The 115,343-nt window shown below is 62.6% G+C and carries 105 protein-coding genes, 1 tRNA gene, 1 pseudogene and 1 riboswitch (2 of these 108 running past the window's edge); of the genes and pseudogenes, 58 read left to right on the top strand and 49 right to left on the bottom strand.

The genetic code is table 11. The features are described from left to right. The 11 genes from VGE08_RS08895 to VGE08_RS08845 form a co-directional block, all read left to right on the top strand. Positions 1 to 3,422, top strand: the 3' portion of a protein-coding gene (locus VGE08_RS08895; protein ID WP_331067511.1) for an NAD-glutamate dehydrogenase. 1,411 nt of this gene lie to the left of the window's left edge; only the last 3,422 of its 4,833 coding nucleotides appear in the window; its start codon lies beyond the left edge, outside the window; it ends in the stop codon at positions 3,420 to 3,422. 156 nt (positions 3,423 to 3,578) lie between these two features. Further along, positions 3,579 to 4,334 (top strand): 2,3-diphosphoglycerate-dependent phosphoglycerate mutase, encoded by a 756-nt coding sequence (gene gpmA, locus VGE08_RS08890; protein ID WP_331067510.1) that lies wholly within the window; start codon positions 3,579 to 3,581, stop codon positions 4,332 to 4,334. Between the two features lie 500 nt (positions 4,335 to 4,834). Next, positions 4,835 to 5,278 carry a hypothetical protein gene (locus VGE08_RS08885; RefSeq protein WP_331067509.1) on the top strand — a complete coding sequence of 148 codons (444 nt, stop codon included), beginning with the start codon at positions 4,835 to 4,837 and terminating at the stop codon, positions 5,276 to 5,278. Positions 5,279 to 5,310: 32 nt separating this feature from the next. Further along, positions 5,311 to 6,741, top strand: a complete 1,431-nt coding sequence (locus VGE08_RS08880; RefSeq protein WP_331067508.1) for an undecaprenyl-phosphate glucose phosphotransferase — start codon at positions 5,311 to 5,313, stop codon at positions 6,739 to 6,741. 33 nt (positions 6,742 to 6,774) lie between these two features. Beyond that, entirely contained in the window at positions 6,775 to 7,611 is an 837-nt protein-coding gene (epsE, locus tag VGE08_RS08875; protein ID WP_331067507.1) for a polysaccharide export protein EpsE, read from the top strand. Positions 7,612 to 7,639: 28 nt separating this feature from the next. After that, positions 7,640 to 9,070: a chain length determinant protein EpsF gene (gene epsF, locus VGE08_RS08870; protein ID WP_331067506.1), complete on the top strand. Its 1,431-nt coding sequence runs from the start codon at positions 7,640 to 7,642 to the stop codon at positions 9,068 to 9,070. A gap of 30 nt (positions 9,071 to 9,100) precedes the next feature. Further along, positions 9,101 to 9,976, top strand: a complete 876-nt coding sequence (locus VGE08_RS08865) for a polysaccharide biosynthesis tyrosine autokinase (RefSeq protein WP_331067505.1) — start codon at positions 9,101 to 9,103, stop codon at positions 9,974 to 9,976. Continuing rightward, positions 9,969 to 11,252, top strand: coding sequence for a hypothetical protein (locus VGE08_RS08860; protein WP_331067504.1), 1,284 nt, complete (start codon positions 9,969 to 9,971; stop codon positions 11,250 to 11,252). Before VGE08_RS08865 ends, VGE08_RS08860 begins: the two co-directional genes overlap by 8 nt. 4 nt (positions 11,253 to 11,256) lie before the next feature. Beyond that, positions 11,257 to 12,420: a glycosyltransferase gene (locus VGE08_RS08855; protein WP_331067503.1), complete on the top strand. Its 1,164-nt coding sequence runs from the start codon at positions 11,257 to 11,259 to the stop codon at positions 12,418 to 12,420. A gap of 35 nt (positions 12,421 to 12,455) precedes the next feature. Then, positions 12,456 to 13,658, top strand: a complete 1,203-nt coding sequence (locus VGE08_RS08850) for a glycosyltransferase (protein ID WP_331067502.1) — start codon at positions 12,456 to 12,458, stop codon at positions 13,656 to 13,658. 14 nt (positions 13,659 to 13,672) lie between these two features. Then, positions 13,673 to 14,653 carry a phosphoribosyltransferase family protein gene (locus VGE08_RS08845; protein WP_331067501.1) on the top strand — a complete coding sequence of 327 codons (981 nt, stop codon included), beginning with the start codon at positions 13,673 to 13,675 and terminating at the stop codon, positions 14,651 to 14,653. Between the two features lie 54 nt (positions 14,654 to 14,707). Here VGE08_RS08845 and VGE08_RS08840 read toward each other — a convergent pair whose 3' ends face one another. Further along, positions 14,708 to 15,619 carry a glycoside hydrolase family 16 protein gene (locus tag VGE08_RS08840; RefSeq protein WP_331067500.1) on the bottom strand — a complete coding sequence of 304 codons (912 nt, stop codon included), beginning with the start codon at positions 15,617 to 15,619 and terminating at the stop codon, positions 14,708 to 14,710. 77 nt (positions 15,620 to 15,696) lie between these two features. Between VGE08_RS08840 and VGE08_RS08835 the strand changes: the two genes are divergently transcribed. The 6 genes from VGE08_RS08835 (at position 15,697) to VGE08_RS08810 (ending at position 22,212) form a co-directional block, all read left to right on the top strand. After that, the gene (locus tag VGE08_RS08835; protein WP_331067499.1) at positions 15,697 to 16,557 is read left to right on the top strand and encodes a glycosyltransferase; all 861 of its coding nucleotides are present in this window, start codon (positions 15,697 to 15,699) and stop codon (positions 16,555 to 16,557) included. 7 nt (positions 16,558 to 16,564) lie between these two features. Then, positions 16,565 to 17,476 carry a glycosyltransferase family 2 protein gene (locus VGE08_RS08830; protein ID WP_331067498.1) on the top strand — a complete coding sequence of 304 codons (912 nt, stop codon included), beginning with the start codon at positions 16,565 to 16,567 and terminating at the stop codon, positions 17,474 to 17,476. Then, positions 17,473 to 18,228, top strand: a complete 756-nt coding sequence (locus tag VGE08_RS08825; protein ID WP_331067497.1) for a GDSL-type esterase/lipase family protein — start codon at positions 17,473 to 17,475, stop codon at positions 18,226 to 18,228. Before VGE08_RS08830 ends, VGE08_RS08825 begins: the two co-directional genes overlap by 4 nt. Further along, entirely contained in the window at positions 18,228 to 19,442 is a 1,215-nt protein-coding gene (locus tag VGE08_RS08820) for an acyltransferase (RefSeq protein ID WP_331067496.1), read from the top strand. Before VGE08_RS08825 ends, VGE08_RS08820 begins: the two co-directional genes overlap by 1 nt. Next, positions 19,442 to 20,872, top strand: a complete 1,431-nt coding sequence (locus tag VGE08_RS08815) for a lipopolysaccharide biosynthesis protein (protein WP_331067495.1) — start codon at positions 19,442 to 19,444, stop codon at positions 20,870 to 20,872. The genes VGE08_RS08820 and VGE08_RS08815 overlap by 1 nt, the downstream gene beginning before the upstream one ends. 65 nt (positions 20,873 to 20,937) lie before the next feature. After that, complete coding sequence (locus VGE08_RS08810; RefSeq protein ID WP_331067494.1) at positions 20,938 to 22,212, top strand: outer membrane beta-barrel protein; 1,275 nt, start codon at positions 20,938 to 20,940, stop codon at positions 22,210 to 22,212. A gap of 10 nt (positions 22,213 to 22,222) precedes the next feature. Here VGE08_RS08810 and VGE08_RS08805 read toward each other — a convergent pair whose 3' ends face one another. Both VGE08_RS08805 and VGE08_RS08800 read right to left on the bottom strand, forming a co-directional pair. Further along, positions 22,223 to 22,693: an ester cyclase gene (locus VGE08_RS08805; RefSeq protein WP_331067493.1), complete on the bottom strand. Its 471-nt coding sequence runs from the start codon at positions 22,691 to 22,693 to the stop codon at positions 22,223 to 22,225. A 118-nt stretch (positions 22,694 to 22,811) separates the two neighbouring features. After that, on the bottom strand, positions 22,812 to 23,489 hold the full coding sequence (locus tag VGE08_RS08800; protein WP_331067492.1) for a DUF2182 domain-containing protein: 678 nt from the start codon (positions 23,487 to 23,489) through the stop codon (positions 22,812 to 22,814). Between the two features lie 205 nt (positions 23,490 to 23,694). Between VGE08_RS08800 and VGE08_RS08795 the strand changes: the two genes are divergently transcribed. Next, positions 23,695 to 24,336, top strand: a complete 642-nt coding sequence (locus VGE08_RS08795) for a DUF1326 domain-containing protein (protein ID WP_331067491.1) — start codon at positions 23,695 to 23,697, stop codon at positions 24,334 to 24,336. Between the two features lie 306 nt (positions 24,337 to 24,642). On the opposite strand, the gene VGE08_RS08790 is transcribed toward VGE08_RS08795, so the two are convergent. Genes VGE08_RS08790 through VGE08_RS08765 form a run of 6 tightly spaced genes read right to left on the bottom strand, consistent with a single transcriptional unit; the run spans position 24,643 to position 30,026 of the window. Continuing rightward, a complete protein-coding gene (locus VGE08_RS08790; protein WP_331067490.1) occupies positions 24,643 to 25,377 on the bottom strand; it encodes a 2OG-Fe(II) oxygenase in 735 nt (244 codons plus the stop codon). A 30-nt stretch (positions 25,378 to 25,407) separates the two neighbouring features. Then, positions 25,408 to 26,151, bottom strand: coding sequence for a DUF3025 domain-containing protein (locus VGE08_RS08785; RefSeq protein ID WP_331067489.1), 744 nt, complete (start codon positions 26,149 to 26,151; stop codon positions 25,408 to 25,410). Continuing rightward, complete coding sequence (locus VGE08_RS08780) at positions 26,144 to 26,974, bottom strand: choline/ethanolamine kinase family protein (protein WP_331067488.1); 831 nt, start codon at positions 26,972 to 26,974, stop codon at positions 26,144 to 26,146. Before VGE08_RS08780 ends, VGE08_RS08785 begins: the two co-directional genes overlap by 8 nt. Positions 26,975 to 26,992: 18 nt before the next feature. After that, positions 26,993 to 27,628 (bottom strand): nicotinamide riboside transporter PnuC, encoded by a 636-nt coding sequence (gene pnuC / locus VGE08_RS08775; RefSeq protein ID WP_331067487.1) that lies wholly within the window; start codon positions 27,626 to 27,628, stop codon positions 26,993 to 26,995. Next, a complete protein-coding gene (locus VGE08_RS08770; RefSeq protein WP_331067486.1) occupies positions 27,625 to 27,873 on the bottom strand; it encodes a YkoF family thiamine/hydroxymethylpyrimidine-binding protein in 249 nt (82 codons plus the stop codon). Before VGE08_RS08770 ends, pnuC begins: the two co-directional genes overlap by 4 nt. After that, positions 27,873 to 30,026, bottom strand: coding sequence for a TonB-dependent receptor (locus tag VGE08_RS08765; protein WP_331067485.1), 2,154 nt, complete (start codon positions 30,024 to 30,026; stop codon positions 27,873 to 27,875). Before VGE08_RS08765 ends, VGE08_RS08770 begins: the two co-directional genes overlap by 1 nt. A 72-nt stretch (positions 30,027 to 30,098) precedes the next feature. Next, positions 30,099 to 30,229: riboswitch (TPP riboswitch) on the bottom strand. A gap of 62 nt (positions 30,230 to 30,291) precedes the next feature. Between VGE08_RS08765 and VGE08_RS08760 the strand changes: the two genes are divergently transcribed. After that, positions 30,292 to 31,197 carry a PhzF family phenazine biosynthesis isomerase gene (locus VGE08_RS08760; RefSeq protein WP_331067484.1) on the top strand — a complete coding sequence of 302 codons (906 nt, stop codon included), beginning with the start codon at positions 30,292 to 30,294 and terminating at the stop codon, positions 31,195 to 31,197. 1,073 nt (positions 31,198 to 32,270) lie between these two features. Then, entirely contained in the window at positions 32,271 to 34,427 is a 2,157-nt protein-coding gene (fusA, locus tag VGE08_RS08755) for an elongation factor G (protein ID WP_331067483.1), read from the top strand. 74 nt (positions 34,428 to 34,501) lie between these two features. Here fusA and VGE08_RS08750 read toward each other — a convergent pair whose 3' ends face one another. Beyond that, the gene (locus tag VGE08_RS08750) at positions 34,502 to 35,980 is read right to left on the bottom strand and encodes an ATP-binding cassette domain-containing protein (RefSeq protein ID WP_331067482.1); all 1,479 of its coding nucleotides are present in this window, start codon (positions 35,978 to 35,980) and stop codon (positions 34,502 to 34,504) included. Then, a complete protein-coding gene (locus VGE08_RS08745; RefSeq protein ID WP_331067481.1) occupies positions 35,977 to 36,822 on the bottom strand; it encodes an MBL fold metallo-hydrolase in 846 nt (281 codons plus the stop codon). Before VGE08_RS08745 ends, VGE08_RS08750 begins: the two co-directional genes overlap by 4 nt. A gap of 165 nt (positions 36,823 to 36,987) precedes the next feature. Between VGE08_RS08745 and VGE08_RS08740 the strand changes: the two genes are divergently transcribed. The 6 genes from VGE08_RS08740 to VGE08_RS08715 all read left to right on the top strand — a co-directional run bounded on the left by VGE08_RS08740 (position 36,988) and on the right by VGE08_RS08715 (position 44,022). After that, complete coding sequence (locus tag VGE08_RS08740; protein ID WP_331067480.1) at positions 36,988 to 38,073, top strand: HDOD domain-containing protein; 1,086 nt, start codon at positions 36,988 to 36,990, stop codon at positions 38,071 to 38,073. A gap of 66 nt (positions 38,074 to 38,139) precedes the next feature. After that, positions 38,140 to 38,295, top strand: coding sequence for a hypothetical protein (locus tag VGE08_RS08735; protein ID WP_331067479.1), 156 nt, complete (start codon positions 38,140 to 38,142; stop codon positions 38,293 to 38,295). Between the two features lie 31 nt (positions 38,296 to 38,326). Then, the gene (locus tag VGE08_RS08730) at positions 38,327 to 38,680 is read left to right on the top strand and encodes a DUF1840 domain-containing protein (RefSeq protein ID WP_331067478.1); all 354 of its coding nucleotides are present in this window, start codon (positions 38,327 to 38,329) and stop codon (positions 38,678 to 38,680) included. A gap of 162 nt (positions 38,681 to 38,842) precedes the next feature. Continuing rightward, a complete protein-coding gene (locus tag VGE08_RS08725; protein ID WP_331067477.1) occupies positions 38,843 to 39,565 on the top strand; it encodes a YebC/PmpR family DNA-binding transcriptional regulator in 723 nt (240 codons plus the stop codon). Between the two features lie 53 nt (positions 39,566 to 39,618). Next, a complete protein-coding gene (locus VGE08_RS08720) occupies positions 39,619 to 42,765 on the top strand; it encodes a DEAD/DEAH box helicase (protein WP_331067476.1) in 3,147 nt (1,048 codons plus the stop codon). A gap of 15 nt (positions 42,766 to 42,780) precedes the next feature. Continuing rightward, complete coding sequence (locus VGE08_RS08715; protein WP_331067475.1) at positions 42,781 to 44,022, top strand: hypothetical protein; 1,242 nt, start codon at positions 42,781 to 42,783, stop codon at positions 44,020 to 44,022. A gap of 2 nt (positions 44,023 to 44,024) precedes the next feature. On the opposite strand, the gene VGE08_RS08710 is transcribed toward VGE08_RS08715, so the two are convergent. Further along, positions 44,025 to 45,878 carry a serine/threonine-protein kinase gene (locus VGE08_RS08710; RefSeq protein WP_331067474.1) on the bottom strand — a complete coding sequence of 618 codons (1,854 nt, stop codon included), beginning with the start codon at positions 45,876 to 45,878 and terminating at the stop codon, positions 44,025 to 44,027. A 146-nt stretch (positions 45,879 to 46,024) separates the two neighbouring features. Here VGE08_RS08710 and VGE08_RS08705 point away from each other — a divergent pair, with 146 nt between their 5' ends. The 4 genes from VGE08_RS08705 to VGE08_RS08690 all read left to right on the top strand — a co-directional run bounded on the left by VGE08_RS08705 (position 46,025) and on the right by VGE08_RS08690 (position 48,390). Continuing rightward, a complete protein-coding gene (locus VGE08_RS08705; protein WP_331067473.1) occupies positions 46,025 to 46,579 on the top strand; it encodes a hypothetical protein in 555 nt (184 codons plus the stop codon). 105 nt (positions 46,580 to 46,684) lie between these two features. Further along, a complete protein-coding gene (locus tag VGE08_RS08700) occupies positions 46,685 to 47,356 on the top strand; it encodes a helix-turn-helix domain-containing protein (RefSeq protein WP_331067472.1) in 672 nt (223 codons plus the stop codon). Positions 47,357 to 47,438: 82 nt separating this feature from the next. Beyond that, on the top strand, positions 47,439 to 48,131 hold the full coding sequence (locus VGE08_RS08695) for a PLP-dependent cysteine synthase family protein (protein WP_331067471.1): 693 nt from the start codon (positions 47,439 to 47,441) through the stop codon (positions 48,129 to 48,131). Then, positions 48,019 to 48,390 carry a pyridoxal-phosphate dependent enzyme gene (locus VGE08_RS08690; RefSeq protein WP_331067638.1) on the top strand — a complete coding sequence of 124 codons (372 nt, stop codon included), beginning with the start codon at positions 48,019 to 48,021 and terminating at the stop codon, positions 48,388 to 48,390. The genes VGE08_RS08695 and VGE08_RS08690 overlap by 113 nt, the downstream gene beginning before the upstream one ends. A 15-nt stretch (positions 48,391 to 48,405) precedes the next feature. Here the strand turns inward: VGE08_RS08690 and VGE08_RS08685 are convergent. Then, positions 48,406 to 48,482 (bottom strand) — tRNA-Arg (locus VGE08_RS08685). Between the two features lie 354 nt (positions 48,483 to 48,836). Here VGE08_RS08685 and VGE08_RS08680 point away from each other — a divergent pair. Together VGE08_RS08680 and VGE08_RS08675 are read left to right on the top strand one after the other, a co-directional pair. Beyond that, entirely contained in the window at positions 48,837 to 49,013 is a 177-nt protein-coding gene (locus tag VGE08_RS08680) for a hypothetical protein (RefSeq protein ID WP_331067470.1), read from the top strand. Continuing rightward, a complete protein-coding gene (locus tag VGE08_RS08675) occupies positions 48,988 to 49,470 on the top strand; it encodes a nucleotidyltransferase (RefSeq protein ID WP_331067469.1) in 483 nt (160 codons plus the stop codon). Before VGE08_RS08680 ends, VGE08_RS08675 begins: the two co-directional genes overlap by 26 nt. A 209-nt stretch (positions 49,471 to 49,679) precedes the next feature. Here the strand turns inward: VGE08_RS08675 and VGE08_RS08670 are convergent, their stop codons facing one another. Next, positions 49,680 to 50,240 (bottom strand): 3'-5' exoribonuclease domain-containing protein, encoded by a 561-nt coding sequence (locus tag VGE08_RS08670; protein ID WP_331067468.1) that lies wholly within the window; start codon positions 50,238 to 50,240, stop codon positions 49,680 to 49,682. A gap of 268 nt (positions 50,241 to 50,508) precedes the next feature. Here VGE08_RS08670 and VGE08_RS08665 point away from each other — a divergent pair, with 268 nt between their 5' ends. After that, entirely contained in the window at positions 50,509 to 50,982 is a 474-nt protein-coding gene (locus VGE08_RS08665; protein ID WP_331067467.1) for an LEA type 2 family protein, read from the top strand. 68 nt (positions 50,983 to 51,050) lie between these two features. On the opposite strand, the gene VGE08_RS08660 is transcribed toward VGE08_RS08665, so the two are convergent. Continuing rightward, on the bottom strand, positions 51,051 to 53,750 hold the full coding sequence (locus VGE08_RS08660; RefSeq protein ID WP_331067466.1) for a TonB-dependent receptor domain-containing protein: 2,700 nt from the start codon (positions 53,748 to 53,750) through the stop codon (positions 51,051 to 51,053). Between the two features lie 662 nt (positions 53,751 to 54,412). Continuing rightward, positions 54,413 to 55,819 carry a vanillate/3-O-methylgallate O-demethylase gene (gene ligM, locus VGE08_RS08655; RefSeq protein ID WP_331067465.1) on the bottom strand — a complete coding sequence of 469 codons (1,407 nt, stop codon included), beginning with the start codon at positions 55,817 to 55,819 and terminating at the stop codon, positions 54,413 to 54,415. Between the two features lie 156 nt (positions 55,820 to 55,975). Here ligM and VGE08_RS08650 point away from each other — a divergent pair, with 156 nt between their 5' ends. Next, on the top strand, positions 55,976 to 56,755 hold the full coding sequence (locus tag VGE08_RS08650; protein ID WP_331067464.1) for an SDR family oxidoreductase: 780 nt from the start codon (positions 55,976 to 55,978) through the stop codon (positions 56,753 to 56,755). Between the two features lie 66 nt (positions 56,756 to 56,821). Here the strand turns inward: VGE08_RS08650 and VGE08_RS08645 are convergent, their stop codons facing one another. The 8 genes from VGE08_RS08645 to VGE08_RS08610 form a co-directional block, all read right to left on the bottom strand. Continuing rightward, on the bottom strand, positions 56,822 to 57,760 hold the full coding sequence (locus VGE08_RS08645) for a hypothetical protein (protein WP_331067463.1): 939 nt from the start codon (positions 57,758 to 57,760) through the stop codon (positions 56,822 to 56,824). 5 nt (positions 57,761 to 57,765) lie between these two features. Next, positions 57,766 to 58,275 carry a 3-isopropylmalate dehydratase gene (gene leuD / locus VGE08_RS08640; RefSeq protein WP_331067462.1) on the bottom strand — a complete coding sequence of 170 codons (510 nt, stop codon included), beginning with the start codon at positions 58,273 to 58,275 and terminating at the stop codon, positions 57,766 to 57,768. A gap of 184 nt (positions 58,276 to 58,459) precedes the next feature. After that, positions 58,460 to 59,719 carry a 3-isopropylmalate dehydratase large subunit gene (locus VGE08_RS08635; RefSeq protein WP_331067461.1) on the bottom strand — a complete coding sequence of 420 codons (1,260 nt, stop codon included), beginning with the start codon at positions 59,717 to 59,719 and terminating at the stop codon, positions 58,460 to 58,462. After that, positions 59,716 to 61,008: an aconitase/3-isopropylmalate dehydratase large subunit family protein gene (locus VGE08_RS08630; RefSeq protein WP_331067460.1), complete on the bottom strand. Its 1,293-nt coding sequence runs from the start codon at positions 61,006 to 61,008 to the stop codon at positions 59,716 to 59,718. The genes VGE08_RS08635 and VGE08_RS08630 overlap by 4 nt, the downstream gene beginning before the upstream one ends. Further along, positions 61,005 to 61,949: a hypothetical protein gene (locus VGE08_RS08625; protein WP_331067459.1), complete on the bottom strand. Its 945-nt coding sequence runs from the start codon at positions 61,947 to 61,949 to the stop codon at positions 61,005 to 61,007. The genes VGE08_RS08630 and VGE08_RS08625 overlap by 4 nt, the downstream gene beginning before the upstream one ends. Then, on the bottom strand, positions 61,946 to 63,049 hold the full coding sequence (locus tag VGE08_RS08620; protein ID WP_331067458.1) for a Xaa-Pro peptidase family protein: 1,104 nt from the start codon (positions 63,047 to 63,049) through the stop codon (positions 61,946 to 61,948). Before VGE08_RS08620 ends, VGE08_RS08625 begins: the two co-directional genes overlap by 4 nt. Before the next feature lie 7 nt (positions 63,050 to 63,056). After that, complete coding sequence (locus tag VGE08_RS08615; RefSeq protein ID WP_331067457.1) at positions 63,057 to 63,575, bottom strand: 3-isopropylmalate dehydratase; 519 nt, start codon at positions 63,573 to 63,575, stop codon at positions 63,057 to 63,059. A gap of 249 nt (positions 63,576 to 63,824) precedes the next feature. Further along, a complete protein-coding gene (locus VGE08_RS08610) occupies positions 63,825 to 64,802 on the bottom strand; it encodes a LysR family transcriptional regulator (RefSeq protein WP_331067456.1) in 978 nt (325 codons plus the stop codon). Between the two features lie 107 nt (positions 64,803 to 64,909). Between VGE08_RS08610 and VGE08_RS08605 the strand changes: the two genes are divergently transcribed. Then, complete coding sequence (locus VGE08_RS08605) at positions 64,910 to 65,842, top strand: DUF6282 family protein (protein WP_331067455.1); 933 nt, start codon at positions 64,910 to 64,912, stop codon at positions 65,840 to 65,842. Positions 65,843 to 66,111: 269 nt separating this feature from the next. Here the strand turns inward: VGE08_RS08605 and VGE08_RS08600 are convergent, their stop codons facing one another. Next, entirely contained in the window at positions 66,112 to 66,909 is a 798-nt protein-coding gene (locus VGE08_RS08600; RefSeq protein ID WP_331067454.1) for an HpcH/HpaI aldolase family protein, read from the bottom strand. Positions 66,910 to 67,220: 311 nt separating this feature from the next. Here VGE08_RS08600 and VGE08_RS08595 point away from each other — a divergent pair, with 311 nt between their 5' ends. Next, positions 67,221 to 68,141: a 3-keto-5-aminohexanoate cleavage protein gene (locus tag VGE08_RS08595; protein WP_331067453.1), complete on the top strand. Its 921-nt coding sequence runs from the start codon at positions 67,221 to 67,223 to the stop codon at positions 68,139 to 68,141. Here VGE08_RS08595 and VGE08_RS08590 read toward each other — a convergent pair. From VGE08_RS08590 to VGE08_RS08570, 5 genes are all read right to left on the bottom strand, one after another. Continuing rightward, positions 68,116 to 69,072, bottom strand: a complete 957-nt coding sequence (locus VGE08_RS08590) for an acyl-CoA thioesterase (protein ID WP_331067452.1) — start codon at positions 69,070 to 69,072, stop codon at positions 68,116 to 68,118. The two genes, VGE08_RS08595 and VGE08_RS08590, sit on opposite strands and share 26 nt — an antisense overlap. Continuing rightward, a complete protein-coding gene (locus tag VGE08_RS08585; RefSeq protein WP_331067451.1) occupies positions 69,069 to 71,177 on the bottom strand; it encodes an acetate--CoA ligase family protein in 2,109 nt (702 codons plus the stop codon). The genes VGE08_RS08590 and VGE08_RS08585 overlap by 4 nt, the downstream gene beginning before the upstream one ends. 4 nt (positions 71,178 to 71,181) lie before the next feature. After that, a complete protein-coding gene (locus VGE08_RS08580; protein WP_331067450.1) occupies positions 71,182 to 72,033 on the bottom strand; it encodes a p-hydroxycinnamoyl CoA hydratase/lyase in 852 nt (283 codons plus the stop codon). Between the two features lie 211 nt (positions 72,034 to 72,244). Then, positions 72,245 to 72,742, bottom strand: a complete 498-nt coding sequence (locus tag VGE08_RS08575; RefSeq protein WP_331067449.1) for a MarR family winged helix-turn-helix transcriptional regulator — start codon at positions 72,740 to 72,742, stop codon at positions 72,245 to 72,247. Positions 72,743 to 72,830: 88 nt separating this feature from the next. After that, complete coding sequence (locus tag VGE08_RS08570) at positions 72,831 to 74,243, bottom strand: aldehyde dehydrogenase family protein (protein WP_331067448.1); 1,413 nt, start codon at positions 74,241 to 74,243, stop codon at positions 72,831 to 72,833. Between the two features lie 209 nt (positions 74,244 to 74,452). On the opposite strand from VGE08_RS08570, the gene VGE08_RS08565 reads away from it, so the two are divergent. The 8 genes from VGE08_RS08565 (at position 74,453) to VGE08_RS08530 (ending at position 87,485) form a co-directional block, all read left to right on the top strand. Next, positions 74,453 to 77,338, top strand: a complete 2,886-nt coding sequence (locus VGE08_RS08565; RefSeq protein ID WP_331067447.1) for a TonB-dependent receptor plug domain-containing protein — start codon at positions 74,453 to 74,455, stop codon at positions 77,336 to 77,338. A gap of 93 nt (positions 77,339 to 77,431) precedes the next feature. Further along, on the top strand, positions 77,432 to 78,475 hold the full coding sequence (locus VGE08_RS08560; RefSeq protein WP_331067446.1) for an ABC transporter substrate-binding protein: 1,044 nt from the start codon (positions 77,432 to 77,434) through the stop codon (positions 78,473 to 78,475). A 288-nt stretch (positions 78,476 to 78,763) separates the two neighbouring features. Continuing rightward, entirely contained in the window at positions 78,764 to 81,655 is a 2,892-nt protein-coding gene (locus VGE08_RS08555; RefSeq protein WP_331067445.1) for a TonB-dependent receptor plug domain-containing protein, read from the top strand. Positions 81,656 to 81,750: 95 nt separating this feature from the next. Next, positions 81,751 to 82,764 (top strand): DUF6282 family protein, encoded by a 1,014-nt coding sequence (locus VGE08_RS08550; RefSeq protein ID WP_331067444.1) that lies wholly within the window; start codon positions 81,751 to 81,753, stop codon positions 82,762 to 82,764. Then, positions 82,764 to 83,663, top strand: a complete 900-nt coding sequence (locus VGE08_RS08545; RefSeq protein WP_331067443.1) for an alpha/beta hydrolase — start codon at positions 82,764 to 82,766, stop codon at positions 83,661 to 83,663. The genes VGE08_RS08550 and VGE08_RS08545 overlap by 1 nt, the downstream gene beginning before the upstream one ends. An 87-nt stretch (positions 83,664 to 83,750) precedes the next feature. Further along, positions 83,751 to 85,094 (top strand): MFS transporter, encoded by a 1,344-nt coding sequence (locus tag VGE08_RS08540; RefSeq protein ID WP_331067442.1) that lies wholly within the window; start codon positions 83,751 to 83,753, stop codon positions 85,092 to 85,094. 4 nt (positions 85,095 to 85,098) lie between these two features. Next, positions 85,099 to 86,115 carry an alpha/beta fold hydrolase gene (locus tag VGE08_RS08535; protein ID WP_331067441.1) on the top strand — a complete coding sequence of 339 codons (1,017 nt, stop codon included), beginning with the start codon at positions 85,099 to 85,101 and terminating at the stop codon, positions 86,113 to 86,115. Continuing rightward, positions 86,115 to 87,485 (top strand): MFS transporter, encoded by a 1,371-nt coding sequence (locus tag VGE08_RS08530; RefSeq protein WP_331067440.1) that lies wholly within the window; start codon positions 86,115 to 86,117, stop codon positions 87,483 to 87,485. The genes VGE08_RS08535 and VGE08_RS08530 overlap by 1 nt, the downstream gene beginning before the upstream one ends. 21 nt (positions 87,486 to 87,506) lie before the next feature. On the opposite strand, the gene pncB is transcribed toward VGE08_RS08530, so the two are convergent. Beyond that, on the bottom strand, positions 87,507 to 88,778 hold the full coding sequence (gene pncB / locus VGE08_RS08525) for a nicotinate phosphoribosyltransferase (protein ID WP_331067439.1): 1,272 nt from the start codon (positions 88,776 to 88,778) through the stop codon (positions 87,507 to 87,509). A 15-nt stretch (positions 88,779 to 88,793) separates the two neighbouring features. Beyond that, the gene (locus VGE08_RS08520; RefSeq protein ID WP_331067438.1) at positions 88,794 to 89,603 is read right to left on the bottom strand and encodes a hypothetical protein; all 810 of its coding nucleotides are present in this window, start codon (positions 89,601 to 89,603) and stop codon (positions 88,794 to 88,796) included. A 146-nt stretch (positions 89,604 to 89,749) separates the two neighbouring features. Between VGE08_RS08520 and VGE08_RS08515 the strand changes: the two genes are divergently transcribed. The 4 genes from VGE08_RS08515 to VGE08_RS08500 all read left to right on the top strand — a co-directional run bounded on the left by VGE08_RS08515 (position 89,750) and on the right by VGE08_RS08500 (position 92,349). After that, positions 89,750 to 90,562, top strand: a complete 813-nt coding sequence (locus VGE08_RS08515; protein WP_331067437.1) for a TIGR00730 family Rossman fold protein — start codon at positions 89,750 to 89,752, stop codon at positions 90,560 to 90,562. 171 nt (positions 90,563 to 90,733) lie between these two features. Continuing rightward, entirely contained in the window at positions 90,734 to 90,892 is a 159-nt protein-coding gene (locus VGE08_RS08510; protein WP_331067436.1) for a hypothetical protein, read from the top strand. Continuing rightward, positions 90,882 to 91,139: a DUF6522 family protein gene (locus tag VGE08_RS08505; protein WP_331067435.1), complete on the top strand. Its 258-nt coding sequence runs from the start codon at positions 90,882 to 90,884 to the stop codon at positions 91,137 to 91,139. Before VGE08_RS08510 ends, VGE08_RS08505 begins: the two co-directional genes overlap by 11 nt. A 49-nt stretch (positions 91,140 to 91,188) precedes the next feature. Beyond that, positions 91,189 to 92,349, top strand: coding sequence for a cytochrome P450 (locus tag VGE08_RS08500; RefSeq protein WP_331067434.1), 1,161 nt, complete (start codon positions 91,189 to 91,191; stop codon positions 92,347 to 92,349). 1 nt (position 92,350) lies between these two features. On the opposite strand, the gene VGE08_RS08495 is transcribed toward VGE08_RS08500, so the two are convergent. Further along, complete coding sequence (locus VGE08_RS08495; protein ID WP_331067433.1) at positions 92,351 to 94,063, bottom strand: methyl-accepting chemotaxis protein; 1,713 nt, start codon at positions 94,061 to 94,063, stop codon at positions 92,351 to 92,353. Between the two features lie 306 nt (positions 94,064 to 94,369). Here VGE08_RS08495 and VGE08_RS08490 point away from each other — a divergent pair, with 306 nt between their 5' ends. Then, positions 94,370 to 94,777: a hypothetical protein gene (locus VGE08_RS08490; protein WP_331067432.1), complete on the top strand. Its 408-nt coding sequence runs from the start codon at positions 94,370 to 94,372 to the stop codon at positions 94,775 to 94,777. A 58-nt stretch (positions 94,778 to 94,835) separates the two neighbouring features. On the opposite strand, the gene VGE08_RS08485 is transcribed toward VGE08_RS08490, so the two are convergent. Then, the gene (locus VGE08_RS08485; protein WP_331067431.1) at positions 94,836 to 94,988 is read right to left on the bottom strand and encodes a hypothetical protein; all 153 of its coding nucleotides are present in this window, start codon (positions 94,986 to 94,988) and stop codon (positions 94,836 to 94,838) included. A 97-nt stretch (positions 94,989 to 95,085) separates the two neighbouring features. Between VGE08_RS08485 and VGE08_RS08480 the strand changes: the two genes are divergently transcribed. The 3 genes from VGE08_RS08480 to VGE08_RS08470 all read left to right on the top strand — a co-directional run bounded on the left by VGE08_RS08480 (position 95,086) and on the right by VGE08_RS08470 (position 98,952). Then, complete coding sequence (locus VGE08_RS08480) at positions 95,086 to 95,820, top strand: TetR/AcrR family transcriptional regulator (RefSeq protein ID WP_331067430.1); 735 nt, start codon at positions 95,086 to 95,088, stop codon at positions 95,818 to 95,820. 220 nt (positions 95,821 to 96,040) lie between these two features. Continuing rightward, complete coding sequence (locus VGE08_RS08475) at positions 96,041 to 97,375, top strand: MFS transporter (protein WP_331067429.1); 1,335 nt, start codon at positions 96,041 to 96,043, stop codon at positions 97,373 to 97,375. Positions 97,376 to 97,377: 2 nt separating this feature from the next. After that, entirely contained in the window at positions 97,378 to 98,952 is a 1,575-nt protein-coding gene (locus VGE08_RS08470; protein ID WP_331067428.1) for a hypothetical protein, read from the top strand. Here the strand turns inward: VGE08_RS08470 and VGE08_RS08465 are convergent. Then, a complete protein-coding gene (locus VGE08_RS08465) occupies positions 98,907 to 99,344 on the bottom strand; it encodes a hypothetical protein (protein WP_331067427.1) in 438 nt (145 codons plus the stop codon). The genes VGE08_RS08470 and VGE08_RS08465 overlap by 46 nt on opposite strands. A 352-nt stretch (positions 99,345 to 99,696) precedes the next feature. On the opposite strand from VGE08_RS08465, the gene VGE08_RS08460 reads away from it, so the two are divergent. The 3 genes from VGE08_RS08460 (at position 99,697) to VGE08_RS08450 (ending at position 101,253) form a co-directional block, all read left to right on the top strand. Further along, positions 99,697 to 100,134: a hypothetical protein gene (locus tag VGE08_RS08460; protein WP_331067426.1), complete on the top strand. Its 438-nt coding sequence runs from the start codon at positions 99,697 to 99,699 to the stop codon at positions 100,132 to 100,134. A gap of 98 nt (positions 100,135 to 100,232) precedes the next feature. Further along, positions 100,233 to 100,511: a hypothetical protein gene (locus VGE08_RS08455; protein ID WP_331067425.1), complete on the top strand. Its 279-nt coding sequence runs from the start codon at positions 100,233 to 100,235 to the stop codon at positions 100,509 to 100,511. Positions 100,512 to 100,572: 61 nt separating this feature from the next. Beyond that, positions 100,573 to 101,253: a glutathione S-transferase family protein gene (locus VGE08_RS08450; RefSeq protein ID WP_331067424.1), complete on the top strand. Its 681-nt coding sequence runs from the start codon at positions 100,573 to 100,575 to the stop codon at positions 101,251 to 101,253. On the opposite strand, the pseudogene VGE08_RS08445 reads toward VGE08_RS08450, so the two are convergent. The 3 genes and pseudogenes from VGE08_RS08445 to VGE08_RS08435 all read right to left on the bottom strand — a co-directional run. Next, positions 101,240 to 101,335, bottom strand: a pseudogene (locus tag VGE08_RS08445) (L-lactate permease); the annotation flags it as partial. The gene VGE08_RS08450 and the pseudogene VGE08_RS08445 sit on opposite strands and share 14 nt — an antisense overlap. Positions 101,336 to 101,457: 122 nt before the next feature. After that, complete coding sequence (locus VGE08_RS08440; protein WP_331067423.1) at positions 101,458 to 102,333, bottom strand: phosphatase PAP2 family protein; 876 nt, start codon at positions 102,331 to 102,333, stop codon at positions 101,458 to 101,460. Positions 102,334 to 102,549: 216 nt separating this feature from the next. Further along, a complete protein-coding gene (locus VGE08_RS08435; RefSeq protein ID WP_331067422.1) occupies positions 102,550 to 102,804 on the bottom strand; it encodes a DUF1653 domain-containing protein in 255 nt (84 codons plus the stop codon). A 102-nt stretch (positions 102,805 to 102,906) separates the two neighbouring features. Here VGE08_RS08435 and VGE08_RS08430 point away from each other — a divergent pair, with 102 nt between their 5' ends. Next, the gene (locus VGE08_RS08430; RefSeq protein WP_331067421.1) at positions 102,907 to 103,530 is read left to right on the top strand and encodes a YceI family protein; all 624 of its coding nucleotides are present in this window, start codon (positions 102,907 to 102,909) and stop codon (positions 103,528 to 103,530) included. Between the two features lie 79 nt (positions 103,531 to 103,609). After that, positions 103,610 to 104,680, top strand: coding sequence for a methyltransferase (locus tag VGE08_RS08425; RefSeq protein WP_331067420.1), 1,071 nt, complete (start codon positions 103,610 to 103,612; stop codon positions 104,678 to 104,680). Positions 104,681 to 104,815: 135 nt separating this feature from the next. On the opposite strand, the gene soxA is transcribed toward VGE08_RS08425, so the two are convergent. From soxA to VGE08_RS08370, 11 genes are all read right to left on the bottom strand, one after another. Next, entirely contained in the window at positions 104,816 to 105,589 is a 774-nt protein-coding gene (gene soxA, locus VGE08_RS08420; protein ID WP_414717470.1) for a sulfur oxidation c-type cytochrome SoxA, read from the bottom strand. Then, positions 105,586 to 105,906: a thiosulfate oxidation carrier complex protein SoxZ gene (soxZ, locus tag VGE08_RS08415; RefSeq protein WP_331067418.1), complete on the bottom strand. Its 321-nt coding sequence runs from the start codon at positions 105,904 to 105,906 to the stop codon at positions 105,586 to 105,588. Before soxZ ends, soxA begins: the two co-directional genes overlap by 4 nt. Next, positions 105,903 to 106,295, bottom strand: a complete 393-nt coding sequence (locus VGE08_RS08410) for a SoxY-related AACIE arm protein (protein WP_331067417.1) — start codon at positions 106,293 to 106,295, stop codon at positions 105,903 to 105,905. The genes soxZ and VGE08_RS08410 overlap by 4 nt, the downstream gene beginning before the upstream one ends. A gap of 13 nt (positions 106,296 to 106,308) precedes the next feature. Next, a complete protein-coding gene (gene soxX / locus VGE08_RS08405; protein ID WP_331067637.1) occupies positions 106,309 to 106,752 on the bottom strand; it encodes a sulfur oxidation c-type cytochrome SoxX in 444 nt (147 codons plus the stop codon). A 17-nt stretch (positions 106,753 to 106,769) separates the two neighbouring features. Further along, positions 106,770 to 108,059: an NAD(P)/FAD-dependent oxidoreductase gene (locus VGE08_RS08400; protein WP_331067416.1), complete on the bottom strand. Its 1,290-nt coding sequence runs from the start codon at positions 108,057 to 108,059 to the stop codon at positions 106,770 to 106,772. Next, positions 108,037 to 108,330 (bottom strand): hypothetical protein, encoded by a 294-nt coding sequence (locus VGE08_RS08395; protein WP_331067415.1) that lies wholly within the window; start codon positions 108,328 to 108,330, stop codon positions 108,037 to 108,039. Before VGE08_RS08395 ends, VGE08_RS08400 begins: the two co-directional genes overlap by 23 nt. 10 nt (positions 108,331 to 108,340) lie before the next feature. Continuing rightward, positions 108,341 to 110,518, bottom strand: coding sequence for a xanthine dehydrogenase family protein molybdopterin-binding subunit (locus VGE08_RS08390; RefSeq protein ID WP_331067414.1), 2,178 nt, complete (start codon positions 110,516 to 110,518; stop codon positions 108,341 to 108,343). 9 nt (positions 110,519 to 110,527) lie between these two features. Then, positions 110,528 to 110,998, bottom strand: coding sequence for a (2Fe-2S)-binding protein (locus VGE08_RS08385; protein WP_331067413.1), 471 nt, complete (start codon positions 110,996 to 110,998; stop codon positions 110,528 to 110,530). 301 nt (positions 110,999 to 111,299) lie between these two features. Further along, positions 111,300 to 111,746 carry an SRPBCC family protein gene (locus VGE08_RS08380; RefSeq protein WP_331067412.1) on the bottom strand — a complete coding sequence of 149 codons (447 nt, stop codon included), beginning with the start codon at positions 111,744 to 111,746 and terminating at the stop codon, positions 111,300 to 111,302. A gap of 211 nt (positions 111,747 to 111,957) precedes the next feature. Further along, positions 111,958 to 112,410 carry a CBS domain-containing protein gene (locus VGE08_RS08375; RefSeq protein ID WP_331067411.1) on the bottom strand — a complete coding sequence of 151 codons (453 nt, stop codon included), beginning with the start codon at positions 112,408 to 112,410 and terminating at the stop codon, positions 111,958 to 111,960. 250 nt (positions 112,411 to 112,660) lie between these two features. Next, complete coding sequence (locus tag VGE08_RS08370; RefSeq protein ID WP_331067410.1) at positions 112,661 to 113,281, bottom strand: rhomboid family intramembrane serine protease; 621 nt, start codon at positions 113,279 to 113,281, stop codon at positions 112,661 to 112,663. A gap of 186 nt (positions 113,282 to 113,467) precedes the next feature. Here VGE08_RS08370 and VGE08_RS08365 point away from each other — a divergent pair, with 186 nt between their 5' ends. Further along, positions 113,468 to 115,343 carry the 5' portion of an MFS transporter gene (locus VGE08_RS08365; protein ID WP_331067409.1) on the top strand. 56 nt of this gene lie beyond the right edge of the window, so only the first 1,876 of its 1,932 coding nucleotides appear in the window; it begins with the start codon at positions 113,468 to 113,470; its stop codon lies beyond the right edge, outside the window.

The following is a 115,343-nucleotide window of genomic DNA, read 5'->3' as shown; positions in this document are numbered from 1 at the left end:
CCGAGGGCGGCCCGCGCATCGATGCCGAAGAGCTGGAGCAGTTGCTCGCAGAAGCCGTGCTCACGTGGAGCGACAAGCTGCGCGACGCCTTGATCGAAAAGCACGGGGAGCTGGACGGCCGCTTGATCGCCGAAAGGTTCCACGATGCATTCCCTGCCGCCTATGAAGAAGATACGACGGCGGAGATGGCGCTCGACGACATCAGTCAGCTCGATGCAGTCATCGCCGATCCGGAACGCATCGCCATGCGCCTGGCGAGCGGCGAAGGCAAGACGGTTCATCTGCGCCTGCTGCGGACCGCCTCGCCCATCCCGCTGTCGCAAGCGCTGCCCATCCTGGAAAACATGGGCTTCCTGATCGTGAGCGAACGTCCGTATCGCATGACCGTGCCCGGCAGCCCGGAGATCTGGCTGCAGGACTTCGAAATGCAACGCCGCGACGGCGGCACCATCAATCCGGCGACGCTGGGCGAACGCTTCACGGATACGTTCACCGCGGTGTGGCATGGCCGCGCCGAAAACGACGGTTTCAATCAGCTGATCGTCGTCACCAATCTCACGTGGCGCCAGGCGAGCGTGCTGCGCGCCTACTGTCGTTACGCGATTCAGACCGGCGCGAACTTCAGCCAGGCGTACATGGAACAAGTGCTGATCTCGAACGCCAGGATCGCGGCCATTCTGTCGCAGTTGTTCGAGGCGCAGTTCGATCCAGCCGTCAAACCGGCCAAGCGCAGCGACGAAGTGGACCGATTGAAGCAGGAACTGACGGAGTTGCTCGATTCGGTCCGCAGTCTCGACGAGGACCGCATCCTCAGGCGCTTCGCGCACGCCATCCAGGCGACGCTGCGTACCAATTATTTCCAGACGGATGCCAGCGGCGCGCCGAAGAGCTGGATGTCGTTCAAGCTCGACTCCCGCAGCATTCCCGAAGTGCCGCAGCCGCGGCCCGCGTTCGAAATCTTCGTGTATTCGCCGCGCGTCGAAGGCGTTCACCTGCGCATGGGCCAGGTCGCTCGTGGCGGCCTTCGCTGGTCCGATCGCCGCGAAGACTTCCGCACTGAAGTGCTTGGCCTGATGAAGGCTCAGAATGTCAAGAACACGCTGATCGTGCCGGTCGGCGCCAAGGGCGGCTTCGTGCCCAAACGCATGCCCGCCGGCGCCAGCCGCGAAGAAGTGCAGCGCGAAGGCGTCGAGTGCTATCGCACGTTCATCTCGGCGCTGCTCGACATCACCGACAACATCGTCGAGGGCAAGATCGTGCCGCCGCCGCAGGTCATCCGTCGTGACGGCGACGATCCGTATCTGGTGGTGGCCGCCGACAAAGGCACGGCCACTTTCTCCGACATCGCCAACAGCATCGCCGCCGACTACAACTTCTGGCTCGGCGACGCGTTCGCCTCCGGCGGCTCGGCGGGCTATGACCACAAGAAGATGGGCATCACCGCCCGCGGCGCCTGGGAATGCGTGAAACGTCACTTCCGCGAGATGGGCATCGACACCCAGGCTCAGGACTTCACCGCGGTGGGCATCGGCGACATGGCCGGCGACGTGTTCGGTAACGGCATGCTGCAGTCCCCGCACATCCGGCTGCTGGCCGCGTTCAATCACCAGCACATCTTCCTCGACCCGGATCCGGACGCGGCCGTCTCATATAAAGAGCGCCAGCGCCTGTTCAACCTGCCGCGCTCCACCTGGGAGGACTACAACCGCAAGCTGATCTCCAAGGGCGGCGGCGTGTTCCAGCGCAGCGCCAAGTCGATCAAGGTGTCGCCGCAGGCTCAGGCCATGCTCGGCATCAAGCGCGACAGCTTCACGCCGATCGAGCTGATCCGCGCCATCCTGTGCATGCCGGTGGACCTGTTGTGGAACGGCGGCATCGGCACCTACGTGAAAGCTACTGAAGAAAGTCACATCGACGTGGGCGATCGTGCCAACGATGCCGTGCGCGTCAACGGCCGCGAGCTGCGCTGCAAAGTCGTGGGCGAAGGCGGCAATCTCGGCTTCTCGCAACGCGGCCGCGTCGAGTACGCGCTGAGCGGCGGACGCATCAACACCGACTTCGTCGACAACTCCGGTGGCGTCGACTGCTCGGACCACGAGGTCAACATCAAGATCCTGCTCAACAACCTGCCCAGCCGGGCCGGGCTCACGCTGGAGAAGCGCAACGAGTTGCTTGCCGACATGACCGACGAGGTCGCGGCACTGGTCCTGCGCGACAATTATTTGCAGAGCCAGGCGCTGTCGATGCTCGAAACTCGCGCCAGCAAGGATCTGCTGGAGCACGCGCACTCGATCCGGCGCCTCGAAGTGTCCGGCCTGCTCGACCGCGGCTTGGAATTCCTGCCGGCCAGCGAAGAAATCGCCGAGCGGCATCAGGCCGGCCGCGGCCTGACGCGGCCCGAGCTCGCCATCCTGCTGGCATACGCCAAGATGGCGCTGTATTCCAATCTCATCGATTCGGATGTGCCGGAGGACCCGTACCTGGGCCACGAGCTGCAACGTTACTTCCCGGCATTGATGCAGAAGCGTTTCGGCAAGTATCTGCCCGAACACCGGCTGCGCCGGGAAATCATCGCCACCGCCACCACCAACAGCATCATCAATCGCATGGGCCCGACGTTCGCGCGCCGGGTTCAGGAAGATACCCGCGCCAGCGCGGGCACCATCGCACGCGCTTATGCCATCGCACGCGAGGTCGTCGCCATGCGCGACACCTGGGCCGACATCGAAGCGCTCGACACCAAAATCGCCGCCGGCGTTCAGTACGAAATGATGTTCGAGACCACGCGCCTGCTGCGCTTCTGCACTTACTGGCTGATCCATCGCCAGAGCGGCAAGCTCGATATCGAGCGCCAGGTATCGCGCTTCCGCAGCGGCATGAAGGAGCTCGATGGCCTGCTGCCCCGGGTCCTGACCGGCGATGACCTGACGGCCTTCACCCATCGTCACAGCCGTTACATCGCCGCCGCCGTGCCCGACAAGCTGGCGCGCCGCATGGCCAGCCTGACGGCGCTGCGCTCCGGTCCGGACCTGGTCGAGATCACCGAGCAGACCGGCCTGCCGCTGGAACGCGCCGCGACGCTGTATTTCGGCGTCGGCACCGCCTTGGCACTGGACTGGATTCGCGAGCAGGTCGAGGCCCTCGGCGTCGAAGGTCATTGGCAAGCCGTGGCTCGCACCACTCTGCGTGACAACGTCTACAACTTGCAGCGCGCCTTGAGCCTGCAAGTGATCGCCGAGTCGAAGCGCTCCCAGAAAGGTACCAAGGCGCCGCCGGCCGACGTGCTGGAGGGCTGGATCACCCGCCATCGGGCCGCGGTCGACTACCTGCGACAGACGGTGAGCGACATGCGCGCGCTGCCAGCGATGGACTTCGCGACCCTCTCCGTGGCCTTGCAGGCCGTCCGGCGCATGACCGAATAGCGGCGCCAGGCCGCCGGGCAGGGACGCCCCGAAACCTGCCGGTACTGACGACGAAAGCCGCTATTACCGGCGCTGGACTGAATGAACCCGGCGACACCTGCGGGTTGGGGGCGATGTCTGTTATAAAGCCGTCCCCTATCAACTCCAACTGCAGTCATGCCCGGACAACTCGTACTTCTGCGCCACGGCCAAAGCACCTGGAATCTCGAAAACCTGTTCACCGGCTGGGTGGACGTCGATCTCACCGAGCAAGGCCGCGAAGAGGCCCGCTCCGCCGGGCGCCTGCTCAAGCAGGAAGGCTTCGAATTCCAGCAGGTGTTCACCTCGGTATTGAAGCGCGCCATTCGCACCATGTGGATCGTGCTGGACGAGATGGATCGCATGTGGCTGCCGGTGGAACGAAGCTGGCGCCTCAATGAACGTCACTACGGCGCCCTGCAGGGCCTCAACAAGGCTGAAACAGTTGCAAAGTATGGTGCCGACCAGGTGAAGATCTGGCGACGCAGCTATGACATCCCACCTCCGGCGCTGTCGCTGGACGACGAACGTCATCCGCGCTTCGACCGCCGCTACAGCACGCTGAAGCCCGAAGAGCTGCCCGTCACCGAATCCTTGAAGACCACGCTCGATAGAGTGCTGCCGTACTGGAACAACCGGCTCGCTCCGGAGTTGAACGCCGGACGGGATGTACTGGTTGTCGCACATGGCAACAGCTTGCGCGCGCTGGTGAAGATGCTCGACGGAATGTCGGATGCCGAGATCGTCGAGTTCAACATCCCGACTGGAGTGCCCATTCACTATCAATTGGACAGTGCACTCAAGCCCACCTCCAGACGCTTCCTGGGCGACCCCGAAGCGATCCGGGCGGCCGCCGAGGCCGTGGCACGACAAACCGAGAAGAAGAGCGGTTGATCGATTCGATCGATTTGTCGAACCGCGCTGTCGCAATTTGCGAACAGCGCGGGCGGCCAGTTGGCCGGCTCTAGCAGTCAAGCGACAGATGTTTGCAAACGCTGTTGCGTATCCAGCGGCGAGGAATGATTCAACACGCGCAGCGACTGTTCCATATTGATGCACAGCTGCATCGGAACTGTTCAAGAGTGAAGCGTGTCATCTGCTCGTCGCGTTCCAATGTTGTACTTGCGCAGCAATCGAGATTCGTCTAATTAACATCACGAGAGTTTGTTAGATATATTTCGGTGCGCACAGGAGCACTCGGGGAGATGTTTCGCCGTTCAGCGACGGCAAAAATTACAGTGGAATAAAACTTGCTTCGTTGATGAGCAAGCGATGATGGGCGAGACGCTTCGAGTCTCGCAAATGTTTTGCGAGCCGTGGGGACGGGGGCGCAACGCACACACGATCAGACAACCGTGCCTGTTTGAGTGTGCGTCATTGATGAGGAGTGATGCATGCGTCTAAACAGACTCGCGTTGGCTCTCGTAGCCGTGAGTAGCAGCTGGGCCGCGCTGGCGAACCCGGCCATCAACAGCAACATCAGTGGCTCGATCGCAGGCACCGTCGGTGCCGCGGTGGTCGGCACTACCGCCGCGACCCAGCTGGTCGCGGGCCAGAACCAGGCACGCCTCGATGGCAGCCTCGGATCCAATCTCGGCGCCAATCTGAATGGCAGCTCGAGCACCAACCCGGGTCCCAACATGAACGGCCACAGGGCGCGTTCGAATTCACGATCATCACTGACCAACACCAGCCTGTCGGGAACGGCCCCGCGTGCCGGCATGGAGGATTCCATGCCCAGCGGCTGGCTCATGGCGCTGGTCACGGTGCTGCTGATTGGCCATCAGCTGCGCCGCAAGCATCGCTTCCTCCGTCCGCATCGCTTCAGCGATCTGTAGACCGAGCTGCTTCCGCATCTGCGGGAGGTGTGATGATCAATCAACGCCAACCTTTGAGGTCTTACGACCGTTCAGCCGGCGTGAGCGCGTCGGAGCCCACGTCGCTGTTCGTGCTGAAGTCGCTGCTCTATCCGGTCATGCCCGTGCTGACGCTGGCGCTGTGCATGGCGGCGTGGCGCGAAAGCCTGGACGGGCCGTACTTCCTCATGGCAGTGCTTGCTTTCTTCGGTGCGGCCGACGTGCTCGATGCCCTGCCGATGGCGCCGCCGCGCGCGCGCTCGTTGGCGATCGCGTCGCTGCTCGACATCATCTTCCGCTGGTCGCTGGTGATCGCGTTCATCTGGGCCTTGCTGGAGATCGCCGGCATCGCCAGGCAGCTGCGCTGGGAAGTGCTGGCCAGCTGGGCGGTCGCGACACCGCTGGTGCTGTGGGTGGGCCGGCTGTACGCACCGCATTTGTTCGTTCGTGCCAGCAACAGCGGCGCACCGCGCAGGGTCGTGATCGCCGGGGCCAACCGGCTCGGCGCCAAGCTCGCAAAGAAGCTGCAGGAGTCGCCCTGGCTGAACATGGAAGTGCTGGGCTTCTTCGACGATCGCGACGCAGGCCGGCTGCCCGAGGATTGCGCGCGGCGGCTGATCGGCAAGCTGAGCAGGATGCGCGACTACATCGCTCGCAATTCGATCGATGTCGTCTACATCACGTTGCCGATGACGCGGCATCCTCGCCTCACCGAGTTGTTGCAATCGTTGAAGGACTCGACAGCGTCGGTGTACTTCGTACCGGACCTCACCATGTGCGACCTGGTGCAGCCACGTTTCGACCTGGTCAACGGCATTCCGGTGGTGGCGGTATGCGAATCGCCGTTCTACGGCGGCCGCGGTATCGCCAAACGAGCCAGCGACATCGCGATCTCCGCCCTGGCCATCGCGTTGCTGTCGCCGGTGATGCTGGCCGTTGCCGCGGCCATTCGCCTGACCTCGCCGGGCCCGGTGATCTTTCGTCAGAAGCGCTATGGCTTGGACGGCAAGCAGATCGTGGTCTACAAATTCCGCTCGATGACTGTCACGGAAGATGGCCACAAGAGTTATACGCAGGTCACGCGCAACGATTCGCGGGTGACGCCGGTCGGCTCATTCATTCGCGCCACTTCGCTCGATGAGCTGCCTCAGTTGTTCAACGTGCTGGAAGGCTCGATGAGCATCGTCGGTCCGCGACCGCACGCGGTGGCGGTCAACGAGCAATATCGACGACTCATCCCCGGCTACATGCTCAGGCACAAAGTGAAGCCGGGCATCACCGGTTGGGCCCAGGTCAACGGCTTTCGCGGCGGTGACGACATCGGTTCCATGCGCGCGCGCATCGAGCACGATCTCGAATATCTGCAGCACTGGTCGCTGACGCTCGACCTGATGATCATTCTCAAGACCGCCATGGTGGTTTGGAACGACCGACATGCTTACTAGTTTTCGATCGGCCGCGCAGCCGATGCACGCGCAATGAAGCTCGACGCAATGAGTCAGGACAAGTGCAACAGGACGTTTGCATCGGTGTTCACATTCGCCGCGGTGCTGCTGGTGATCTGCTCCATGCTCACCAGTTGGGCGCACGCGGCGGATGCGGACTATCGATTGGGACCGGGCGACCTGCTGCGGGTCAGCGTGTTTGGTTCACCGGAGTTATCGGGCGAGGTGCGAGTGAGCGAGTCCGGCAACATCACTTATCCGCTGATCGGCCAGGTGCCAGTGGCCGGCAAGTCGCCGGCGCAGGTGGAAGCGTTGCTGGTGAGCGCCTTCGTGGACGGCGGATATCTGCGTCAGCCGCAGGTCTCGGTGCTGGTCACCGAGTATCGCAGCCAGAAGGTGTCGGTGATGGGCCACGTCACCAAGCCCGGCCAGTATTCGCTGCAGTCGGCCAGCCGCGTGCTGGACGTACTCGCCGAGGCCGGCGGACCGATCGCCGAAGAAGCGGCCGACGTGGCGACATTGATGCGCAAGGACGGCAGCAAGGCGAACGTGGATCTGGCGGCGTTGTTCGGTGGCGACCCTGCCCAGAACCATGCGGTGGCTGGTGGCGACACTTTGTATGTACCGCGCGCACCGCAGTTTTATATCTACGGCGAAGTGCAAAAGCCGGGGATGTACAAGCTGGAGCGTGGCATGACGGTATCGCGAGCGATCTCTGCCGGCGGCGGTCTGACCACGCGCGGCTCCGAGCGACGCGTGGTGGTCAAGCGGAAGGACCCGAAGACCGGCAAGGAAGAGCACTACTCGGCCAGGGGCTCCGACCAGTTGCAGGCCGACGACGTGATCATGGTCAAGGAAGGCCTGTTCTGATCTGGGTAACCACCGGGAACCAAGCACTATGATGGGCCTCGCTCAAACGTTGAGAGTTCTTCGCGGACGCGCGGTGCTGTTCACGACCATCGTGCTGGTCGTGGTGACCGGCGTGGCGCTCATCAGCCTGCTGTCGCCGAAGAGATATGTCGCCCAGCTGGCGCTGGTGGTCGACCTGCAGGGCAACGACCCGATGAAGCAGACGGCGCTGGCGCCGATGCTGGTGCCTTCGCACCTCGCCACTCAGACCGAGATCATCAAGAGCCGCAACGTGGCCATGAAGGTGATCGACAAGCTGGGCCTGGCCACCAATCCGCAGATCGTCGCGGCCTATCGCGACAGCGGCGCTGCCAGCGATCTGGATACCTGGCTGGTAGAAAACCTGCTGCTCGCGGTAGACGCGAAGACCGCTCGCAACAGCAACATCATCCGTATTTCCTACGGCAGTCGCGATCCGATCGATGCGGCGCAGATGGCCAACGCGTTCGCCGAAGCCTATATGCAGGCCAGCCTCGAGCTGCGCGTCGATCCGGCTCGCCGCCAGGTCACGTGGTACGAGGAACAGGTGGCGCAGCTGCGCGATCAGCTGGTCGCCGCGCAGGGCCGCTTGTCCAAATATCAAGCCGATCATGGCGTGCTGGGTGTCGATGCCGCGCGCATGGACGTCGAGAACGCCCGCCTGCAGGAGATTTCCAATCAACTGGTCGCAGTACAGGCACAGATGTTCGACGCCAACTCGCGCAGCCAGCAGATCACCTCCAGCGAGCAGTTGGATTCGCTGCCGGACCTGATGAAGAACCCGACCATTCAGAGCCTGAAGGCGGAGCTGGCGCGCGCCGAATCCAAGCTCGCCGAAGTCAGCGAGCGCTATGGCGAGAGGCATCCGCAGTATCTCGCTTCGGCCGCCGAGGTCACCGCGCTGAAGTCCAAGCTCAACGTCGAGATCGGCGTGACGCGCGGCTCGCTGGTGCAGAGCGCTGCCATTGCCCGTCGCCAGGTCGGCGAAGTGCAGAAGGCGTTGGAGGAACAGAAAGATCGCATCATCGCGCTCAAGCGTCAGCAGGACGAGCTGGCCGTGCTGAGCCGTGATGTCGAGAGCGCGCGCGCCGCTTACGACTCGGCCTTGCAGCAGGCCAATCAGACCAAGCTCGAGAGCCGCGTCGATCGCACCAACGTTGCGATCCTCAACCAGGCCACGCCGCCGCTGATGCCCGACTCGCCGAAGATCCTGCTCAACCTGGTGGTCGGCCTGTTTGCCGGCATCGCGCTCGCCATCGGTTGGATTCTCACTCTGGAAGTCGGCAACCGCCGCTTGCGTTCGATCGAGGACCTGAGCGACTTCACCGATCTGCCCGTGCTCGCGGAGTTGCCGCAACTGCCCGCCGCCGCGCGCCGTCACCAGCGGCGTGAAGTGCAGCGCGCGCTGAAGCTGCAGCCCAATGTCGCCCGAGCAAACTGACTTCGGATCGAGCCATTGAGGACGCCCGCTATGGACGCCGCCGTCGAACCCAGAGCCCGACTCCCCAGGGTCACGCGACCTCGCAACCGCATTGGCGAGATCCTGTTGAACATGGGCGCCATCTCGGAGGCCGATCTGCAAAGGGTGCTGGCCGCGCACCTGGATCGCGGCGAGCCGTTCGGCAAAGTGGCCGTGGCCATGAAGCTCATCACCGAGGGTGAGCTGCGGCAGGCGCTGGCCCAACAGTTCACTTATCCGATCGCTCGCATCGGAGAGTCGGCGTTGTCGCCGATACTGGCCGCCGCTTACGATCCCTTCGGCCAGTACGCCGAGGGTCTGCGAACGCTGCGCAGCCAGTTGCTGATGCGCTGGATGGGCGAGCATGACTGCACACTCGCCGTTTGCTCGGCTCGCAGCGGCGAAGGCTGCAGCACGCTGGCAGCGAATCTCGCCATCGTGTTTGCGCAACTCGGCGAGCGCACGCTGCTCATCGATGCCAACCTGCGCCGGCCCGTGCAACATCATCTATTCGGTCTTGGCGAATGCGACGGCCTCACCGATCTGATCAAGGGCCAGATCCGCACCGAGAAGGCGCTGCGCAAGATCGCACAGTTCGATTGTTTGAATGTATTGACGGCCGGCACGCTGCCGCCGAACCCACAGGAGCTGCTGAGCCGCTTGCCGTTTGCGCACGTGCTGGAAGAAATGTCCGGCCGTTACGATGTGATCATCATCGACACGCCGCCGCTGCTCGAGTTCGCCGATGGCCAGATCGTCGCGGCCCGCGCTCGCGGCTGCCTGCTTGGCACGCGCAGGGACAGCACGCGCCTGATCGACATCGCCCGCATGAAGGCGCAGCTCGATCCCAACCTGACCCACGTGCTGGGCACCGTGATCAGTGGCTGACACGACGGCAATCGATGCTCTTGGCGGCGTTCGCGCCGCGCCGCGAACGCAACTGCAACGCGACTTCGTGCCCCTGCTGGTGCTGTGCACGCCGATTGCGTGCGCCAGCGTGCTGTCGAAGTTCGGTATCCCCGGTTACACCACCTTGGGCATCGGCATCGCGTTGCCGCTGATGATGCTCATACTGGCGTTCGGCATGCTCGACGACCGCATACGCATCGAGCCGAAGCGTCTGGGTTTCTACTGCATCACGCTGGCAGTGCTGATCCTGCCGCAGCTGTTGCAGGCCGGCACCTTCTCGCTGAACTCGCTGATGATGCTGGCCCTGCTGCATATTCCCTATGTGCTGGTGGTCATTCGCGGTGACGAGCTTGCCCCCAAGGTGCTCGCCTTTTTCCTGCTCACCGCCAAGGTGCTGGCGGTGCTGGCGATCGCTCAATATTTCCTGCAAGGCTTGGTCGACACGGCGCTGCTGTATCCGATCGACAACTTGATCCCGCAGGACTTCGTGGTGCAGGGCTTCAATGCCCAGGGCACGATCAACTATCACTCGACGCAACTCCGCGCCACCGGCGTGTTCATGCTCGAGCCTTCGTTCCTCACGCAGTTCCTCGCCGTGGCCATCGTCGCCGAATCGGTCACGAACCGCCGGTTGTGGCCGTTGGGCCTGTACGCGATCGGCATCCTGGTGGCGCACGCGGGTACGGGCATTCTGATCCTGCTGATCTGCATGCCTTTCGTGGTGTTCATTCACCGCCGCTGGGACCTGCTGGCGCTGGGCGTCGTCGGCCTCGCCGCCCTGCTCGCGTTTGGCGAGCTGCTCAACCTGGACTTCATCGCCAGCCGCGCCGGCGAATTCGATGACCCGAACTCCAGCGGCTTCGCGCGCTTCGTGGGCGGCTTCCATTTGTTCGACCAGATGCTGTGGCCCGATCTGAAGCGCGCCTTGTTCGGCTATGGCGCCGGCGCGTTCATGGACTACGCGCACCTGTTCAACATCGAAGTAGCGGACATGCCCATGACCAAGATGGTCTTCGAGTTTGGCGTCGTCGGCGCCTTCACCTACTTCGCGTTCATCGCCAGCTCCCTGTTTGCTTCGCCGCTGCCGCGCATGCTGAGTGTGGCCATCGCGCTCACCTTCCTGCTCAACGGCATGTACGTGCCGTTCTCGCATGGTTTGGCGCTGGGCCTGCTGGTGCTGACTTCCACACGGAAGGTGCAGACCGTCGCCGCCACCAACCTGCCGCCGAAAGCGGTGCGAATGGCGCGAGGCTGAGGCCATGTCATTGGAGCTCATCCTGCTGGCGCTGGCGATGATCAGTCTGGGACTTGCCCAGCATCCCTTCGTGACCTATCCGCTGTCGCTGAAGCTGTTGAAGAAGCTGCGCCCCTATCGCGCCAAGCCCTTGCCGGCACGCCAGCCGAACATCGATTTCACCATCTGCATGTGCGCCTATAACGAAGAAGGCGTGATTCGAGAGAAGCTGCAGAATTTGCTGGCCCTCAAGCAACGCGAGCCGGGGCTGGAGATTCTCGTTTATGTGGATGCCGCCAGCGACCAGACAGCGAAGCGTCTGCGGACCTACGCGCCACACATCCAGTTCCACGTTTCTCCGGCGCGGCACGGCAAGACATACGGGATGAATCTACTGGCCAGCCGCGCCACCGGCGACGTGATCCTGTTTACGGACGCGAACGTCATGCTCGATATGGAAGTGCTCGACAAGATGCGCGCTTCGTTCGCGGACCCCGAGATTGGCTGCGTGTGCGGCAACCTCATCTACACCAACGGCAGCGCATCGGTGACCGCTTCGACGGGCTCGCTGTACTGGCGGCTGGAGGAAGGCATCAAGCGCCTGGAACAGCAGACCGGCTCGGTGATGGGCGCCGACGGATCGTTGTTCGCCATCCGCCGCACGCTGCACAAGGCGCCGCCGGATCACATCATCGACGACATGTTCGTTTCGTTCTGGGTGCTGATCCAGGGATATCGCGTGGTGCAATCCAAGGACGCGCGCGCCTATGAAGAGTCGGCCAGCAACGCAGCCGACGAGTTCGGTCGCAAGTCACGCATCGCTTGCCAGGCGTTCAACGTGCACCGGCTGATCTGGCCCTGCATCCGCAAGATGGATGCACTCACGGTCTATAAATATGTGTCGCACAAGCTGCTGCGCTGGCTGTGCATTTATTTCCTCGCGCTCTCTGGAATCTTCGTGGTCGCTGCCCTGGCCGTGGCCGGCTACGCATGGGCCGCGGCCGTGCTGGTCGCCGCCGCCATCATCGGTTTCATTCTCGGCGCCCGCTACACGATCAAGCCGTTCTCGCAGATCGTGGACATTCTCACCAGCATGGCGGGCGCCGGCTTGGGGGTCTGGAAGTCAGTGCGCGGCGAATCGTTCCAGACCTGGACGCCCGTCGCATCGCTACGCAAGGTCGCCGAATGAGATGTTTGTGGATCAGTCGCCATGTGCCTTACCCCATGAACGAGGGGTTGAAGGTGTACTCGGCCAAACTTTCCGAAGCGCTGGCACAAGCGGGCGCATTCGTGCGCGTGCTTGGCTTCGGCAGCACCGAAGCTACGCCAAAGAATTGCGCTCGCTTGGAATGGGCTTCGGTGCCGGGCGATCGTCGCAGCCAGGTGATTGCCCTGCTGAGCCGCTTGCCACTGACCGCGGCCGTCGATTCGACCAACGAGTATCGAGCACTGCTGGAGCAACAACTACGCGAATCGTGGGACGCCATCATCTTCGATAGCTATGGCGCCGGTTGGGCGCTGGACCGCTGCAAGCGCTACTGCGCCAGCAAGCTGGGTGCCAGAACCATCCTGGTTCATGTGTCCCACAATCATGAAGAGGTGCTGTGGCGCTCGATGGCGCAACAGGCTGCAGCGGGTTTGCCGAAGCGGATCGCGCTCTGGCAGAACTACTACAAAGTTCGCGGGCTGGAGCGTCGACTGTTGCGCGAGGTCGATCTGGTCTCGGCGATCACGAGCGAAGACGAGCAGGCAATTCGCGCCCACCGCGCCGACCGGAACACTCTCACTCTGACGCCGGGCTACGACGGCCCAGTAGCTCCCCCGCGCGTGATCGACGCATCAGTGCCGCGCCGCGTGGTGATCGTTGGTTCGTTCCAATGGGTGGTGAAGCAAGAAAACTTGTCCCGCTTCGTCCAGCACGCTGACGCGAAGTTCGCCGCGCACGGCATCGAGCTGGTCGTTGCCGGTGACGTCCCGGACGATCTGAAAAAAACATTGCTCGCCAACAGCCGAGCCACGCGCTTCAAGGGATTCGTGTCCGAGCTGGGACCGTTCCTGGCCCAGGCGCGCATCGCCATCGTGCCGGAACTGATTGGCGGCGGCTTCAAATTGAAGTTCCTGGATTACATCTTTGGCCGCGCACCGGTTGCGACCGTCGACGCAGCAGCGGCGGGGCTTCCCACACGGTTGCGCGAGGACTTGATCACCAGCGCCGATTTCGCCGGGCTCACCTCCGCCATCATCGATCACATCGACCGCCTGGACCAGCTCAATCGATTGCACACGGCGGCATTCGAGCAGGCGCGCAGTTTGTATCGCTGGGAAGATCGCGGTCTCCACCTGCAGCAGCGCATAGCCGAGTTGCAGGAGATGCGCTCGACTCCACCCGCTCGTTCGTCGCGCGCAGCCGCCGCTGCGAGCGCCTGAGCAAGGAGCGCTGAATGTTCGGTTACGTTTCATTCGCCCAGCTATCTGACGCCATCCGCGGCAGGTTGTACGAGATCCCGGCGGACGTGGACCTGATCGTCGGCATCCCGCGCAGTGGCATGGTACCGGCGTACCAGATCGGCCTGTTCCTGAATCGCCTTGTCTGCGATATCGACAGCTTCATCGCGGACGGCACCATCGGCCACGGACATACGCGCAAGCTGGCCGTCGAGCTGACTTCGCTGCGTCAGGCGCGGCACCTCCTGCTGGTCGATGACAGCATCGCCAGCGGCAGCTCCATGCAGAAGGCGCTGGCCGGAGTCCGGGAGTCTGGTTATACCGGCCGCGTTTCAACTTGCGCTGCCATCGTCGCGCCGTCGCACAAGCGCAGCGTCGACGTTTCCTTCATCACCCTGCCTCAGCCGCGGCTCTTCGAATGGAACGCCTTCCATCACGCCTGCGTCGAGAATGCCTGTTTCGATCTGGATGGCGTGCTGTGCGTCGACCCCACCACGCATGACAACGACGACGGTCCGCGCTACGAGAAGTTTCTCGCCAATGCGAGGCCGCTGTTCCGGCCAACGCTCCGCATCGGACATATCGTGTCGGCGCGCCTCGAGAAATATCGCACGCTGACTGAAGACTGGCTCGCCGCCCACAATATTTCCTACGGCAAGCTTCACCTCGTAGATTTGCCGAGCAAGGCCGAGCGCATTCGCCTCGGCGCCCATTGCTCGCACAAGATCCGCCTCTATCGCGAGACCCACGCGTCGATGTTCTACGAAAGCGATCTCGGCCAGGCACGCGAGATCGCGACAGGCTCGGGTAAGCCGGTGCTGTGCATCGCCGACATGACCATGGTGATGCCAGGTGCAGCCAATGTCGCGGCGACCGCCAAGAGCGCATTGTGGAAGCTGCGTGCTCCCCTGGGACTCGCCAAGGGTTGGGTCAAGCAGCAACTCCGCTCATCCCGCACTCCCGTGAGTGGTTCGTGAGGCGCCATGGCCGCCCCTAGCCGGCATCCTGAATATCGCTGCCAGCGTCGTCGCTCAGGGCCGGCGTCGCCAGACGCGGATGTAGTCGATCACGTAATTCCACTGCGACTCGTCGGCTTTCATTGCCGAGACATCGACGCCGTTCAACACCATGCCGAGCTGGTTGGTGACCAGGATGTGCGCGGGCACGGGTTTGCTCCACACGTAATACGTCTGCTTGATCGGCTCGCCATCGAGCAGCCAGATGGGCTGGTCCTTGACCCAGTCGAGCGAGAACACGTGAAAGTCCTCGGAGAAATCGCAACCGGGGATGTATTCGTTGTTCTTGAATCTGGTCCACAGGTCCTTGGGCGGACCGTAACGCTCCGGATGTTTGTGCCACTGCACGTAGCCGGTCATCACGCGCGTCTTCGGCCGGCCCTGCCAATTGAAAAACTCGAAGATGTCGATTTCCGGCGGCCAGGGCAGCTCGGAGAACGTGCCGTCAGGATATTGCACGCCCGGGTTCAACCAGAACGCCGGCCATGCACCGATGCCCGTGGGCAGCTTCGCTCGCATCTCGATGTACATGCCCTCGGTCACTGGCAGCTTTGCACGCAGCATGCCCGACTCCAGGCCGCGCGGCTTCAAGCCGCCGCCCGGCGGAATGCGGCCCTTCAATGTCAGCGTGCAGTCATCGAACACGTGCAGCGCGCGCGGATCGCCGTCGGGATAGTCGCGATGGTACGACCAGTAGGTCTTCAGGCCATCGAGCTTGCCGTTCTCGTAGATGTATCGATAGAAGAATTCCTGGTCCAGCCTGGCGCGCGTATCGATGGTCGCATCTTCGCGACGTCGGCCAAACGTCCAATCCTTGACCAGCTCGAACTCGCCGGTTTGTTTGTACGGCCGCGCGGCGTCGATCGGCTCGCCGAGCAGGGCCGTACAACTCGCCGCGGCCGCCATCGCCAGCACCATGATGCTCATTTCCACCTCTCGATCTCGAGCGCATCGCTGCGCCGATCTTCGCGGCATGAGGTGCGACTGGCAATAGGAGCTTACGTTTGAGTCGCGAAATCATCATCACCGGCGGCGACGCACACTTTTTTCCATGGATGATCGCGGCGATCAGCTCTCTGCGCGCGCATGCGGAAACCAGCGCGATCGACCTGGGCATCATCGACCAAGGATTGACCCATGAACAGCGCGCGCAGCTGAATACGCTTGGCTGCAAGATCGTTCAACCGGAATGGACGCTGCCCGTGCCGCAGGAGGCGCGCCAGCTTCGAAACATTGGGCTGGTCGCCCGCACAGCGTTGCGAGATTACTTCACCGGTTATGAAGTCTATTTGTGGTTCGACGCCGACGCCTGGATGCAGACGCCGGAATTCGTCACCGCGTATGTAGAAGGTGCACGCCAGCGCGGCGCCGCTGTCGTCACCGAGAACGGCCCCGGCTATCGCAAGACGTTCGTCGATTTGAAATGGTGGACCGGCAACATGGTGGCATCGTTCAGCATCCTCGCCGGGCTGCGCTGCTCCTTCGCCACCAGCATCAACATCGGCGTGCTGTGCTTGAAGGACGACGCACCGCATTGGCGAGAGTGGCAGCGCTACTACACCAAAGCGCTGGAACGCACTGGCAAAGTGAACATGGACCAGCACGCGCTGTTCGCCGCCATCCACCTCGGCCAATTGTCCACGACGTTCCTGCCGGCACGCTTCAACTGGCTGCCGCATCTGAGCTGTCCGGTATGGAACGCCGAAAAGAAGCTGCTCTGCGAACCGGCGGCACCGCACCGTCCGCTATCTGTGATTCATCTGGCGGGTCCACGTAAGGATCGGCCATACGAAGTGGCGCGCTTGAATGGTGGAACGTTCGCCACGTCACTGACCTACCCGGCCATGCAACCGCACCTGGTGTGAGGCTCTCATGAACTACAGCTCGCTCAAATCGGTGTCAGTTGTCATTCCCGCGTTCAACTCACGCGACACCATTCAGCAGGCCATCGCCACCGCACGAGCACAGACATTGCGCCCGACGCAGATTGTCGTGGTCGATGACTGCTCCAAGGACGACACGATCCAGCAAGCCGAAGCCGTCGCGGGTCCCGACCTGCTCGTCGTGCGCAGCCCGAAGAATGGAGGTGGAGGCGCAGCCCGCAATCGGGGTATCGACCACGCGACCGGCGACGTGGTGGCGTTCCTCGACGCCGACGATCTCTGGGCACCGAACAAGCTGGCGAATCAGATGGCGCTGTTGCGCACGCAGATCCGCGAATCGTTCTGTTTTACTGCGGTGGAGCAAGTCAACGAGTACGGCGAGAAGCACATCCTGCCCAAGAGGGAGCCGCTGCCGGGCGAAAGCCTCGCGGATTACCTGCTCAAGTCCGGCAACCTCATGCAGACCAGCTCGCTGATGGTGCCGCGCTATCTGCTCGACAGGTGCCGTTTCAACGAACGGTTGCGGCGCTTTCAGGATCTCGATTTCGTGCTGACGCTGGGCGACGCCGGCCTCGGCGCGGTGTTCTGTCCGCAGCCGCTGGTCGAGTGGCGCAATGTCGGCAATCCGAAGCGGGTCAGCGCCAATCCCGATCCGTCGGTGATGGGTACGTTCCTGAGCCTGCATCCCCGGCTCACGATGTCACAAAGGCTTGGGCTCGAGATTCGCAGCGTCGGCCCGGCGCCTGGCGCTGCTGGCGCGCTGCGCTGGTCGTGGCGTCTGGCGTTGTCTGTATTGTCAGGAGCGCTGGCCGTTCCGAACGCCGTGAGTCTGTTGCTCAAGCACAGTCTCGGACTGCGCTACTACGGCGCTCTGCGCTCCCGATTGGGAGCTCGCTCATGAGCCGCGCCACTCCTATTACAACTCTCTTGAGCGCCATCGCGCTGATGATTGGCGCTCACGCACTCAGCGCATCCGAAACTGCAGGCAAGTCGGCGCCGTCGCCCTATCCCGCTCGCGCCGAAGACTGGCCCGGCAAAGGCGTGGTCCGCGTGTTCGGATGGATGAAACAGAACCGGGATTTCTTTTGGACCGAGCGCGCCAAGAAACAAGGCGCCATCGTGTTCGCGGGCGACTCGCTGACCGGCACTTGGAAAACCCTCGGCGCGGACTTCCCTGGAACGCTGGTGGCGAACCGCGGCATTGGCGGCGACGTAAGCCGCGGCCTGTTGTTTCGATTCCGGGAAGACGTGCTGGACCTGAATCCCAAGGCCATTGTGGTGTTGATCGGCATCAACGACCTCACCGCGCGCCAGCTCGCCAGCGCGACGCTGGAGAATATTCGGTCCATGCTCGCGCTCAGAGATGAACAGCACGCACAAGTGCCGGTGTTCCTGTGCACCGTACCGCCGAGCGCACAGCCAAATGCGCCAGTGGACGAACAACAACGACGCACACTGAATGACGGCGTGCGTCAGATCGCCAAGGAGACGAAGGGCGTGACGCTGGTGGATCTATACGCGGCCACGGCAACCGAAGACGGTACACCGGACCCTCGCTACTTCAATAACGATCTGCTTCATCTCTCCGCCGCGGGCCACGCACGCTGGAAAGAAGTGCTGCAGCCAGCCCTGCAGAAAGCAGGGGTCTTGTAATGAGCACTCCCATCGGCGCAGGTACAGGTACTGACGGTCACGCCATGAGCGAAATGGCGTCGGCCTACCTGGACGCGCTGCGCGCGGCCGGCGCCAACATGGTCATAGCGGCACATGTCGTGGCGTTGTACTTCCATGCCGTCGATCCGTACAGCCTCGGCAATCTCGGCGTCGCGATCTTCTTTCTTCTGTCCGGCTTCCTGATCATGCAGTCCATGCTGAACTGGCTGAACAAGCCGGAGCCGCGCTTCCCCGGCTTCTTCGCCGACCGCGTCGCACGCATCATGACGCCTTACGTTCCGGCATTGATCCTGATCACGCTCGCCAATGTCCTGCTGATCCAGAGTAATCATAGCCAGGGTGGCGCAAACACCGGCCTGCTCACCTTCATCGGCAATCTGCTGCTGCTCCAGGATCATGCCGCGTTCCAGGGCCTGGAAGTTGCCGGCATCGACTTGTCGTGGCGCATTCGCTCATACAACTCCGCCGAGCCGTTCTGGACCGTGGCCATCGAGATGTGGATCTACGTGTCCATGGGCCTGTTTGTTTTCTGCGTGTTGAAGCGCGAGCGCATCGATCGATGGTTGGGCGCCGCGCTGGTGGCTGTCGCGCTACCGGTATTGATCTGGAACGCAGCGGCCGGCGGTGGCAAGTCGCTGACGCTGATCTGGTTGCTCGGCGCCATCGCGGGCTATTTGTTTCATGTGTGGCGCGCCAACGGTTATCCGGGCATTCGCTTCGTCGGCACGGTGTTGCTGGGCTTCGGCCTCATCGCGCTGATCGGACGCGCCGGCAAGGTCGGCTTTCATCCCTACGATTTCCAGACCGCGACCTTGATGGCGATGGTCATGTTCGGCGTGCTGGCGCTGCTGATGTGCGTGCGCAACTTGCCGGGCGTGCTGCGCGGGTCGGTGAATTTCCTGGCGTCGTATAGCTACAGTTTGTATTTGGCCCACAACACGGTCTTAATCGTCGTGCTGGAGAACGTGCGCGTCGAGAGTACCTGGCTGCACGTCGCCATCGCGGTAGCTGCGGCACACGGCTGCTCTTACGTGCTGTACATGGCATTCGAGCGACATTACCGGATCGTGGGCCGCTGGCTGCGGCCGAAGTTCGAACGATCTCTGGCGCCGCGTGGCACGTTGCAACCTTCGTCAGCCGCGGCTGATCTCGTCACTGGCGGCCCGGCAGCAGTGACTCGACAGGAGCGCTGATGTCGGCAGTCAGGAATGCGCGCTGGGTCGGAATGGCCCAGGTCACCCGGATCAGCGTGCAGTTGCTGAGCCTGCTGATTCTGTCGCGGCTGCTTACGCCAGCCGACTTCGGCCTGGTCGCCATCGTTTTCGCGATCAACAATTTCGCGCTGCTGCTGCGTGACATGGGCACGGCGTCGGCCATCATTCAGCGAGACCAGCTGGATGAACAAACGGTGCTCACGGCGCACTGGAGCAACTGTTTCATCGGCATTGGCCTGGCCGCGATGCTGCTCGCGCTGTCGTTTCCGCTGGCGGTCATATTCAAGGCGCCGGGACTGACACCGCTGGTGCAGCTGGCCGCGCTGGCGTTTCCGTTTCTCAGCGGCTCGACCGTACATCAAGCGCTGCTCGAACGTGCTTCGAAATTCGCCACCGTGGCGCGCATCGAGATCACGGCGTTGCTGACGGGCTTCGTGATCGCGGTGGTCACCGCCTACATGGGCGCCGGCGCCTACAGTCTGGTGCTGCAGACGCTCGCAGTGGCAGTGCTGTCAGCCGTTCAGTTCTGGCTGGCCTCGGACACGAAGATGAAGTGGGGCTGGAGCCTCGAACATGCCAAAGGCTTGTGGGGCTACAGCGGCAGCTTGTTTGGTTTCAATCTGGTGAACTATTTCTCTCGCAACGCCGACACGATGATCATCGGACGCATGCTGGGCCCCACCGCGCTGGGTCCGTATTCGATCGCCTATCGCGTGATGCTGTTTCCACTGCAGAACCTCACGTTCGTGGCGATGCGCGCGTTGTTTCCGATGATGAGCCGCCACCAGCATTCGCCAAGCGAGCTGGGCGCCATGCATCTGCGCTTGCTGGCGGTCATTTCATTCTTTACGGCGCCGATGATGGCCGGCTTGATCGTGCTGCGCGAGCCGTTCGTGGATGTGGCGCTGGGCGATTCGTGGGCTATGGTCGCATCCCTGATCCTGTGGCTGGCACCGATCGGTTTCATCCAGTCACTGGTCAGCGCGGGTGGCATCGTGTTCCAGGCGCTCGCCCGTACCGACCTGCTATTCCGCCTCGGACTGTTCAGCAGCGCCCTGCATGTGACCGGCTTCCTGGTTGGCGTGCATTGGGGAGTGCTGGGTGTCGCTGCCGCTTACTTCGTGGTCACGCTAATCAACTGCGTGGTCTCGATCGGCGCGCTGCTGAGCTTGGTGCAGCAGACGGTGCCTCGATTGCTGGGCGCGGTCCTGCCCAACATCGCCAAAGCGATCGTGATGGCGGCGATTCTCTACTTCGCCGACATCGAGCTGCGCGCCGTCGAGTGGCCTCCGCTGTTGCGACTGGTGAGCTTGAGCGCGGGCGGCGGCCTGATATTCCTCGCGTTGACGCGCATCCATCTGATGCCGTCGGACCGCGACGTACTGCGACTGTTCATGAAGCGAGCTTGAGGCGACCACTCGACCGCCTCGCCGCAAGGTCACCATTCAATTTGCAAAGTGGTAGGAGGGGAACAATGACCGCGAAGCTGGGAAGACTTCGTCGAAACTCGCTGTGCCTGGCAGCGGCCGGCACGGCCCTGTGCAATGTCACCCTGAGCAACGTCGCACTGGCCGCCCAACCGGACGAGAAGCAAGAAGAACACTTCTATATCTCGAATCAGTTCTCCTATGACGACAACTTGTTCCGCGCCGCCGAGACCGAGGATCTCAGCATCCCGGTCGATCCGACCGACCCCAATGCGGTGCCGCGGGTGGTCGAGCGCGAAGACCATGTGAATCTGCTCGCCGTCGGTGTCGGCAACGATTTTCATCTGGGCCAGCAGACGCTGCGGCTCAAAGGCCGCGTGTTCGATGCTCGCTATCAGGACAATGACTATCTGGACCACCACGGCGGCGATGCGACGGTGCAGCTCGACTTGCACATGCTAACCGCGTTGTCCGGCCGCCTGTCCGGCACCTATGGCCGCAAGCTAGCTGACTTCGCGCAGACATTGGGCACCGACCGCGACTTGATCGAGACGTTCAACTACAACGGCTTCTTGCGCTACGAGCTCGGCCCGCGCTGGTCGATCATCGCCGGCGGCGGCCGCATGGAAACCGAGCACGACCTGAACCGCCGTCGTCAGGAAAATCTCGAAGCCGATCTCGGCCGCGTCAGCATCGACTATCAGACGCCGTCGTTTCATTCCTTCGGCGTCGAGTACCGTTATATGGATGCGAAGTTTCCGGATGCGCCCCTGGATGCGAATGGCCTGAACCAGAGCGACTTCGAAGAGAACGCCGCGCTGGCCCGCTTCACCTACACGGCAACCGTGCGCACGCAGTTGCGCTTCAGCGCCGGCTACGTCGAACGCGAGCGCCCGGCCAATCCGGACGGCAACTACAAAGGTGACGTATGGCGCGCCGAAATCGACTGGAAGCCGCGCACCAAGTTCTCGATGTTGTTCGCAGGCTGGCGCGAGCTGAAGGCTTATACGGACGTCGAATCCGATTACTTCATTTCGGACGGCTACAGCCTGGCCCCCACCTGGAGTCCCACCGAAAAGCTGATGTTCGCGCTCTCGATCTCCTACGAGGACCAGGAATACATCAACACTCGCGACCTGATTCTGGTCGGCGAACAACGCAATGACGACGTGCTCACCGGCCTGTTCACGTTCACGTACAAGCCGCGCGACCAACTCGCCATCGAGCTCAGCTACCGGGGCAGCGATCGCGACAGCAATCGCATCAACCGGCGCTACGACGCCCAGGTCGCGGGCATCGGCCTTCGCTGGAGCGTGTTCTAGCGCGAACTGTCTATTTCGCTGCGATGCCGAGTTGGCGCACCATCGTCGCGATATCGATGATGCCCCACTCCTCGGCGATCTTTGCATCCGCGAAGCGGAAGAACGTCATGCCGTCGACGCTGGCCTTGCCGCCCTGGCCCGGCAAGCCGGCCGCCGCCACCGTGTTCGTGCACTTGGCATTCCAATGCACGGCCACCAGGTCGTGTTCGGCGACGGTCCGCAGTACCGAGACCTTCAGATCCGGACAAGCCTTGCGCCATTCCTTGCCAGATGCATTGTCCTCATCGAGCGTGTAGTCCTTGCTGGGGCCGTGCGCCACGAACCCTGGCGCATAGATCTCGTCGAGCTTGTCGAAGCGGCCCTCGCCCATCTTTTCGAGAAAGACCCGCTTGGCGGTGGCGACATTCCTCTGCTCGTCTCCCAGTGCGGCCCCGCAGCAAAGGCAAAGGATCGCGGACAAGAACGCTGCCTTGATAGTCATAGGCCCCTCGTGCAAGTGCAGTTCGATTCGAAGCATACGCCTGTTCATCCTGTCTCCAGGAACAGTTTCGCGGCGCGCCATCGCAGCGAATCCAGTCGGGCAAGGCGAGTGTTCGTGCCTACCCGCCCGCGCTGGCTTGCGACGCCAACACCCACCCACCGGCAATCAACAAGGCAAGCCCGCTCAATCGCCCTCCGCCTGCGCCCATGGGTGCGAGCTTCTCCACCAGCACGAATGCCGTGATCGCAACGATCCACAGCAGATTCATGACACCGCCGACGAACAGAAGCAGCATCAGCGCCCAGCAGCAGCCCACACAGGCGAGCCCATGCCGCAACCCCAATCGCAGCGCGCCGCGCATGCCGGGTTGCCAATGCTCCATGAGAAAGGCCATGGGCGAGCGACAACTGCGCAAGCAGGCGTACTTCAAGGGCGTCCACTGATAGATGCCCGCCACGATCAGCAGCGCGCCACCCAGCCACGGGCTGACGCTCACCATCATGGGTGACAACAGCACCGCCTCAGCCAATCCCCACTGCATCAGTGTTGCACCTACACTGAATCCCAGCCACGCCAGTAAATAGCCGGCTACGAAAGCAAACATCCGCTGTGATGGCGAGCGAACCGCTGCATCGTTTCGGACCGCTTTGCTGAAAATGAGGACAGTGGGCAGCGCACTCGGCAGCATCATGGCGACCATTATCGTCGCCCACATCAGAAAGATGAGCAGCAGGTAACGTGCATCCCAGCTCGTCTGCATCATCCAGGCGGCCGGTCCGTCCATGCGACCGTACATATCCAGCGAGACTGGTATCAGATATGCCCACGCGCATGCTGTCACCGCGACAAGGCCGGCGATGACAAAAGGTTTGTCTCTCACGGACGGAGACTTTCTCATATCTCTTCCAAGCGCCGCGTGGCCACCACTTCTCTTTCGCCCCAGCGAGCGCATAATGGCACTGGATCGTAACGTCGACTGCCCTCGTTGCAGGGGAGGTCCCATGAGCGATGTCCAGAAGTGGTCCCTCCAGGGTCAATGGTTCGACGTGTGCCGCTGCGCGATCCCGTGCCCGTGTTCGTGGGCTCAACCGCCCGACGACGGATTCTGCGAAGGCATTCTCATCTGGCACATCCAGAAAGGTCACTACGGCACGCTCACGCTCGATGGTCTCAACGTCGCGATGCTCGGCTCGTTCCGCGGCAACGTCTGGGAAAAGGCCAGCGATTTCAAGGATGCTATTTTCATGGACGAGCGCGCCGATGACGGCCAGCGCGCCGCGCTACAAACGGTTTTCAGCGGCCACGCCGGCGGCTGGCCGAAACGTTTCGGCGAGTTGGTGCAAGGCGAGCACGTGGGTTTCGCGTTCGCGCCCATCGAGGTGCAGATCGCGCCCGACCTTTCGACATGGAAAGCGGAAATTCGCGGTCACGACGTGCTCGCGGCGGCGGAAGCGCTGATGGGCCCGACCAGCGACGGCAAAGTCACCAAGATTCACAACTTGCCCGGTGCTGAAACCGGCCCTGGCGGCGTCGCGACTTGGGGACGCGCAACGACCGATCGTGCGAATGCATTCGGCTTCAAGTGGGACCGCACCGGCAAATCGAGCAAGCTCATCGCCTTCGAGTGGGCCGGCCCGGATTGAACGCGAAGTCGCGTGACAACGCCGCGACATCGACGATCTTCCGCTTGATTCAACAAGCGACACCTCGAGCGGACGGATGTGACGGCTCGGGAATAGCTGGCGCGACGCCGACTACATGATCAGCCTGCGCGTTACCCGGAGGGAGGCGCGTTCTGCGCCAACTCGTCGAGCACGGCACGGATGTTCTTGCCGACCGAAATCTGCGGGTTCGAGAATCCGTCGTCCTTCTTCGCGTCGATCTCGCGCTGCTTGATGACAGGTACCGTGCCTGCTGCACGTTATTTCCCGTGCACACCCCTGACATCATCAGGAAATCGGCAACTCCACGCCCCGCCCCTTCCCCAGGCAAGGCGGCTGCTCGATCTGTCTCGGCCAGTGCCGGTGGTATTCATCCATCCACATCTGATTGATTTCTTCCGGGGCCGGCATGCCTGACACGCGCATCCATGTGACCACAGCGTAGCGGTGGCCGGATGTCACGGGGCGTACGCCGTGGATGTAGTTGTGGTCGGAAGGAAAACAAACCAGCGTGCCCGCTTCGGGCTCGATCACCAGGTCCAGCCCCGGGAAAAACAATTCGCCGCCCGAGAAATCGTGATTGAGGAAATAGACCACCGACAGGTCGCGATCCAGCGTCTTTTCCCACAGCTCGATGCCGTCGTCGTCCTTGTAGAGCGTTTCGGCATCGACGTGCGGAATGTAGTGGCCGCCCGGGCCGTAATGAAGAATCTGCGGCGGCTCGCAGTCGCGTACTTCGACCTCGTAGTACGGATTGATGTACGACGCGATGCTCTTGTCATCGATGGCGCGCAGCTTCTTTTCGATCGCCTCGGTCAGCTGCACCTGCTGCGTATCGCGGATGTCCTTGTTGATGACCCACTCGACTTCCCCGGCCTGGCCTTCGCCTGCGAAATTCGACACCGGAGAATCGCTCAACGTCGCATCCCGCACGAAGCGGACGATCTCCGCCAGATCCGCCGGCCCCACGGCGTTTCTCCGCACCAACACCCCATCGCGCAAATTCAAGACAGCCGAGCTCATGACGCAAAGGCTATACGGGTTGACATCGAATCAGCAACGCGCCGGCCTGAAAACATCGGCATCGTCATAGAACGCAGGCAGCTCATTGGCCGGCCACCAGCCCGGCACGCCCAGCACCGGCAGAGGCAGGAAATCCTTCGCCGCCAGGCGCTCGGGCGTCAGGCTCGACGCAATCACCTCGTCGCTCGAATCCGGCACCAGCCAGACGTGGGCAGTGATCGGCTTGCGAGGCTGCATGAGTTTTTCGAGCAGCGCGTGACCGAAGATCGCCAGGCGTGCCGACTGCCACTCGGGCCGCAGCTCCACGAACAGCCGTTTCCAGTCACGCTCACGCAGGGCGCTCACCAGAACATCTGGCGCCTGCAGTATGGCGGCGTTCTCGTCGAACACAGTCAGGGCATCGCGCAGCGCGCCACGCGCACCGGTGGCCTTACCACGTCGCGCAATCTCTTCCGCATGGAGCAGGTTCAATCGCCGCTTCGTCTTGGGGTAGTTCAGCCACATCAAGCCATTGAACAGATCGTGCAGGTTGTCCCTGGTCGGCACACAGCCGGTGCGAGCGATGAAGGACTCGTAGGGCTCGTTGCTGGGAAGCGCCGCCTGCTCGACGAAGCGCACTGGACCGAGGGCGTCATCTCTGGCGGCGTTCAGCGCATCGGCCACCGACGATGACTTCGCTACAGCAAGTACGCGCTGCGCGACAGGAAGATAGGGTGCGAGCCACGGCGTCGGCGTTTTCAAGGCCGCCGCCAGCGACGTCAATGCATCATCCACCGCTCTCCCTCACCGCCATCCACAGATCGCGCACGTAATCGAACAACCAGCACGCCAGTTCCAGGCGATGCCAGGTCGTAAGCTCCGTGAGCGAGGTGTACGCGCCGAGCAATTGCTCTCGCTGCAGTTTGTCGTACTTGTGATAAACGCAGGTCGAGGCGAGATCGAACAGTCGTTGACCGACGCCGGCATATTCCCAATCGATCAGCCGCAACTTGCCGTCGTCCGTGACGTTGAGATGATGCACGTCGTTGTGACACAGCGTGGCGGCCGAGTTCTCGCGCAACTTCAATGCCACTTGCAGCGCGCGGTCGCGTAGCGACTTGGTCGTGAGCGCCGGCTGGATGCCACGCTCCTGGAGCGTGCGAAAATACCCTTCGAGGGTATCGTTGAGCTCGACACGCCGGACTCCCGCCGGCGGCGCTATGCGATGCAGGCGGCGAAACAGCTGGCCCAGTCGCTGGATGTTCTCATCCTGCACGGCATCGGCTTCCCTCCAGGTATCGCCGAGATAACGCGTGATCAGCACGTGCTGCGCCGGATCGCACAGGATCACCTCCGGCCCGATGCCCGCCTCGTCCACCGCGGCCAGCACCAACGCCTCGCTGCGCCGGTCGATCTGCAATGCCTGCTCGGCCTGGTTGCTGATTCGAACCACCACATCGTCCTGCTTGGTGCGCACCAGCCAGCTCTGGTTGGTGAGGCCATGTTTGACGGGCTCGCAGGACAGGATCGCCTCGGCCGGGACCGCCAGGGTGCGCGCGGCAATGTCGATGGCCGCGGCGGCGGTGTCTCGAGTCACGGGCTGGTCGTTCGCGGTCATGATGGCCGCGACACGGGCTCAAGTCGAAGGCGCGGCAACCGCCGGTTTGCTTTGTAGAGCCTGTTCCCGCCGCCACACGAAATATCCACGCACCACGATCCCGAGATAGATGATGAACAACACCGTGGTGGCCAGCAGGCCCTGGCTGAAATACAGCCAGGCGGCCACGCCATCGACCACGATCCAGTACAGCCAGTTCTCGATTATGCGTCGCGCGACCATCCAAGTGGTAACGATGCTGCCCCAGGTGACGAAAGAATCCAGATACGGCGCCGGCGAGTCCGTCCAGTGCGCCAGCGCCCAGCCGTTCAGGACGCTCGCGATTATGACAAGCACGGCCACCCTCGCGTGCTGGTTCACGGTCCACGACTCGATACGCACGTCGCCCGATTCGGTTCGCCCACGCCGCCAGTCGATGAATCCGTACACGGCCATGACCAGGTAGAACATGTTCAGCAGCACCTGCATGTACAGCGCCGCCTGGAGGAACAGCGCGATGTAGATGGAGGTGCTGATGAAAGCGCACAGCCAGCACAGCAGGTTGCGGCGTACTGCCAGCAGCAGATACGCCAGGCCCAGCAACGACGCCGCGGCTTCCCACGGCGACGTTGCCAGGAACTGCTCGACGATGGTCTGAACCGATGGGGCCGTCACTCGGGCACCGTGCCCCCCAGCACCTTCATCACGAATACCTTGCGGCCCTGCTCGCCGAAGCTCACCGCGGTTTCCTTGGCCAGGATCTCGAACAGCCGCGCATGCTCACCGGCGATCTGCGTGCTCATGGCGTTGGTGGTGACCTGCAGCTCCGGATACTTGTTCAGGCGCTCGATGAAGTCCTTGATGGGCGGAATGTAGTCAGCATCCAGCGGATACAGGCTGATCTCGATAGCGGTGCGCATTACTTGAACTCCCAACGAAAAGTGACACCGAATTGCCGCGGCTCGCCCAACTGCGTATAGCGCGTTGGATTGAAGTCAGGGGGCTCGTTTCCGAAGAAGAAGCCGCGGATGTAGTAGTCCTCGTCGAATACGTTGCGGCCCCAGGCGTACACGGCCCAGCGCTCGGCTTCATAGCCGGCCTTCAGATGCGTGAGCGAGTACGCTTCCGAGCGGTAGTTGTTCTTGTCTGGATCGAGATCCGGCACGTCGAAGTAATAGTTGTCGGTGGCCACGACGTCTACGCGCGCCATCCAGCCCAGCGGATGGCGCCACGTGGCATTGACCGACGCTTGATACTCCGGCGCGTGGGCTTGATCGCGATCGCTCGCATCATGAACACCGTCCGGACGGAACCCCGAATAGCGAGTACGCAGCAAGCCGAGCGACGCGCCAACTTCGAACTGCTCGGTCGCGCGCCAACGCACGCTGCTTTCGACGCCCATATTACGGCCGCCAGACGCATTGTCTTTATAAAAAAGGTAACTGCTCGGGTCATTGGCAACGAGTTGCCGGCTGACATCGATCTGCACGTCGGTGCGCTTCATATAAAAGGCGGTCGCATCCGCATACAGGCGGCCGTCGAGCCACTCGCCTTTCATGCCGATATCGAGACCGACCAGATACTCAGGCAGGAATCGCGTCTTGACGATCGCGTCCTCGCCCAGGTTGAAGCCGCCGGCCTTGTAGCCGCGCGACACCGTCGCGAACCAACGCAAGCGCTCGCGCTGGTCGAAATACAGCGTGGCTTGCCCGCCCCACATGGTGTCGCGAGCAGACTCGTTCGTACCGATCAGATCGCCTTCGTCATTTAGAACATCGCTGTAATCGGCTTCGTGTTGCTCGCCACGCAGGCCGAACGACCAACCCCAGCGTTCGCTGAACGGTCCTTCCACTTGAGCGTAGACAGCAACGTTCTGCGCATCGTAATCACTGCGCAAAGCCTTATCCGTGGAACCGGACCAGTCGGGATTGAACGGATCGATGTAAACGCCTTGTGACGTTGAATGCAGTTGCTCGTCGACGTCCAGCGCATACACACCCGCGACCCACGCCAGCCCATGTGCCGAGGCTGCCGAATCGGAGGTGATGCGCGCTTCGAGACTGCGCCCGCGACGATCGCGCTGCTGTCGATCGAAATAGTCGTAGGTATACGGCACCCAGCTGTCAGCATTGCCCCAGTCGGAATCAAAGCTGTAGTCCGTTTCGCTGTCGGACATCGTCGCAGTCACCGTCAACCGTCCAAGCCTGCCGGCTGACGTATCGACTCGCACGGCCGCGCCGTCAGAGCGCTGCGCATCCTTTCCCGGCCGATCCGCCAGTGAGGTGCGAGTGTTGTCGATCGACCATGCGTCGTAGCCGTTGTCGAGATCGGCGTGCAGCCAGGTCAGATCGACGGTAGTGTTTTCGCTGGGCCGCCAGCGCCACTTGGCACGCGCGGTAAGCTCGTCGCGATCCATCGTGTCATCGCGGCCGAGATAGACATCGTTGCGGAATCCATCGCTGCGAAAGTTCTGGACAGCCACACGCCACGCGGAATTCAGCGACTCGACCGGCCCGGTCGCGACTGCGCCGATCGAGCTGCTGTTGTATTCGCCATAGGCCGCCTCGGCGGAGAAACCAAACGTATCTTCGGGATCGCGACCGCGCATGACGATGAGACCGCCGAGCGCATTGGCGCCGTAGTGCAAGCCCTGCGGCCCGCGCAGCACCTCGATGCGCTCGACATCGAACAATGTCGCAGGCATCCCCATACCGCTGAAGTCGATGTCGTCGATCAGGAACCCCACCGATGGATTGGGCGCGCCCTGGTACTCCTCGCGTTCACCGATACCGCGTATTTGGAAAAATCGCGGACGCGACGTGCCGCTGGCATAGAAGAGATTGGGCACAGCGGTGAGCACATCTTCGAAGTGCTGCCGCCCCGCATCGTGCAGCGTTTGCTGATCGAGCACCGTGACACTGACCGGCGACTCGACCAAGGATTGCTGACGCAGTGTGGCGCTGACGACCACCTCCTCGAGCACGTCGCGCTCGGCGGCCAGGGCGGGCGTCGTGATGGCAGCCGCCAGGGCGAGCGCCAGTTTGAATGAATTATGGTTTTGAGAATTGAGCATGGCCAGATCCTCGATCAGTGGAAGATCCGGGCACGGGCGCGAGCAGGAATGTGCGGGCGGGAAATGAATGCGCTGAAAGTCACGACCTGCTCCCTACGCCGGTACTAACCGGATCAGGTTCAACGGGTCCGCCGCTGAGCCCGGCAACGGTTGCGGGCAGTCGGCATCTCAGGCCCCAGTCAGGGCCACCCCTAAGGCGGGTGCGATTGTAACCCAATCGCCACTAGCGCTATAAGAGCGCTTTATTTTTTTCGAAGCTGCCACCATGCCCAACCGACATTGCCGGCTGTTCCACGTCGACGCGTTCACTCGCCAACGCTATACCGGCAATCCCGCCATCGTGGTGCTGGACGCCGACGAGCTCTCGGACGAGCAGATGCAGACCATCGCCACCGAGGTGAACGGCGAGACGGCGTTCGTGCTGGAGCCCGAAGCCAACGATCACGACATGCAGGTGAGATTCTTCACGCCGCGCCATGAGGTGCCGTTCGTCGGCCACGCCACCATTGCGGCTCAATATGTAAGAGCGAAGAAGGACGGCAAGCCGGTCGGCAAGCTGCGGCAACGTACGGCGGTGGGCATCGTGGAAGTCGAAGTCACCGAGGTGGAGGGCGACCTGCGCATCGCCATCACGCAGAATCCGCCGTCGCTGGGACCTATCATTCCGGAGCATCACCGCCGCCAGGTGTTGAATGCGCTGGGCATCTCCAGCCCGAGCCTGCACGTCGATTGCCCGTTGCAGGTGCTCACCAAGGGCGGTTCGCGGCTGCTGGTGGGCTTGAAATCCAACGAGTTGCTGAGCTCCATCAAGCCCGACTTCGAGGAGCTGGCGCGGCTTACTTCGCACGTCGGCGCAGAAGGTTATTTCGTGTTCGCGCTGGTGGAGAAGGATGGCGTGCTGAGCACCGAGTCGAGGATGTTTGTACCGGCGCTCGGCATTCGGGAAGACCCGGTGAGCGGCAATGCGCACGGCATGCTCGGCGTGTATCTGGTGAACCACGGGTTGATGACGCCCAAGGACAATCGGGTGGTGTTCCAGGGGCGGCAGGGGATGTGGATGCGAAGGCCGGGGGTGGTTGAGGTTGAGATCGAGTCGAGTGGCAAGGTGGCGCAGTCGGTTCGAATCGTGGGCGATGCGGTTATCGTTTACGAGGCGGATATTCAGCCCTGAGGCAGTGCCCTGCCGGGCGCTTCGCGCCGGCCCAGAGGACGTCTTTTTTTGAGTGCCGGGCGCTACGCAACCGGCGACGGTAAGAAGTGTCGCTTCCAGAAACTGTGTCGGGCTCTAAAGTCCGGCTCGGCCTTGACTGCCGGGCGCTTCGCGCCGGCCCGGAGAACCTCTTTCTCAAGTGCCGGGCGCTACGCGCCCGGCACCAAGAATGTAGCGTCCGCCGCGAGCTGAGGAGCGGCTTGGCGACCGGCCGCACTTGGACTCGCTGCGCCGGGCGGCTCCGGTTCAGATTCTGACCCAGAGGGATACCGATTGGGGCATGCCCCCCTGCGGTTACCTATTCAGGCCGAATGACAGTACTTCTCGGGCCGGATGAAACCACCGCCTCTTTGAGCCGGACGGAACCGCCACCCTAAGGCCAATGGCACTTAGTTAGCGCCCTCCAGTGGTTGGCGGTTAGCGGTTAGGGCAGAACGGAGGCCAGGATTTAGCTCATTTCTGGCTAACCGCTATCCGCTATCCGCGAACCGCTGCGACAAAGACGGTTAACTAAGCACCATTGACCCTAAGGCGGGACAAAGCCGCGCAGCTTGAGGCCAGATGGAACCGTCTCTCCTTTAAAGAATGACACGCAGCCTCTCCCATTTGCCGGGCGCGCAGCGCCCGGCACTTAAAAAGAAAGATCCTCCGGGCCGGCGCGCAGCGCCCGGCAGTCAATGAACCGGCCGGCAAGAAACCCACCTGAACCAGGCGCCCCTACCCCCGCCCAGGGCAACCTGAGACCACAAATTCCCGTCTCCGCTCGCCCCGCCAGGCACCAACCTACGGCGCCCCCGTAGCCGCCCACCGGGAATTTACCTGCCGCGGCCTAAAATTCTCTTTCCTATACAATGACTTCGCCCCACCTTTCGGGTAGACTGCGCGCCCTTCGCCTGGGCGCCCCGGTTGGGGACGGCCTGGGTAAGCGTATTTGCGTGGTTTTCCGCTAGAATCCGCGCCCGCCCAGCGACCCAGAAACCTGATCCACAACCTACTGCGCTTGCAACGAAACGAACCCGTAACGGAACTCTGACATGCCCCGCACCACTGCCCTTGCCGATATTCGCAATATCGGCATCATCGCCCACGTCGACGCCGGCAAGACCACGACCACCGAACGCATCCTGTACTACACGGGCCGCAAGCACACGATCGTCGACGTGCACGACACCAAGGATCTGAAGTCCTCGACCACGACGGACTACATGGAGCAGGAGCAGAAGCGCGGCATCACGATCCAGTCGGCCGCGGTGTCGACGTTCTGGCGCAAGAAGAAGATCAACGTCATCGACACTCCGGGCCACGTCGACTTCACCATCGAAGTGAACCGCTCGCTGCGCGTGCTCGACGGCGCGGTCGTCGTGTTCGACGGCGTGGCCGGCGTCGAGCCGCAGTCCGAAACCAACTGGCGTCTCGCCGACAACTACGGCGTGCCGCGTATCTGCTACGTGAACAAGATGGACCGCAGCGGCGCCAACTTCCTGCGCTGCGTGGATATGATCAAGAAGCGCCTCGGCGCCCGCCCGCTGCCCATCCAGCTGCCGATCGGCTCGGAGGACAACTTCAAGGGCATGGTCGACCTGGTGGAGATGAAGGCGCTGGTGTGGGAGTCCGACGACCGCGACGCCAAGCCGATCGAGCACGAAATCACCCCGGACCTGGCCGACAAGCTGGACATCACCGTGCCGAGCGATCGCAAGATCCTGGCCGAGATCGAGAAGTACCGCACCGAGCTGGTCGACACCTGCCTGGAGCAGGACGACGAGGCGATGGAAGCGTACTTGAACGACGGCACCGTGCCGTCGGCCGACGTGCTGCGCAAGTGCCTGCGCAAGGGCACGATCAGCTCGGCGTTCAACCCGGTGCTGTGCGGCTCGTCCTATAAGAACAAGGGCGTGACCCAGATGCTCGACGCCGTGGTCGACTACCTGCCGGCCCCGACCGACGTCGAAAACATCAAGACCGTGGACCAGGACGGCAACCCGGTCGGCGAGCGCAAGAGCTCGGACGACGAGCCGTTCGCGGCGCTGGCGTTCAAGGTGATCAACGATGCCTACGGCGCGCTGACCTTCGTGCGCGTGTACTCGGGCGTGCTCACCAAGGGCATGTCGGTGATGAACTCGACTCGCGGCAAGCGCGAGAAGATCGGCCGCATGGTGGAGATGTTCGCGAAGGAAGCGAATCCGATCGAAGAAGCGCGCGCCGGCGACATCATCGCGCTGGTCTCGCTCGCCGAAACCGATACGGGCGACACCCTGTGCGACGCCAACGCGCCGGTGATCCTGGAGCGCATGCGCTTCCCGGACCCCGTCATCAGCGTGTCGGTGAAGCCCAAGAACAAGGCCGACCAGGAGAAGTTCGGCGCGGCGCTCGGCAAGATGGTGCGCGCCGATCCTTCGCTGTACCTGGAGACCGATCGCGAAACCGGCCAGACCATTCTGCGCGGCATGGGCGAGTTGCACCTCGAAGTGACGCTCGACCGTATCCGCACGGAGTTCAACGTCGAAGGCGTGATGGGTCAGCCGCAGGTCGCCTATCGTGAGACCTTCACGAGGCCGATCTCCGAGCAGTACGTTCACAAGAAGCAGACCGGCGGCTCCGGTCAGTTCGCCGAGGTGTGGATCACGTTCGAGCCGCTGGAGCGCGGCGCGGGCTTCCAGTTCGTCGACGAAACGGTCGGCGGCTCGGTGCCGAAGGAATACGTGCCGTCGGTGGAAAAAGGCCTGCGTATGCAGATGGAAGACGGCGTGCTCGCCCACTTCCCCACGGTGGACTTCAAGGCGCGCCTCACGGACGGCAGCTACCACGACGTCGACTCGAACGCGCTGACGTTCGAAATCGCGGCGAAGGCCTGCTTCCGTGAAGCCATCCGCAAGGCCAACCCGATCCTGCTCGAGCCGGTGATGAAGGTCGAAACGGTGACCCCGTCCGACTACCTGGGCGACGTGATCGGCGACATCAACCGCCGCCGCGGCATGATCCAGGAACAGCTGGAGCGTGGCGCCAACATCGCCGTCGTGGCCACCGTGCCGCTGTCGGAAATGTTCGGTTACATCGGCCATCTGCGTGGCATGACCAGCGGTCGCGCCTCGTACACGATGGAGTTCTCGCACTATGACCCGGTGCCGAAGAACGTCGCCGACGTGGTGATCGAGGAAGCCAACAAGGCGCGGGCCGAAGCCAAGGGCTAAAGCTTCACACGGCTCGGGATGAGCAAAGGGCGGTGTCCACAGGACACCGCCCTTTTTGTTTGGCGTGCCGCGCTCTACCAGCTGAAATCGATGTCGACCTGTTCCACCTTGCCGCCACTGCCGATGCGCAGCACATGCTTCACCGCGGGCACGATATCTTCCACGTCGTGCACGGCCATCACGATCTGAGTTCCTTGCTCCGCCAGTTGCTCGATGAAGCCGAGCACGGTTGCGCGCACATCGCCGTCGAGCCCCGTGCATGGCTCGTCCAGCAGCAACAATTCCGGATTGTTCATCATCGCCCGGGCGAACAAGGCCAGGCGCATCTGGCCGTAGGAAACTTGCCGCGGGCCGCGAGCACGCAGGCGTTCGATATTGAAGAACTGCAGCCAGCGATCGGCCGCCTTGATATCGGCCTTGCTCGGAGCGTCGTTCAAACCGACGCTGGAGTAGCGGCCGGAAATTACGATCTCTTCGATCGACGTGGCGAGATAATGATCCGCCTGCAACTCCGGCGAGACCCAGCCGACGCGATGTTTCCAAGTTTCGATGTGCGTGCCTTTGGGCACACCCGCGCGTTCGATCGTGCCGCCCAGTGCAGGATGCAGATCGCCGTACAGGAGATTCAACAACGAGCTCTTGCCCGAACCGTTCGCGCCCAGGATGGCCCAGTTCTCGCCGCGCGCCAGCGTCCAATCGAGCTTGCGAATGACCGGGCGATAATCGCGATAGATGTCGGCGTTGCGGATGGCGACAAGCGGCCGCGCAGATGAACTCTTGCGCTTGCCGGCCGGCGACGTGGCAACCTGTTTCAAACGCCTTTTTTCGCGCGCCGCCGCGTCGGAGCGCCCGCGACGCACAGGAGCAGCCGCGGACTGATGTTTGATCGGATCTGCGGAAACGATCCGGCCCTGCTCGATGCGCGCCACATGAGTAACGTTCTTCGGCAGCTCTTTCGGGCGATGCGATGTGAGCAGCCAATCGTGCCCACCTCTCGGCTGCTCCAGCGCCTTGCGCAACTTTTCTTTCGCGCGCACGTCGAGCCCGTTGAACACCTCATCCAACAGCAACACCGCTGCCTTACCCGCAAACAAACGCGCGACCAGCGCCAATCGCCGCTGACCGTAGGACAAAGTGAGAATGCGCCGCTGCCGCAACCCCCACAGTCCGAATCGCCGCAACACGCGCGCCACGCGTTCACGCTGCGCATGCGTCGGCTGAGTCAGCGGAATGTCTTCGTCGAACAGGCCAGTGGTCACAACCTGCGTGACTGTGAGATTCCAGCCGTAGCGAACATATTTGTCCTGCCGCTCCGGCCCGAGATACGCGATCTGTTCCTTGGCCAGAGTTGTCGTGCGGCGTTGACGTCCCGTGGGCGTGGGCCACATGTCGCCACGAAGCAGCTTGAGCAGCAGGGTTTTGCCGGAGCCATTGGCACCGATCAAGGCCCAGCGCTCGCCTCGCCGCAGAGTGAAGCTCACGTCGTCGAGCGCCCGGTGTTCGTCGAACAGGAGCGAACAATGGGCGAGCTCGATCAGCGGCGGGGAATTCACGGATTTTGCAGCGACCACAGCGCGTTGGCATCCGGCGAGTCGCGCGTGACCCGGCCGTCTTCTTCGAGTTTGAGCAGGTGCGCCAGCAGCGAGCCTTTCGCCACTGGATGCAGACGAGGATCGACATCGTCATAGACGCTGACGACCAGAGCATCGAGGTTCGAGCGGCCGAGGCGCTCGAGCCGTTCCACCACTTTGGCCTCGCGCTGCAGGCGGTGCGCGATGATACGAACGATTTCCGCCTGACCGTCCTCGATGGTCAGGCCGTGACCGGGTGCAATTCGCGTCACGGGCTCCTTCTGCAAGCGCGCCAGCGAGCGAAGATAGTCACTCATGCTGCCGTCCGGCGGAGCGATCACGACGGTCGAACCCTGCATCAAGTGATCGCCGGTAAACAGCAGCCCCGTGCCTTCGAGCAAGTAACAAAGATGATTGGACGCGTGACCGGGTGTATGCAGAGCACGCAGCACCTGCGCGCCGATGGTCACCGCGTCGCCGTCGCTCAACACCGTGACCGGCGCGAATCCAGCGTCCTGTCGACCATGCTCGGGGGCCGGCCGGCCCATCACCAACGCTCCCGTTGTCTCGGCAATGGACGACGCGGCGGGAGAATGATCCGGATGCGTGTGCGTGGCCAGCACCGCGTCGATGCGGCCGGCCGTTGCCTTGATGATGCGCTCCACGTGCACCGGATCATCCGGCCCCGGATCGATGACCACATACGAGCCATCGCCGACCAGATAGGTGTTGGTCCCCGGCCCCGTCATGAAGCCTGGATTGCGCGCGACAATACGTCGCACGCGCGGCGCGATCTCATCTAGTTGCCCGGAAGTAAGAGACATGGCTGCAAGGGTACCATCACCGGCGCCGGCCTCGCTCGTGCAGCACCCGGGGGCGCTGCTGCCAGCAAGCGTCCGACGCGGTATCATCGGCGCGGCACAGAGCTTCCAGAATCCTCCGCAAGGACGGCGCTTTACCTGAAAACTACTAGAGGAGCGACGGCGAGCGTGACTCTGACCATCATTCTGATTGCCGCCGTGCTCGGCCTGGCCATCGTCATGTACGGCGTGCGCAGCTCGATGACGTCCGCAAGTCGGCCGGTCATCACAGACTCCACTCGCGCCGAGACGCGCGCCCTGGCCCACTCGGGCGTCAGCGAAGGCCCGCCGTTCGAAACCGCCTCGACGTCCAGTCTGTTCGCGGACTGCTTCAAGCTCGCATTCAGCACGCCGGATCTGGATTACGACATCACCGGCGAGCACGCGGCGGTACTGGCCAAGGTCAATGACAATGCCGCGGCAGCGGTGCATCAGCGTGAATATTTTCCGCGCCGGCCCATGCTGCTGCCCAGGCTCGTGCAAGCGCTGAACGACGATGAAAGTACTCGCCGCGAGCTGGTGCAGCTGATTCTCGAGGACCCGGCGCTGGCGGGCAGCACCCTGCAACGAGCCAACAGCGCGGCCTATCGTTACTCGCCCGAACCGGTGGACAGCCTGGATCGCGCCGTCGTCGTGCTCGGCACCGACGGTCTGCGCAGCCTGCTCGCGACCGCCATCCTGCAGCCGGTGTTCCGGCAGCCCAAAGGCTATTTCGACAATTTCGCCACGATCACTTGGGAGCATGCGCAGCGCACGGCTGCTGCGGCCGAGTCGTGTGCACGCTCGCTCGGCGACGCCGATCCTTTCATCGCGCAGCTGATCGGACTGCTCGGACCGCTTGCTCGAATCGTGCTGTTTCGACTGACCATGGATAGCTATCGCGAGCATCGCGACGTAAAGCCTCGCGCGGAGGTCTTCATTCGCGCGATGCAGTTGCAGGGACCGAACGTCGCCGGCTTCATCGCCTCGACCTGGGAATTGTCGGATCCTTCGATTCGTGCCTTGCAGGAGCAGATAGACAAGGTCGCGCCGGCGACCATGAGTCCGCTCGGTCAGGCGATCTATTTCGGCGAGCTGGCCGGCGCACTGGCGCTGCTCGCCACGCGCGGCGAGTATTCCGAGGAAGGCGCTGTCGCCCTGCTGATGGAACAGGGCCTGAACCGCCGCAGCACACTGCAAATCTGGGAAGCCGCCAAAAAAGCCGCCACGGAATAGCCGAGCCGGAACCGCTTCGCGGCAGCAGCCGTTCATTTTGTAACGGTAGTGAATGGGATACTTGCCATGTCCGCGAATGCCCCCAAACGTCCACCCCCTGGTCTGCATCGGCTGCTGAATTACGGCCGGCAGCAGGGTAAAGTGGGCTGGATTCTGCTGTGGCTGCTGGGAGTGCCCATCCCGGTGTTGCTGGTGCTGTTCCTGGTCAGAGGATGCACTTGAATATTTCCCCCGGAGATATCCTGGAGCAACGATGCTGGTGACGTTCCGCTCGACCGCGACTGAATCCATCACCATGTTCGAGGATGTGGCGGTTCAGTTGCTGAAGCTCATGGGTGCCACCGGCCGCATTCCCGGCGCGCTGGGCCCCGACGACGTGGTGCTGGCGCTGCAACGGCTCGAACATGCCACCGAGCAGATCAAGGCCGGCACGCACGTGACCCCGGCCCGTCCGGCCGATAACGAAGATGCCAGGAACGAGGACGAAGACGACGAGGATGCCGAGCCGCCGGTGGACCTGGCGACCCGCGCCGTGCCCTTGCTGAGCATCCTGAAACGGGCCGCGGCCGCCCAGGCCGAGCTCGTCTGGGAAGCCAAAGGCAAGTAGCCGCAGACCGGGCGGTTGGCGGTTGGTTCCGAGGGGCCGCAATTTTGGCTTCTTCTGTCCAGCCACTAACCGCCAACCGCTAACCGCCGCCAAGCCCGCCAACCCGCCCGACCACCTTTCCATCGGGGTGGTAAACTGTGCGATCAGTCTACGGAGCCAGTCATGGGCCGCATCTTCGAAGTCAGAAAGCACGCGATGTTCGCGCGCTGGAATCGCATGGCGAAGCAATTCGCCCGCATCGGTAAGGACATCACCATTGCCGTCAAGAACGGCGGCCCCGACCCCAGTACCAATCCGCACCTGCGACGCGTGATCGCCAACTCCCGCGCCGTCAACATGCCCAAGGACAAGGTCGAGGCCGCGATCAAGCGAGCTTCCGGCAAGGACGCGACCAACTTCACCGAAATCCTGTACGAAGGCTATGCGCCCCACGGCGTCGCGGTGCTGGTGGAAACCGCCACCGACAATCCGACCCGCACCGTCGCCAACGTGCGCAGTATTTTCACCAAGTACGAGGGCAACCTCGGCACCGCCAACAGCGTCAGCTTTCAGTTCAAGAAGATGGGCGTGTTCCGGCTCAACCCCGAAGGCATCGACCAGGACGACCTGGAGCTGTACCTGATCGACCATGGGCTGGAGGAAATGGGCGAGAGCACTGGCGAGAAAGGTGAGCCGCAGATCGTGGCCCGCTGCAACTTCCCCGAGTTCGGCCAGATGCAGAAGGCGCTGGAAGACCGAGGCATCACGCCGCTGTCCGCCGAGCACGAATACATCTGCCTGACACCGACCGAGCTGCCCGAAGAGCAGGCGACGGAAGTCCTGGAGATGATCGACAAGCTCGAGCAGGACGAAGACGTGCAGAAGGTGTATCACACGCTCGCCTGATCGCGAGCGCGCTGATTCTTGCGAGCTGAATTGCCGCCGCATCGGGTGAGCACGTGTCTTTGAGTCGGCTGCAGGCCGAGTTTGGCGAGGAGCTGTTCCAGGCCGCCCAGCAATTGGCACGCGGTGGCGCTGTCAGCGAGTTGCGTGTCCTGCAATCGGGCCAGGTCGTCACGGGTGTCGTTGCCGACGACGCCAGGCATCACCGCGTTTACATTCGTCGCTCGGCCGCGAACGACGGCACGATTGCCGACGCCGAATGTAACTGCGGCAAACCAAGCCCCTGTGTGCACGTCGCCGCGGTATCGATTGCGGCTGCGAGCAATGCGCCAAGCGCCGCACCTCAACGGTCGACATCGTCGCTGCAACGTGCGACCACCGCTCCGACCGGACCTCAGTTGCAACAGCGGCTCTACTATCTGTTGCAAGCCACTTCCGCCGGTGAATTACAGCTGTCGATGTGGGTAGGCCAGGCTCCTCCCGGCTCGACCCGTCTGGCGCGCGGCAGCTCGAGTCCTTTCGTTCTACGAGGCAATGGCGGTAACGATTTCCCTCGCTATGTCGATTCGGAAGATCGGCAGATCTTGCAGCAGTTGCTCGCCCAGAGAACTGACGGCCCTTGGATACTTCGCGATGCCATCGGCACCACCGTGCTGAATCAAGTTGTCGCCACGGGTCGCGCTCGTTGGCAGACGCTGGATACTTCGTCGTTAAAGGCAGGCAAGGTCCGCAACGCGCGCCTGTCGTGGCAGCAACTCGAAAACGGCGAACAATATTTGCAATGTGAGGTGGCCAGCGAGCGCCGCGACGACACGGTCGCGACGTTCTTCGATCTGGATGTCGCCACCTATGTAGACCCGGCCAGCAAGGAAGTCGGCGGTCTCACGCTCCCTTGCGCCATCGAGCAGTTCCGCCGCTTCTGGAACGCACCACCGGTGGCGCCCGAGCAAGTGGCGGAACTCAATGCCGAAATCGAGCAGAGCTGCGCTGCTTTGCCCAAGTTGCGCGCCCTGGTGCCTCAACCTCACAAGCGACGCAGCCTGAAAGCGCAGCTCTACCTGGCCGAAGACCCCATTGCGACGCTGTACTTCGTTTATAACGGCTTGCCCGTCTACAGCCGTTCGCTGCGCGATGACATGCGCAACGTGCGCATCGTGAAGGACAACAAGCTCTACGAGATTCCGCGTGACCGCAACGCCGAGCGTGCCATTCAGCAGCGCTTCGACGCCGCCCTGGCCAACAGCTCACATGGCCGGGATTTCTGGCTGGCATTCATGTCCGAGGGCGTCGCGCAGTTGCAAGCCGAGGGCTGGGACGTGGTCATCGATAGCACGTTCCCTTATCGGCTCGCCAGCGCTGGCGAATGGTATGTGGACGCGGACACCGGCCGCGATCGCGAATGGTTCGATCTGAAGCTCGGCCTGGTGGTCGATGGCGAGCAAGTCAATCTGCTGCCGGCGCTGGTGGATTATCTGCAAGGCGCGCTGGGCAATGGCGAGGCCGGCGTGCATCGCATCGGTGAGCAGTTGTTCGTGCAGTTGCCCGACGGCCGCTATCTGCCCGTGCCCATCGAGCGCATCAAGCGCATCGCCGAAACGCTGGTCGAGCTGTACGACCACGACGCGCTCGGCAAGCAACAAACATTGGCACTGCCGGCTTCCCAGGCGAGCCGACTGGCGCAGCTCACGTCAGAGCCGGAAGCTCCGGTGCTGCGCTCGACGAATGCGGCGCTGCTCGAATCCGTTGCCGAGCTGCGCAACTTCGCCGCGATCGAGCCGCTGCAACCGCCAGCAAACTTCACAGCGACACTACGTCCGTATCAGCAGGAGGGCTTGGGATGGCTGCAGTTCCTGCGACGCTGCCATCTCGGCGGCATCCTCGCGGACGACATGGGTCTCGGCAAGACCGTGCAGACGCTGGCGCATCTCGCGCTGGAAAAGGAACAAGGCCGCCTGAGGAAACCGTCGCTGATCGTCGCGCCCGTGAGTGTCCTCGGTAACTGGCAGCGAGAGATTCAGCAGTTCGCTCCTCACTTGAAACAACTGACGCTGCATGGTTCGCGTCGCAAGGAGCTGTTCGGATCGATTCGGAATGCCGACATCGTCATCACTTCCTATCCGCTGCTGCAGCTCGATACTGAAGTGCTGACGGCGCACGAGTTCTATTTGGTGGTGATGGACGAGGCGCAGGTCATCAAGAATCCGCGCGCCAAGGTGTCGCAGGCCGCTCGCCTGCTGCGCTGCGATCACCGGCTCTGCCTCACCGGCACGCCGATGGAGAATCATCTGGGCGAGCTCTGGTCGCTGGTCGACTTCCTGCAGCCCGGCTTGCTGGGTGATGAACGCGAGTTCCAACGCCAGTATCGAAACGCGATCGAGAAGAACAACGATCGCGACCGGGCGCTGTCGCTGAGCCGGCGTATTGCGCCCTTCGTGCTAAGACGAACCAAAGACGCCGTTGCGCCGGAGCTGCCGGAGAAAACGCAGATCATCGAGACGATTGCGCTCGATGAGAAGCAACGGGACTTTTACGACGGCGTTCGTCTCGCATCGCATCGACGTGTCCGCGAAACGATCGAGGAGCGCGGCTTGGCTCGCAGCCAGATCACCGTTCTCGACGCCTTGCTGAAGCTGCGCCAGGCCTGCTGTGATCCGCGGCTGGTGGCATCAGCGGAGGAACAGGATGGGCCGGTCCCGTCCGCGAAGATGGACTGGCTCAGCAACGCGCTGCCCGAAATGATCGAGGAAGGCCGCCGCATCCTGCTGTTCTCGCAGTTCACCTCCATGCTCAGCCTGATCGAAGAGCAGGTGCAGGAGCTCGGCATTCCTTACTTGCTGCTCACCGGCGAGACGCGCGATCGCATGCCGTTGATCGAAAAATTCCAGAGCGGCGCGGTGCCGTTGTTTCTCATCAGCCTGAAGGCAGGCGGCACGGGATTGAATCTCACTGCCGCCGACACGGTCATTCACTATGACCCGTGGTGGAATCCCGCTGTCGAAGCGCAAGCCACCGACCGAGCCCATCGCATCGGCCAGGACAAACCGGTGTTCGTCTACAAGCTGATCGCGCAAGGCACGGTCGAGGAACGCATCGTGCGGCTGCAGGAACAGAAACACGAGCTCGCTACGCAGCTGTACACGGAGAAGAACGCCGCACCGATGCAGCTGAACGCGGCCGACCTGGAAATGTTGTTCGCCCCCTGACGCCCCACAAATTGAATGGCCAAGATCGATAGTGAACTGCAGAAGCAGGTGGACGACCAGCTCCTGGAACAAGGCGCGTTCACCGTGCTGGAATTGTTGCTGGCCACCGGCCGGCTCGCCTATGCCGACTATGAAAGCTGGCGCCGCCAGGAAATCGAATTCCTCGACGGCGTGCTCATGGGTAGCCCCGAGAAGATTCGCGCGCAGATCGAACAGTCGGTGAGCTATGCCCGGAGCATTGGGCTCGTCGAACAGCCGCAGGAATTCACGGCGTGGCACTCCGATGGCCCCGCAAGCAACCAGCCTCTTCGCATCAGCGCGCAGGCCGACATGCATCGGCTCATCGCAGGCCGTTTCATTCCGGCCCAGCAGGCGCCGCAGATGGATCTGTTTTTCGACAATCCGGTGGCCGCGCTCACCAATGGCATCGCGCGCGCATTGGCTTCGACCAATGCCGCCGACGCCCAACGGCAACTCGATCGCCTGTACGAGATTGCTCCGACTCACTCCGACCTTGCGGCTTACGATCGACTCGTCTCGGCGCTCTCGCACCTGGGTCAACCCATCGAAGACGCCCGGCAGGAGCTCGAGTTCTTGCTGGAGACCGCACCTACGGCAAAACGTTTGCTGGGTTCGCAATGGCGCGAGCTGCTGACACCGCTGTGGCGACAGCTTGCCGATGCCCTCAAAGGCCAGCCATTCTCGGCCGACGATCCGCAAATGCATCGCGCTTTCGCGCTTGCCCAGGCTCAGGACTGGGCTGGCGTGAGTGCCAGCGTTGTGGACGAACCCAACTGGTGGCGCCAGCCCGCGCTTTGTTTACAACTCGCGCAGAGCGGTGCCTTTCAACATCGGCGCGTCGAGTCTCTCACGGGTTGGTTCGCGCTTTGCTGGTGTGCGCCCGCGATGGCCGCCGAGGCTTTGAGCAAGACTCAGCAACCAGACGCTGGCATCGGCAAGGCCTGGCAGGAGTTTTTGGCTGCGGAAGATGACCTGGCGGACGCCGATTCCGAAGACCTGGCGTTCGCACCGGGCGACTTCCCTGCCTGGATGCTGCTGGACGAGCTTGGGCTGTCGCGCCAGATGAGCATCGACCTCGCTCGCACACAGACCGCCGGTGAGGAACATTATCGTTGCGTGCATCGCTGGCTCGAAGCGCGCCGCGCGCAAAACGAAGAGAACGAGTTGGCTGAGCGCAAGGCGCTGCAGGCAAATCATCCACTGCTGTTTCGTTATCTGAAGAGCGTCGTCGGGTAGCGCTACTCACACGACGCGCGGCAATCGCGCAGCTCATTCAGGCACATCTGATCCGACTGGCGCGCCGTCTCGTCGCAATCCTGGCGGCGGGACGCCACGGAGCCACCCAGCACATCGACACACGTCTTGTATCTTTCCGTCATACGAGCCAGGCAACCCTCGCGGTTCATCGAATGGTCACATCGCGATTGGCCAAAGAACGCGCAACTCGTTGCGGCCGGATTGGTCGTGGTCAGGCGGGCGGAAGTGCCTCCAAAAGCCACTGCCTTCATGCACTCCTGCTTGCCGCGCCGGCTGAGGCTGCGGCACTCGCCATCATCGCGCTCGCACTGGGCGATGCATTGCTGTCTCCTTGCATCGATGCCACCGCCCGCGAATGAGGCGGATCCCGACGAAGAATTTGTTGTCGCCTTTGCCACTCTTTGCGGTGCGGGCGGCGGCTCGGGCAAAGGCGTCGCACTGATCGCATCGGCCACCGACTGCGCTTGTGGCTGCGTCTGCCGCTCCGGTTCCGGCTCCGGCATGGCGGCGGCCAAGGATGCAGTTTCGTCCGGCGGCGGCGGCTCTGCTGGCGTCGAGCCGTCTGTATCACTGGCGCCGGCAGACTGTGCGGCTCCGGATGCAGCAGATGCAGATATCCCGGCCGTCGACGCCTTCGTCGCTTGAGCTATGACCTCCGGCTGCGGCATCCGCCCTTGATCGTTCAAGATCACGAACGCACCGGCGCCCGCTGCCGCGAGCCCTGCGCCAATCAACGCCAACGCGCCATAACGAAATCTCTTGGGTAGCGGTGCTTCGATCTCGGCGAGCATGTCGCTCAAGGATTGGAAACGTTGCTCCGGCAGGACCGCCATCGCACGCATGATTGCGTCCGCGTAGCGCTTGGGCAGATCTCGCCGGACCATCTCGATCGGCTGCACCGCGCCGGCCGGCAGCCTGCCCGCCAGCAATTCATACAACACGACGCCCAGGGCGTACTGATCGGTGCGCCAATCGACATCCTTGGCGCCGACGTGCTGCTCCGGCGACATGTAATAAGCCGTGCCCAGCGCCATGCCCGTCTGCGTCAGCTGCGAATTGCTGAAAGCCCGCGCGATGCCGAAATCCATGAGCTTGACCGTGCCGTCCTCGCACAGCCAGATGTTCTCCGGCTTGATGTCACGATGCACGATATAGCGATGCGCGTAGCGCAGCGCCTCGATCATCTGGCGCGCGATATCGGTGACTTCGGCGATGCTGAAGGTGCGCATTTCATCGCGATATTGATTCATCCGATGACGCAGCGTGTGCCCCTTCAACCGTTCCATGGAGAAGTAATACAGCCCACCGCTCACGCCCACGTCATGCACTCGCACGATGTTCGGATGAGACAGGCTGCAGGAGCTCTTGGCTTCCGCCAGAAACCGGTCCTTGGCGGCGCTGCTGAACTGCAAATCCTCGCGCATCACCTTGATGGCCACGTCCTCGTCCTTGAGCCGGTCGCGCGCGGCGTACACCTCGCCCATGCCACCCTGGCCGAGCATCTCGCCGATCTCCAGGCGATCCGCGATGACCGCGCCCGGCTCCATGCGAACGAAGGTACCGCCCGAAGGCTGCGGCGCCAGTGCCGTGCCCGAGCGCAGGACCGTGGCCGCCCCGGCATTGGCAAGCGTGTAACGGCCCGTGCCGGTCACCAGCTCATAGGCCTGGCTCAACTCGGCCAGCTTGGCGCCGTGGGCGCTGCGCTCCACATCAGTCTGCGCCGAAATCAGCTGCTCCTGCACCCTGGCCAACCGCTCGCCATAGACCCGAGCCACGGTGGCGTGATCCTCGTTCCCCTGCAGGCCCAGGCTGGCCAGCGCCGCTTCTTTGTTCATAGCTCGATTGTATGCCCGCCCACGATCCAGCGGGTCCGGCCCTTAAGGGAGGGCTGCCGGCCGATCAAATTCACAATCCGGCAGGCAGAACGGTCTACCGTACGGTACATTGGTACTTTCCGCCTGTTGCCGATGAGTAACCGCCGATGAGCCAAGCCGTGCGCGCCCGTGCCCTCCTGATCCACGCCGTTGTCGCGGGCGCCGCCCTGCTGGCCGGTCCGGCCCGCGCTACCGATTTTCGCGCTTTCGAGTTCGGCACGCCCTGCGACCGGATTGTCGCTCTGGAGGCCGCCCGGGGTTCGAAAACTTTCGATGGCGAGCTGCCCTCTGGTTACCAGTTTGCCTTCCTCACCCGTGAGCTGGATCGCGAGGCGCTGGTGGTCTACGCCTGCGATGGCGGCAAGCTGTTTCGTGCCGGCTATATCTTCGAAGCCAGGGACGAAGCCGATGCGGCCGCCCTCTATGCGTCCCTCAAGAAACGCGTCAGCCGTGAGCGCGGCTCGCCCTCCTACGATTTCGCCTCGCCCACCCATCGCAAGAAGATGACAGATGCCGGCGCAACCCTGTCCCACCACGACACCCTGGTCGCCTTCTGGGACGGCGACTCGTCCGAGGCCCACGCCTCTGTCGCCGAACCCACCAAGGGCCGCGGCTGGCGCGTCAGCCTGAGCTACACGGCGAACACGCATTTGCGGGAGTGAGCCAGCGCTCGTTCTCACACGTCCACACTTGATCCATTTCGGATGGCGCCAACCTTCGAATCAGAGCGTCGACGCTTCGAATTGGACGAGTGATAGCATTGGCTCATGACAGGATACGGCCAGTTCTGCTCGGTGGCGCGAGCCAATGAAGTGCTGGGCGGAAGATGGACCTTGCTCGTCGTCCGTGAGCTCTTGAGCGGCAGCCGACGATTCAATGACATTCGCCGCGGTATCCCCCGCATCTCGCGCACGATGCTTTCCGAACGCCTGCAATCGCTCGCGATAGCTGGAGTCGTGAGCCGCGTCGACGGAAACAAGGGCCCCGAATACGAGCTGACCGACGCCGGCAAAGAACTTTTCACGCTGGTCAGCGCGCTGGGCCAATGGGGCCAGCGTTGGTTGCCGCGCCGCGCGGTCGATGAGGACCTCGATCTCGAGCCGCTGCTGGTCGATATGCAAAGACGCGTCCGCTTCGAAGCGCTTCCCAAGCATCCGCTGGTCATCAGGCTGGACATCGGCAAGAGCCGGCCGCGGTATCTGCTGCTGAGTCCCGCAGAGGCGTCGATCTGCACTCACAATCCCGGGTTCCCGGAGCCGATTCGCGTCACTACGCCGCTCGCAGCGCTGGTCGCATGGTGGCGTGGTGACGTCACCTTTGCCGAGGCGCGGCGTATGGGTCTGCAGGTCAGCGGTCCGCAAGCGCTGAAGCGTCGCTTCCCGGAGTGGTTTGATCGCTATCTGTTCGCCACGACCGCTGCCGTTCGCGCTCGCCGCTGACCGGTCCGGATTTCGTACCCCAGCAGCGCACGGATTTCCTCAACAATCCTCTCCCGACCCCATCCGTGGAGACGAGAGATCCATGACCGCTCGAACATTCATTTCGCCGCCGCAGGCCAGCGCGAATATTCTCGACTCGATCGGCAATACGCCCCTGGTCCAGCTCCGCAAGCTCGTGCCGCCCGGGTCGGCATGCGTCGTACTCAAGCTGGAGGGCGCAAACCCTACCGGCAACATGAAGGACAGGATGGCGAAAGCGGCCATCGAAGCGGCCGCAAGAGACGGACGATTGCAGCCCGGCGGCACTGTCGTCGAATACACGGGCGGTTCAACCGGCGCATCACTTGCGTTCGTCTGCGCCGCCAAGGGTTATCGCTGCAAGATCGTTACCTCGGACGCCTTCAGTGCGGAGAAGACGAGAACCTGTCGGGCTTTCGGTGCAGAGGTGACGCTCATTCCGAGCGACGGCGGAAAAATCACCGAAGCGTTGATCAGAAAAATGATGGATGCCGCGCGACGGATCAGCCAGGAACCGAACCATTGGTGGTTCGACCAGCTCAACAATGCCGATGCGGCGTGCGGTTACTACCCGATGGGAGAAGAGATCTGGCAGCAATCGGGCGGCAGGGTCGACGCGTTCGTGCAGTCGGTCGGCTCCGCGCATTCACTCAACTGTCGCAAACGTTCTACGCGATCGCAATCGCAACCTTCATGTCGTTGCAAGCGAACCGTCCGAATCCGCCGTGCTGTCCGGCCAGCCGAAGGGCTCGCATAAGATCGAAGGCATCGGCATCGGCTTCGTTCCGCCAGCCTGGCAGCCGGCAGATGTGAACGAGATACAAGCGGCGACGACCGAGGAAGCCATTCAAATGTGCCGCCGCCTGGCACGCGAGGAAGGCATTTTTGGCGGCACTTCGACCGGACTCAATGTGATCGCGGCACTGCGCGTTGCCGCGCGCCTCGGGCCTGACGCCACCGTGGCTACGATTCTCATCGACTCCGGGCTCAGGTATATGAGCACGGAGGTTTATTGAGCAGAAGCGGAGGGATGGCGCGCCCGGAGAGACTCGAACTCCCGACCACTGCGTTCGAAGCGCAGTACTCTATCCAACTGAGCTACGGGCGCGGAACGGGCATTGTAGCGTTCCGGCCGCGGTTCGGCGAGTGCTGCGCGCGTCCGCTGGTATCGTCAGCTTTCGGCATTCACGCACTCTATCGGTACGTCCGAATGACCCTCGCGCAATACCGAAAAAGCCGCAAGGAGGCTGATCGAAACCTGGGCACGGCGCGATTGCGATCACCGATGACTGTTCGATAGCGAGAGTCGGCAGTGACTTGCAGCTGACCAACCCAGTCGGCAAAATGCCCGGAAATGGCTCAACTTCCCATGGTGCAGCGAGCCAGCGTACTTGACTTCGAACCAAGTGGTCGGTGTTCGAATCTCCCCGGCCCTGCCACCTTTCGAGGGGTCTGCCAGTCCATGTCACCCGTTCTCGCAGAAGCCGCGCAAGCGGGAATAGACCTGAGCCTCATCGAAGTGAGCCTCGGCTACTCGTACGATAAACGGGCGGAACAACATCAAGCAGCGCTCGAACTGGCGCTGGAACTCGAACGCGTCGGACGCGAGTTACGTGGCACAACTGAACCGACTGATTGAGCGCCTCTGCGACGCGCAGATCGATTTCGTCGTTGTCGGCGGCTTTGCCGGAATGCTGCACGGATCAACGCTCGTCACGCGCGACCTCGACGTATGCGCCATTCTCAGCCCGGAGGCCATTGCGCGCCTGAGAGAGATCTTCCGCGACCTGCACCCCAAACACCGCTTCACCAGCCAGAAGATTTCGTTCCTCGACAATCCCGACCCAGGCACTCCTCTCAACAACTTATATCTGGAAACCGATCTGGGCCCAGTCGATCTTCTCGGCTCCATCAAGGGTGTCGGAGATTTCGAGCGCGTCCGCAATGCGTCAGTCGAGATCGAGCTCTTCGGACGGCGCTGCCGAATCATCTCGGTCGAAGATTTGATTGCCGCCAAGCAAGCGATGGGACGAGACAAGGACCTGATCGCGGTAAAGGAATTGCAGGCCATCATCGAGACCACTGGCAAGAAGTGAGTACGATCTCTCGATAACTCACGGCGTGCTCCGCTCGGCCGGTGTGCACTCATCGATCGCTTGATACACCCAAGTTCGTGATGACAACGTGCAAGCGAGCGCGAGAGCGGCAACAACTGGATTTGGCCAGGGGTACGCCAACTCGGAAAGCCATGCAGGAGCATGACGCAACGTTTTCCGTGGGGCCTGCGAGCCCCTCGCATAGCCGGTCAACTTTGCTCCAAGCGGCTTTCACGCAGCATATTGCAGAACAACGCGCCCTGCTCGATCGCATCGTCCAGCGCGACGTGGGTGTGCGCCAGCTCGTCGAACCATCGTTTCGGCATGTTTCTTTTCGTGCTCTGCCGGAACTCGGTCTTGAGCACGGCCATGGCGAAGGATTTGATGTCGAGCGCGGAGTGGCTGAACGGACTCTCGCCGACGAACCTGATCAGGTACCAATAGACGAACAGAAAATCGAAGCCCGCCGGATAGGCAACGAACACGGGTTTGTCATCGAGCGATTTGATCCAGGCCACATATCGCGTCATGGCCGCCTCGGGCGATTCGAGATCCTTGCGGCACGCTGCCCACGCCTGCGGCTGAGTGGCCCACCACTCCGCCGTCTTCGGATGCGCTTGCGCGCCCGGCAATGTTTCCAAGTTTGCGGAGAAGGTGGATACGAGCACCTTGTCGGCCGTGTACGCGGCCGAGCCGATGCTGAGCATGGAGTGCGGACCGGGGATCGGGCCGTCGGTTTCGACGTCGGTGCTGATGTAGATTTCGCTCATTTGAAACCCCGGCCGGTAAACGGAACCGTCATTGTGTAACAAATTAGCACACGCCCGACCACGCAATCCGAGGATGGTTCGACAGTGTGTATCTTGGGCTGGACCACGACTGCAACCTTGTGGCGCTCCAGCGCGCCCCATCGCTCAAGGCATTGATGCCTTGGAGCAATTGGCTCAAGGTCGAGAATGCTGTGCTCGATCCGGATCGCGGCTGAGGGTCGATCTGAGCATAGAATGGCGTCTGCACCCGTCACTGCGGAGCCATGACATGATCCTCCAACGCTGCACCCTGATCATTGCGCTCGCGCTGCTGGCGTGCGCAGGCTGCGCAAGCCTTCCGGGCCGCGATCCCCTCCAGGTGACAGTTGCTGGAATCGAACCCCTTCAGGGCCAGGGGCTGGAGCTGCGCATGCTGGTGAAGCTACGAGTGCAGAATCCCAACGATGCGCCCGTCGACTACAACGGGCTGGCGGTCGAGATGGACGTGCAGGGAAAGACGTTTGCTACCGGCGTCAGCGACGCCGCCGGAAGCGTGCCACGATTCGGCGAGACCATCGTCAGCGTGCCGGTGACAGTCTCGGCGTTCCGCATGGTGCGGCAGGCAGTCGGCGTGATCCAGGGTGACGGCAAAGGGACGATCACCTATGAAATGAAAGGTAAGCTCCACGGGCCGGCCTTCAGGAGCATGCGGTTTCGCACGCAAGGCGAATTCGATTTGCCGGCCACGAGTACGGTCGATTAGAGGTCTCGATGAAGGCGGCGCCACGATGGCGCCGCCTGATCCGAGATCCGAGCAACCCTAGCCGAGCCTCAGAAGCTCGCGCGCAGGCCAACCGTGTAGTAGCGACCAACGACATCGTAGTGCGGGCTGTATGTCGTGGTGATCAACGGCGGGGCCTCGTCGAAGAGATTGCTCACTCTGCCGAACAAGGTGTAGTTGTCGAAGATCGTGAAATCCGCCCCCAGGTCGACGTAAGTACGGGCGCTGATACGGGGGTTCACGATATTCTGCGCTTTGTTGAAATCGCCGCCACCGACATAGCGAATGCGCGCATCCACCGTGAGCGCATCGGTCTGGTACGCGGCGCTGAGGGTGCCGCGCCATTTCGGAAGGCCGGCGGGCACGGGATCGCCGACACTGCCCGCCGTGTTCCTGACATTGGTGCCCAAATTGAAGATCAGCTCGTCCACGTAGGTCGCCAGGGCCCGGAAACTCAGCGAGCCGCTGACCACCGGCAACCGGTAGGTAGCTTCGAAATCGAAGCCGCTCGTCTCGAATGAGGCAATGTTCTGCGAGATGATGGAAATTCTCGTGATCGTTCCCGTCTCGTCGCGAATCACACTGCTGCAAGCGCCGGCATCGCCCGCCGCACAGGCGGCAGTGACATCGGCCACGTCGGGCACGGTGATGGCGTTGGCGATCTCGATGTCGAAGTAGTCGACCGAGAAGTTGAATCCCGACAGGAACGAGGGCGAGAAGGTCACGCCGCCGGTCCAGGACCTGGCGATTTCGGGCACCAGATTCCGATTGCCGCCGCTCAAGATCACCGGTGACGGATTCGGATCGTAGCCCGGATGGTTGCGGCCTTCCCGATCGTTGTCGTCCACGGGCCGGACGTTGATGGTATTGACCGCGAACAGATCGGAGATGTTCGGGGCGCGAATGTCGCGAGAGCGAGTCACACGGAACAGCACATCCTTGTACAGGCGGGCGGTGCCGCCGAGCTTCCAGGACCAGATGCCGCCGCTCAGGCTGTAATCCGAATAGCGGGCAGCGCCGTTCCAGTGCAGCTCGAGGGCGTCGTTGTCCACCAGCGGCGCCAAGGCTTCGAAGAAACCTTCCTTGACGTTGAAGCTGCCCTCCAACGGGGTGTTGCTGACGACCGGCGTGGAGAATGCGTCCGCCGCATCGAGTGCGCCGATGTCCTCCGTTTGCTCTTCCCTGCGCCACTCCGCGCCGAACGCGATCGCGAGCGGACCTGCCCACAACTGGAGAGGGTCGCCCTGCACCCGGAACGCGCCGGAATCCAGCTTTCTGACCACATTCGACATCTGTGTGCCGGACACATAGGCGCGCGCCGCCGGCGAGAAGTTGCCTTCGCCAAACGGATTGAACGCCGCGCAAGCCGGATCGTCATTGGTTGGATCGGCATCGGCGTTGACCGAACAAACGATCTGACCGCCCACCTCGACCGCATCGATCGCGCGCAGGAAGTTGCCGGTGATCATGGCGTTGTGGAGTCTCTGTCGATCGTCGAGCTCGCCATGGCTGAAATGAGCGTCGTATTTCCAGCCGGCGGCGAAGTTGCCCTCGATGCCGATCGCCGCTTCCTTGGTCTCGCGCACTGCATCGAACCGCAGGAACAACGCGTCGCGGGAGAAGCGGCCCATGAGGAAGACGTCCTCTCCGGCATCCGCAAGCTGCTGCTGGATCGCGGGCGACAGGAACGGATTGGTCGCTGAAACCGGGAACGCCAGCAGGGTGAGCTCCGGCACGAAGAGCTGATCCACATCCGTGCGGCCGTACACCACGTCGGCCCAGACAGTCGTGTTGTCGGCGATGTCATAGGACACCCGCGCATAGCTGCTGAGACGCTCCAGCGGGCTGCCGACGATCAACGTGTTGTAGAGATTGGGGAAGTCCGACGCCTCGCCGGGACGCACACTGCCGTCGGGATCGAATACCTGCCCGGCGAGCACGCCGCTCAAGATGGTCCCACCGTAAGTGAGCGGCGCCAGATTGGCTACGTTCGGTTGCAGCTCGAACACCGGATTGCCCGCGGCATCCTGGTCGACCATGACGAGGTCGGCGCCATACCACGGCCGATCGCGTCGGCCGCTGACGCCGATGCCCTTGTCGTTCACATATTCGGCGCCGATCATGAAGTGGCCGGCGCCTCCGGCGAAGTGCGTGCCGAAAGAGCCGTCAAAGGCATGGCGCTCGCCGTCCGAGCGCGACGACCTGCCGGTCTGCGCACTGACCGTGACACCTTCGAGATCCTTGTTGAGCATGATGTTCGCGACGCCAGCCACCGCTCCGGAGCCCCAGGCCGCCGAGGCACCGCCGGTGACCATCTCGACCCGCTCGACCAGGTTGGACGGCACGAAGTTGAGGTTGTTGTCGCCAATGAAGCGGCGTCCGTTCAGCAGGGTGAGCGTGCGGTCGATGCCAAGACCGCGAAACTCGATCGGCGCAGTACCAGCTGAAGTATTGCCGATCGACTGATTCGGCGACACCGAGTTGCGCATCTGCGGTAGATCGTTCAGAGACTGCTGCAGATTGAGGCGGGCCGAGCGTTGAATTTCATCCGCGCCCAGCACCGTCGTCGGCGTGGGCTGATCGAAGCCGGCGCGTTCGATGCGCGAGCCGCTGACGACGATCTCTTCCAGCCCATCGGTCTGCTCAGTCTTGGAAGCGGTCTGCGCAAATGCCTGCCCGCCGGCAAGCAAGGCCATGCCCGCGACGGACGCTGACAGGCTGCTGCGAAGTGCGATCTGCCGTACGTTCATGTGTTTTCTCCCCATTATTGGCCTGATCCACGCGGCACGGCCCGGCAGCCATGCGGCGAATTCCCTCCCTACTCGGCGGGTCACGGCGGTGGCGGCGAGTAAAATTTGCCAATCGGACCCTCAAGCGGCCCAATCAAGATCCGATTATCTTAATAGAGAAATATTCCCAAATAAGAAATTTGTCAACGCCTATCCCTCGCAATGGCGCTGGCCAACGGTTATTTCTGGGAGTTGGACGGTCGGAATGGGCTGCCGCCCGCTCGATGGCGCGGACTTACCTTAATAATTGGGGATCTCGCGTGAAGGTATGGTTCGAGTCATGGAGACACCGGTCCTCTCCCACCCCTCACCCCGCCCCTCTCCCCAAGGGGAGAGGGAGCCAGAAGATGTTCCTTTAGCCTCTCTCCCTGGGAGAGGGAGCCAGAAGTGTTTCTTTAGCCCCTCTCCCTGGGAGAGGGAGCCAGAAGTGTTTCTTTAGCCCCTCTCCCTTTGGGAGAGGGAGCCAGAAGTGTTTCTTTAGCCCCTCTCCCTTTGGGAGAGGGGTTGGGGTGAGGGAGCGGCGATGATGGGGAGGAGAGAAATCAAGCACCGCATCCTTCCGATGGATGCGGTGAATAGCTGACCGATGTGCTCGCGCCGGGATCGGCGCGGGCGCGGGAGAATCACTCCTTCCGGGTTCTCCAGCCCTGCTGATACCCCTCGCGCGCATCCTGCGAATACGGCACCGGCGAAACGCGCACGCGAACTTCACACTGGCGATGACGCTCGACCGTGGGCTTGGCCGTGCCACCCTGCTCCTCGCCCCAGACCAGCGTCAGCTCGTCGCCGACGTTCACGTTCGAATCGACCACGCCCAGCGACAGACCGCAGCGCTCGTTGAAGCTGTAGCCGGTGAACATGGAGAAGCCGACCACCTTGCCGTTGGACAGCACGCTGTCATAGGAAGACGAAGCGTAGTTGGCGATGGGCAGATCGAAGAACTTGCAGGGCTCGCGATCCCGGTCGAACAGCGACGAGAACACCTTGGCCAGATCGTCCCCATGCCATTCGAATGTGACTTTCTTGCGGCGTGCGCGCTGCTCGGGGCTCATGCGCTCCAGCGCCTCGCGGCCGATGAAATCGTGATCGAACTTGACGAACGGGCCATAACCCAGCTCATACGGCGTGAGATAGTAGTCGTCGATCTTGCTGCCGACGAAGCTGCCGCCGATCGAGCCGGTGCCTTCATAGCCGCTCGCAGGCAACCACTCGCGATACTTGCGCATGCTATCGCCGGTGTACACAGCCGGCAGCGGCGAAGGAATCCAGCCGGATTCCAGCGTGTTGCTCGCGTAGGTGCGCGAGCCGACCGCAACGATGCCGACATCTTTGCCCGCTTCGAGAATGGCCGCTCGGATCTCGTCGCGCTGCTCGTAGGGACCCCAGATTTCGAGACCGGGCTCGCCGGCCATGCCGTGGCGAAGCGCGAGAACCTGGCGGCCCTTGATGTTGATGGGCCCGAAGTTGAAGAATTTGATGTCGGGCAGCGGTCCGCCGTTCAGCTTCTCCAGCACCTGCGCCGCTTTCGGGCCCTGGATCTGATAGCGATAGTGACGGCGCTTGACGGCATTGCCGTTCGGATGCGACGGCGAGCGATCGTCGCGAATGAAGTCCACCTTGAAGCCGCCGGTCTCGGCGTGGAACTGCAGCCAGTTCACCGTCGGGGCGCGGCCCACGAACAGCAGCTCGTCCTTGTCGAGGTAGAACAGAATGCCGTCGCCGATGACGTAGCCGTCGTAGCTGATCGGCACCATCTGCTTGGCCTTGCCCGGCGCGAAATTGTTGAAGCTGTTGATGGTGGTGTAGGAGCACAGCTTGAGCGCGTCCGGCCCATTGAGCGTGATCTCCGCCATGTGATGGGATTGATCGAACAGCACGGCGCTCTTGCGCCAGGCCTGCTGCTCGGTACGCCAGTTGCTGAATTCGGTGGGAACCACCGGATACACGTAGGCGCCAAGCTGCGAGTTGCGCAGCAACGTTACCGGATTGCCGGCCTCCGCGAGTAGTTGCTCCAGCGACCGCTGTGTCATTCTGCGCCCCCTTGTTCAATCAGCTTCTGTAACGGAGAAGGCGCATGTTCGACCCGAGGCCCCGGATCGGACAATGGCATGCGTTGTATTGGCTGTATTTGCCAACCTGATATCGCCCGCAGCCCCGTTCGGCGGCACGGCGCGTACAATCGCTGCATGAATAACGCAACACCTAAGATTGCCATCGTCACGGGCGCCAGCAGCGGCATCGGCAAGGCAACCGCCATCGCATTGTTTGCGGATGGCTGGAATGTGGTATTTGCCGGGCGTCGGGCGGATCGTCTCGATCAGGCGATTCAGCAAGCCAGCCAGGAACATCAGCAACAGGCGGGTAACGCGACGCCTATGCCACGTGCGCTCGCCGTGCAGACGGATGTGACGAGCCAGGATTCCGTGCGCAACTTGTTCGCGCGCACGCTCGAGACATTCGGCCGATTGGACCTGCTGTTCAACAATGCCGGCATCAGCGGGCAGGAATTGCCGGTCGAGGAATTGTCGATCGATATCTGGCGGTCCGTCATCGACACGAATCTCACCGGTATGTTCCTGTGTATTCAGGAAGCCGTGCGCATCATGAAAAATCAGACGCCGCGCGGCGGCCGAATCATCAACAACGGCTCGATTTCCGCTCAGGTGCCGCGCCGTAACTCGATTGCCTACACGGCCACCAAGCATGCGGTGACCGGGCTCACCAAATCGATCGCGCTCGACGCGCGGGACTTCGACATCGCTTGTGGCCAGATCGACGTCGGCAGGATCGATAGCGAGATTGGCGGAAGCGCCTCGGGAGCGACGGCCAACCCGAGCTCCATTCCCAAGCTGGATACCCGGCTCGCGGCGCAAGCCGTGCTGCAAATGGCCAATCTGCCGATCGAAGCGAACATGCTGTTCACGACGTTGTTGCCGACGAAGATGCCGTTCGTCGGGCGCGGCTGAGACAGTCGACTGAGAGTTATACCGGGCATCGCTGCGGTCGGATGCAGCGATGCCGGCCTGACCGCGTCAGCTCTTTGCTTCGCTCGGCAATAGCTCCTGCGGAATTGGATATTCGTCGGCGTTTCTCACCAAGCCTTCCTTGAGCGAGAAATCCAGCCGCGGCGGCGCGAAGATATCGGCCATGCGATTGCCCTCCGGACCGGGCACCTGGGCTTCCGAAGTATGGATGACCCGAGCAGGAATCAGGGTCACCGAGGGCGCGCCGATCTCGACATGCTCATCGTCCCGCCATTCGCTCTTGTTGGAGCTCCACGGCCAGCGCAGGTGATGCACGTAGTTGCCCGAGAACACCAGCGAACATTGATCGAAATCGTAGTGGCTGTGCGGTGACAGCTTGCTGGCGTCGCGGGCGCGGCGACTGGTGGGCGGGAAGCTCACCATGATGGTCGTACAGCGCCACATCGGGCCGATCTGCCCCGGCGCCCGCTCGCCTCGCGCCAGATCGTAGTGCCGCAGCTTGTAACCTGCGGGCGGCGCTGGCCACGGTTTGAACAGAGGCTGCGATGGATCGGGCTGCGCATAGGTCGCCGCATTGGCGCACTTGGCACACAGGTCGGCGGACTGCGTCGAGAACAGACGAACGATTCTGCCGCCCTTGGGCAAGCTGATCTTGCTGTCCCCCGGCGGCACGATGAGCAGCTGGAAGCCGTCACCGCGCACCGACTCGCCGTTCGCCGCGGCCTCATAAGGCGTGTTGTCGTCGGGCACGACGATCATGTACTCGTCGACCTGCGCGGAGCGCGAGAAGGTCGCACCCGGCTTCGCTTCGATCCAGTGGACGATCAAGTTCTGACCGCGGATGTACCAACCGCGACCGTTGGCATCGTCATCGACCGGGCTGTCCTGATAGAAACGTCCGTAGGACGCCGGCACCACGGTCGTGCCGGACTGCGCGCTGCCCTTCGGCACTATTAACGATGCACGCGGATCTGACTTGTCGTACACGGATGTCACCGAGGCGCGCTCCCCGCATCGAGCGTCGATTTCAGATAGTTTGCCAGGCCGCCCAACTGCAGGATCTTCGCGACCGACTCGGGAATCTGCGGGAACCCATATTCCTTGTTGGCGTGCGAGATGCGGCCCCTGGCGGGGTCGATCGATATCTCATCGCCCTCGGCAACGGCCTCGTACAACTCGGGGCATTCGAAGATCGGCAGCCCGTCGTTGATGGCGTTGCGATAGAAGGTACGTGCGAAAGAAGCAGCCACGACCGCCTTGATGCCGAGGCCCTGGATGGCCGTGGAAGCCTGCTCGCGAGCGCTACCGCATCCGAAGTTGCGGCCAGCGACCAGGATGTCGAAGCTGCGCAACTTGGCGGGAAAGCCTTCGCCGAGCATTTCGAACGCATGCTCCGCGAGCTTCACCGGATCGATATAGATCAGGTAGCGGCCCGCGATGATGATGTCCGAGTTGACGTTGTCGCCGAATTTATAGATTCGGCCGGTAATCTTGTCTTGCATCTCGCCCTCGCCCAAAGATCAGATAAGAAGTACATTCGCATCAGCCCGCCGCTCCAAGGCATGAGGCACCCACCCTGGGCACAGGGATGTGCCCCGCCGCCGCAGGCGGCGGCTGCGAGGAAAAAAACCGCGTTTTTTCCTCAGCAGCGTGAGGGTCGTGGCAGGATGCCCGATCCCGAACTCCTTAAAAGTATTCGCGCGGGTCGGTAATTGCGCCTTTGAGCGCAGAGACCGCGAGCGTCGCCGGGCTGGAAAGATAGATACTGCTCTTGTTGCTTCCCATGCGGCCCACGAAATTGCGGTTCGCCGTGGAAAGCGATACTTCGCCATCGGCCATCATGCCGCCGTCGCCGGCGCAGGCACCACATCCGGGGTTCGTCACCAACGCGCCACTTTCAATCAGCGTGGCGAGCACCCCGGTGCGCATCGCCTCCAGCATGATCTGCTTCGATCCGGGCGTGACGATCAAGCGCACGCGGGGATCGATCTTGCGCCCTTTCAGGATGTCGGCGGCCACGGCAAGGTCTTCGTACTTGCCGTTCGCGCAGGAACCGAGGAACGCCTGATCGATTCGAGTGCCCACCACTTCGGTGATCGGCTTGGTGTTCTCGACCTGATGAGGACACGCAATCATCGGCGTGAGCTTGCTCAGATCGACCTCGATGCTCTGCTCGTAAACCGCACCCTCGTCGGCGGTCACGGGCTTATAGCTGGCCGGATCCTTCAGGCGCGGCAGCAACCATTCGCTGGTTTTCCCATCGGGAGGGATGAACACGCACTTGGAGCCCATCTCCATGGCGAGATTGGCCATGGTCATGCGCTCGGAGATACTCATCTCCGGCAAGGCGCTGCCGTAGAACTCCACCGACTTGTAGCCGCAGCCATCGGCGCCGAGCGTGCCGATGAGATGCAACATCAGGTCTTTGGCGCTCACGCCGCCGGCGAAGCGCCCGTTCAGCGTGATCTTGATGGTGGTCGGCACCTTCATCCACAGCTTGCCGGTCACCCACACGGACGCGACCTCCGTGTAGCCGATGCCAGATCCCAATGCGCCCATCGCTCCGTAGATCGTGCAATGAGAATCGGTGCCGACGATCAGGTCGCCGGGCTTCACATGCCCGTTTTCCATCAGCACCAGATGTGCGATGCCGGCGTCGACGTCATAGAACTTCTCGATGCCGTACTCGCGCGCGAAGTTGCGCGAGGTCTGCTGGTCGGCGGCGTACTTCTCGGTTTTCGCCGGCGAGATGTGATCTAGCACGATGGCCAGGCGATTCGGATCGTAGAGTTTCTTCGCTCCGATCTTCTTCATGACACTGACGGAGCGCCACGTCGCCGTGTGGCTCATCACCAGGTCGGGATAGGCATCGACGATCTGTCCCGGCGTAACGCGAGCGACGCCGGCTTTTGCCGCGAGAATCTTTTCCGCGATTGTCTGACTCATTGGACCTCCAGCGTCCGCGGGTCGGTGATTTTTCCTGTCAGTGCCGACGCCGCCACGGTGAGTGCGGAGGCCAGGAAGTGACGGGCTTTGGGATGACCATTACGGCCAGGGAAGTTGCGAGCCTGGGTCGAAACCATGACCTCGTCCTCCGCCAGCGCCCCCATGTTGAAAGCCTGGTTGGAGCCGGCACTCGGCGGGAAGATGTTCGCGCCTGCCAGATGCAGGGTCTCGAACAGACCTTCCTTGAGCGCGGCGAGATAGATCTCGCGCGATGCCGGCACTATCTGCAAGCGAACGTCCGGATGAATGCGCTTGTTGGCCACGTAACGGGCCACAGCGCGAATGTCGCTCAACCTTCCACCAGTGCTACCGCCAGCCTCGGCGACGTTGATCGGAGTGCCGACCGCGGCGTCGATGGGCTTCACATTGCCGACCGTGGGCGGACAAGCCACTTGCGGCTCGATCTTGCTGACATCGATATCGATGACATCCACGTAACGACAACCGGGATCGTTGGTGAGCAGCTCGAATGCAGGCGCGTCTGGCCGGACCTCGAGCAATTGCTGAACGTGACGCAAGGTCTTGTCGTCCGGATTCACGAAACCACACTTGCCGCCAACGTCGATCGCCTGCAGCGGGAACAGGGCGCGGTCGTGCACATCGAGCGACTCGATGTAGGGACCTGCATATTCCAACGCCTTGTAGATGGCGCCGTCCTCGCCGAGCTTGCCGACGAGGAACTGTGAGATATCGCGCGGCTGAACCGTCTTCATCGGCGAGCCGTGGAAGTGGATCTTGATGGTCTCGGGGACCTTGAACCATCCCTTGCTCTGCGTGAAGCCGAGCGCAGCCATCGAGTTGTTGCCCACACCGGTGCCGAACGCGCCGAGCGCGCCATGGACGGGCGAGTGCGAGTCGCAGCCGATCACGATCATGCCGGGGGCGACCAGGCCCGCTTCCATGATCACGTGATGAAGGCTGCCGCAGCCGCTGTCGAACACGTTCTTCACGTTATGTTTCTTGGCAAACCTGCGCACGGCCGCGAGCGCTTCGGCCGCCTCGCGCGTGGCCGGAGCAAAGTTGTGATCGAAGGCGAACACGAGCCTGGAAGGGTCCTTGATGCTCGCCCCCTCCATCTCGTTCTCGAACACCTTCATGACGAAGTTGGCACTGAGGTCGTGCATCAACATCAGGTCGACGTCGGCGAGCACCACATCGCCCGGCGCGACGCTCTTCTGGCCGCTCTTGCGGGCCAGGATCTTCTCCACCATGTTCATGGGAGTGCTCATAGCACGCGCAGTCCTTCTTTGTTCTGCAGACAAGTATCGCCGTAATAGAACTGTCGGCCGTTCGCGGCGATCTGCAGTTGCAGCGAGATGATTGCGGTGGCTTCCGCATCAGCGGCCGTTTCCGCGTTCTCCCACGAGTAAGGTCCCGAGAGGATCTCGCGCAGCTGCGTCGCTTCACCGGGCGAGGTCAGACTCGATGTCACACCCGCGAGGTTGCGCGTGACCTTCGCCCAATGGCCGTTGTATTCGAGGGCCACGACGACCGATGTATTCGGGCCGACCGGGCGACCTTCCGCGGGAATCGGCGGTCCCTCACCATCGGACACCAGGACCACGACGTCCTCCGCACCGGCATGACGCAAATCGCGCTCGAGCAGGCCGGTGAGTTCGTGGTCGGTGCGCGCACCTGCCGTAGCGAGCGCCCGTTCGAGTACCTCGCGTGCCATTCGAGCAGCGTTCGCATGCATCCGCACCTCGACAGCGGTGGGTGCCGGCCGCAGCTCAGTGCGAGGGATATCGACGATTTCGATTTTTCCCGCGGTCAACTCTTCGTGCAGATCCGCAGGCAAGCCGTCCAGATCGACGACGCCCACCCGCTTCCAGCCGCGCTCCGCGCTCAGCTTGAAAAGCGTAGCCGGCGGGCTCGGGCTTGCGACGATGGTTTCGTGCACGGTCACCGTCTTTATCCACGGATAGACACGGGGCGACAGCGCGCACAGCAGAATGGGCTTCTCCCCGAGCGGCGTGACGATGAACGCACGGTTCCAGTAAGGCATGTAATTCGACACGTAGCGCGCGTCGTTCGAACGCCAGACGTCCGAGTACACCACCACCGCATCGACGCTCTTGTTGCGCGCGAGCGCGTGCACAGCATCGAGCCGGGCCGACATTTCCTCGACCGGCAGCTCGTTCCTGTCCCAACTGACGAGTCCTCTTTTCATGCCTGAAACAGCCTCTTCTCGGTGCGGCTCAGCGACACGCACCCCGTGTCGGTCACCAGCAATGTGTCACCGAACACCATGTATCCGGACAGCGGCAGGTAGGTGTTGGGGTGGCAAATGATCACCATGTCTTTCTTGCACGTGTAATGCGTGTTCTCCAGCACGTGCGGCAACTCGTCGGGATACAACCCCAGGTTGTGGCCGCGCACGCGCGTGTACTGCGCTCCGGTGTATTCCCCGAAGCCATGTTTGCGGAACACGTCGTTCTGCACGCGAGCCACATCCGAGATGTCGACCCCTGGACGCAGCAGGTCCTGGGCCGCTTGCTGTGCCTCCGCGAAAATTGCGTATGACTGGAGTTGTTTCTCGGACGGCGGCCCGATGACGAGCGTGCGGCAGATCTGCGCGTAGTAGCCATTGATCTGCGGCGTCAGCTCGGTGATCACAGAGTCGCCGACCTGGATCTTGCGCTCTGTGGGCGGCTTCATCCCGGTCATCTCCGTGCCTCCCGAGGCGACCAGCATGAAGTTGTCTTCGGCGCCGTGGGCTTTGACAAAGCCTTCCACTTCAGCGACCAGCTCGTACTCCGTCATTCCCGCCCGAGCCACTTTCACGAAGTGCTCGTAACCGCGATCGGCCAGATCGGCGGCCTTGCGAATCCACTCGATTTCTTCCTGCGTCTTTACGCGGCGGATTTCTTCGACATCCGCAGTTGCGGACGCGGGAGCCGATCCGGACATCTCTTTCACGGTCCGAGCAAAGCGTGCTTCCATCTGTTCGAGGCCGTTGACGGCAACGACCGCCTTGCCGGCGTCGTGCAACAGCTTCTTCAGACCATCGACCAGCCGAGGCACATAGGTCACGGAACCACCCGTGCCCTCCTTCACCGGCTCAACGTCCCACGGATGAGTCACGACCGCTCGAACTTCGCCCTCTTTGGTGAGCAACGCGGCTGCTTGCGGCCCCGTGAAACACACGCTGACCAGGCAACGGAAATGTTCTTTGCGCCATGTATCGCCGTAGAACAGCAGCATGTCCCAGCCACGCCGCGCCATCAGATCGAGAAATTCTTTCTTACGTTGGGGATTTATCTTCAGCATGGGTAGCTCACCGCGCGCTCGCGCCGGGGAAATTTCCTGATTTCAGCAGCGGAATCAGTCCGCCCGCTTCCAGCATCCTCAGCAGGAACTGCGACGGCGGAGTGCCTTGCAGAGACTTGCCGGTGGTGAGGTTCTCGAAGGTCGCGACCTTGATGTCGACGCGCACTTCGTCGCCATCGTCGACCAGAGCGGACACACCGGTCGCCTCGAGCAACGGCAAGCCGATCTCCAGACAATTGCGATAGAACGTGCGGGAGAACTGTTCCGCCACGACCGCGCCGATGTTGGTCGCCGCCAGCGCCTTGGTCGCCAACGCGCGTCCCGAGGAACAGCCGAAGTTGCGGCCCGCCACCAGGATGTCGCCCGGCCGGACCTTCTTGGGAAATTCCGGATTCACCGTCTCCAGCACGAACGCCGCCATTTCTTTCGGCGTCTTGAACATCACATGCGTCGGTGTCAGAGCGTCGGTGGGAATGTTGTCGCCGAACTTCCAGCAACGCCCCTGAAAAACCCAATTCGTGGCCACGTGCCCCTTTCCGTCCACATGCGTGGTGCTGCCTTTGACCGCGCGCATTCTCAAGCGCACGAGGACATGCCGTCTATTAGCCGTTGATCAACGACCCATAGCGAGTCGTTATGGCTTGGCCATTCGCCGGGCTGTTGCTGGTGTGATTCTCAACGTGATTTCCAGCGCCAGTACCGGCGCCGGCGCTTGCGTGCTGCTCATCGTCGCTTGCGCGCCGCCCCTCCGAGCCGCCCGGCGATTGACGGCCTCTTATCCGTTGGCCCGCCGCGCAGCCTTACGCCGCGGCAGCAGCGGATATCCGAGCGTAGGGCAAAGTTCATATATTTCTTTTTGGAGTACACGAGCCAGCTCGGACAAGTGCGAATCAGCGCGCATCAAGAAACCCATCGGCCGCTCCACCGCCGCGGTCGCCACTTGCGCGCGTTGCGACGGCTTCAACACCACTTCCAGCAGCTTTCCCGCAATCACCTGATCCTCCACCGAATCCATCGACAGAATGCCTATGAATTCGCTGCCGATGATCGAGGCATTGAGATAGATGACCGAGTTGCTGGTGATGGTCGTCGCGCGAGGCTGCACGCCACGACTATGCGCTAGAACGCAGAGCGCATCGTAGTAAGAAAGGACATCCGCCGAGTACAGCCAGCTATATTTCGTGAGCTGTTCGATGCTGACAGCGCCCACGCGGGCCAGCGGATGGTTCGCATCGACGAACAGGCCGCAGCGGTCGTAGAACAGTGTTTCTCCCACCAGATCCGGCTTACCGACGATGGCATCCAGCGGCGCGATGGCGAAATCCAGCTCGCCGAGTTGCAGCGCCGGCACCAGTTCCTCGGCGACTCCGCTCACGACGGAGAGACGCACGGAATAACGACTTTGCGACAACTTGGCGTTGGCCGCGGGAATCACCCTCCCCAGGAACCCAGTGCCGCGGGCAACACCAACCGTGACGTGCCCTGTGAGGCCGCCCGAGATGGCAGCACGCTCGTTCTCCAGCTGATGCCATTCGGCGAGCACGCGCTTCGCGCGCCGGTAGACGGCCTTGCCCAGCTCCGTCGTCGTTACGCCCTTGGTGCCGCGGTAGAGCAGCGGCTCGCCGAAATGCGCCTCCAGCTGATGGATACTCTTGCTCAACCCCGGTTGCGACAGGTTGAGAGTCTCGGCCGCCTTGCCGAGACTGCCGCCCTCGACCACGGCAATGAAGCGCTTGAGCTGTGCGAAATCCATCAAAGTCACATCCTTTGGCTATGACCTCTATCGGGCCGGCTATTGGACAGCGATGCCAGGTTTGACCAGAATCGAGCGGGCCGATACGCAGAATGCGAGGGGGAACCATGGCGGCGAATCTTCAACCTGGAAGCACAGACGCGGCGCTCGAAGATCGCATTTCGAAGCTGCTCGTCGGAGCCGTGGACATGCATTGCCACTCCGGCCCCTCCGTCATGGCGCGCGATATGAATCACATCGAAGCCATGCAGGAAGCGGCTGCCGCAGGCTTCCGCGCGATGCTGATCAAGGATCACTACTACTCGGCGACTCCCGTCACCGAGATGCTCAACCAGGCGTATGGACATCTGAACATCAAGATGTTCTCCGGCGTGCCGCTGAACAACGCGCTGGGCGGTTTCAACAAGCACGCGGTCGATCACGGCATCGCGCTCGGCGCCAGGCTCGTGTGGCTGCCGACCTTCTCGTCGAAGAACCACTGCGAATCCCGCTACGGCATCCGGGCCGGCTTTCCGCACACGAAAAAGAAGCTGCTGCCGATCGATCAACTCACGCCGATCGACGCCAATGGCAACGTCAAGGACGAGGTCAAGGAAATCCTCGATCTGATCGCGCAAAACGACATCATCCTCGCCGGTGGCCACTGTCACGTCTCGGAGATCTTCCCGGTGTTCGAGGAGGCGAAGAAGCGCGGCGTGAAGCGCCTGCTGGTCAATCATCCCAGCTTCATCGTCGATGCCACCTACGAGGACATCAAACAGTTCGTGGCGATGGGCGCGTACATCGAGCATTCGCTGTGCATGTTCATCCCGGTGCCGCGCAGAAAGCGAGATCCGTTTCCGCCCGAGGACCTGGACAGGTTGATCAAGGCGGGCACGGTGGATCGCACCATTCTGGCGTCGGATCTCGGTCAACAGGGCGCGGACCATCCGGTGCTCGGGTTCCGCAACGTGATCAAGATCTGCATGGGCCTGGGCTATTCGGACGAGGACATCCACAAGATGGTCTCCCGCAATCCTTTGGAACTGCTGGGGCTCTAAGAAGCCCTCAGTCCCCGGGCGGCTCGGAAGGATTTCGTTTCCAAGCCGCGCGGCCTGCTGACGTAAGGGCTTATTCGTGGCTCGAAGCCGGCCCGGACACATTTGTTCCTCCACGCCGCGCCAGCGGCTGGGCAGAGTTCAGCTTCATGCGCGCCAGGCCGGCAGAAACACTTCTTCAAGCGCCGCAGGCACTGAAAAAGCTTTCTTTTCCGAGCCGCCCAACCGCTAACCGCCAACCACTGCAGGGCGCTAACCAAGTGCCATTGCTCTTAACCAGGCTTCACCAGGTTCCTGAAATGATTGAGTTGCGCGAGGGCGCCCGAACGCAGCAAGCCGTGGTCGCTGGCCACCATCAACCCCGTGACGCCGAGATCGAGCATCTTCTTCGCGTCGTCCGAGGCCATGTTCTGCGTCACGGCGCACAGTGCCTTGCCGCTCTTCACCACCGCCTTGGCAACGATACTCACGGCCTCGTCGACGCTCGGTGCGGGGCCAGTCGCGTTGCTCAGCGACAAGCCAAGATCGCCACGTCCGAGAAAGAAAGCATCGATGCCCTCGACCGCGACGATATCGTCGATCTGCTCGATCGCTTCCCGATCTTCGATCATGGCAATCACCGTGGTGGTCGCATCGGACGCTTCATAGTGAGCCTGCATCGGCCGGCCGCCGTAATCGCCGCCGCGACCGACGCCAGAGCCGCGCGTGCCGCCCTTGTAGCGCGCCCAGGAAGCGATGTTTCGCGCCTTCTCTACGGATGAGACATGGGGAACCATGACGCCGATCGCTCCATCATCCAGCGCCGAAAGAATGCTGCTCGCATCCGGCCGTGCAATTCGCACCAGCCCCGCTATGTTGAAAGCGCGCGCGCCGAGAAAGCCGACCTCCAGCGATTGCCGCGTCCAGGGCGCATGCTCCTCGTCGAGCATGACGAAGTCGTATCCCAGCGAGCCCAGGATCTCCGTCGCATGCGACGTCGGGGTCTTGCAGAACGTGCCGATCAAAAGCTCGCGAGCGAGCAGCCGTTTGCGGAAGTCGCGTGGCGCGAGACGTTGCGGAATGGCCGTCATGACGAGCGATGCCTCGAATCGATGGGTGAAAAAGCTGCCGCGGAACCCAAGTGCCCATCGTGCACCAGTTCCTCGAGCCGGCGCAAAGCCGCTGCCGCCTGGCGAATACCCGTAGCGGATACAGCGAATACTTTCATCCGCCCTGGCAATCCGCTAGTGTAATCAGCTAGGCTGATCTAAGTTAGACTGATAACCCGGATCTGTCAAAGGGCCCAGGCACATGACAGAACCTTATGACCCGAGCCGACCGCGGAAGCAGCCCTTCCGAGCAGTCATCACCCATCATTAGTCACTTCTCCAGGAGCATCTCAATGAGCCGGAAAGTCGTCCTGACCTGTGCCGTTACCGGCGGCGGGCGTCCGCACCCGCGCCATCCCGCCATCCCGATCACGCCGGCGCAGATCGCGGATGCCTGTCTGGAAGCCGCCAAGGAAGGCGCTTCGGTCGCTCACATCCACGTGCGCAATCCCGAAACCGGGATGAGCTCGGACGATCCAAGGCTGTTCGACGAAGTGGTCGATCGCGTGCGCTCCAGCGGCGTGGACATCGTCCTCAACCTGACCTGCGGCATGGGCGCACTGTTCGTGCCGGACCCCGAAGACGAATCCCGCCCGGGGCCGTACTCCAAGATCTACCCGGTGCCGAGCCGCATGCGCCACGTCGAGCGCAATCTGCCGGAGCTGGCTTCGTTCGACATCACCGCCGGCAACCGTCACTACGGCCGCTTCGAAGCCATCTACATGAACACGCCGCATGCCATGCGCCTGATGGCCAAGCGCTTCAAGGAGCTGGGCGTGAAGCCCGAGCTGGAAGTGTTCGACGCCGGCAACATCGTGCTCGCCAGGCAGCTGATCGAGGAAGGGCTGATCGAGGGCCCGCCACTGTTCCAGATGGTGTTCGGAGTGAAGTGGACCGCGCCGAGCGGCATCGAGCCGCTGCTTTATCAGCGCAACCTGCTGCCGCCCGGCGCCATCTGGCAGGCGTTCGGCATCGGCCCGGAAGAGATGCCGATGCTGGCGCACACGGCGTTGCTGGGTGGCCACGTCCGCGTGGGCCTGGAGGACAATCTGTATCTGTCGCGCGGTGTCTTCGCGACCAACGGGCAGTTGGTGGAACGCGCCCGCAGATTGCTGGAGTGCCTGGATCTAGAGGTCGCAACGCCCGAGGAAGCGCGCGAGATCTTCCATCTTAAGAAGCAGGCGCCGCTTACAACACCAAGTCTGCCACGCTAGCCGCGCGATAAGCGGCCTGGGCCTCGGCGGTCAACGATATCGACCGCCGAGCATCCAGATCGAGCGCGATGCCCACAGTCCTGACGACGGCCCAGGGCGCACCGGATTCCGGATCGAGCAACCAGTGTGAAGAATGAGTGACGCGATCGGTGCAGCCTGCGAGCGCCGAGCGCACTTCACAACCATCGCCCACCTTCGGCCAGCGCAGGTGCACGGTCTGAAACTCGATCAGCGCCGAGCCGACTCGCAACGGTCCGCCCGGCATCGTGCGTGCCAGCACGTCACGCCACTCACCATTCCTCAGGTGTGGAATGCTGTCGGCAACACGCCCCATGAATGCGGAAAGCCGCCAGTTGCCGTGCGCGTCACAGGCATCCGGCATGACCGTGCCGATGCCGGTCATGCGCATTCCCAGCTGCCGCGCACGCTCCAATGAAGCGCTGACATCGACGTTATCGAGCGAAATGCTACGAGGCTTCGCTTCCTTGGGCGCCTCACAAAGCAATGCGCCAGCGGCCAGCGTGGCTCGCTCAGGCCATGGCTCGGGCCGGCCGCTGGATCGCTCTACGTAAGCGATCGTCAACCGGAACGTTGCTGCCATCTGGCCCAGGTTCGAATGATGCAAAAGAAACAAAACATCCGCTTCGTCGTGGCGCCAGTCGAGCACTTGAGCCGTCGCATGCAGGGCCGCGCCAGCACGCGCCTCGCGCAGGAATCGCATGTGCTGTCCTTTGACTAGCAACTGGTGCGTACCGGCACTGTCGTTCACATTGCCGAGGCCGAGATGCCGCGCCAGACCGGCGAGCGCCTGCTCGACACGCGCCACATAATGACGCGTGTTGAGATGGCCGATGTGATCGCACTCCCAAGCATTGGCGCAACCGCGCCAGACTTCGATCGGTGCTGCGCTCGGCAATGCTTGCGCACTCATGACTTGCCCACTACGAACAGCGCATCGAGCACGGTCGCGCCCTGCCCCCGCGGATGAATCCTGACGGGATTCAGATCGGCTTCGACGATCTCCGGATGCTGGAGCAGCAACGCGCTGAGGACTTCCACGACGGTGATGGCCGCATCGACATCCGCAGGCGCTGATCCACGATAGCCGTCAAACAACTTGGCGCCCTTTAACGAGCGCAGAGCACGCTCAATCTGCGCACGCCCCACGCCTGCGGGAATGAGGACCACGTCCTGCAGCAACTCCGTGAGGATGCCACCGAGCCCGACCATGACGACCGGACCCCAGCCGCCTTCATTGCGCGCACCGATGATCAACTCGACCCCGGCTTCGCTCATGCGCTCCAGCAACATTCCATCGAGCGTCACGTCGCTTCGCTCGGCCAGGCGATGTTTCATCTTGTCCCAAGCCGAGCGCAACGAAGCGGCATCGCGGATATCGAGCGCCACCGCGCCAGCTTCGGACTTGTGCGGCAGCTGACTCGACTGTGCTTTCAGTGCCAACGGAAATCCGACTTCTGCGGCGGCCTGCAATGCCTCCTCCAATGAGCCGACGAGTCGACCCGGAGGCATTTTCAAGCCATGCCGCGCCAGCAACTGCTTGGCACGATATTCGGGAACTGTCCCGGGCTCGAGCGGCGCTTCCGTGCCACGCGCAGCGGCCGGTGTTGCAGCCGTCGATGTCACATTGGACCAACGAGCAAGTCGCTTCACAGCCGCCAATGCTCTGAACGCCCGCTCCGGCGAACGAAAGAACGGTGTGCCCGTGCTCCTCAACCCGTCCACGTGCTCCGGGGGAATTGGACAATCCTCGCCCAACATGGCGAAGACCACGCCCTGGTTGCCGTCGAGCGAGCTCAGCGCATCGACGATCAACGGCACCTTGCGATTGGCCGACTCCGCGCTCGGCAGCGATATGGTGATCACGACGCTGCCAAAGGCGGGGTCGTGGGAGATCTGCTCCAGCACTCGGCGATACATGCCGGTATCGCTCATTGCCTGCGCCGTGAGGTCGAGCGGATTGCTGGGCGGAGAAAACACCGGCAGCTGGCTGGCAAGCGCGTCATGCGTCGCCTTGGACAACGGCGGCAGCTCCAACCCCACCGCCTCGCAGAAATCCAACGCGAGGCCCTTGAAAGCGCCGGATTCGCCGACAATGGCTGTCCCGCCAGCAGCGAGCGGCTGCTTCATGCGAATCAGCAGTTCTGGAACATCGATCAGCAGCTCGAGGCTATCGACGAGACAGACACCGCGCGCCGTCACCTGCGCAGCCATGACGGAATAGTCACCGGACAACGCGCCGGTGTGAGTCTTGGCCGCTTCGCGGCCGGCCGCACTACGTCCCAGATGATGCAAGACGACGAACTTGCCGGCCTCGCGTGCGCGCGTGGCCAGTTCCAGGAACCTCGCGGGCCGACGGATCTGCTCCATCAACATCGCGATCACCTGCGTGTGCGGGTCGGCGATGAACTCCTCCAGGAAGTCCTCCGCACCCAATGACGCTTCGTTGCCGGTCGACACGGAGTACGACACGCCAATACCGCGCGCCAGCAGCGCAACGCGCACTGCCGAGGCCATCGCACCACTTTGCGAAACGACAGCGACGCCCTTGCGATCCCCAAACGCTGCGAAGGGCGCCACGCCGAACATCAGCGGCACGCCATCGACATAGTTGATCGTTCCCAAACAATTGGGACCCTGCAGAGCGATGCCACCACGCTGCGCGATCTCGGCGAGTTGTTCCTGCGCGCGCTTGCCCTCTTCGCCCGCCTCGGCAAAGCCGCCGGCGAGGACGATCACTCCGCCGATGTTCTTTTCGACGCAGGCACGGACGGCATCCGCCACATGTGCCTGCGGAATCGCCAGCACCGCACAGTCGATGCCATCCGGCAGCTCCGCAATCGAGCGCACACAAGGGCGGTCGCCGATCTTGTCGTAGCGAGGATTTACCAGGTGCAGCGGATTGCTGAAGCGAAATCGCGTGAGATTCGCCAGCACGCCAGCGCCCAACGATCCGGGTGTCGCGGACGCGCCGACGACCGCCACACTGCGGGGGCGCAGAAGCCGACTGATCGACACGGGTTTACTCCGGCCGCTTGTACCCCGACAGGCCGGGGCGAAAGCTCTTTTCGTCGAGAAACTGAGTCAGGCCCTGCGAACGGCCGCGCTCGGGATCATGGAACTGCGACTCCGCGCTCTTGGCGAACAAGTAGTCGTTCGAAACTTCCCACGGCATCTCTTGCACCATGCGCACAGCCATCTTCGTTGCACGCAGCACCGTCGGGTTCTTGCTGCGCAGGAGCATGGCGAGCTCGCGAGTCCGGGTCCGCAGCTCGCTCAGCGGCACGGCCTCGTTCACCAGACGCATTTCCGAAGCCTTGCGGCCGTCGAACGTCTTGCCGGACATGGCGTAGTACATGGCATCCCGATGTGACATGACGGCGGTGATCGCCTTGGTCACCTGGCCACCGGGCAGGATACCCCAGTTGATCTCGGAGAGTCCGAATTGAGCTTCTTCGGCCGCGATCGCCAGATCGCAGGCCACCAGCGGCGTGAAGGCGCCGCCAAAGCACCAGCCGTTGACCATCGCGATGGTGGGCTTCGGATAACTCAGCAGCATCTTCCATTGCCACTGCCAGGCCGAGCGCTTGATGCGCATTTTCTTGTGGTACGGCAGCGGATCGAGGTCGCGGAAGAACTCCTTCAGGTCCATGCCGGCCGAGAACGAATCGCCGGCGCCGGTCAGCACCACCACCGCGACGCGCTCGTCGACCTCCAGCGCATCCAGCACGCGCACCATCTCGTCGTTCAGCGCCGGGCTCATGGCATTGCGCTTGGACGGCCGGTTCAGGGAGACCCAGGCGATGCCTTCGTCGAATTCCACCAGAACGTTGGCCAGCGGCGGGTCGAAGACGGGCTGTTCAGAAGTAGACAAGCTGGATCCCTCCCAAGGGATGACACCGATGGGGCGACGATAAATCAATCAGCCTGGCTGATCAAATAAAATCAGCCAGGCTGATAACTACCGCCTGCCGGCGGCCAAGTGGTCGGCGGTTGGCGGATAGTGGTTAGCGCAGAACACAGGCCACTATCCGAGGTCTGATTCCCCCGAACCGCTATCCGCTAACCACTAGCCACAGGGCAATTCATTCCTCCTCTTCGCCGTCCTCGCGAGTTTCGTGCGTGGCCGCCAGCACCTTCTCCATGAGGGCGCGATAGGTCTCGAGCTCTCCGGGTCCGAAGCACGAGAAGATTTCCGTTTCCACGGCGGTGGCAGCCTTGTCGCAGGCCCGCAGCGCGCCGCGGCCCGCCTCGGTCATCGAGACCTCGAGGACGCGCCGGCTGCCCTGCGCCAGATTACGTTCGATCAGGCCGTTGCTTTCCAGATTGACGATCTGCTTGATCATGGTCTGCGGCTTGACGCCGAACAGGCGCGACAGCTCGGCCGAGGAGCGCTTACCCCCGCGCGCCAGCGCCGTCAGGATGCGGAACTGCGTAGTAGTGACACCGAGCGGCTGCAGCGCAGCCTCCAGGCGCAGGAACGTTTTGTATTGAACCTGCTTTACGAGATAGAGGGTGCGGTACGGGGCCTTGGTGCCGCCGCTGCGCGAGTTTGTCGATGAGGGCCGCTTTTTCTTCGCCATGCGGGCAATAGTGCTCCAAATCCTGTGATCAGGTGGAGCAGTATATAACTCCCGGTGCGCGCGCCCACGCGGGATCTGCCCCCGTGACCTACAGTGGTAGATGCAGGACGCGCACCTCGGCGTACGATTTGATTCCCATCAACCCCAACCCGCGGCCGACGCCGGATTCCTTGAATCCGCCGAAGGGAATCTCGGGCACCGAGCCCCCATGAGAGTTGATCCAGACCGTGCCGGCCTCGAGCCGGCGCGCGATGTCCGCGGCACGTTGCGGATTTGCGCTCCAGACCGAGGCGCCCAGGCCGAAGCGAGTCGCGTTGGCGCGGCTCACCGCTGCATCGACGTCGCTGAACGCCAGCAGCGGCAGCACCGGTCCGAATTGTTCTTCATCCACCAGTGGCGTGCCCTCGGCGACACCGGTGATGACCGTTGGCGCGATGAAGTAGCCAGGCCTGTCCAGCGCCGCACCGCCTGCCAACGCGCGTCCGCCGCGCCTCACTGCGTCTTCGATGAGACCCAATACGCGCTCGAACTGGGGACGATTTTGAATGGGTCCCAGCTCCACGCCGGGCTCCAATCCATCTCCGACCTTGACCTGATTCGCAAGGCGCGACAGCGCCGCACCCAACCGATCGAGCAGCGACTCGTGAACCAGCACCCGCTTGACGGCCATGCAGCGCTGGCCACTGTTGACGAACGCGCTCCAGAAGAGCTGCGGCGCGATCGCATCGACATCGGCATCGGCGAGCACGATGGCCGCATCGTTGCCGCCCAACTCCAGCGAAACCCGCTTCAGATTGGACGCGGCGGCGCTCGCCAGCACTTTTTTGCCCGTGGCCACCGAACCCACGAAGCCGATCTTGTCGATGCCCTCATGCTCGGTCATCCAGCGGCCAAGCTCGTTGCCTCCGGACAGCGTATTGAACAGTCCTCGCGGCAAGGTCTTCCCCGCGATCTCGCCGAGCTTCAAAGTCGCGAGCGGCGTAAACGGCGACGGCTTCAGGATCACGCTGTTGCCGGCCACCAGCGCCTGCGCGGCAACTTGCACCCCCAGCAGCAAAGGTGAGTTCCAGGGAGCAATCGCGCCAACCACACCGAGTGGTTGATAATCGAGCACGACGCGTCCGCGCTCGTCACTGCGCAGTGTTTCCGGCGTGAGCTCGAACTTCGCCAGTCCCTCGATTCGAGCCGCGGTCCCATCGATCTCTCGAATCGCCGCCGCCAAGGGCTTACCCTGCTCGCGAGTCAGCAATTGCGCGAGACCCTGCTGCTGCGCGCGAATCGCCGACGCGAATCCGAACAGGATCTTTCTGCGCTCCTCCGCTGGAACCGCGCGCCAACTCTCGAATGCCCGACGTGCGGCTCTCACGGCCAGGTCCAGCTGCGCGCGACTGGCGTCTGGCGCCCGCGCAAATACACTCGCTGTCGCAGGGTTGATGACGTCGAAGAACTCGACACCGTCGACCGGCTTGCCGTCGATGGTGTGGGTGGCAGTCGTTTCCATGCGAGGCACTGTAAACATATCAGCCTGACTGATCAATTGCCCGGCCGCCGGCCGGCGCGAATCGACATTCCGCGTTGACATCCTCAACCGTCTATATAATCTTAGCTGATATCAGCCAGGCTGATATTCATCCCACCAGATGATGAGCGCCTGAGCCGCACCGCAAAAAAGGAGAAACCAACTCCGCGAAGGCGGAAAAGGGGGAAATGATGACGAAGAGAAACGTTCCTGCGCGCGTTCCGGGGAAAGCTGCCCCGTTTCGCAAGACTCTGATCACCGCGACTGTGCTCGCGGCCGACCTGGGCGCGACCGCCGTCCTAGCGCAGGATGCGCCTCTGGACAATTCGGTACTTACGGAAATCATCGTGACCGGCACGCGCGCGGCGCGCGACGGCTACCAGGCGCCCAGTCCGACCAACGTCATCAGCGCCGTGGTCCTCGACAACCAAGGCGCGACCGGCCTCGGTGAAATTCTCGAACAGACCGGCATGGTCAAGGGCACCCGCAATCCGAACTCGAATGCGACCAACACTTCCAGTCCCGGCCAATGGACCGCGGACTTGCGCGGCCTCGGCGGGCAGCGAACCCTGGTGCTCATCGACAGCTCGCGCGTCGTGCCGTTCGCACCGGCGAGCAACCTGTCCGTGCCGACCACGACCGATCTCAACCTGATCCCGACGATGATGATCGAACGCGTCGAAACCGTCACCGGCGGTGCATCGGCGCAATACGGTTCCGATGCAGTATCCGGTGTCGTGAACATTCTGCTGCGCCGTGAATTCGACGGTGTCCGTGTGCGCGCCCAGACCGGCATCTCGGAAGAAGGCGATGCGGAGGAGAAGCGCATCGGCGTGCTCGGCGGCTGGAATTCGAGCGATGGCCGCGCGCATGTCGTCTTCAGCGCCGACTACATCGACAACGAAGGCGTGGGCGATATCTACAGCCGCGACTGGGGCCGTCGCGAAACCATGATCGTCTCGACGCCAGGCACGCCTTCGCTGACCTGGGCCAATAACGTCCATTCCGCGCTCGGCGATGGTGGCATCATCAACGTGGGCCGCAACGCGACCAACACGGCCAATATGCCTTTCAGCCTGACCGGCCAGACCTTCAATCCCGACGGCTCGATCCGGCCGTTCCAATACGGCTATCCGCTCTCCCCTGGCGCGACCTCCAGCACCATGATCGGCGGCGAAGGCGGATCGCTCATGAAGGGAGTTGCCCTGGTGCCGGCGGTCGAACGGTTCGCGAGCTTTGCCCGCCTGGGCTACGACATCAGCGACAATCTCCATGGCTACGCGACGCTCGGCTACTCGGAATCCACGGGCGTGCTGGTCGCGGGCCAGCCGCGCTGGACCAGCACACAGCTGTTCATTCGTGCCGAGAACGCATTCCTTCCCGACGTCGTCCGGGATGCGATGATCGCCGAAGGCGTCGGCGGCTTCCGCATGACCCGCCTGGGCAACGACATCGGCAACAACCTCTACGAGGTCGAGAACAAGTCGCCCCGCTTCTCGGCGGGCCTGGAGGGTTCATTCGCCGGCGGCTGGGACTGGGATGCGCACGTTTCGTATGGACGCAACGACTATCGCACCGATTCGAAGAACAACCCCATCATCGCCAACCTGGCGTTCGCGCTGGATGCCGTTCGCGACGCCAACGGCAACATTGTCTGCGCGGCGACGATTCCGGGTCACCCGCGCTTCAATCCTGCAGCTGCCGGCTGCTCGCCGCTCAATCTCTTCGGCGAAGGCAACACGTCGGCCGAGGCGCGCGATTACATTCAAGGCAATCCGTACGCCGAGGTGGTCTACAAACAAAAGACCTTCGGCGCGAACCTGTCGGGCGAGCTGTTCTCCACCTGGGCAGGCCCGATCGCCGTGGCTACGGGTGTCGAGTACCGCGATGAAGAGGAAGAGGCCACCGCGGATCCGATCGGCGCTGCCGGCGGATATTTCAGCGCCAACTACTCGCCGTGGTCGGGCGACTTCGATGTGGCGGAAGGCTATGTCGAAGCCATCGTGCCGCTGGCCCGCGGGGCCAGATTCGCCGAGCACGTCGACCTCAATCTCGCCTATCGCTATGCCGACTACAGCACGGTCGGCGGCATGGATGCCTGGAAGACCGGCTTGGTGTGGGAGCCTTTCGATTTCCTGCGCTTCCGCGTGAGTCAGTCCCGTGACATCCGGGCGCCGGCGCTCAATGAGTTGTACGCCCCGGGCGCCGCGGTCACCAACAACATCACCATGATCAATATCAACGATTTTGGTGACGCCAGCCCCAACGCACGCAACTATGTGATCCCGCAGCGTACCGCGGGCGGCAACATCAACGTCGAGGCCGAAGAAGGCGACACTCGCACCATCGGCTTCGTCTTCTCGCCCAATTACGGACCGCTGACGGGCTTCAACCTCTCGGTCGATTACTACGACATCGAGCTCGACAAGGCGATCACCAATCTGTCCGGCGCCAACATCGGCAATATGTGTATCTCCGGTGTTCGCTCCTTCTGTGACCTGTTCACGTTCAACGACGACGGCGACCCCACGGAGTTGAACGCGGGGTCGATCAACCTCGGCAGCTTTCAACAGAAGGGTTACGACGTTCAGCTCGACTACTCACTGCCCCTCGGCAGTGGCACGTGGTCGATCGGCCTGACGGGCACGTTCGTCACCGAGTCGGTCGTCGACACGGGCCTGCCCGGCGCGAAGCCGGTCGATCGTGCCGGTGAGCACGGCGCGGCCAACTTCGCCGCCGTGCCGGACTTCCGCGGCAACCTGATGACCGGCTTCAGAACGCAGAAATGGTCGGCCTCGGTACAAGCCGTCTACGTGAGCTCCGGCAAGCTGGACAACCTGTACAACACGCCGGGCAATCCGACGATCAACAGGAACGAGGTGCCCTCGTATGCCATCTTCAACGTCTACGGCAACTACAATCTGAGCGACCGGGTGCGCCTGTTCGGCTCGATCCGCAACGCACTGGATCGCGATCCGGTGATGACGCCGTACACGGTGCTCAATGCGCCGGTTTACGGCGCCTACTACGACAAGGTCGGACGTCAATATTCCCTGGGCGTGGACGTGACTTTCTAACTTCGCTCCCCGAGAACTAGAGAGTCCTTTGGTTGCGGCGACGAGCGTTCGAGAAACGCCCGTCGCCGCACGCCATCCAGTTCCTGATGCAACATGCGTACAGCCATTCGTACAGCATTTCTCCCCGTTGTTTTCATCGCTCTCACGCTTACGAGCTGCGCGCACGTGCCGCAGTCGCGCGACAACGAGGACGTGCTGCGCGTTGTGGGCCGACCCGATGTCATGGAGATCGGCCCCATCATCTATGCAACCCAGGTTCTGCTGCCCGAACAGACGCAACTGCGCCCCGGCGGAGTTGCCAACCTTTTCAAGCGCGATACGCGCGTGGAACGATCGACTGATCAACCCGATCCGTTCCCTGGCGCCGCCGACGTCGCCGGCCATGCCGAGACCCAGGCCCTACGCATTTCGGTCGAGAATCCCGATCTGCGCATCATCATGACCGTCACGGAAGGGATCTATCGAATCGTCGGCCGGCGCTCGGCGGGAATTGCCGCGCTGGCGGATCTCGCCGGCAAACGCATCGGCGTCGTCGAGAACACGTCGTCCGCCTATTTCCTGCACCGCATGCTGGGGAGCATCGAGCTGAGCGAAACCGATGTCGTGATCGTTCCGCTGCGGACGCACGAAATGACGTCTGCCATCGTGGCGGGCGAAGTCGATGCGATCGCCATATGGGAACCGATAAGCGAGCGCGCTTGCGCCGCGCTCGGCGCGGATGCGATCGAATTCCAGAACCCTCGCACCTACCGCGAGCTCTACAATCTCAACACCACGGTTCAAGCCCTCGCCGATCCGCACAAGCGGGCGCAGATCGTGCGACTGGTCCGCGCGCTGATCGATGCCGCCCGGCAGAGCGAAACGGCGCCGGAGAAGATCTGGCCGCTGGTGGCCGCACGCAGCGGCTTGCCGCTCGAGCTCGTCGCGGCCAGTTGGCCGCATCATAGATTTCCAGCCGCGCTGCCAGATGATCTGCTCGATGTGCTGGTTGCTGAGGAAACATGGCTGGCCGCGAAAGCTGGCCGGTCCGCTCGCCCTCGCGAAGTTCTGGCCCAGCTCATCGATGCCAGCGTGCTGGCCGAAGCGCGAGAAGAGTCCCTTGCTGATCCCTCGGCCGGAAACGCTCGCCAATTCTGACCCGCGTCGCGCCGCCGCCACAGTCAGATCGAGGTGCTCGCGGCTCGCGTCCGGCACCCGAGCCAATGCGTTGACAGCTTCAGATTCAGCCTATCAATCCGGCTGATCGAATGGATTTGATTTTCGGATTCGAATTCACATTCCGGCGCGTTGACATCCCGCCACGCTTAGATCATCGTAGCTGATATCAGCTAGGCTGACATAAGAATCGCAACAGATCGATCAGCGCCGGGCCACGATCGGCTGCCAACGGCTAAGTTAGCTCCGCATTGTGCGGAAGGGGGAAAGATGCTGACGAAGAGGAAGGTTCTTGCGCGCATCCCGGGGAGGGGCACGCCGATTCGTGGGACGCTGCTTGCGGCGACCGCGCTCGCGGTCGATCTAGCCGCAATACCGGCCATGGCGCAGAACACGCCGGAGGAAACTGGCGAGCTCGTGGAGATCGTGGTGACCGGTTCACGCGTGGCGCGTGACGGCTACCAGGCGCCGAGCCCGACCAACGTCATCAGCGCCGCAGTGATCGACAACCAGGCCGCGACCGGCCTCGGCGAGATTCTCGAACAGACCGGCATGGTCAAGGGCACCCGCAATCCGAACTCGAACGCGACCAACACCTCCAGCCCCGGCCAGTGGACCGCGGACCTGCGCGGCCTCGGCGGTCAGCGAACCCTGGTCCTCATCGACAGCTCGCGTGTCGTGCCGTTCGCCCCGGCCAGCAACCTGTCCGTGCCGACCACGACCGACCTCAACCTGATTCCGACGCTGATGGTCGAACGCGTCGAAACCGTCACCGGCGGTGCATCGGCGCAATACGGCTCCGACGCCGTGTCCGGTGTCGTGAACATTCTGCTGCGTCGTGAATTCGACGGTGTCCGCGTGCGCGCCCAGACCGGCATCTCGGACGAAGGCGATGCGGAGGAGAATCGCATCGGCATCCTCGGCGGCTGGAATTCGAGCGATGACCGCGCGCATGTCGTGTTCGCCCTCGATTGGGTCGACAACGAAGGCGTGGGCGACATCTATAACCGCGACTGGGGCAAGCGCGAGGTCATGATCGTTTCGACCCCGGGCACGCCGTCGTTGACCTGGGGCGAAAACGTCCATACCGCGCTCGGCGTCGGTGGTGTCATCAACGTGGGCCGCAATGCCACCAACACTGGCGCCAACGTACCTTTCAGCCTGACCGGCCAGACCTTCAATCCGGATGGCTCGATCCGGCCGTTCCAGTACGGCTTTCCGTTGCAGCCCGGCGCCACCAGCAGCACGATGATCGGCGGCGAAGGCGAATCCATCACCAAGGGCGTGTCCCTGGTGCCCGGCGTCGAACGCGCGTCGGCTTATGCGCGCTTCGGTTATGACTTCAGCGACACGCTGCATGGCTATGCCACGGTCGGTTACTCGCAATCCACCGGCTTTCTGTCGGCGGCGCAGCCGCGCCTGACCGCCACGCAGCTGTTCATTCGCGCCGACAACGCGTTCCTTCCCGACGTGGTCAGGGATGCGATGATCGACGAAGGCGTCGGCGGCTTCCGGATGACGCGTCAAGGCAACGACCTGGGCAACAACAAGTACGAGATCGAGAACAAGTCGCCCCGCTTCACGCTGGGCCTCGAAGGTTCGTTCGGAAGTGGTTGGGATTGGGATGCGCACGCCTCCTACGGCCGCAACGACTACAGCTTCAATTCCCAGAACAACCCCATCCGCGACAATCTGGCGTTCGCGGTGGACGCGGTCCGCGACGCGAACGGCAACATCGTCTGCGCGGCGACGATCCCGGGTCACCCGCGCTTCAATCCCGCCGCGGCCGGTTGCGTGCCGCTGAACCTGTTCGGCGAAGGCAACGCATCGCCCGAAGCGATCGACTACGTGCAGGGCAATCCGTACGCGGACGTGCTCTACGAACAGACCACCTTCGGCGCGAACCTGAGCGGCAAGCTGTTCTCCACCTGGGCCGGCCCGATCGTGGTGGCGACCGGCTTCGAATACCGCAAGGAAGAGGAAGAAGTCACGGCCGATCCGATCGCGACCGCGGGCGGATACTTCACCGGCAACAACTCTCCCTACACGGGTGACTTCGACGTGGCCGAGGGCTATGTCGAAGCAATCGTGCCGCTGGCTCGCGCGGCGAGGTTTGCGGAGCACGTCGATCTCAACCTGGCCTACCGCTATGCCGACTACAGCACGGTTGGCGGGATGGAAGCCTGGAAAACCGGCCTGGTGTGGGAACCGTTCGATTTCCTGCGCCTGCGCGTGAGTCAGTCTCGTGACATTCGCGCGCCAGCCATCAACGAGCTGTACTCGCCGAGCGCCGCCGTGACCAACAACATCACCATGATCAACATCAATGATTTTGGTGCTGCCAATCCAGCCGTAAACAACTACGTGATCCCGCAGCGTACCGCGGGCGGCAACCCCAACGTCGAGGCCGAGGAAGGCGATACCACCACCGTGGGCTTCGTGTTCTCGCCGAACTACGGGCCGCTCACGGGCTTCAACTTCTCGATCGACTACTACAAGATCGAGCTCGACAAGGCGATCACCAACTTGAACGGCGCCAACATCGCGAACCTGTGTATCTCCGGGGTACGCTCCTTCTGCGACCTGTTCACGTTCAACGCCGCCGGCGATCCGATTGCGCTGGATGCGGGCGCGATCAACCTCGGCAGCTTCGAGCAGAAGGGCTACGACGTGCAGCTGGACTACTCACGCCCGCTGTTCAACGGCACCTGGTCGATCGGCTACACCGGCACGTTCGTCACGGATTCGATCGTCGACACGGGCCTGCCCGGCGCCAAGCCGGTCGATCGTGCGGGCGAGCACGGCGCGGCCAACTTCGCCGCCGTGCCGGACTTCCGCGGCAACCTGACGACCAGCTTCAAGACGCAGACCTGGTCGGGCACGGTGCAGGCCGTCCACGTGAGCTCCGGCAAGCTGGACAACCTGTACAACACGCCGGGCAATCCGACCATCAGCAAGAACGACATTCCTTCCTATGTCATCTTCAACTTGTACGGCTCGTACAATGTGAACGATCGGGTCCGCCTGTTCGGCTCGGTTCGCAACGCGCTGGATCGCGACCCGGTGATGACGCCGTACACGGTGCTCAATGCGCCGGTCTACGGTGCCTACTACGACAAGGTTGGACGGTACTTCACGCTCGGCATGGATGTGACCTTCTAGCGCCGTTCCGAGAGTAAGATCGATGTCGATACGGCAACGGGCGTTCCCATGAACGCCCGTTGCCATTTGGATGACGTGCAAAGCTGGAGACACGAGTGGCCAACATCACCAGGCGCAAGCTGATCGAGATGGGCGCCGGCCTGGCGCTTACGTCAGGCGCGGTCTACGCGCAGACAACTCAACCTTCCTCGAGCTTTCCCAGGCCAAGCCGCGCCGCGCGCGCGTTGCTTCGCAATGCCATAGACATTCACACGCACCTGGATCCGGATAGTTACGGCCCGAACAGCAGACAAGCCGCCCGTGCGCTCGACGTTGTCGACATGGCTCGGCGCGCCCGCGCCGCGGGCATGCGCGGCTTTGTAATCAAACAGCACTACGATCAAACCGCGCAGCAGGCTTACCTCACGCGCAAGGCGGTACCCGGCGTCGAAGTGTTCGGCATGCTCTGCTGCAATCGCAGCGTGGGCGGCCTCAACACCGAAGCGGTCCGGCACTTCGGCGAGTTGGTGGGAGGCTACGGGCGAATCGTCAGCATGCCAACCTGGGATGCCGAGAACTACGTGCGCCAATCCAAAACACCCGATCGCGCGGCGGTGCCCATCGCACGTGATGGCGTGCTGCTGCCCGAAACCATTGCATTGCTGGAAACAATCGCGCAGGTGCAGCTGCGTGACAGCGACGCAAAGCTCGCGCTCGCCACTGGCCACGTGTCGCCCGAAGAAGCGCTGCTCGTCATTCGCGAAGCCAAGCGACAGGGCATCGAACGCATCGTCGCGACGCACGCCATGGGTCATCCAATCCACATGGATGTGGCCCAGATGAAGCAAGTCGCCGAGCTCGGTGCGTACGTCGAATTCGTAGCCAACTTCATGACCGGCGCGCGCGCCACGTTCACCGCCAAGCAGTACTTCGAGGCGATCCGCGAGATCGGACCGGAGCACGCGATCCTGAGCAGCGACAGTGGGCAAGCCAACCATCCGTTCCCCGACGATCTGCTGGCGCGAGCCGCACATGAATTGCTCGAAGCCGGCCTGAGCCGGGTGGAGCTACGGAAGATCCTGGTCGAAAATCCGGCCACGCTGCTGGGTCTTGCGCAATCGGTCAGCTGATGTCCCTTCCCGTCGGCAACACCTGGTCCCGCCGCCGCCTTCTGGCGGCGGCCGGACTGGCGATGCTCACCGCGTGTATCTCTCCCAGACGCTCGCTCGACTCGTCGTCGATTGCCACGGGCAAAATAGACGTGGGCGACGGCTGGTCGCTTCCGTATTGGGACACGGGCGGCACCGGCACACCTCTCGTACTCATGCATGCGTTCGCCGGCAGCATCGAGTCGTGGCCGGAACAACAGACCGCGTTCGCTGACGCCGGCTTCCGCGTCATCGCCTATTCGCGCCGCGGTGTTGGCGCGGCGCGCCCGATCACCACGCCGATCAATCATGCCAACGATCTGGAGCGCGTGCTGGACGCGCTCGGCATTCGACGAGCGCACCTGGTCACTGTCGCAGGCGGCGCCACGGTTGCTGCGGACTTCATGATTTCCCACCCGGAGCGCGTCGCCAGCGCGGTGTTCGCCTGCTCGCTCATCTCCTTTCAGGATCCGCTGCTTCTGGCTGCGCGCAAGGCAGCCGCTCCGGCGCGTTCGCCGGAAGGCCGCCGGCTACCGGCCGCCGAGCTGGAGTTGTCCAAGGCGTACCGCGACAGCCATCCCGAAGGCACCCGGCGCTGGGACGAGATCCGGCAGCGCGCGCAAAGCTCCGGCATCGCGCCCAGGGCGCAAACCAACGAGGTCACCCTCGAGGCGATTGCCGCCACCGGCGTGCCAATTCTGTTGATCGCGGGCGAACATGATCGGTTGCTTACTCCACAGATGCTGGACACCGTCGCCGCGCGCCTGCCCAATGCCGAGCCTCACGTGATCAGCGACGCCGGACATCAAGTGCATTGGGAACAGCCGGGAGCGTTCAACGCGCTGGTGTTGGACTTCCTTCGCCGGCAGCCGGCGAGCTAGTGTGGCGGCTCCGCGGCTTCACTTGCACTTTCCGAGAATATAAGACAGGCTGATATCTTCGGCGAAGATTCGACAGGAGAGCATCGTATGGCGGCACCTTCCGGGGTCAAATCCATCGGCCAGGACGGGCCTCTGACACTGTGGCAGATGATCGTCGTCGGGCTGTGCATCCTGGCGAACGTCTGCGACGGCCTCGATACCACCTCGATCGCCTTCGCCGCGCCGTCGCTGCTGCGTGACTGGAACATCGCTCCCGAAGCGTTCGGGGTCGTGCTGAGCGCGGCCGCGGTGGGCATGCTGATCGGCGCCATCCTGATCGCGCCGCTGGCCGACAAGGTGGGCCGTCGCACCGTCATCGTCGCGGCGCTCACCACCTCCTCCATCTGCATGTTCGGCCTGGCCTTCAGCCAGAACCTGTATCAGCTGATGATCTTCCGCTTCTTCGTGGGCATGTGTGTCGGCGCGCTGTTGCCTTCGCTCAGCATCATGGTGGTCGAGTTCTCGAACGAGAAGCGCGGCAACCTGTTCCTGGCTCTGGTGCACATCGGCTTTGCACTCGGTGCGATCCTGGGCGCCGCCGTCGGCGCGTCGCTGGTTCAGGAGTATGGCTGGCGCGCCATCTTCCTCACAGCCGCAATCCTCACCAGCGTTACGGCCATTTCCTGCTTCGCGGCGCTGCCGGAGTCCGTGAACTTTCTGCTGGCGCGTCAGCCTGCGAATGCGCTGGAGCGCGCCAACAAGATTCTTGGGCGCTTTGGCCTCGCCCGGCTGACCGAGCTGCCGCCAAAGCCGCCGGCAAAGGTGCGCAGGTTCAGCAACGTCGTGGCCATTCTGTCGCCGGACTTGCTGCGCGCCACGCTGTTGCTGTGGCTGGCATCGTTCTCGCGTTTCTTCATCAGCTACTTCCTCACCGGCTGGAAACCGCAGGTGCTGGTCATGGCGGGTTTCACAGACCGCAATGCCATCGCAGTCGGCATGGCCACCAGTGCGGCAGCGTCGGTGGGCGTGCTGTGCATGGGCTTGTTTGCAGCGAAGATCGGCGCGTCACGCGCGACGGGGCTCATGTTCTTCATCTGCGCCGCCGCCCTGCTGGGATTCGGCTTCACCGAAGCGCCGATTCCGCTGGTCGTGCTGGCCGCGGTCTGCATGTTCACGATCGAAGCGGCGTTCACCGGCATCCTCATCACCAGCACGCGCTTCTACTCGGTCGAAAACCGCAGCACCGGCGTGGGCTTCACGGTCGGCATCGGCCGGATCGGCGCGATCGTCGGTCCTTATGTCGGCGGCGCTCTCATCGGCATGGGTCTGGATCGATCGTCATACTTCCCGGTCTATGCATCGGCGGCCATCATTGGCGCGATCGCCATCGTCGCGTCCATGTCTCGCCGGCCGCCCGAGGCTCGCGAAGGCCAACCGGTGAGCGCACATTGAGACCATGCATTCGATCGTACGAGCATTCGTTCTAGCCACGGTGACCCTCAGCGCAGGCTGCGCGGTCACCACGGGCTCACAAGCACCACTGCTCATCGCATCTCAAGGAAGCTTTGCCGTCGGCGGCAAGGTGGTGGGCGATCCGGACAAGGCATCGCTACATTGCGATCACGGCGTAGTGGAGTATCAGATTCCTCCGCACGCCCGCGCGACGAATCTGCTGATGTGGCACAGCGCGAGCGCCGTCGCCTGGCAACGGCGCTGGGACGGCGGTGAAGGCTTCCAGAGCATCTTCGTCAGACGCGGCTATCCCGTCTATCTTTGGGACGGGCCACGCGTCGGTCGCGGCAACTGGGGCTGCGCCGAAACCACGTACATACCCAATGCGAGATCGGACCAGCAGAACTTCGTCGCGTGGCGCTTCGGCTCCGGCTATCCGAACTGGTTCGATGGCGTGCAATTTCCGAAAGACGATGCCGAAGCCTGGAATCAGGCCATGCGCGCTCGCTACCAGGAATTCGACACCATCGCGAACGCGCAGCTCGAAAGCGATGCCGCCGCGGCGCTGGCGGACCGCATCGGGCCCACGGTTGCGCTCACCAATTCGGCCGGTGGCTTGCGCGCGCTTCTGACCGCGCTCAAGAGCGACAACATCAAGGGCATCGTGGCCTACGAGAACGTCGGCTGGGTGTACCCGAAGGGCGAAGGTCCCAACGTGCCCGAAGGCCCGTTCGGCCCGGTCGAGGTGCCGATCGAGGAATTCCGCAAGCTCACGCGCTTTCCGATCCAGGTGGTGTGGGGTGACAACATCGAGAAGTCCGCGACCTACACCGCGCGGCTCGCCGAATCCCGCCGCTTCGTCGAGATCGTCAACGAGCACGGCGGCCAGGCGGAAGTGCTGCTGTTGACGGACGCCGGGCTCGCAGGCAACACCCACCTGCCGTTCGCCGATCTCAATAACGTTGCGGTCGCGGATCTACTCTCGAAGTTTCTCGAGGATCACAGCCTCGACCGGCGTTGATGCCGCACACCATCTACCCGGACGGCCTGCCGCCGCCACGCCGCTACTGGTCCATGGCGACCACCATGATGGTGATCGCCATCTGCGTGCTCGACGTGACCATGGTGAGCGTGGCGCTGCCGTCCATCGCGCGGGACTTCAATGAGAGTGCGGCAAGCTCCATCTGGATCGTCAACGGCTATCAACTCACGATCCTGGTCGGACTCATTCCGCTCGCGTCGCTGGGCGAAATGATCGGTTATCGACGGGTCTCTCAAGCGGGGCTCATCCTCTTCACAATCGCTTCACTGGGCTGCGCATTCGCAAGCTCATTGGTCGAACTGACGATCGCGCGCGCCATACAGGGCCTCGGCGCGGCTGGAATCATGAGCGTGAACGCCGCGCTGGTGCGATTCACGTACCCCGCGCAGATGCTGGGCCGAGCCACGGGAATCAACGCAATGGTGGCGGCAGTGGCAACGGCGGCGGGCCCTTCCGTCGGCGCGGCTATGCTGGCGATCGCGGACTGGCGATGGTTGTTCGCCGTCAACGTTCCGATCGGCATCATCGCCGCGGTGATCGCGCAATATTCGCTGCCTCATACCGAGCCTGCGCAACGATCGCTGAGTTACGTGAGTGTGATACTGCACGCCGCGACGTTTGGACTGCTGATCGCAGGGCTGCAATCGTTCGTGCACGAGGAGGCACGGCTCGGGGCCGCCCTGCAAATCACGGCCGCAGGTGCATTCGGCGTACTGCTCGTACGCCGTGAGATTCACAAGCAGATTCCAATCGTGCCTTTCGACCTGATGCGCATCCCGATCTTCTCGCTTTCGCTTGGCATCAGCATGTGCTCCTTCTTCGCGCAGATGGCGGCCTACGTCGCGCTGCCATTCGAGCTGCAGCGGTTGGGCCACAGCGCTGTGGAAACCGGACTGTTGATGACACCCTGGCCGGTAGCCGTCGCCTTCGCGGCGCCGATCGCCGGACGGCTGGCCGATCGTTATCCTGCAGCGATTCTCAGTGGCTGCGGATTGATTGTGCTGTGCGCGGGACTCGCTTTTGTGGCGCTGTTCCCCGAGCACGGAACGGCGGCGGATCTCATGTGGCGAATGGCCCTTTGCGGGCTCGGCTTCGGATTTTTCCAGGCGCCGAACAATCGCACGATGATGACATCGGCGCCCCGCGCGCGCAGCGGCTCTGCGGCTGGAATGCTGAGTACCGTGCGATCACTCGGGCACGCCAGTGGCGCAGCTCTCGTCGCCGTGCTCTTCAGCACGCACAGGGAAGGAGGCGCACAGATCGCTCTGTTCGTTGCGGCCGCGATGGCAGCGATCGCCGCGGTGCTCAGCTTTTCGAGACTGCGGGCCACGGGGCCCGGCTCCGGCTGAAGCAAATCGATCTGTAACCGCTCACGCGGCTCGATTGAAGACCTGTCGCAGATAGGCCAGAAACGTTTCGTCGCTGCACAGGGTCTTGCCAGGCGAGTCGGAAAGCTTGGCCACCGGCTGGCCATTGCACTCGACGAGCTTCATCACGATATTGAGCGCCGGCACGCCCAGATCGTTGGACAGATCGGTGCCGATACCGAAGCCGCATTGCACGCGGTCGGCAAAGTGTTCGTAGAGCCGCAGCGCCGTGGGGATGTTCAGCGCATCGGAGAACACCAGGCGCTTGGTGTGAGCATCGATGCGCAGGCGCTGATAGTGCGCCAGCGCCTTCTCGCCCCACTCGACAGGATCGCCGGAGTCGTGGCGCAGGCCGTCGAACAACTTGGCAAAGTACAGGTCGAAGTCCGCGAGGAAGGCATCCATGCCGATCACGTCGGTCAATGCGATGCCGAGATCGCCGCGATATTCCTGAACCCAGGTCTCGAGCGCTTCCTTCTGGAAGTTGCGCAACTGCACGCCCACCGCCTGGAACGTTTGCAGATACTCGTGCGCCATGGTGCCTATGGCCGCCAACCCGTGCTTTTTCGCGAGATGCACGTTCGACGTTCCCTTGAAGTATTGCGGCACTTCGCGAGCCAGCGTCGTCACCACCTCTTCGTGCCAGTCGCGTGAGAAACGGCGGCGTGTACCGAAATCGAAAAACTCGAATGGATGTCGGACGGCGTGCGCGCCTCCGCCAGCAATGGGAGCAGAGGTGCCGTTGGCAAACTTCAATACGTTGGGCGGCGAGAGTTGCGCAACGGTGCTTTGCGAACGGAAATCGCGCAGCATGCCGATTTTCTCGGCGAGACGCTTGCGCCCCTCCTCGCGCGTCGCTGGTACGTCATAACGGCGGAAGTACAGCTCGCTGATGATCGACAGCACGAAGATCTCGAAACCCATGACATGGATCTGCGGACCGCGCGCCACTACCTTGAGCATGTCGCCCTCGGTACCCACCTCGATATAGCGCCGCTGGAAATGGAAGATGCGCAGGAAGTCGATGAAGTCGCTCTTGAAGTAGGACTTGCTCGCAAGATAGTCGAGCTCATCCTCGGTGTAGCGGAGCGTGCACAGATGATCGAGCTGCGCCTCGACCTCCGCTTTCAGGCTCGCAAGCGGATACTGCGGCGTGTTGCGGCACACGAAGCTGTAGACCGCCTGGTTGGACGGAAATCGATGCAAGATCGGCGACAGCATCGTGAGCTTGTACAGGTCGGTGTCGAGCAGCGAGCGGATGATGGGAATGAACATGACGGACTCGCGCGGCTAGTTCGCCGAGATTTCAGCCAACGCCTGGGTGCTGGTCAGCGACCGGACACCTTGCGCCAGCGCCCGTTCGCTGCAGGCCCGGGCGTGTGACTCGAAGCCTGACACTGGACTCATGCAGTCCTCGAGCAACACCACACGGCGGATTTCCTCGGCGGAAAAATGCTCCAACAAATGTTCCAGCGTCGCCGCGACGCAGTGACTTGCCGCCTCGCCCGCCACCAATAGCAGCCCCGACTTCGGCCGACACTTGTCGATCAACTCATGATTGGTCTGAGTGCTCGGATCATCGGGCGATGGGACCTCGGCACGCACCGCGCTGTATTGCTCGGTCAGAGGATTTTGACCTTTCAGCACCTTGAATGCGCCGCGCTGTACCTGAAACTCCCACTCGCCGACCGCTTCGAGCACGGCGCCGTGGATATTATGACCCCAGGCGCCGATGACACAGTGCACCGGCCAGACCATCAATTTATAACGTCCCTGCGATTCCAGCGCCTGCAAATAGGCCAGGACTTGGGGGCGCAGCGAGGCGTCGATCGGGACGTACTCGCCGGCGACGACCTGCGCATGAGTGATCTGCGTGAACGGTGCCACCGGCCCGCCGTCGCCACGCGCCCAGAAGGTCGGCCGCTCGATGGCCACGCTCGGATGCGAATCCAAGGTGATGACGATCTCCGCCAATGCGCGCCGGGCCGCACGAACGAAGCTCGCCAGACGTAGCATGTCCTCGGCTGCGCCGGGCACGAACAACGTTCCCCGGCGGTCGCAAAAATCATTCTGTGGATCGACAATTAAAAGTGTGTGCATGTGGCTCTCCGTCCGAGGCACGACCAACACTATAGAGGCTGCTGCGGACATCCACCACGGCGCAGGCAGCTGTAGGCCGCCATTCGTTGCGCCGACGCGTCGCATCTCTCAGAATCGCCGCTCGATCATCACCATCGGCAACCTACATGACAAAGCCTGCCCTAGAGAGCCTCGACCAGATCAACTCCCCCAGTTTCCGGCTCCCGGTAGAAGACACCAACTTCCTGTTACGCGACGAGATGCGAGCAGTGCGCTTTGCGCTGGAATACGCCAAGGCGGATCTGCTGCTGCGAGACTGGGGTGTGCGCTCCACCATCATTGTCTTTGGCAGCGCAAGGGTGCCTTCGCCGGAGCGAGTGGAGTCATGGAAGCAGGCGGCGCAGCCTGATGAACAGCAACTGCAGCGGATGGAACAGCAATTGCGCTGGTACCAAGCCGCGCGCGAGTTCGGACGCATTGCCAGCGAGCGCGGTGGAGCGAAGGAACCGAAAGATCGATGGCGCGACAACGTCATCGCCACCGGCGGTGGGCCCGGCATCATGGAAGCGGCGAATCGCGGCGCGCAGGAAGCGGGCGCCCCGACCGTAGGATTCAACATCACGCTGCCCCATGAACAATTGCCGAATCGTTACACCACGCCGGAGCTGACCTTTCGCTTTCACTACTTCGCGATGCGCAAGATGCACCTGGCCATGCGCGCCAACGCGCTGGTGGTCTTCCCCGGCGGCTTCGGCACGATGGACGAGTTGTTCGAGCTGCTGACGTTGCGTCAGACGGCCAAGGCCCCCGTCATCCCCATCGTGATGTTCGACCGCAGCTACTGGCAGCGTCTGCTGAACTTCGACGTGCTGCTGGAGGAGTCGATGATCAGCCCCGACGATCTGCAGCTGTTCGACTACGCCGATTCCCCCGAGGATATCTGGCGCATTCTCATGCAGCGCGGCCTGCGCACTCGCTAGAGCGCGCCGGAGGAGGCTTGCCTGCTGCCAGGCTGCTTGCGGCCAGCAGGCGTAGAATCTCGACTTGATCTGGATCAGGGCGAGGTCCCGCCCCCGCATCTATGCTGCGGTCATCTTCGGAGAACGGCGCCTGGCGCCGCGATCCCAGTGATTACCGACGCTTCGAGACAAATGTCCGACATCACGCTCACCGATGAAGAACGCTGCGAGGCCGCAGATCAGCTTCACGAGCCCTCCGGCATGGATGAAAGCCTGATCGAGCAACTCGTGCGCGGCACCTCGTGGGCCACGCAGGCGGAGCTTACCGAGAATGAACACGGTGAGATTTGAGAACGGCGAGTTCAGTGTCGACGCTGCGACGATCGCGGCGGGCCTGCAACTTCATCCCACGCAGGTCCAGGCACGCATGCGGCAGGGAAAGATCACGAGCTTGTGTGAGCGCGGCATCGATGAGGACGCCGGTCGCTACAGGCTCACGTTCTTCTACTCGCGGCGCCGCTTTCAACTGCTCGTGGACGAGGCCGGGACCATCCTCGAGCGGGTGGTCGATGATCGTCGGCACAGGCAGCGCTGTTGATCGCTGATGCGCGAGCGCCACGATCTCCTTCAGTGAGCCAGGTTCTGCAATGACGACTGTCGTCCAGGATTGGGACCCGTTCTCCGCCGCGCCCGACGGCGATCAAGCCAGCGTGCAGGACGCAATGAGGCGAACCTGTCCAGTGGCCTATAGCAACGCCCTGGGCTGGTCCCTGTTCCGGCATCGAGATGTGATGCGCGCGCTCGCAAAGCCGGCCGTCTTCAGCAATGCCGTGTCGGCGCATCTCTCCGTGCCAAACGGCATGGACCCGCCGCAACACACCGACTATCGCCGCGTGATCGAATCCTACTTCTCGGCGGATCGAATGGCGGCGATCGAGCCGCGCTGCCGCCTCATTGCGCAGGAAGTGGTCGCGTCGCTTCCCGACAATGGTGAAGTCGACGTGATGAATAGTTTTGCCGACGAGTTCGCGCTGCGCTCCCAGTGCGCGTTCTTGAACTGGCCCGTGGATCTGCACCGTCCGTTGCGAGACTGGGTTCGAAAGAATCACGCGGCCACGCGCAGCCGCAATCGCGACGCGATGGCGGCCGTCGCTTTCGAGTTCGACCAGCATATTCGCGCCGTGCTGGATGACCGGCGCAAAGGCGGTCTGAATGCCGACGATGTCGCGAGCGAACTGTTACGCGAGCGGGTGAACGGGCGCGGACTCACCGACGAAGAGATCGTGAGCATTCTCAGGAACTGGACGGTCGGCGAGCTGGCGACGATGTCCGCGTGCATCGGCATTCTGATCGCTTTTCTAGCGAACCATTCGGACGTGCAGGCACGATTGCGCGCCGACACGTCGCTCCTGCCGCGGGCCATCGATGAAATTCTGCGCATCGACAGCCCATACCTGACCTCACGTCGCGTCACGAAGTGTCCCGTCCGCATCGGTAAGCGAGCCATCGATGCCGGTCAACGCATTACGATCATGTGGGCTTCGGCGAATCGCGACGAGACCACGTTCGAAGACCCGCAGGACTTCCGCTTGGATCGTGACCCCGCATTGAACTTGTTATATGGCGCGGGAATCCATGTTTGCCCTGGCGCGCCGCTCGCCCGACTCGAGCTGCGCGTGCTCATGGAAGAACTGTTGGCGTCCATCGAGATCGCCCCGAGCGCCCACAATCATCCGATACGCGCGGTCTATCCCACCGGCGGATTCAGCGCGTGCCCGGTCCACGTGCACCGGCTCGGGTCGCCGTAATCTAGAACTCCGTCCAGGAACTGTCATCGCCGACCGCCTGGGCCCTGATCGGCGCAGCCGCACGGATCGCCGGCCTCGGCGTATGCACCTTGCGAGCCGGCATCGGTGCAATCGTTGCATTCAGCGAAGAAACATTCGCCTGTAACAAACGAGTCCCGCGCGCCTGGGACCCAGCGACGACGAAGTAAGACACCTTCTCCACCAGCGCGTGCGACTGCTGCTCCATCACCTTGCTGGCGGCCGCCGCTTCTTCCACCAACGCCGCGTTCTGCTGCGTCGCTGTATCCATCTGCGTCACCGCCGAATTGACCTGGTCGATGCCGCTGGCCTGTTCTTCGCTGGCCGCGGAGATTTCGGCCACGATGTCCGCCACTCGCTTGACGCTGGCGACGATCTCGTGGAGCGACTTGCCCGATTCATCGACCAGCGCGGTGCCCGCCTTGACCTTCTCCACCGAGTCGCTGATGAGCTGCTTGATCTGCCGGGCTGCCGTGGCGCTACGCTGCGCCAGATTGCGAACTTCGGTCGCGACCACCGCGAAGCCGCGGCCTTGCTCGCCAGCACGAGCGGCTTCGACCGCCGCGTTGAGCGCCAGCAGGTTGGTCTGGAACGCAATCTCGTCGATGACATTGATGATATCGGCGATCTGTTTGCTCGAATCGCTGATCTCGGCCATGGCCTTGACCGCGCGCCCGGCCACATCGCCGCCACTGTCTGCCTGATCACGCGCACTGACTGCGAGTTGCGTGGCCTGACGGGCATTGTCAGCATTCTGTTTCACGGTCGCGGTCATTTCTTCCATGCTGGAGGCGGTCTCTTCCAGGGCCGAAGCCTGCTCCTGCGTGCGCTGGCTGAGATCGTCGTTACCTTTGGAAAGCTGGCGCGCCGCCGCGCCCACCGAGCCGGCGCTCTCGAGCACCGAGCCAACGATGTCGCTGAGCTTGCTATCCATATCTTTCATGGCGGCGAGCAAGCGGCCGAACTCGTCCTGCGTGGTGATCTGGATCGCATTGCCGAGTTTGCCCGAGGCGATGTTCTCGGCAACGGACACGGCGGTAGCCAACGAGCTCATCATCGAGCGGGTCAGCAGGGTTCCAAGAAACACCGCCGCAGCTACCGCCAGCAACATTCCGATCCAGCAATAAAGGACATCCCGGTCGTAGGCCTGGTGGCTCTCGACGTTGGTTGCTCGAGCGATCTCACCTTGCAGCTCGACCAGCTTGCGGCTCGCATCGAACATTGCTTCGAGGCGAGGCTGCATGACCTGGATGCGCAGCTCGCGTGCCTCCGCGATGGCTCCGGCCTCCAGCTTCTCCGTGATGCTTGCAACCACGGTGCGATATTCCTCGAACCGTTTCATGAAGTCGTCCGCCATGGCCCGCTCCTCGGGCTGCGCCGGCAAGCTCTGATACTTTGCCCACAGCTGTTCCATGAGCGGATTGTTCCTGTCGCGCACCGCTCGGTACGCGTCGAGCTGCTGGCGCTCGCCGCTCATGATCGCCAGGTCAAAGGCGCGAACATTCTCGTTGCGCAGCTCGATGACCCTGCTGATCGTGGCCACGGACACGAAATTGTTACTGTAGACTTGATCCAGATCAGTATTGGCCTGCTTCAGCGCCTGCAGTCCGAGAATGCCCACGCCCAGCATGGCTGCGGCCAGCAGGCCGAGCAATGCAAACAAGCGCGCTTTGACGCTCACATTCGACATACTCATGACTCCGTCTCCTGCGCGACGGCAGATGTCACTGCGATGGTTGAATCTCGCATCGGCGCGTCGAGGGGGCTCTGAATGCCCCCCGGATGAATTCAGCAGGCGCCTGATGCATGCAGCCGGGTTGACCTGAGGGAAAGTTGAACTGCGTCGCGAACTGCTCCGGGTCGCGACGAGGGCCGGATTTCCTGCCAGCCGGATCTGGCCGGTTTGTTACGTCTTATCCACACCGTATCACGCGGAACCCCGCATGCGCGCTGCGTTCTACCGCCGTCACACTCGTTGACAATAAAACGTCCCGGATCCCGCATGCGTGTATGTATCAAACTATTCCGTGTGCCCGCCTCCGTTGAAGTCGAAGAAAGCATCTTCACTTTGATGGAATTGCTCGAGGATCATTGCGACTCGATCTCGGCATGCGAGGTCTTCGTGGAAGGCTCCCGGGGAGATCGCGCCTGTCCGGCCCGGTGCACCGTCCGGCTGGCGCTGCAGGTGTTCGGCGAACAGGTCTACGTGACCGGGATGAGCTCGCCGTCCAGTGACGACCCTCCCTTACAGAGCGCGCTGAACAACACATACCGTGACGCCGTCACGGCGCTTGAAGCGGTGGCGCGCGCTCATCAGGGATGTTCGTGTCATGGCTCGCTGAAGCGCGAACGCAAAGCCGCGGACACAGTAGCCGAATCCAGCCGGCTCACCATCGTCCCTGCCGGATAACCGATATCGTGCGTGCCTCCCCCCGGGAGAGCCGGCTAATGCACGTTGGTCGCCCGAGTCAGAGCAGCTTCGCTTTCTTCAGATAACTCTCGACGTCTCTATACGAGCCGTCATCGCCGGCATACCTCACCAGATTGCGCGCGGTACGCAGCCAATCCTGTGTGGAAGGCTGCAGCGTCGCGAGCGCCGAGGTGAAGTCGGATTGACGCAATGAGCGCTCGTTGCCATTGAGCTCTGCCGGCACCCCGAGTTATGTTTCATCGATCCGTCGCTGTACTATCTGCGCCAACTGAACAGCGAGCCGGATGATGAAACGGGTCATAGCCCAAAGTCGAACCCAGAGCCGAACCCAGCAGCGATCGCAGCCCAAGAGCAAGCGGGCGCGCTCGGCGGCCCGTCCCCGTACCAAGGCGGAACAGCGCGCCGAGACCTCGGAGCAGATTCTCGACGCGGCGGAGTATCTGTTCTCGAAGCGCGGATTGTATGGAGTGTCGTTGCGCGACGTGGCCAAGCACGTCGGGGTCCACGAATCGCTGGTGAAATATTACTTCGAGGACAAGACCAAGCTCTTCGAGACCGTATTCGCCCGCCGTGCGGACGTCACCATCGCACGGCGCATGAAGGCACTGGAGGAATACGAGCGTAAGGCCGGCGCCAAACCAACCATCGAAGGCGCGCTGCGCGCGTTCATCGATACCGACCTGGATCTCTACTACGAGGGCGGCGCAGGCTGGATGAACTACGGAGCGTTCGGCGCGCAAGTCTCCAATACGCCCGAGGGTGCCGAGCAGATGGACCGCCACTTTGATCCGGTGGTGCTGAAGCTCATCGGCATCCTGAAACGCGCGCTGCCGGAGCATTCGGAAGAGGACATCTTCTGGGGTTATGACTTCGTCACCGGCGCGCTCATGCACCTGCTGGGGCGCACCGGCCGCATCGACCGGCTGTCCGCGGGCCGTTGCCGCTCGGATGATTTTCCGGCGATCAAGCGGCGCTTCGCCAGGTTCATGGCGGCCGGCTTCAAGGCCCTCAAGACCCGCTAGCGAGACCGGCCAGTCACGCTGGCAGGGCTCATTCAGCTCGAACCTGGCCGCGCCCCGTGGAGACGAGCCGGTTTTGCCTGCCAAAGATATTCATGCTAGCTTGAATGAAATTGACGGCCCGGAATCGCCCGACTATTCGCAGCGGCTATCGGTGGCCAAAGGGGGACGCGGCGCGCAGGCATCGCGTGGCATCACTGAACTCGAACCATCGGGTGATCGGATGACAGAACGAGCAACACAGCCCGGCAAATCGATCGTCAAAGTCGCCGTCAGCGCCTCCGCCGCCGCGGCCATCGAATGGTATGACTTCTTCATTTACGGCATCGCCGCCGCGCTGGTGTTTCCGACATTGTTCTTTCCCGCGGACATGCCGCCATTCGTGGCGCAGATCGCCGCGTTCGGCACCTTCGCGGTCGGCTTCATAGCGCGCCCCATCGGCGGCATTCTGTTCGGCCATTTTGGCGACCTGTTGGGACGCAAGCGGGCACTCGCAGCCGCGCTGCTCATCATGGGCGTGGCCACGACCTGCATCGGTTTGTTGCCCTCATATCAAAAGATTGGCGTAGCCGCTCCGCTTGCGCTGGTGGTGCTTCGTTTCGCGCAAGGCCTCGCGGTCGGCGGCCAATGGGGCGGCGCCGCGCTCATGGCGATCGAAAGCGCACCGAGCCACCGACGCGGGTTCTATGGCAGCTTCGTTCAGATGGGCGTGCCGGTGGGGCTGGTGCTGGCCAACGTCATCTTCCTGCTGGTGGGCCAGGGCGTGTCCGGCGAGAGCTTTCTGGTGTGGGGCTGGAGGGTGCCGTTCCTGCTGAGCTTTGCGCTGGTGGCGATCGGCTTCTATGTGCAGTTCCATCTCGAGGAGCCGGGCGAGTTCAAACGAGTGGCGCCCGCCAGCACTGCCGCGGCAAGCAAGCCCAAGGGGCTGCCCCTGACCAAGGTACTCACCGGCCACTTGCCCGAGGTGCTGCTCGCAGGCGGCGCTTTCATCGCCAACAACACTTGTTTCTATATCGCGATCACCTGGATCGTCGCCTACGGCGCAGCGACGCTGGGGATCCCGAAAGAGACCATGCTCGGCGCGGTGATGACCGCCAGTCTGGCGATGATTCCGATCCTGGTGGGATGCGGCGCATTCTCCGATCGATTTGGCCGGCGCGGCATTTTCATGCTCGGCGCCGTGCTGGCCGGGCTGTGGGTATTCGCCATGTTCCCGCTGGTGGAGAGCCGTTCGCTGTTGCTGATCACACTCGCCATCAGCGTCGAGATGGGCCTGCTTGCCATGATGTATGGACCGCAAGCGGCGCTGTTTGCCGAGCTGTTTCCTGTCGAGGTGCGCTATTCGGGCGCTTCACTGGGATATCAGATCGGCTCGGTGTTCGGTGGCGGCTTCGCGCCGATCATCGCGACAGCGTTGTTCGCCAAGTTCCAATCCACCTTGTCGATCGCGCTCTACTTGTGCGCCATGTGCGCCATCTCCTTCTTCTCTGTGGCAATGCTGAGTATTCGCGCCCGCGGCGAAGCGCAAGCCGGCGCACCGCAGAGCGTAAAGGCATGACCATGCTTTCGCGCAGAGACTTGCTGTTTGGCCTCGGCGCCGCCAGCTTTCTTCCATATCCAAGCGGCGCGGTAGCGGCGCATGTGCGCGAACTGACGCGGGTCGACCGACGCTGGCTCGTTTCCGAGAAAGAGGCGAACCAGTGGCATGCAGCGAAAGATGAGAAAGGCCCCGCGCTGACCGGCAATGCGTCGTGGCGCCAGTTCATGACATTCCTGGAGAACAAGCTGGGCGAATACGGCTGCGTCGATATTCAAAGATCGCCGTGGACGTTCACACGACTGGAAAGCAGCACCTGGCCGGACGATTCCCAGTGGAGCCTGGCAGTGGAGGGCCGGCGCGTCGCGCTATCGAACTTCGGCGCCAATTGCGGGCTGACGGGTCCCTCTGGCGTCACAGCGCCGCTGGTGCTCTGGAATCCCGAGAACAAACCGGAGGTCGCCGGCAAGATCGTCGTCTTTCGTCCCGCGCCTCGGCCCGAAGTCAGAGCAGGCTTCAGCGACAGCGACTATGAGTACGCAACCCCCTTCGACAGCTATCCGCTCGAGGCCAAACCCGTCCCACAGGCACAGGACGGAACCCACTCCATTGCTGCGGCGGTGTGGGACGAGATGACCAGCACATCCACCTTCATTCGCGACATCGCAAGCTTGCGGCCGGCGGGAGTCGTGTTCGCGCTGAATTTGAACGAGGCCGGGTCCGCCGGGCTGCATACGTTTCCCGTGCCGGATCATTACGATTTTCCCTCGGTCTATGCCGATCGCCGTAACGGCGACAGCTTGATCGAGGACGCACGCGCCCATCGTTCGGCGACCCTCCGCGTCGAAGGCAAGCATGTGCAATCGGAGGCCTGGCAACTCGTTGCCTGCCTGCCGGGCAAGGACTATGGCACAGGGAAAGATCAACGGATCCAATTGCGCACGCACACGGATGGTCCGTCGATCAGTCAGGACAACGGTGCCCTGGGTCTGCTGGGCATGATCAAGTACATGTCGCGCATTCCGCGGCGCGACCGCCCTCGAACGTTATTGGTGGAACTGGATTGCCGGCACTTCATGCCGGGGGCCGAGCGGCGCTGGGAGCAACAGGACTATTTCAAGAAACATCCGCAGGCTCGCGACCGGGTCGTGGCTTTGCTCGCCATGGAGCATCTCGGCCAGATCGAATACGTCGCCGATGGCGATGACATCAAGCCCAGCGGCCGGTCGCTGCCAACCTGGATCTATGCGAGCGGCGATCAGCGCATGATCGACGAGGCGTATCAGGCCGCGGTCCGCAACGACGTGCGCTCGGCCATTATTCGATCTCCGGGACGCCCGGGCAGACACGGGCGTTCGCAAGGCCCGTGGTACGGAATGTCACGCCAGGGCTCGCTGCTGGGTCTGCCCACCTATGGCGTACAAGGCGATCTCGGTGCGTACTGGGCGTTCTCCGGACGGATGAACCGATTCGATGTCCGATCGTTCATCCGCCAGGTCGCAACGTTTATCGAGCTGTGCGGCTTCCTGATGACCGCGGATATCGCTGCACTTCACGCGCCCCGGGTGGAGCACGTGACGCCGCCCGCCTTTCGATGATCGCGCGCCGGTCCTTGAATCCTTTGCAGGGCCGCAAACAATTCGGCAGCCTCGAACGGTTCCATCAGGCACGGCACGCCGAACTCGTCCCAAATGGCCGTGACCCTTCGATTCGATTCCGTGGAGGTGATCACCACGGGCAAGTCGGGATACGCCTGCTTCAACACACGAACAATGTGATCGCAACCGAATTCCGGCTGGTGTAGCGCGGCTCTTACGAGCACTGCGGAAGGCTGTTGTGACTTGATGCTTTTCAGGATTCCCGCGACGCTGCTGACGACCGTGCAGCCGCACCCTTGCTCGCTGAGCATCTCGCTGATTCCCGCGGCACTGCGGGGATCGCGATCGAGGATGAGCAACTTCGTGGATTCCTCGGCGATCGGTTCGTACACGTTTCCTCCGAAGCGACCCACAGAGAGAATCGATCAACGCCCGGGCACCTGGAAAGTTCCAATCGCGGCGAATCGCAATTTGCACGGCAGTGGTGTTCGAAAGAAGTTGAGCGGCAGGATGCGTGGATCCTGACCCAGCACGTTGTCGATGCCGGCGAAGATCTGCAGCTCGGCGGATGAGGTTTTCTTGCGTTGCGCTATTCCAGTGCAGCGCTGTAGCCGAGTTGCACCAAAGCTTGCCAAGTCAACTGCGGGCGGCGATAGCGACAGCAACAATCGGAGCGCAGCCGATCCCGCCAGGAATATCCTGCTGATTCCTGCGAAATCTCCGCGGCCGGACCCAGGAGCTGGCGTGCAATCGATATGGCACATCTGTGTTCTTGCCGCCTGCGCTGCATCGGCGGCCTCGAACCCCGCTCGTCTCTACGAGATCACTATCGAAACAGGCATGCCTCACCTGGAAGAGAATCTCAGATATGCCATCACGCGCAGCCGGCAATTCCTGGCTCGCAACGACCTCGGGTCGGCCTTCCCGATTCTCGATCATCCTTCGCTCGCCGGCTGCAAGCTGCGAGAACAGCAGCATGCTGAGGACATGCTCCTATATGTTTTGGTGTGCGAGGGCTCCGCCGAAACGACCGGCACGGCGAGATGGCAGCTCGGAGAACGCGTCATTCGCGGCACACTCGATGTAAAGCTGGGCGGCAAGAACATGACGCTCTATCAGCGCGTGACCGGCACTCTCATCGATGGGTGCCCGCCTGCCGGTGCGTCCGAGAGTTCCGGTTAGGAAACGCCCGGCCCGGGATCTGCTCTGATCGGCACGCGCCGCTCAAACCTTTTCAAGCCGTTCCGCATCGAAACGAGACACAGCTGCAGGTCATCGCCGTGAGCGCCGATATTCGCCAGGGCTATCGGATCGATCTCACGGGCAACGCGATGCCGACCGACGAAGCTGTCGACGACTTCACGGTGCGCAACCTCGGCTTGCAGCTTCGTTACCGGTACGAGATCGGGCCGCTGTCCTATTTATATGTAGTGTACGGCCGCGGCGGCTACCGGCAGGAGGTCGACGATCGCGGCTCCGGCCGCCTGCTTCGCGACTCCTTCAGCCTGCGCGATGACGATCAGCTGCTGCTGAAGCTGAGTTATCGATTCGAATCATAGCTTGCGGCGCAGGAACCGATTGGTTACGGTCGAGAGAAGTCATTTTTCGGGGAGCGCGTCGATGCTGAAAATCTACGGCCATCCTTTCGCCGCGTTCTACTGGAAGCCGCTGATCGCCCTGTACGAACGCAATGTGCCGTTCGAATTCCTGATGGTCGACGGCGAACATCCGCACAACATCGAGGCCATCGGTCGCCTCTCGCCCACCGGTCAGTTTCCAGTGCTGGTCGATGGCGAACGCATCGTGATCGAGTCGGCCGCGATCATCGAGTATCTCGACCTTCATCACGGCACTGCGCCGCCCATGGTGCCGGCCGACCCGCGCACCGCCATCGAGGCGCGCCAGATGGACAGCATTTTCGACGACTATGTAATGACTCCGCTATCCCGGATGGTGTTCAACGTGTTGCGTGAAGAGAGCAAACGAGACCCGCATCTACCGGTCGAGATGAAAGGCACGTTGGATAAGAGCTACGCGTGGCTGAACAATTGGATGACAGGCCGCCAATGGGCAGCGAACGATACTTTCGGCATCGCTGACTGCGCGGCGGCACCTGCCCTCTTCTACGCCCACTGGGGCCACCCGATCCCGGCAGCTCTCGTCGCACTTCGCGCCTATCGCGCTCGCCTGCTCGCCCGCCCATCCATCGCCCGGGTGGTCGACGAAGCGCGGCCGTGGCGCGAGAACTTCCCACTCACGGGCAAGGCAATCGAGAATAGTGGTGCAGGTCGAGACCAGTGACGTTCGACAGCGCCACCACCGGCGTACCCAACGCACCAAACGCGACGGGCGCCGTATTCGCGATCAGCGACAACCCGGACGCCGTCCCAAAAGCACCAAGACGGGCACGGCCGCCGTGAGAGTGGACACCACGGCATTGCCGAACGGATCGTAACCTTGCGCCCACATGCTTCCGCTCCGTTGTTGTTGTTTCCTTCGATTCTCTCAGGTCGACATCGAATCGGCTTGCCTGCGCCGGAAGGCTTCGAGCCCGGCGATCCAGGCCGCCACCCAGGCGGCACCGAACGCATAACCGCCGAGGACATCGCTGAAATAATGGACCTGCAGAATCGCCCTGCTGAACCCGACGCACACGATCAGCAGCATCGCCAGCGCGGCCAGCGGCACATGAAAGCGCTTCGGCAGGTAAACGAGTACCAGATAGCCAAGCAATCCATACACGATGAACGCGCCCGATGAATGCCCGCTGGGAAAGCTCCAGCCGTCGGCGCTGGCGTAGTGATGCAGCCATTGTGGCCGCGAGCGCTCGAATATCTCTTTCAGGGTGCTGTTCAACAATGCGCCGCCCACCGTGGCAGCAACCCACGCAGCTGCGAAGAACCGCTGCCGTCGCACGAGCAGTATCAGCGCGACGACTCCAGCCAACGGAATCAGAAAGCGTTTGTCACCCAAATGGGTCAGCAGACTGAAGATGCGCAGCTGAGCGTCGCTCGCGTGCCGGCCGAGCGCGGCACTCAGCGCGGCATCGAACTGCCCCAGATCCTCGTCCGGGGCGATTTCGTCCGCGATTTCGACAAACCCGATACATGCCACGACCGCCACGGCCATGCTCGCCAGAACCTGCAACCCGAGTCGCCGCACAATATCCCAAGCGCTCAGCACGGCGCCGGGCAGGGGCAAACTGCGCGCATGAGGATGAATACGAGCGAACCACCCGCGCAGCCATGCGTCGATCGCAGGGCCGAATCGTTGCAATCCTTCCCATAGCAGCCAGGCGGCCAGCAGCATCACGGAAGCGATGACGAGCAGCACGGCCCACAAGTGAACCGCGATGAGCTCCGCCAGTCCTTCAGTGGTCATTTGGGGTCGCTTCGGCCGCCGTTTTTCTTGATGACGTTACCCTACTCGATCCGAAGACGGTTTTCAGCCAGGCTTGCCGAGAGCGGCGCAGCCAACCTGGCATGTTTCACGCCGGGCCATCGTCGACCGCGGGCACGTAACGGCCGTGCACGGTGAGGCGCCCGCCATCGCGGCAAGGTCATTGCGAAGCTGCGGGAGGGCTGGCGCGTGAGCCGGCTACAACGTTCCGCCGGAGCGTTGACCGACGTACTCGAATCGTCTGACCTTCCGGCCGTCGCACTCGACCATCTCGCACCAGATGGATAGGAGGCGCGTCGACATGGGCAGCCCCTCCCTCGGATACAGACGGGTGTAGACCACCACGGGCTCGCCCGTCTCGTCCTGTCTGGCAAGGCCCAGCGCCAGATATTCGTTGCCTTTGTAGTGCCGCCAGAGTCCGGGCGTGAATGAATCGACGTCCACTTGGTCCATCTCCAATGTCGTTCGGGGAACGCGACACGATAGTGATCGGCCGCCTCGCGGTCGAGACGAGGGATGCTGGACGGGAGCGCGCGGGAGGGTCCAATATGGCGCATGGCCCGCAGCGTTGACATCATCCGGCATCGTTTCTTACATGCCGTCGTTTCAATCACACTGGCCTTCGTGACGCACACGAGCGTCGCCGACGCTCGACGCTACGATCTCGATCCAGAGCACCTGACGATCGGCTTTCTCGTCAGGCACCTCGGCTATGCAGACATTCTGGGCTTCTTCCGCAAGGCATCCGGTTCCTACACCTTCGACGAGGCGACGCGCACACTCAGTGATGTACGGGTGGTCGTCGACACCGACAGCGTATTCACCGGACACGACAAACGAGACAAACACCTTCGCGGACGCGATTTCCTCGACGCGTCGCGCGCGCCCCGCATGACCTTCACCGCCAGCTCCGCTACGTGGACCGGCGACAAGACTTTCAAGCTGAATGGGGAGCTCGAGCTATTGGGACAGCGACGCCCGCTGCAGCTCACGGGCACTCTCAATAAGAGCGGGCCCTATCCGATCGGCGACGGTCCCTCGAAGCCGTATGTCATGGGCGTATCCCTCCGCGGCACCGTGAAACGCAGCGAATGGGGAATGAACTACGGCGTCGCGAACGGCTGGGTCGGCGATGACGTGCATGTCATCATCGAATTCGAAGCAAGACAAGCGCGGTAAGCAGGTCTGCAGACACGTGCGACCGATTCACGGATAATCCCCGCAGTCATTCAGACTTGTCACACACTTGGGGATCGAATTGAGAAGACGGCCCGGTCGCGAAGAGAAACCGCTCTACGACGCCCTCATCGATGCCCAGAAGCTGGCGTTCGCGCCGCTTGCATTCCACGCCGCGCTGGCGCTGCGCGATCTCGGCATTCTGGCCACGTTGCTGGACGGTGGCAGCGAGGGGCTTACCGCCGAACGCATCGCTGAGCTCACGCACTTGCCGCTTTATGGCGTGAAGGTGCTGCTCGAGGGTGGCGTAGTCTGCGATCTGGTGGCACTCGACGGTGACCGCTTCCGCCTGCGTCAGCTCGGACAGCTGGTCCTGCGGGACGCGATGACTCGCGCCAACATGGATTTCACGGCGGATGTTTGTTATCGCGGCATGGCACATCTGCGTGAGACTGTGACGACCGGCAAACCCGCCGGCCTGCGGGAACTCGGCCCTTGGAAGACCATTTACGAGGGCCTCTCCCAGCTGCCGCCGCAGGTTCAGCAAAGCTGGTTCGCTTTCGATCACTACTACTCCGATCACATGTTCCCGGCTGCGCTGCCGCTGGTATTCGCGAACGAGCCCAAGCGTCTGCTCGACGTCGGCGCCAACACGGGCAAATTCGCCCTCGCCTGTTTCAAGCACGATCCACAGGTGAGCATCGGCCTGCTCGATCTGCCTGGCCAGCTCGAAATCGCCCGGCAAGCCCTCACGGCGGCAGGTCATGCCGCTCGCGCAAGCTTTCATCCCATCGACTTCCTCGACCCCTCGATCGAATTCCCGCCCGATCAAGATGCCATCTGGATGAGCCAGTTCCTGGATTGCTTCGGCGAGGACGAAATCGTGTCGATCCTCGAACGCGCCCGCCGCGCCCTCGCCCCTAACGGCCGCATCTACATCGTCGACACCTACTGGGACAACCAAGTGCACGCCGCTGCACGCTTCGTGCTGGTGATGACAACTTTGTATTTCGCCTGCCTCGCCAACGGCAACAGCAAAATGTATCGCTCCGACGAAATGCGCGCCTGCGTCCAGCGCTCCGGCCTTCACATCGAACGCGAGCTGGAACGCTTCACCGGTAGCCACACGATGTTCGTGTGCCGGGGAGATTAGGCACCCGCATCTTCCGTATGCAGCCAGAGTTCGCGCTCCGGCTGGCTTCATCTGAAAACCGAGGAAGCCCTTGTCGCTCAAGCATCACACGAACAAGCGGCATGCTTGCGCCCTGTGCAACGGGATCTGGCACGCTCACGGCCGCACTGCCGGCGTCTCCATCTTCAACCCGCGCGCCCGCTCCATAAGAAACAATTCAATATCGACATACTCCGGGGCGCCGAAGTCGAAGGGCTCGGCGCGTACGCCGACGAGGCAGCCGCGGAGACGGCGTTGTAGGGAACCGAGGGTTTGCCATTCGAGCCGATACAGTGGATATCCAGTGGCGTGACCCTGCGGGATGACGGCCCCGCCGAGGCGGGCGCCCCAGCGATCGTCGTGGCAAGAGGCGCAGGAAAGTTGGAGTTGACCGAGGCGTCGTGCGAACCAGGCGCGGCCATTCTCGCGGAATGGTTGCAATCGCGGATCCGTGGAGGGCGCCACAGGCATGCCGTGAGATTGATAGCCAACGTACGCGGCCAGGGCCAGTAACTCATCGCTTTGGTAATCGAGTGACGTAGCTGATTGCCGCTGCTCGCGGCACTGTTTGATTCGCCCTATCAAATCGATGGGACGCCTGGTTGTTTCGTCGAAGACGGGATAGCGAGCGGCGACGCCGCACATGCTCTTACTGGCATCGGCATGACAGCTCTCACATGATTTGCCGCCGACGCCTTGCGGCTGCGACCAGAGCCGCTCACCGTCCGCCACCCAGAGCATGCCGGGATTGCTGGTTTCGTCGGACTGCATGGCCTGCGTCTGCGGCGACATGAATTCGAAGCCGGAACGCCTGTCCTTGGGCTGGATTTCAGCGGCGGCGCCCATCGCGACGAGACCGAACATCGCTGCCAACGCGAGCCGAAACATCACGTCACCGTAATCTCTGCGGATGCTGTATGCGTCTCGCCCTTGTCGTCGGTCCACTCGAACGTGATGGTCCCGCTCTGCGTCGCAATAGTGCTGAAAGCCATGAATGGATTGGCGGCTACCGCAGGAAACAGCTCGGCCGAGAAAACCTCCTCGCCGCCATACTTGCAGACAAAGCGCTTGATGATATGCCGCGGCAGCATCTTGCCATTCGGCCCTTCACGATAACCCGTTTCCATGACGTGCTGGATCATGGCGCGGATCTCGATGATCTCGCCGCGCCTGGCAGTCTTCGGCACGTTGACGAGCGAGCGCGTCATGCTTGGGACACGTCCTCGATACAGGCCGCCAAGGTCACGATCACATTGGCCCGACTCGACCAGAATGCGCCATCGCTGGTTTCGGCCAATGCGACTACGGTCTGCGATGTAGCGAGACGAATTCGCGTCGAGACGCGCGCTCGTCCGCAGCGCGGGCTGAGATGAAACACCACAACGTCGGCCTGCGGATTCTTTTCGGTGTACAGCGCAATGCGCCGCACGTGATCGGCGGCGGTCATTGGACTGTCGACCTCAACCGTAACTGGCACCGCGTTGCCATTCTCCACCAACGGCGAGATGTCGAACTTCACGCGCCCCTCGCGCACAGGCGCGCCACCCGTAAACGAGCGGATCGCTTCATCCAGCGTCGGTCGAGGAGGCAAGTTCATGATCGTCCGGTCGTCATCGCAACGTCTGCAAGTACGCCACCAGGTCTTCGATCTCCTCGGCCGTGAGGATGGGTTTGCCACGCCAAGCGGCGGCAACACGCGCGTCTCTGCCGTTCGGGAGGGTCCCGTAGTATGTCGGCATGATGCTCTGTGGATTCAAGCGCTTCATATCGACGATGCGCAACCGCAGTTGCCCCGCCGTGAGCCGAACCCCAACGCCCGCGAGACTCGGAGCAATCGTGCCCTGCAGATGGGGATCGGCGAACGGGCCCGAATGACACAGCACGCACAGGGATTTCTGCCTCTGTTGCATGAGCTGTGCACCTCTCGCGGGATCGCCAGGCCGCCCTGTCAGCGATGCCTTGATGGCGTCACCCTCGATGCTGAATGAACGCAAACGGGCAGCCTGCGGGTCCGCAAACGCAATCGAGGCTGACGCACACAGCGTCAGTAACACCCATTTCAACGGACACGTCACCCGAAAACGCCGCGAGTGATCGTATTGAACCACGCCTCCGCAAATGTCGCTTCCTGTGCGCGCACGGACTTCGGCGCATTCAGCGGGCTCACGCCGCCCGCACCCGGCACATCGGTCAGCAAGCCGTTCGCCGGCTGATACACCCCAGCGATGGAGATGCCGTACTCGGGCGCCACCAGGCTGTAACAGGTGTTGATGAGCTTCGGCGACGCAGGCGTCCGCTCGCGAAGCAGATCGACAACCGCCGTCGCGCAGACACGTGCCTGCGAGTTCGCGGAGAACGCAGACTTGGGCATGCCGCCAGCAATGATGGCATCGCCTAGAACATGCACACCCGGCTGCAACGTCGACTCGAACGTAACCGGGTCGACCGGACACCATCCCGTTTGATCAGTCACACCGGCCAGCGACGCAACCGCAGCCGCCCGCTGCGGGGGAATGACATTGGCGACATCGGCACGATGGCTGCCGAATTCGGTTACGAAGGTGCGTGTGTCCGGCTCGACGCGTGTCACCTGTCCGCCGAACGACAGCGACACCCATTCGATCATGCCTGGATAGAGCGCCTGCCAGGCCTCCTCGAACAGCTTCTGCTTGGAGAATGCATCCTTGGCATCGAGCAGGATGAGCTTGGAACGCGGCTTGTGCGTCTTCAGATAGTGCGCAATCAGGCTGGCCCGCTCATACGGACCCGGCGGACAGCGGAACGGATTGGCTGGCGCGGACATCACGACCACGCCACCATCTTTCATGGCTTCGAGCTGGCGACGCAACAGCAAGGTTTGTTCGCCGGCCTTCCACGCGTGCGGCATGATCTCGGCAGCTGCTTCGGTGTAGCCGGGAACGGCATCGAACCGCAGCTCCACGCCCGGCGCCACCACCAGGCGATCATAGGAAAGTTGCTTGCCGTCATCGAGACGCACCGTGCGTTGCTTCGCATCGACGGCGGTCACCCTGCGATGAATCACATCGATGCCATCCGCACGCACGCGGCCATAGCCGAACTGCTGTTGCTTCAGCTCTCGCAAGCCCGCGATGACCGAGTTACTGAAAGGGCACGCGATGTAAGTGGAATTGGCTTCGATGAGCGTGACCGCGATCTCGCGATCTTCGCTCTTGATCAAGCGAGCGCAGCTCGCACCACCAAATCCACCGCCGATCACTACCACACGTGGCGCCGACTTGGCCGCGGCCCGCGCGCCGTGCATACCAAGCGCTGCCAACACGCCGCCAGCGGCAATGCCGCCGAGCACGGCGCGGCGGCTACTTTGCTTTGGAGCGCGCATACCAGTCGGCGATGGCTTTGATCTCTTCATCCGAAAATCCCTTGGCGATGCGATCCATCACGGTGCCCGGACGCGCACCCGAGCGAAACGCCTGCATCGCCGTCACCATCTGCTCGGAAGAGAGCGCACCGAGCGGCGGTACGGGGTTATTCCCTGCCGCGACGCTGTGACACCCGAGGCATGACGCCGCGCCGGGCGGCGACGCGGCGAGTACGAGACTCGGCGCGACGGCCAGCGCCGCCGCGACGAGCATGCCGATGCCGCGACTCATGCGATCGAGCTCATGCCAGGCTGTGATTCTTCAGCGGCAACATGCGAATGCGCTTGCCCGTCGCTGCGAACAACGCATTCAAAACTGCTGGCGCCGCGACCGCGATCGTCGGCTCGCCAACGCCGCCCCAGAAGCCACCGGACGGCACGACGTGAGTTTCCACCGCAGGCATCTCCGCCATGCGCATCACTTGATACGTGTGGAAGTTGTCCTCGACCATGCGGCCGCCTTTCATCGTGCACTCGCCGAACAGCGCGGCGGACAATCCGTAGACGAAGGAACCTTCGACCTGTCGCTCCACCTGCGCGGGATTGACGATGTGACCCGCGTCGGTCGCGGCCACGATGCGATGAATCTTCAGCTGGCCGTTGGTGACGGACACCTCGGCCGCCGCGGCCACATAACTGCCGAATCCCATGATCTGCGCGAGGCCGCGCCCCATGCCCTTCGGCGCGGGCTTCTCCCAGCCGATGCCTTTGGCCACGGTTTCGAGTACCGCGAGATGCTTTGGATGGTTCTTCATCAGCTTGCGACGGAACACCAGCGGATCGACACCGGCGGCGTGCGCCAGCTCGTCCATGAAACATTCCACGTACAACGCGTTCTGATTGAGGTTCACGCCGCGCCAGAAGCCCGGCGGCACCGGCGGATTGCGCATGGCGTGATCGATCAGCAGGTTTGGAATGGTGTAACCGAAGTGGCCTTCGTCACCGGTGAGGTTCAGACCTTGGAAGACTACAGGGTCTTTGCCGCCTTGCATGGCCTCGGGCCGAACCGACGCCAGAATGGACTGGCCGGAGATGCGCATGTGCATGGCGCTCACGTTGCCCTCATCATCCAAGGCAGCGGTCAGCTTGCACTGCGTGGTCGGATGATACCGACCCTGCAGCATGTCTTCTTCACGCGTCCAGATCAGCTTGATCGGCGTGCCCGGCATCTGCTTCGCGATGAGCACCGCCTGGGTCACATAGTCCTGCATGCCGCGACGACCGAAACCGCCGCCCAGATGCACTTTATAAACGTCACACTGCTGGACCGGCAGACCGGCAGCTTCGGCCGCCGCAGCCAGGCTCGCTTCGCCGTTCTGCGTCGGCACCCACACTTCGCATTTCTGCGGCGTGTAGAGCGCGGTCGCGTTCATCGGCTCCATCGTGGCGTGGTTCTGATAGGGCAAGGCGTAGACGGCTGAAATCGTCTTCTTCGCTCCAGCGAGCGCGGCCGGCGCGTCGCCGACGGTCGTTTGCACGAACGCATCATCGGCATCAAAACCGGCCTTGAGCATCTCGGCGATCGACTCGCTCGACACTCCCGTGTTGGGGCCTTCGTCCCACACGATCGGCAACGCATCCATCGCGGTCTTCGCCTGCCACCAGGTATCGGCGACGATCGCGAGCGTCCTGTCATCGATCTGCAGCACCTTGCGCACGCCGGGCATCTTGGTCACGGCGGCTGCATCGAAGCTCTTCACCTTGCCGCCGAAATAAGGACACGCGCGCACCGTGGCGTTCAACATGCCGGGCAGTTGGATGTCCGTGCCGTAAATCTGCTTGCCGGTGAGCTTGTCCATGGTGTCCAAGCGCGGCAGCGGCTTGCCCGCGATCTTCCAATCCTTCGGATCCTTGAGCGTCACATCCTTCGGCGGCGTGAGCTTGGCGGCGGCAGTCGCCACCTTGCCGAAACTGACTTTGCGATTGCTCGGCTGGTGGGTGATCACGCTGTTGGCGGCGACGCATTCGCTCGCAGGTACTTTCCATTCGGCGGCTGCGGCGGCGATCAGCATTTCACGAGCGGTGGCACCGCCCTTGCGCACGTAGTCATGCGATTCGCGAATGCCTCGACTGCCGCCCGTGGAAAAATTACCCCACACGCGATCGCGAGCGAGGTTCTGCCCGGGCGTGGGATATTCGGTGGTCACCTTGGACCAATCGCACTCGAGCTCTTCGGCGACGAGCTGCGCCAGGCCGGTGAGCGTGCCCTGCCCCATCTCGGAGCGCGCAATGCGGATGATGACCTGGTCATCGGGCTGAACCACGACCCATGCGTTCACTTCCGGCGCGCTCTTGCCCGCGGCCGCTGCGGCGAACGGCACATGAAAGCCCAGCGACAATCCGCCGATGGCAGAGGCGGAGCCGATCAGGAAGCTGCGGCGGGAAATGGCGTTTGTGATGTTGGATGCTACCGTGCTCATGGCTTGACCTCAGGTGCTCTGCTTGGCGGGCAAGTTGGCAGCGGCGAGCTTGATGGCTTCGCGCACCCGGTTGTAGGTTCCGCACCGGCAAATGTTGGTGATCTCGGCGTCGATATCGGCATCGGTGGGCTTGGGATTCTTTTGCAACAGCCCGGCCGCAGCCATGATCATGCCGGACTGGCAATAGCCGCACTGGGGCACGTCGAGCTTCAGCCACGCCTGCTGCAACGGATGCGAGCCATCCTTGGACAGACCTTCGATGGTGGTGATCTTCTGCTCGGCCGATACCGCGCTGACAGGAAGCACGCACGAGCGCACCGGATTGCCGTCGATGTGCACCGTACAGGCACCGCACTGAGCGACGCCGCAGCCATACTTGGAGCCGGTGAGGCCCGCCTGCTCTCGCAACACCCAAAGCAAGGGGGTGTTCGGGTCCACGTCGAGGTCGCGGACGGTTCCATTGATGGTCAATCGGGCCATGATCGATGCTCCTGGCTCAATGCTGGGCTTCAGTGCTGGGTGTCACCGCCGGACGGTCGTGCTGATCGCATGCTAGCGGTACCCGGAATATAAGCGGACCGCGGCGGAAGGAAAACGTTATCGTGAGGGACACGCAACAGATGCGCAGATCCCAGCAAAGAATCTGGAGTTTCGAGCAAGCCGCACGGCGGGGACGGCTGCAGCCAAGCTTACATTTTTGTCAGCTGCGCATCGCCAGCATGGCCGGCGGCGCAGCGGCAGCCTCGGGCCGGCTGCTCGGCCCGGGCGTGCGTCATGCAATTCAGCCGTTCGGAATTTCCGGCTCGACCAGCCTGGCGAGCAGCTCGACCGACTCCTGCCAGCCCAGGTAGCAGGGATCCGTCGGAATCACGTCCGGAATGCCTTCCTGCACGATGTTGATCTCCACGCCGCTCGCGACCGGCTTGATGTCGACCGTGGTGATCATCTCGCCCGGCAGGTTCGGATCGTCGAACTCATTGGTGTAGCGCAGCCGCTGATCGGGCACCAGCTCCAGGTACTTGCCGCCGAAGGCATTCGACTGACCGGTGGAGAAGTTGGTGAACGACATCCGATAAACGCCGCCGACCTTGGCGTCCACCTGATGCACCTTGGCGGTGAAGCCATGCGGCGGCAGCCACTTCACCATCGCGTCGGGATCGAGAAAGGCGCGATACACGCGATTGGGCTTGGATCGCAGGACGCGGTGGATACGCACGGTACCGGGCATGGCTCTCTCCTATGAATGAGTGGGGTTCGAGCCAAGGACGGTGCGATCCCCACGCGGCCGACACGACAGCCAGGAAAATTTTATCGAAAGGCGGAGGTTCCGGGGGAGGCGCCCGGCGGCGCAGTCAAATGGCGAGGCTGAAGCGGCCGGCCACCAGCTCGCCCGGAACCAGATCGCAGCCGTTCGCAACCATCCTTGACGTACAGCAGGATCAGGCGTGCATGGCCCGCCATTCGTGATGACGTTCGCTGTGGATCGAGCCGGAGATGTCACAAAGCAGGCCGGTGATCAGCTCGATGGCGTCGTCTAGAGCCAGGATGCCTGCGGGTGCGCCGCAGGCATCGACGACGGGGACGCGGCGGATGCCGGCGAGGCGCATCACTTGCAGAACGTCACGGAGCTCGTCCTGCTCGTTTGCCACGAGCGGCTGGCGAATCATCACGTCCTGAACCTTGACGGCGCGGGGATCACGGCCCGCGGCCGTTACCTGCACGACAATGTCACGATCGGTGAGCACGCCGACGACGCGGCAAAACTCATCGCCCTGCCGATGTACGGCAAGCAGGCCCACGTGCTGGTCTCGCATCAGGCGAGCGGCAGTCACCATGTCGGCGCTGTCCGCGATCGAGATCATTCCACGACGGCAGTGTTCGCCCACGTTCATGACTCTCTCCTCGACGCCAGTGCTGTTTGGCGCCTACCCCAGAAGTCACTTCCGTTACTCGAGGGATGTGCTGTCTTATTGCCGGGTCAACGGCACTGTAGATAGCGCGCAGGGGCGCAACCATGCGTAGAAATGCCGATCGTTGCCGGCGTGCGATGGATCGGCAGCAAGCCGGCGCGGCGCACCCCAGTGTCCTTGGTGCTGTGCCTTATCGTCCCAGTAATCGCTGTCAGGCTAGCCGTCACACTCGCTAGCGCCGCATGCGACGTTGGGCAGTCCAGTAACGAATGATCACAAAGCCCGTGGCCATACCACCGAGGTGGGCGAAGTGCGCGATGCCGGAAGCAGTCTGCGTCACGCCCATGACCAGCTCGAAAATGCCGTAGAGCGTCACGAACAGCCACGCCGGCATGGGGATGGGCGGGAAGATCAATAAAAGGGTACGGCGGGGAAACGCCATACCGAACGCAAGCAGCAGGCCGAACACCCCGCCTGAAGCCCCGACCACGGGCGCCGGCAATCCGCCAGTGACCGATGTCACGATCATGTGCATGGCCGCCGCACCGACCACGCAGAGCAGGTAATAAGTGAGATAGCGGCGCGAGCCGAACAGCCGCTCGATATCCGAACCGAACATGTACACGGCGAACATGTTGAAGAACAGGTGCGCCCAACCGCCGTGCAGAAATCCATAGGTGAGCAGCTGCCACACCTGGAATTCGGGATAGTCGTACGGCAGGGCCGCGACCTGCGAGGGCAGCGGCCACAGGGCGAAATAATGCTCGATCAGCCCGCCCGACAGCGACTGCAGGAGGAACACCAGGACATTGATCAGGATGATCGCTTTGTTGAGCGGGGTAATACTCGGCATCGGAGCTTCATGCGGCCAAACCACGAATAAAAAAGCCCACGATTGCTCGGTGGGCTCATAGGGGGATCGAGGTTACAGCAAGAGGTCCTGGAATTCGACCGCGGTCGCGCTGCGCGGTTCCCCGACCGTGTAGGATGCCGGCCGGATCGTCCCGGCCCGACCGGGCTGTACCACGGCGGCAAGCGAATGGCGCAAGAATCAGGCAATCAATCGCCCTCGATTTCGTCCAGCAATCCACGCAACTCACACCAGGCCTCGCAGTTCCAGCTGCTCGGCCAACGCCGCTTCCTGCCGTTCTTCGGCGCGCAGGCTCTCGGCGCGTTCAACGACAATGTCTACAAGAACGTGCTCGTTATCCTCGCCACCTACCAGGCGGCCAGCTACAGCAATCTGCACCCGGCGTTGCTGACCAACGTCGCCGCCGGGCTGTTCATCCTGCCGTTCGTGCTGTTCTCCGGGATGGCCGGTCAGCTGGCCGACCGCCATGACAAGTCGCGGGTGTTGCAGACCGTCAAAGCGGCCGAAATCCTCATCATGGCCGTGGCTGGCGTCGGCTTCGCTACCCGCAGCATGGAGGTGTTACTCGGTGCCCTGTTCCTGATGGGCATGCACTCCACCTTCTTTGCACCAGCCAAATACGGACTGTTGCCCGAAGTGCTGCGCGACGCGGAACTGGTCGGCGGCAACGCGATGGTGGAAATGGGCACGTTCGTGGCCATCGTGCTGGGTACGTTGGTCGCCGGGCTGCTGGCGGCCGAAGGCAGCGTGCCATTGATCGTCACTGTGCTGATCGTTATCGCCGCCACCGGCTTTCTCAGCAGTCTCGCCATTCCCAAGCTGCCCGCAGCCGCGCCGACCCTGAAGATCAATTGGAACCCTTGGACCTCCACCTGGGACAACCTGCGTGCCGCCGCCGAATCACGCACGGTGTTTCTATCCATCCTTGGCATTTCGTGGTTCTGGTTCTATGGCGCGGTGGTGCTCGCGCAGTTGCCGCTCTACACCAAAGATGTGCTCGGCGGCAGCGAACAAGTCGTGACCGTGTTGCTGGTGATGTTCTCGGCCGGCGTGGGCATCGGCTCGTTGCTCTGCGAACGGTTGTCAGGGCACAAGGTGGAGATCGGCTTGGTGCCGTTCGGCTCCATCGGCCTGACGGTGTTCGCGGTGGACCTGTTTTTCGCGACGCTGACGCTGCCCGGCAACGGCTTGTCGGCGCGCGAATTCATCCAAGCCTCCGGCTCGTGGCGCGTGCTGCTGGACATGGCGCTGATCGGCATGTTCGGCGGCCTGTTCATCGTGCCGTTGTATGCGATGGTGCAGCAGCGAACGCGTCGCGAAGTGATGTCGCGCGTGATCGGCGCCAACAGCATTCTCAACGCAGTGTTCATGGTGGTCGCCGCGGGTCTCGCCGCCTTGGCGCTGCATGCTGGACTCACCATCCCGCAACTGTTGTTGCTGACGGGTGTGTTGAACGCGTTCGTCGCGATCTACATCTACAGCCTGGTGCCAGAGTTCCTGCTGCGCTTCATCGCCTGGCTGCTCATCCATTTCGTCTATCGACTCGACCGGCGCGGCATCGAGAACATTCCGGAAGAAGGCCCGGCGCTGCTGATCTGCAATCACGTCGGCTTCGCCGATGCCATCGTGATCTCCGCGGCCTGCCCCCGCCCCATCCGTTTCATCATGGAAAGCAGCATCTTCAAGATTCCGGTGCTGAGCACGATCTTCAAAGGCATGAAAGCCATTCCCGTGGCATCCGCCAAGGAGGACCCGGCGGTGTACGAGCGTGCCTTCCAGCTGGTCGCCGCCGAGCTGCGCGACGGCAACCTCGTTTGTATCTTTCCCGAGGGCAAGCTCACGCCCGATGGCGAAATCGGCGAATTTCGCGCCGGCATGATGCGCATCCTGAAAGAAACACCGGTGCCGGTGGTGCCGATGTCGCTGTCCGGCCTGTGGGATTCAATGTTCTCGCGCAAGTACAAGCAGGTGTGGAAACGCTGGCCACGCCGCTTCTGGGCCAGGATCACACTGAAGGTCGGCGAGCTGATCGCGCCGGAGCAGG

The sequence above is a fragment of the Steroidobacter sp. genome, assembly GCF_036406195.1.
GTDB lineage: Bacteria > Pseudomonadota > Gammaproteobacteria > Steroidobacterales > Steroidobacteraceae > Steroidobacter.
The sequence above is the reverse complement of the archived record's forward strand: the minus strand, read 5'-3'. Positions and strand labels throughout refer to the sequence as shown.

Coding starts and splice junctions, on each gene's coding strand:
- gpmA (WP_331067510.1), top strand. CDS start 3,579: ATGCCCGGACAACTCGTACTTCTGCGCCACGGCCAAAGCACCTGGAAT.
- VGE08_RS08885 (WP_331067509.1), top strand. CDS start 4,835: ATGCGTCTAAACAGACTCGCGTTGGCTCTCGTAGCCGTGAGTAGCAGC.
- VGE08_RS08880 (WP_331067508.1), top strand. CDS start 5,311: ATGATCAATCAACGCCAACCTTTGAGGTCTTACGACCGTTCAGCCGGC.
- epsE (WP_331067507.1), top strand. CDS start 6,775: ATGAAGCTCGACGCAATGAGTCAGGACAAGTGCAACAGGACGTTTGCA.
- epsF (WP_331067506.1), top strand. CDS start 7,640: ATGATGGGCCTCGCTCAAACGTTGAGAGTTCTTCGCGGACGCGCGGTG.
- VGE08_RS08865 (WP_331067505.1), top strand. CDS start 9,101: ATGGACGCCGCCGTCGAACCCAGAGCCCGACTCCCCAGGGTCACGCGA.
- VGE08_RS08855 (WP_331067503.1), top strand. CDS start 11,257: ATGTCATTGGAGCTCATCCTGCTGGCGCTGGCGATGATCAGTCTGGGA.
- VGE08_RS08850 (WP_331067502.1), top strand. CDS start 12,456: ATGAACGAGGGGTTGAAGGTGTACTCGGCCAAACTTTCCGAAGCGCTG.
- VGE08_RS08845 (WP_331067501.1), top strand. CDS start 13,673: ATGTTCGGTTACGTTTCATTCGCCCAGCTATCTGACGCCATCCGCGGC.
- VGE08_RS08840 (WP_331067500.1), bottom strand. CDS start 15,619: ATGAGCATCATGGTGCTGGCGATGGCGGCCGCGGCGAGTTGTACGGCC.
- VGE08_RS08830 (WP_331067498.1), top strand. CDS start 16,565: ATGAACTACAGCTCGCTCAAATCGGTGTCAGTTGTCATTCCCGCGTTC.
- VGE08_RS08825 (WP_331067497.1), top strand. CDS start 17,473: ATGAGCCGCGCCACTCCTATTACAACTCTCTTGAGCGCCATCGCGCTG.
- VGE08_RS08820 (WP_331067496.1), top strand. CDS start 18,228: ATGAGCACTCCCATCGGCGCAGGTACAGGTACTGACGGTCACGCCATG.
- VGE08_RS08815 (WP_331067495.1), top strand. CDS start 19,442: ATGTCGGCAGTCAGGAATGCGCGCTGGGTCGGAATGGCCCAGGTCACC.
- VGE08_RS08810 (WP_331067494.1), top strand. CDS start 20,938: ATGACCGCGAAGCTGGGAAGACTTCGTCGAAACTCGCTGTGCCTGGCA.
- VGE08_RS08805 (WP_331067493.1), bottom strand. CDS start 22,693: ATGACTATCAAGGCAGCGTTCTTGTCCGCGATCCTTTGCCTTTGCTGC.
- VGE08_RS08800 (WP_331067492.1), bottom strand. CDS start 23,489: ATGTACGGTCGCATGGACGGACCGGCCGCCTGGATGATGCAGACGAGC.
- VGE08_RS08795 (WP_331067491.1), top strand. CDS start 23,695: ATGAGCGATGTCCAGAAGTGGTCCCTCCAGGGTCAATGGTTCGACGTG.
- VGE08_RS08790 (WP_331067490.1), bottom strand. CDS start 25,377: ATGAGCTCGGCTGTCTTGAATTTGCGCGATGGGGTGTTGGTGCGGAGA.
- VGE08_RS08780 (WP_331067488.1), bottom strand. CDS start 26,974: ATGACCGCGAACGACCAGCCCGTGACTCGAGACACCGCCGCCGCGGCC.
- VGE08_RS08770 (WP_331067486.1), bottom strand. CDS start 27,873: ATGCGCACCGCTATCGAGATCAGCCTGTATCCGCTGGATGCTGACTAC.
- VGE08_RS08765 (WP_331067485.1), bottom strand. CDS start 30,026: ATGCTCAATTCTCAAAACCATAATTCATTCAAACTGGCGCTCGCCCTG.
- VGE08_RS08760 (WP_331067484.1), top strand. CDS start 30,292: ATGCCCAACCGACATTGCCGGCTGTTCCACGTCGACGCGTTCACTCGC.
- fusA (WP_331067483.1), top strand. CDS start 32,271: ATGCCCCGCACCACTGCCCTTGCCGATATTCGCAATATCGGCATCATC.
- VGE08_RS08745 (WP_331067481.1), bottom strand. CDS start 36,822: ATGTCTCTTACTTCCGGGCAACTAGATGAGATCGCGCCGCGCGTGCGA.
- VGE08_RS08735 (WP_331067479.1), top strand. CDS start 38,140: ATGTCCGCGAATGCCCCCAAACGTCCACCCCCTGGTCTGCATCGGCTG.
- VGE08_RS08730 (WP_331067478.1), top strand. CDS start 38,327: ATGCTGGTGACGTTCCGCTCGACCGCGACTGAATCCATCACCATGTTC.
- VGE08_RS08725 (WP_331067477.1), top strand. CDS start 38,843: ATGGGCCGCATCTTCGAAGTCAGAAAGCACGCGATGTTCGCGCGCTGG.
- VGE08_RS08715 (WP_331067475.1), top strand. CDS start 42,781: ATGGCCAAGATCGATAGTGAACTGCAGAAGCAGGTGGACGACCAGCTC.
- VGE08_RS08710 (WP_331067474.1), bottom strand. CDS start 45,878: ATGAACAAAGAAGCGGCGCTGGCCAGCCTGGGCCTGCAGGGGAACGAG.
- VGE08_RS08705 (WP_331067473.1), top strand. CDS start 46,025: ATGAGCCAAGCCGTGCGCGCCCGTGCCCTCCTGATCCACGCCGTTGTC.
- VGE08_RS08700 (WP_331067472.1), top strand. CDS start 46,685: ATGACAGGATACGGCCAGTTCTGCTCGGTGGCGCGAGCCAATGAAGTG.
- VGE08_RS08695 (WP_331067471.1), top strand. CDS start 47,439: ATGACCGCTCGAACATTCATTTCGCCGCCGCAGGCCAGCGCGAATATT.
- VGE08_RS08680 (WP_331067470.1), top strand. CDS start 48,837: ATGTCACCCGTTCTCGCAGAAGCCGCGCAAGCGGGAATAGACCTGAGC.
- VGE08_RS08670 (WP_331067468.1), bottom strand. CDS start 50,240: ATGAGCGAAATCTACATCAGCACCGACGTCGAAACCGACGGCCCGATC.
- VGE08_RS08665 (WP_331067467.1), top strand. CDS start 50,509: ATGATCCTCCAACGCTGCACCCTGATCATTGCGCTCGCGCTGCTGGCG.
- VGE08_RS08660 (WP_331067466.1), bottom strand. CDS start 53,750: ATGAACGTACGGCAGATCGCACTTCGCAGCAGCCTGTCAGCGTCCGTC.
- ligM (WP_331067465.1), bottom strand. CDS start 55,819: ATGACACAGCGGTCGCTGGAGCAACTACTCGCGGAGGCCGGCAATCCG.
- VGE08_RS08650 (WP_331067464.1), top strand. CDS start 55,976: ATGAATAACGCAACACCTAAGATTGCCATCGTCACGGGCGCCAGCAGC.
- leuD (WP_331067462.1), bottom strand. CDS start 58,275: ATGCAAGACAAGATTACCGGCCGAATCTATAAATTCGGCGACAACGTC.
- VGE08_RS08635 (WP_331067461.1), bottom strand. CDS start 59,719: ATGAGTCAGACAATCGCGGAAAAGATTCTCGCGGCAAAAGCCGGCGTC.
- VGE08_RS08630 (WP_331067460.1), bottom strand. CDS start 61,008: ATGAGCACTCCCATGAACATGGTGGAGAAGATCCTGGCCCGCAAGAGC.
- VGE08_RS08625 (WP_331067459.1), bottom strand. CDS start 61,949: ATGAAAAGAGGACTCGTCAGTTGGGACAGGAACGAGCTGCCGGTCGAG.
- VGE08_RS08620 (WP_331067458.1), bottom strand. CDS start 63,049: ATGCTGAAGATAAATCCCCAACGTAAGAAAGAATTTCTCGATCTGATG.
- VGE08_RS08610 (WP_331067456.1), bottom strand. CDS start 64,802: ATGGATTTCGCACAGCTCAAGCGCTTCATTGCCGTGGTCGAGGGCGGC.
- VGE08_RS08605 (WP_331067455.1), top strand. CDS start 64,910: ATGGCGGCGAATCTTCAACCTGGAAGCACAGACGCGGCGCTCGAAGAT.
- VGE08_RS08600 (WP_331067454.1), bottom strand. CDS start 66,909: ATGACGGCCATTCCGCAACGTCTCGCGCCACGCGACTTCCGCAAACGG.
- VGE08_RS08595 (WP_331067453.1), top strand. CDS start 67,221: ATGAGCCGGAAAGTCGTCCTGACCTGTGCCGTTACCGGCGGCGGGCGT.
- VGE08_RS08590 (WP_331067452.1), bottom strand. CDS start 69,072: ATGAGTGCGCAAGCATTGCCGAGCGCAGCACCGATCGAAGTCTGGCGC.
- VGE08_RS08575 (WP_331067449.1), bottom strand. CDS start 72,742: ATGGCGAAGAAAAAGCGGCCCTCATCGACAAACTCGCGCAGCGGCGGC.
- VGE08_RS08570 (WP_331067448.1), bottom strand. CDS start 74,243: ATGGAAACGACTGCCACCCACACCATCGACGGCAAGCCGGTCGACGGT.
- VGE08_RS08565 (WP_331067447.1), top strand. CDS start 74,453: ATGACGAAGAGAAACGTTCCTGCGCGCGTTCCGGGGAAAGCTGCCCCG.
- VGE08_RS08560 (WP_331067446.1), top strand. CDS start 77,432: ATGCGTACAGCCATTCGTACAGCATTTCTCCCCGTTGTTTTCATCGCT.
- VGE08_RS08555 (WP_331067445.1), top strand. CDS start 78,764: ATGCTGACGAAGAGGAAGGTTCTTGCGCGCATCCCGGGGAGGGGCACG.
- VGE08_RS08545 (WP_331067443.1), top strand. CDS start 82,764: ATGTCCCTTCCCGTCGGCAACACCTGGTCCCGCCGCCGCCTTCTGGCG.
- VGE08_RS08540 (WP_331067442.1), top strand. CDS start 83,751: ATGGCGGCACCTTCCGGGGTCAAATCCATCGGCCAGGACGGGCCTCTG.
- VGE08_RS08535 (WP_331067441.1), top strand. CDS start 85,099: ATGCATTCGATCGTACGAGCATTCGTTCTAGCCACGGTGACCCTCAGC.
- VGE08_RS08530 (WP_331067440.1), top strand. CDS start 86,115: ATGCCGCACACCATCTACCCGGACGGCCTGCCGCCGCCACGCCGCTAC.
- pncB (WP_331067439.1), bottom strand. CDS start 88,778: ATGTTCATTCCCATCATCCGCTCGCTGCTCGACACCGACCTGTACAAG.
- VGE08_RS08520 (WP_331067438.1), bottom strand. CDS start 89,603: ATGCACACACTTTTAATTGTCGATCCACAGAATGATTTTTGCGACCGC.
- VGE08_RS08515 (WP_331067437.1), top strand. CDS start 89,750: ATGACAAAGCCTGCCCTAGAGAGCCTCGACCAGATCAACTCCCCCAGT.
- VGE08_RS08510 (WP_331067436.1), top strand. CDS start 90,734: ATGTCCGACATCACGCTCACCGATGAAGAACGCTGCGAGGCCGCAGAT.
- VGE08_RS08500 (WP_331067434.1), top strand. CDS start 91,189: ATGACGACTGTCGTCCAGGATTGGGACCCGTTCTCCGCCGCGCCCGAC.
- VGE08_RS08495 (WP_331067433.1), bottom strand. CDS start 94,063: ATGAGTATGTCGAATGTGAGCGTCAAAGCGCGCTTGTTTGCATTGCTC.
- VGE08_RS08490 (WP_331067432.1), top strand. CDS start 94,370: ATGCGTGTATGTATCAAACTATTCCGTGTGCCCGCCTCCGTTGAAGTC.
- VGE08_RS08480 (WP_331067430.1), top strand. CDS start 95,086: ATGAAACGGGTCATAGCCCAAAGTCGAACCCAGAGCCGAACCCAGCAG.
- VGE08_RS08475 (WP_331067429.1), top strand. CDS start 96,041: ATGACAGAACGAGCAACACAGCCCGGCAAATCGATCGTCAAAGTCGCC.
- VGE08_RS08470 (WP_331067428.1), top strand. CDS start 97,378: ATGCTTTCGCGCAGAGACTTGCTGTTTGGCCTCGGCGCCGCCAGCTTT.
- VGE08_RS08450 (WP_331067424.1), top strand. CDS start 100,573: ATGCTGAAAATCTACGGCCATCCTTTCGCCGCGTTCTACTGGAAGCCG.
- VGE08_RS08440 (WP_331067423.1), bottom strand. CDS start 102,333: ATGACCACTGAAGGACTGGCGGAGCTCATCGCGGTTCACTTGTGGGCC.
- VGE08_RS08435 (WP_331067422.1), bottom strand. CDS start 102,804: ATGGACCAAGTGGACGTCGATTCATTCACGCCCGGACTCTGGCGGCAC.
- VGE08_RS08430 (WP_331067421.1), top strand. CDS start 102,907: ATGGCCCGCAGCGTTGACATCATCCGGCATCGTTTCTTACATGCCGTC.
- soxZ (WP_331067418.1), bottom strand. CDS start 105,906: ATGACGCGCTCGCTCGTCAACGTGCCGAAGACTGCCAGGCGCGGCGAG.
- VGE08_RS08410 (WP_331067417.1), bottom strand. CDS start 106,295: ATGAACTTGCCTCCTCGACCGACGCTGGATGAAGCGATCCGCTCGTTT.
- VGE08_RS08400 (WP_331067416.1), bottom strand. CDS start 108,059: ATGCGCGCTCCAAAGCAAAGTAGCCGCCGCGCCGTGCTCGGCGGCATT.
- VGE08_RS08395 (WP_331067415.1), bottom strand. CDS start 108,330: ATGAGTCGCGGCATCGGCATGCTCGTCGCGGCGGCGCTGGCCGTCGCG.
- VGE08_RS08390 (WP_331067414.1), bottom strand. CDS start 110,518: ATGAGCACGGTAGCATCCAACATCACAAACGCCATTTCCCGCCGCAGC.
- VGE08_RS08385 (WP_331067413.1), bottom strand. CDS start 110,998: ATGGCCCGATTGACCATCAATGGAACCGTCCGCGACCTCGACGTGGAC.
- VGE08_RS08380 (WP_331067412.1), bottom strand. CDS start 111,746: ATGCCCGGTACCGTGCGTATCCACCGCGTCCTGCGATCCAAGCCCAAT.
- VGE08_RS08375 (WP_331067411.1), bottom strand. CDS start 112,410: ATGAACGTGGGCGAACACTGCCGTCGTGGAATGATCTCGATCGCGGAC.
- VGE08_RS08370 (WP_331067410.1), bottom strand. CDS start 113,281: ATGCCGAGTATTACCCCGCTCAACAAAGCGATCATCCTGATCAATGTC.